Annotated in this window: 111 protein-coding genes and 1 tRNA gene (2 of these 112 running past the window's edge); 56 read left to right on the top strand and 56 right to left on the bottom strand. The window is 60.6% G+C overall.

What is annotated here, in order from left to right:
• Positions 1-279, top strand: partial view of an LLM class flavin-dependent oxidoreductase gene (locus tag AC1DXO_RS12690; protein WP_476978519.1) — the final stretch only. 723 nt of this gene lie to the left of the window's left edge; only the last 279 of its 1002 coding nucleotides appear in the window; its start codon lies beyond the left edge, outside the window; it ends in the stop codon at positions 277-279.
• On the opposite strand, the gene AC1DXO_RS12685 is transcribed toward AC1DXO_RS12690, so the two are convergent.
• The 4 genes from AC1DXO_RS12685 to AC1DXO_RS12670 form a co-directional block, all read right to left on the bottom strand.
• Entirely contained in the window at positions 276-1991 is a 1716-nt protein-coding gene (locus AC1DXO_RS12685) for a DUF4153 domain-containing protein (protein ID WP_476978518.1), read from the bottom strand. The genes AC1DXO_RS12690 and AC1DXO_RS12685 overlap by 4 nt on opposite strands.
• Before the next feature lie 61 nt (positions 1992-2052).
• A complete protein-coding gene (locus AC1DXO_RS12680; protein ID WP_476978517.1) occupies positions 2053-2415 on the bottom strand; it encodes an MmcQ/YjbR family DNA-binding protein in 363 nt (120 codons plus the stop codon).
• A gap of 2 nt (positions 2416-2417) precedes the next feature.
• Positions 2418-3047 carry a histidine phosphatase family protein gene (locus AC1DXO_RS12675; RefSeq protein WP_476978516.1) on the bottom strand — a complete coding sequence of 210 codons (630 nt, stop codon included), beginning with the start codon at positions 3045-3047 and terminating at the stop codon, positions 2418-2420.
• Positions 3047-3478: an HIT family protein gene (locus AC1DXO_RS12670; protein WP_476978515.1), complete on the bottom strand. Its 432-nt coding sequence runs from the start codon at positions 3476-3478 to the stop codon at positions 3047-3049. Before AC1DXO_RS12670 ends, AC1DXO_RS12675 begins: the two co-directional genes overlap by 1 nt.
• Positions 3479-3648: 170 nt before the next feature.
• Here AC1DXO_RS12670 and crcB point away from each other — a divergent pair, with 170 nt between their 5' ends.
• Genes crcB through AC1DXO_RS12650 form a run of 4 tightly spaced genes read left to right on the top strand, consistent with a single transcriptional unit; the run spans position 3649 to position 6521 of the window.
• The gene (gene crcB, locus AC1DXO_RS12665) at positions 3649-4041 is read left to right on the top strand and encodes a fluoride efflux transporter CrcB (RefSeq protein WP_476978514.1); all 393 of its coding nucleotides are present in this window, start codon (positions 3649-3651) and stop codon (positions 4039-4041) included.
• On the top strand, positions 4038-5042 hold the full coding sequence (locus AC1DXO_RS12660) for an RluA family pseudouridine synthase (RefSeq protein ID WP_476978513.1): 1005 nt from the start codon (positions 4038-4040) through the stop codon (positions 5040-5042). Before crcB ends, AC1DXO_RS12660 begins: the two co-directional genes overlap by 4 nt.
• Positions 5039-5728, top strand: a complete 690-nt coding sequence (locus AC1DXO_RS12655; RefSeq protein ID WP_476978512.1) for an HAD-IA family hydrolase — start codon at positions 5039-5041, stop codon at positions 5726-5728. The genes AC1DXO_RS12660 and AC1DXO_RS12655 overlap by 4 nt, the downstream gene beginning before the upstream one ends.
• 40 nt (positions 5729-5768) lie before the next feature.
• On the top strand, positions 5769-6521 hold the full coding sequence (locus AC1DXO_RS12650; RefSeq protein ID WP_476978511.1) for an ATP12 family chaperone protein: 753 nt from the start codon (positions 5769-5771) through the stop codon (positions 6519-6521).
• Here the strand turns inward: AC1DXO_RS12650 and AC1DXO_RS12645 are convergent.
• From AC1DXO_RS12645 to AC1DXO_RS12620, 6 genes are all read right to left on the bottom strand, one after another.
• On the bottom strand, positions 6512-6856 hold the full coding sequence (locus AC1DXO_RS12645; RefSeq protein ID WP_476978510.1) for an Mpo1-like protein: 345 nt from the start codon (positions 6854-6856) through the stop codon (positions 6512-6514). The two genes, AC1DXO_RS12650 and AC1DXO_RS12645, sit on opposite strands and share 10 nt — an antisense overlap.
• A 455-nt stretch (positions 6857-7311) precedes the next feature.
• Positions 7312-8448, bottom strand: a complete 1137-nt coding sequence (locus tag AC1DXO_RS12640) for a GNAT family N-acetyltransferase (RefSeq protein ID WP_476978509.1) — start codon at positions 8446-8448, stop codon at positions 7312-7314.
• A 20-nt stretch (positions 8449-8468) separates the two neighbouring features.
• Positions 8469-9896, bottom strand: a complete 1428-nt coding sequence (locus tag AC1DXO_RS12635) for a M20/M25/M40 family metallo-hydrolase (protein ID WP_476978508.1) — start codon at positions 9894-9896, stop codon at positions 8469-8471.
• Positions 9897-9905: 9 nt separating this feature from the next.
• Complete coding sequence (locus AC1DXO_RS12630; protein ID WP_476978507.1) at positions 9906-11330, bottom strand: M20/M25/M40 family metallo-hydrolase; 1425 nt, start codon at positions 11328-11330, stop codon at positions 9906-9908.
• A 64-nt stretch (positions 11331-11394) separates the two neighbouring features.
• Positions 11395-13161 (bottom strand): hypothetical protein, encoded by a 1767-nt coding sequence (locus AC1DXO_RS12625; protein WP_476978506.1) that lies wholly within the window; start codon positions 13159-13161, stop codon positions 11395-11397.
• Positions 13158-14861 carry an Hsp70 family protein gene (locus AC1DXO_RS12620; RefSeq protein ID WP_476978505.1) on the bottom strand — a complete coding sequence of 568 codons (1704 nt, stop codon included), beginning with the start codon at positions 14859-14861 and terminating at the stop codon, positions 13158-13160. Before AC1DXO_RS12620 ends, AC1DXO_RS12625 begins: the two co-directional genes overlap by 4 nt.
• A 117-nt stretch (positions 14862-14978) precedes the next feature.
• Between AC1DXO_RS12620 and AC1DXO_RS12615 the strand changes: the two genes are divergently transcribed.
• Positions 14979-16028 carry a hypothetical protein gene (locus AC1DXO_RS12615; RefSeq protein ID WP_476978504.1) on the top strand — a complete coding sequence of 350 codons (1050 nt, stop codon included), beginning with the start codon at positions 14979-14981 and terminating at the stop codon, positions 16026-16028.
• On the opposite strand, the gene AC1DXO_RS12610 is transcribed toward AC1DXO_RS12615, so the two are convergent.
• Positions 16025-16492: a RidA family protein gene (locus tag AC1DXO_RS12610; RefSeq protein WP_476978503.1), complete on the bottom strand. Its 468-nt coding sequence runs from the start codon at positions 16490-16492 to the stop codon at positions 16025-16027. The genes AC1DXO_RS12615 and AC1DXO_RS12610 overlap by 4 nt on opposite strands.
• A gap of 236 nt (positions 16493-16728) precedes the next feature.
• On the opposite strand from AC1DXO_RS12610, the gene AC1DXO_RS12605 reads away from it, so the two are divergent.
• Together AC1DXO_RS12605 and AC1DXO_RS12600 are read left to right on the top strand one after the other, a co-directional pair.
• The gene (locus AC1DXO_RS12605; RefSeq protein WP_476978502.1) at positions 16729-17097 is read left to right on the top strand and encodes a response regulator; all 369 of its coding nucleotides are present in this window, start codon (positions 16729-16731) and stop codon (positions 17095-17097) included.
• Between the two features lie 3 nt (positions 17098-17100).
• Complete coding sequence (locus AC1DXO_RS12600; RefSeq protein ID WP_476978501.1) at positions 17101-18483, top strand: PleD family two-component system response regulator; 1383 nt, start codon at positions 17101-17103, stop codon at positions 18481-18483.
• 13 nt (positions 18484-18496) lie between these two features.
• Here the strand turns inward: AC1DXO_RS12600 and AC1DXO_RS12595 are convergent, their stop codons facing one another.
• From AC1DXO_RS12595 to rpmG, 3 genes are all read right to left on the bottom strand, one after another.
• On the bottom strand, positions 18497-18943 hold the full coding sequence (locus AC1DXO_RS12595; protein ID WP_476978500.1) for a hypothetical protein: 447 nt from the start codon (positions 18941-18943) through the stop codon (positions 18497-18499).
• Positions 18944-19027: 84 nt separating this feature from the next.
• Entirely contained in the window at positions 19028-19468 is a 441-nt protein-coding gene (locus AC1DXO_RS12590; protein WP_476978499.1) for a hypothetical protein, read from the bottom strand.
• Between the two features lie 209 nt (positions 19469-19677).
• On the bottom strand, positions 19678-19845 hold the full coding sequence (gene rpmG, locus AC1DXO_RS12585) for a 50S ribosomal protein L33 (RefSeq protein ID WP_476978498.1): 168 nt from the start codon (positions 19843-19845) through the stop codon (positions 19678-19680).
• 156 nt (positions 19846-20001) lie between these two features.
• Between rpmG and AC1DXO_RS12580 the strand changes: the two genes are divergently transcribed.
• On the top strand, positions 20002-20814 hold the full coding sequence (locus AC1DXO_RS12580) for a helix-turn-helix domain-containing protein (RefSeq protein WP_476978497.1): 813 nt from the start codon (positions 20002-20004) through the stop codon (positions 20812-20814).
• A gap of 45 nt (positions 20815-20859) precedes the next feature.
• Positions 20860-21423 carry a DUF1579 domain-containing protein gene (locus AC1DXO_RS12575; RefSeq protein ID WP_476978496.1) on the top strand — a complete coding sequence of 188 codons (564 nt, stop codon included), beginning with the start codon at positions 20860-20862 and terminating at the stop codon, positions 21421-21423.
• Positions 21424-21501: 78 nt separating this feature from the next.
• On the opposite strand, the gene AC1DXO_RS12570 is transcribed toward AC1DXO_RS12575, so the two are convergent.
• Positions 21502-23739 (bottom strand): alpha-L-fucosidase, encoded by a 2238-nt coding sequence (locus tag AC1DXO_RS12570; RefSeq protein ID WP_476978495.1) that lies wholly within the window; start codon positions 23737-23739, stop codon positions 21502-21504.
• Between the two features lie 256 nt (positions 23740-23995).
• Between AC1DXO_RS12570 and AC1DXO_RS12565 the strand changes: the two genes are divergently transcribed.
• Positions 23996-26383 carry a PDZ domain-containing protein gene (locus AC1DXO_RS12565; protein WP_476978494.1) on the top strand — a complete coding sequence of 796 codons (2388 nt, stop codon included), beginning with the start codon at positions 23996-23998 and terminating at the stop codon, positions 26381-26383.
• A gap of 60 nt (positions 26384-26443) precedes the next feature.
• Complete coding sequence (locus tag AC1DXO_RS12560) at positions 26444-27211, top strand: 3-keto-disaccharide hydrolase (RefSeq protein ID WP_476978493.1); 768 nt, start codon at positions 26444-26446, stop codon at positions 27209-27211.
• 113 nt (positions 27212-27324) lie between these two features.
• Here the strand turns inward: AC1DXO_RS12560 and rnr are convergent, their stop codons facing one another.
• From rnr to dprA, 3 genes are all read right to left on the bottom strand, one after another.
• Positions 27325-29694, bottom strand: coding sequence for a ribonuclease R (gene rnr / locus AC1DXO_RS12555; RefSeq protein ID WP_476978492.1), 2370 nt, complete (start codon positions 29692-29694; stop codon positions 27325-27327).
• A 250-nt stretch (positions 29695-29944) separates the two neighbouring features.
• Positions 29945-32581, bottom strand: coding sequence for a type I DNA topoisomerase (gene topA / locus AC1DXO_RS12550; RefSeq protein WP_476978491.1), 2637 nt, complete (start codon positions 32579-32581; stop codon positions 29945-29947).
• 189 nt (positions 32582-32770) lie between these two features.
• The gene (gene dprA / locus AC1DXO_RS12545; protein ID WP_476978490.1) at positions 32771-33889 is read right to left on the bottom strand and encodes a DNA-processing protein DprA; all 1119 of its coding nucleotides are present in this window, start codon (positions 33887-33889) and stop codon (positions 32771-32773) included.
• 112 nt (positions 33890-34001) lie between these two features.
• On the opposite strand from dprA, the gene AC1DXO_RS12540 reads away from it, so the two are divergent.
• On the top strand, positions 34002-34340 hold the full coding sequence (locus AC1DXO_RS12540; RefSeq protein ID WP_476978489.1) for a hypothetical protein: 339 nt from the start codon (positions 34002-34004) through the stop codon (positions 34338-34340).
• Here AC1DXO_RS12540 and plsY read toward each other — a convergent pair.
• The 5 genes from plsY to ruvX form a co-directional block, all read right to left on the bottom strand.
• Entirely contained in the window at positions 34337-35008 is a 672-nt protein-coding gene (gene plsY, locus AC1DXO_RS12535) for a glycerol-3-phosphate 1-O-acyltransferase PlsY (protein ID WP_476978488.1), read from the bottom strand. The two genes, AC1DXO_RS12540 and plsY, sit on opposite strands and share 4 nt — an antisense overlap.
• A gap of 13 nt (positions 35009-35021) precedes the next feature.
• Positions 35022-36326, bottom strand: coding sequence for a dihydroorotase (gene pyrC, locus AC1DXO_RS12530; RefSeq protein ID WP_476978487.1), 1305 nt, complete (start codon positions 36324-36326; stop codon positions 35022-35024).
• A complete protein-coding gene (locus tag AC1DXO_RS12525; RefSeq protein WP_476978486.1) occupies positions 36323-37309 on the bottom strand; it encodes an aspartate carbamoyltransferase catalytic subunit in 987 nt (328 codons plus the stop codon). Before AC1DXO_RS12525 ends, pyrC begins: the two co-directional genes overlap by 4 nt.
• A 5-nt stretch (positions 37310-37314) precedes the next feature.
• Positions 37315-38286 carry an AEC family transporter gene (locus AC1DXO_RS12520; RefSeq protein WP_476978485.1) on the bottom strand — a complete coding sequence of 324 codons (972 nt, stop codon included), beginning with the start codon at positions 38284-38286 and terminating at the stop codon, positions 37315-37317.
• 138 nt (positions 38287-38424) lie between these two features.
• On the bottom strand, positions 38425-38901 hold the full coding sequence (gene ruvX / locus AC1DXO_RS12515) for a Holliday junction resolvase RuvX (protein ID WP_476978484.1): 477 nt from the start codon (positions 38899-38901) through the stop codon (positions 38425-38427).
• A gap of 263 nt (positions 38902-39164) precedes the next feature.
• Here ruvX and AC1DXO_RS12510 point away from each other — a divergent pair, with 263 nt between their 5' ends.
• Positions 39165-39518 (top strand): UrcA family protein, encoded by a 354-nt coding sequence (locus AC1DXO_RS12510; protein ID WP_476978483.1) that lies wholly within the window; start codon positions 39165-39167, stop codon positions 39516-39518.
• Between the two features lie 164 nt (positions 39519-39682).
• Positions 39683-40066: a UrcA family protein gene (locus AC1DXO_RS12505; RefSeq protein ID WP_476978482.1), complete on the top strand. Its 384-nt coding sequence runs from the start codon at positions 39683-39685 to the stop codon at positions 40064-40066.
• 453 nt (positions 40067-40519) lie between these two features.
• Here AC1DXO_RS12505 and AC1DXO_RS12500 read toward each other — a convergent pair whose 3' ends face one another.
• A complete protein-coding gene (locus tag AC1DXO_RS12500) occupies positions 40520-40804 on the bottom strand; it encodes a hypothetical protein (RefSeq protein WP_476978481.1) in 285 nt (94 codons plus the stop codon).
• 107 nt (positions 40805-40911) lie between these two features.
• Between AC1DXO_RS12500 and gatC the strand changes: the two genes are divergently transcribed.
• The 10 genes from gatC (at position 40912) to gatB (ending at position 49113) form a co-directional block, all read left to right on the top strand.
• Positions 40912-41199 carry an Asp-tRNA(Asn)/Glu-tRNA(Gln) amidotransferase subunit GatC gene (gatC, locus tag AC1DXO_RS12495; protein ID WP_476978646.1) on the top strand — a complete coding sequence of 96 codons (288 nt, stop codon included), beginning with the start codon at positions 40912-40914 and terminating at the stop codon, positions 41197-41199.
• Positions 41200-42684 (top strand): Asp-tRNA(Asn)/Glu-tRNA(Gln) amidotransferase subunit GatA, encoded by a 1485-nt coding sequence (gene gatA / locus AC1DXO_RS12490; RefSeq protein WP_476978480.1) that lies wholly within the window; start codon positions 41200-41202, stop codon positions 42682-42684.
• Between the two features lie 201 nt (positions 42685-42885).
• Positions 42886-43296 carry a hypothetical protein gene (locus AC1DXO_RS12485; RefSeq protein ID WP_476978479.1) on the top strand — a complete coding sequence of 137 codons (411 nt, stop codon included), beginning with the start codon at positions 42886-42888 and terminating at the stop codon, positions 43294-43296.
• Positions 43297-43423: 127 nt separating this feature from the next.
• Positions 43424-43750, top strand: coding sequence for a hypothetical protein (locus AC1DXO_RS12480; RefSeq protein WP_476978478.1), 327 nt, complete (start codon positions 43424-43426; stop codon positions 43748-43750).
• An 85-nt stretch (positions 43751-43835) separates the two neighbouring features.
• Positions 43836-45842, top strand: coding sequence for an OPT family oligopeptide transporter (locus AC1DXO_RS12475; RefSeq protein WP_476978477.1), 2007 nt, complete (start codon positions 43836-43838; stop codon positions 45840-45842).
• A 235-nt stretch (positions 45843-46077) separates the two neighbouring features.
• Complete coding sequence (locus AC1DXO_RS12470) at positions 46078-46503, top strand: RidA family protein (RefSeq protein ID WP_476978476.1); 426 nt, start codon at positions 46078-46080, stop codon at positions 46501-46503.
• Positions 46504-46614: 111 nt separating this feature from the next.
• Positions 46615-46749 carry a hypothetical protein gene (locus AC1DXO_RS12465; RefSeq protein WP_476978475.1) on the top strand — a complete coding sequence of 45 codons (135 nt, stop codon included), beginning with the start codon at positions 46615-46617 and terminating at the stop codon, positions 46747-46749.
• 4 nt (positions 46750-46753) lie between these two features.
• The gene (locus AC1DXO_RS12460; protein WP_476978474.1) at positions 46754-46972 is read left to right on the top strand and encodes a hypothetical protein; all 219 of its coding nucleotides are present in this window, start codon (positions 46754-46756) and stop codon (positions 46970-46972) included.
• 77 nt (positions 46973-47049) lie between these two features.
• Positions 47050-47508 (top strand): YMGG-like glycine zipper-containing protein, encoded by a 459-nt coding sequence (locus AC1DXO_RS12455; RefSeq protein ID WP_476978473.1) that lies wholly within the window; start codon positions 47050-47052, stop codon positions 47506-47508.
• Positions 47509-47622: 114 nt separating this feature from the next.
• On the top strand, positions 47623-49113 hold the full coding sequence (gene gatB / locus AC1DXO_RS12450) for an Asp-tRNA(Asn)/Glu-tRNA(Gln) amidotransferase subunit GatB (protein ID WP_476978472.1): 1491 nt from the start codon (positions 47623-47625) through the stop codon (positions 49111-49113).
• Positions 49114-49373: 260 nt separating this feature from the next.
• Here gatB and AC1DXO_RS12445 read toward each other — a convergent pair whose 3' ends face one another.
• Both AC1DXO_RS12445 and AC1DXO_RS12440 read right to left on the bottom strand, forming a co-directional pair.
• Positions 49374-49727 (bottom strand): hypothetical protein, encoded by a 354-nt coding sequence (locus AC1DXO_RS12445; protein ID WP_476978471.1) that lies wholly within the window; start codon positions 49725-49727, stop codon positions 49374-49376.
• A 176-nt stretch (positions 49728-49903) separates the two neighbouring features.
• Positions 49904-50275: a hypothetical protein gene (locus AC1DXO_RS12440; protein ID WP_476978470.1), complete on the bottom strand. Its 372-nt coding sequence runs from the start codon at positions 50273-50275 to the stop codon at positions 49904-49906.
• 386 nt (positions 50276-50661) lie between these two features.
• Between AC1DXO_RS12440 and AC1DXO_RS12435 the strand changes: the two genes are divergently transcribed.
• Genes AC1DXO_RS12435 through AC1DXO_RS12425 form a run of 3 tightly spaced genes read left to right on the top strand, consistent with a single transcriptional unit; the run spans position 50662 to position 53682 of the window.
• Positions 50662-51603 carry an ABC transporter ATP-binding protein gene (locus tag AC1DXO_RS12435; protein ID WP_476978469.1) on the top strand — a complete coding sequence of 314 codons (942 nt, stop codon included), beginning with the start codon at positions 50662-50664 and terminating at the stop codon, positions 51601-51603.
• Entirely contained in the window at positions 51596-52990 is a 1395-nt protein-coding gene (locus AC1DXO_RS12430; protein ID WP_476978468.1) for an ABC transporter permease, read from the top strand. Before AC1DXO_RS12435 ends, AC1DXO_RS12430 begins: the two co-directional genes overlap by 8 nt.
• Positions 52991-52995: 5 nt before the next feature.
• Positions 52996-53682 (top strand): DUF6445 family protein, encoded by a 687-nt coding sequence (locus AC1DXO_RS12425; RefSeq protein WP_476978467.1) that lies wholly within the window; start codon positions 52996-52998, stop codon positions 53680-53682.
• A 7-nt stretch (positions 53683-53689) separates the two neighbouring features.
• Here AC1DXO_RS12425 and AC1DXO_RS12420 read toward each other — a convergent pair whose 3' ends face one another.
• From AC1DXO_RS12420 to AC1DXO_RS12405, 4 genes are all read right to left on the bottom strand, one after another.
• Entirely contained in the window at positions 53690-54103 is a 414-nt protein-coding gene (locus AC1DXO_RS12420; protein ID WP_476978466.1) for a hypothetical protein, read from the bottom strand.
• Positions 54104-54151: 48 nt separating this feature from the next.
• Positions 54152-54514, bottom strand: a complete 363-nt coding sequence (locus AC1DXO_RS12415; protein WP_476978465.1) for a hypothetical protein — start codon at positions 54512-54514, stop codon at positions 54152-54154.
• A gap of 153 nt (positions 54515-54667) precedes the next feature.
• The gene (locus AC1DXO_RS12410; RefSeq protein ID WP_476978464.1) at positions 54668-55225 is read right to left on the bottom strand and encodes a hypothetical protein; all 558 of its coding nucleotides are present in this window, start codon (positions 55223-55225) and stop codon (positions 54668-54670) included.
• A gap of 259 nt (positions 55226-55484) precedes the next feature.
• Positions 55485-56708 carry an RcnB family protein gene (locus AC1DXO_RS12405; protein WP_476978463.1) on the bottom strand — a complete coding sequence of 408 codons (1224 nt, stop codon included), beginning with the start codon at positions 56706-56708 and terminating at the stop codon, positions 55485-55487.
• A 492-nt stretch (positions 56709-57200) separates the two neighbouring features.
• On the opposite strand from AC1DXO_RS12405, the gene AC1DXO_RS12400 reads away from it, so the two are divergent.
• Positions 57201-57494 carry a sel1 repeat family protein gene (locus tag AC1DXO_RS12400; RefSeq protein WP_476978462.1) on the top strand — a complete coding sequence of 98 codons (294 nt, stop codon included), beginning with the start codon at positions 57201-57203 and terminating at the stop codon, positions 57492-57494.
• Between the two features lie 163 nt (positions 57495-57657).
• Here the strand turns inward: AC1DXO_RS12400 and AC1DXO_RS12395 are convergent, their stop codons facing one another.
• Complete coding sequence (locus AC1DXO_RS12395) at positions 57658-58416, bottom strand: polysaccharide biosynthesis/export family protein (protein WP_476978461.1); 759 nt, start codon at positions 58414-58416, stop codon at positions 57658-57660.
• 181 nt (positions 58417-58597) lie between these two features.
• Between AC1DXO_RS12395 and AC1DXO_RS12390 the strand changes: the two genes are divergently transcribed.
• The 3 genes from AC1DXO_RS12390 to AC1DXO_RS12380 all read left to right on the top strand — a co-directional run bounded on the left by AC1DXO_RS12390 (position 58598) and on the right by AC1DXO_RS12380 (position 62233).
• Positions 58598-60169 carry a GumC family protein gene (locus AC1DXO_RS12390; RefSeq protein WP_476978460.1) on the top strand — a complete coding sequence of 524 codons (1572 nt, stop codon included), beginning with the start codon at positions 58598-58600 and terminating at the stop codon, positions 60167-60169.
• A 98-nt stretch (positions 60170-60267) separates the two neighbouring features.
• A complete protein-coding gene (locus tag AC1DXO_RS12385) occupies positions 60268-60960 on the top strand; it encodes a P-loop NTPase family protein (protein WP_476978459.1) in 693 nt (230 codons plus the stop codon).
• Positions 60961-60976: 16 nt separating this feature from the next.
• Complete coding sequence (locus AC1DXO_RS12380; RefSeq protein ID WP_476978458.1) at positions 60977-62233, top strand: O-antigen ligase family protein; 1257 nt, start codon at positions 60977-60979, stop codon at positions 62231-62233.
• Positions 62234-62248: 15 nt separating this feature from the next.
• Here the strand turns inward: AC1DXO_RS12380 and AC1DXO_RS12375 are convergent, their stop codons facing one another.
• The 8 genes from AC1DXO_RS12375 to AC1DXO_RS12340 all read right to left on the bottom strand — a co-directional run bounded on the left by AC1DXO_RS12375 (position 62249) and on the right by AC1DXO_RS12340 (position 69243).
• A complete protein-coding gene (locus AC1DXO_RS12375; RefSeq protein WP_476978457.1) occupies positions 62249-63040 on the bottom strand; it encodes a polysaccharide deacetylase family protein in 792 nt (263 codons plus the stop codon).
• 1 nt (position 63041) lies between these two features.
• On the bottom strand, positions 63042-63965 hold the full coding sequence (locus tag AC1DXO_RS12370) for a glycosyltransferase family 2 protein (protein WP_476978456.1): 924 nt from the start codon (positions 63963-63965) through the stop codon (positions 63042-63044).
• Positions 63962-65515 (bottom strand): oligosaccharide flippase family protein, encoded by a 1554-nt coding sequence (locus AC1DXO_RS12365; RefSeq protein ID WP_476978455.1) that lies wholly within the window; start codon positions 65513-65515, stop codon positions 63962-63964. The genes AC1DXO_RS12370 and AC1DXO_RS12365 overlap by 4 nt, the downstream gene beginning before the upstream one ends.
• Positions 65516-65546: 31 nt before the next feature.
• Positions 65547-67061 carry an undecaprenyl-phosphate glucose phosphotransferase gene (locus AC1DXO_RS12360; RefSeq protein WP_476978454.1) on the bottom strand — a complete coding sequence of 505 codons (1515 nt, stop codon included), beginning with the start codon at positions 67059-67061 and terminating at the stop codon, positions 65547-65549.
• A 206-nt stretch (positions 67062-67267) separates the two neighbouring features.
• The gene (locus AC1DXO_RS12355) at positions 67268-68023 is read right to left on the bottom strand and encodes a hypothetical protein (protein ID WP_476978453.1); all 756 of its coding nucleotides are present in this window, start codon (positions 68021-68023) and stop codon (positions 67268-67270) included.
• Between the two features lie 292 nt (positions 68024-68315).
• Positions 68316-68407: transfer RNA gene (locus AC1DXO_RS12350), tRNA-Ser, on the bottom strand.
• Positions 68408-68488: 81 nt separating this feature from the next.
• On the bottom strand, positions 68489-68992 hold the full coding sequence (locus AC1DXO_RS12345) for a PIN domain-containing protein (protein ID WP_476978452.1): 504 nt from the start codon (positions 68990-68992) through the stop codon (positions 68489-68491).
• The gene (locus AC1DXO_RS12340; RefSeq protein ID WP_476978451.1) at positions 68992-69243 is read right to left on the bottom strand and encodes a type II toxin-antitoxin system Phd/YefM family antitoxin; all 252 of its coding nucleotides are present in this window, start codon (positions 69241-69243) and stop codon (positions 68992-68994) included. The genes AC1DXO_RS12345 and AC1DXO_RS12340 overlap by 1 nt, the downstream gene beginning before the upstream one ends.
• 592 nt (positions 69244-69835) lie before the next feature.
• Here AC1DXO_RS12340 and AC1DXO_RS12335 point away from each other — a divergent pair.
• Complete coding sequence (locus AC1DXO_RS12335) at positions 69836-71221, top strand: cation:proton antiporter (protein WP_476978450.1); 1386 nt, start codon at positions 69836-69838, stop codon at positions 71219-71221.
• 80 nt (positions 71222-71301) lie between these two features.
• Here AC1DXO_RS12335 and AC1DXO_RS12330 read toward each other — a convergent pair whose 3' ends face one another.
• Positions 71302-71730: an EamA family transporter gene (locus AC1DXO_RS12330; RefSeq protein ID WP_476978449.1), complete on the bottom strand. Its 429-nt coding sequence runs from the start codon at positions 71728-71730 to the stop codon at positions 71302-71304.
• Between the two features lie 115 nt (positions 71731-71845).
• Between AC1DXO_RS12330 and AC1DXO_RS12325 the strand changes: the two genes are divergently transcribed.
• The 6 genes from AC1DXO_RS12325 (at position 71846) to AC1DXO_RS12300 (ending at position 79182) form a co-directional block, all read left to right on the top strand.
• Positions 71846-72628: a hypothetical protein gene (locus AC1DXO_RS12325; RefSeq protein ID WP_476978448.1), complete on the top strand. Its 783-nt coding sequence runs from the start codon at positions 71846-71848 to the stop codon at positions 72626-72628.
• Between the two features lie 10 nt (positions 72629-72638).
• Positions 72639-73550 carry a pirin family protein gene (locus AC1DXO_RS12320; RefSeq protein WP_476978447.1) on the top strand — a complete coding sequence of 304 codons (912 nt, stop codon included), beginning with the start codon at positions 72639-72641 and terminating at the stop codon, positions 73548-73550.
• Between the two features lie 27 nt (positions 73551-73577).
• Positions 73578-74135 (top strand): PH domain-containing protein, encoded by a 558-nt coding sequence (locus AC1DXO_RS12315; protein ID WP_476978446.1) that lies wholly within the window; start codon positions 73578-73580, stop codon positions 74133-74135.
• Positions 74136-74295: 160 nt separating this feature from the next.
• Entirely contained in the window at positions 74296-74703 is a 408-nt protein-coding gene (locus AC1DXO_RS12310) for a hypothetical protein (RefSeq protein ID WP_476978445.1), read from the top strand.
• Between the two features lie 112 nt (positions 74704-74815).
• The gene (locus AC1DXO_RS12305) at positions 74816-76753 is read left to right on the top strand and encodes a M61 family metallopeptidase (protein WP_476978444.1); all 1938 of its coding nucleotides are present in this window, start codon (positions 74816-74818) and stop codon (positions 76751-76753) included.
• Between the two features lie 479 nt (positions 76754-77232).
• On the top strand, positions 77233-79182 hold the full coding sequence (locus AC1DXO_RS12300; protein ID WP_476978443.1) for a M61 family metallopeptidase: 1950 nt from the start codon (positions 77233-77235) through the stop codon (positions 79180-79182).
• A 38-nt stretch (positions 79183-79220) separates the two neighbouring features.
• Here AC1DXO_RS12300 and AC1DXO_RS12295 read toward each other — a convergent pair whose 3' ends face one another.
• Positions 79221-79859 (bottom strand): TMEM175 family protein, encoded by a 639-nt coding sequence (locus AC1DXO_RS12295; RefSeq protein WP_476978442.1) that lies wholly within the window; start codon positions 79857-79859, stop codon positions 79221-79223.
• A 79-nt stretch (positions 79860-79938) separates the two neighbouring features.
• Here AC1DXO_RS12295 and AC1DXO_RS12290 point away from each other — a divergent pair, with 79 nt between their 5' ends.
• The 3 genes from AC1DXO_RS12290 (at position 79939) to AC1DXO_RS12280 (ending at position 84170) form a co-directional block, all read left to right on the top strand.
• Positions 79939-80688, top strand: coding sequence for a 16S rRNA (uracil(1498)-N(3))-methyltransferase (locus tag AC1DXO_RS12290; RefSeq protein ID WP_476978441.1), 750 nt, complete (start codon positions 79939-79941; stop codon positions 80686-80688).
• Between the two features lie 95 nt (positions 80689-80783).
• The gene (locus AC1DXO_RS12285) at positions 80784-82139 is read left to right on the top strand and encodes a glutamate--cysteine ligase (protein WP_476978440.1); all 1356 of its coding nucleotides are present in this window, start codon (positions 80784-80786) and stop codon (positions 82137-82139) included.
• A 144-nt stretch (positions 82140-82283) separates the two neighbouring features.
• Complete coding sequence (locus AC1DXO_RS12280; RefSeq protein ID WP_476978439.1) at positions 82284-84170, top strand: peptide MFS transporter; 1887 nt, start codon at positions 82284-82286, stop codon at positions 84168-84170.
• Positions 84171-84301: 131 nt separating this feature from the next.
• Here AC1DXO_RS12280 and AC1DXO_RS12275 read toward each other — a convergent pair whose 3' ends face one another.
• The 3 genes from AC1DXO_RS12275 to tldD form a co-directional block, all read right to left on the bottom strand.
• On the bottom strand, positions 84302-86359 hold the full coding sequence (locus AC1DXO_RS12275) for a TonB-dependent receptor plug domain-containing protein (protein WP_476978438.1): 2058 nt from the start codon (positions 86357-86359) through the stop codon (positions 84302-84304).
• 251 nt (positions 86360-86610) lie between these two features.
• Entirely contained in the window at positions 86611-87204 is a 594-nt protein-coding gene (locus AC1DXO_RS12270) for a DUF805 domain-containing protein (RefSeq protein WP_476978437.1), read from the bottom strand.
• A 78-nt stretch (positions 87205-87282) separates the two neighbouring features.
• Positions 87283-88707 carry a metalloprotease TldD gene (gene tldD / locus AC1DXO_RS12265; RefSeq protein ID WP_476978645.1) on the bottom strand — a complete coding sequence of 475 codons (1425 nt, stop codon included), beginning with the start codon at positions 88705-88707 and terminating at the stop codon, positions 87283-87285.
• A 437-nt stretch (positions 88708-89144) separates the two neighbouring features.
• Here tldD and coxB point away from each other — a divergent pair, with 437 nt between their 5' ends.
• The 10 genes from coxB to AC1DXO_RS12215 all read left to right on the top strand — a co-directional run bounded on the left by coxB (position 89145) and on the right by AC1DXO_RS12215 (position 99058).
• Positions 89145-90185 carry a cytochrome c oxidase subunit II gene (coxB, locus tag AC1DXO_RS12260; RefSeq protein ID WP_476978436.1) on the top strand — a complete coding sequence of 347 codons (1041 nt, stop codon included), beginning with the start codon at positions 89145-89147 and terminating at the stop codon, positions 90183-90185.
• A 24-nt stretch (positions 90186-90209) separates the two neighbouring features.
• Positions 90210-91916 (top strand): cytochrome c oxidase subunit I, encoded by a 1707-nt coding sequence (gene ctaD / locus AC1DXO_RS12255; protein ID WP_476978435.1) that lies wholly within the window; start codon positions 90210-90212, stop codon positions 91914-91916.
• A 69-nt stretch (positions 91917-91985) separates the two neighbouring features.
• The gene (locus AC1DXO_RS12250; protein ID WP_476978434.1) at positions 91986-93014 is read left to right on the top strand and encodes a heme o synthase; all 1029 of its coding nucleotides are present in this window, start codon (positions 91986-91988) and stop codon (positions 93012-93014) included.
• Positions 93011-93205: a hypothetical protein gene (locus tag AC1DXO_RS12245; protein ID WP_476978433.1), complete on the top strand. Its 195-nt coding sequence runs from the start codon at positions 93011-93013 to the stop codon at positions 93203-93205. The genes AC1DXO_RS12250 and AC1DXO_RS12245 overlap by 4 nt, the downstream gene beginning before the upstream one ends.
• Before the next feature lie 2 nt (positions 93206-93207).
• Complete coding sequence (locus AC1DXO_RS12240) at positions 93208-93741, top strand: cytochrome c oxidase assembly protein (RefSeq protein WP_476978432.1); 534 nt, start codon at positions 93208-93210, stop codon at positions 93739-93741.
• A 125-nt stretch (positions 93742-93866) separates the two neighbouring features.
• On the top strand, positions 93867-94763 hold the full coding sequence (locus tag AC1DXO_RS12235; protein ID WP_476978431.1) for a cytochrome c oxidase subunit 3: 897 nt from the start codon (positions 93867-93869) through the stop codon (positions 94761-94763).
• On the top strand, positions 94760-95110 hold the full coding sequence (locus AC1DXO_RS12230; protein WP_476978430.1) for a DUF983 domain-containing protein: 351 nt from the start codon (positions 94760-94762) through the stop codon (positions 95108-95110). Before AC1DXO_RS12235 ends, AC1DXO_RS12230 begins: the two co-directional genes overlap by 4 nt.
• 1 nt (position 95111) lies before the next feature.
• A complete protein-coding gene (locus tag AC1DXO_RS12225; RefSeq protein ID WP_476978429.1) occupies positions 95112-95822 on the top strand; it encodes an SURF1 family protein in 711 nt (236 codons plus the stop codon).
• Positions 95819-97090, top strand: coding sequence for a M16 family metallopeptidase (locus AC1DXO_RS12220; RefSeq protein WP_476978428.1), 1272 nt, complete (start codon positions 95819-95821; stop codon positions 97088-97090). Before AC1DXO_RS12225 ends, AC1DXO_RS12220 begins: the two co-directional genes overlap by 4 nt.
• Positions 97091-97243: 153 nt before the next feature.
• On the top strand, positions 97244-99058 hold the full coding sequence (locus tag AC1DXO_RS12215; protein ID WP_476978427.1) for a putative bifunctional diguanylate cyclase/phosphodiesterase: 1815 nt from the start codon (positions 97244-97246) through the stop codon (positions 99056-99058).
• Between the two features lie 805 nt (positions 99059-99863).
• Here AC1DXO_RS12215 and AC1DXO_RS12210 read toward each other — a convergent pair.
• Entirely contained in the window at positions 99864-100493 is a 630-nt protein-coding gene (locus AC1DXO_RS12210) for a YqgE/AlgH family protein (RefSeq protein WP_476978426.1), read from the bottom strand.
• 112 nt (positions 100494-100605) lie between these two features.
• Here AC1DXO_RS12210 and AC1DXO_RS12205 point away from each other — a divergent pair, with 112 nt between their 5' ends.
• Positions 100606-101088, top strand: coding sequence for a redoxin family protein (locus AC1DXO_RS12205; RefSeq protein WP_476978425.1), 483 nt, complete (start codon positions 100606-100608; stop codon positions 101086-101088).
• A 115-nt stretch (positions 101089-101203) separates the two neighbouring features.
• On the opposite strand, the gene AC1DXO_RS12200 is transcribed toward AC1DXO_RS12205, so the two are convergent.
• From AC1DXO_RS12200 to AC1DXO_RS12180, 5 genes are all read right to left on the bottom strand, one after another.
• Positions 101204-101542 carry a hypothetical protein gene (locus AC1DXO_RS12200; protein WP_476978424.1) on the bottom strand — a complete coding sequence of 113 codons (339 nt, stop codon included), beginning with the start codon at positions 101540-101542 and terminating at the stop codon, positions 101204-101206.
• Positions 101539-102474, bottom strand: a complete 936-nt coding sequence (locus AC1DXO_RS12195; protein ID WP_476978423.1) for a DUF5700 domain-containing putative Zn-dependent protease — start codon at positions 102472-102474, stop codon at positions 101539-101541. The genes AC1DXO_RS12200 and AC1DXO_RS12195 overlap by 4 nt, the downstream gene beginning before the upstream one ends.
• Positions 102475-102513: 39 nt before the next feature.
• Positions 102514-103842, bottom strand: a complete 1329-nt coding sequence (locus tag AC1DXO_RS12190) for a serine hydrolase domain-containing protein (protein WP_476978422.1) — start codon at positions 103840-103842, stop codon at positions 102514-102516.
• 175 nt (positions 103843-104017) lie between these two features.
• On the bottom strand, positions 104018-105808 hold the full coding sequence (locus AC1DXO_RS12185; RefSeq protein WP_476978421.1) for an acyl-CoA dehydrogenase C-terminal domain-containing protein: 1791 nt from the start codon (positions 105806-105808) through the stop codon (positions 104018-104020).
• A 33-nt stretch (positions 105809-105841) separates the two neighbouring features.
• Positions 105842-106267 (bottom strand): MerR family transcriptional regulator, encoded by a 426-nt coding sequence (locus AC1DXO_RS12180; RefSeq protein WP_476978420.1) that lies wholly within the window; start codon positions 106265-106267, stop codon positions 105842-105844.
• A 364-nt stretch (positions 106268-106631) separates the two neighbouring features.
• Between AC1DXO_RS12180 and AC1DXO_RS12175 the strand changes: the two genes are divergently transcribed.
• From AC1DXO_RS12175 to AC1DXO_RS12165, 3 genes are all read left to right on the top strand, one after another.
• Positions 106632-108299: a lysine--tRNA ligase gene (locus tag AC1DXO_RS12175; protein WP_476978419.1), complete on the top strand. Its 1668-nt coding sequence runs from the start codon at positions 106632-106634 to the stop codon at positions 108297-108299.
• A 108-nt stretch (positions 108300-108407) separates the two neighbouring features.
• Positions 108408-109577 carry a serine hydrolase domain-containing protein gene (locus tag AC1DXO_RS12170; RefSeq protein WP_476978418.1) on the top strand — a complete coding sequence of 390 codons (1170 nt, stop codon included), beginning with the start codon at positions 108408-108410 and terminating at the stop codon, positions 109575-109577.
• A gap of 19 nt (positions 109578-109596) precedes the next feature.
• Complete coding sequence (locus tag AC1DXO_RS12165; RefSeq protein WP_476978417.1) at positions 109597-110172, top strand: hypothetical protein; 576 nt, start codon at positions 109597-109599, stop codon at positions 110170-110172.
• A 31-nt stretch (positions 110173-110203) separates the two neighbouring features.
• Here the strand turns inward: AC1DXO_RS12165 and AC1DXO_RS12160 are convergent, their stop codons facing one another.
• The 6 genes from AC1DXO_RS12160 to AC1DXO_RS12135 form a co-directional block, all read right to left on the bottom strand.
• Entirely contained in the window at positions 110204-110512 is a 309-nt protein-coding gene (locus AC1DXO_RS12160; RefSeq protein WP_476978416.1) for a hypothetical protein, read from the bottom strand.
• A gap of 187 nt (positions 110513-110699) precedes the next feature.
• The gene (locus tag AC1DXO_RS12155; protein ID WP_476978415.1) at positions 110700-111071 is read right to left on the bottom strand and encodes a hypothetical protein; all 372 of its coding nucleotides are present in this window, start codon (positions 111069-111071) and stop codon (positions 110700-110702) included.
• A gap of 31 nt (positions 111072-111102) precedes the next feature.
• Entirely contained in the window at positions 111103-111606 is a 504-nt protein-coding gene (locus AC1DXO_RS12150) for a hypothetical protein (protein ID WP_476978414.1), read from the bottom strand.
• Positions 111607-111745: 139 nt separating this feature from the next.
• A complete protein-coding gene (locus AC1DXO_RS12145) occupies positions 111746-112072 on the bottom strand; it encodes an antibiotic biosynthesis monooxygenase family protein (RefSeq protein WP_476978413.1) in 327 nt (108 codons plus the stop codon).
• The gene (locus AC1DXO_RS12140; RefSeq protein WP_476978412.1) at positions 112069-112398 is read right to left on the bottom strand and encodes an NIPSNAP family protein; all 330 of its coding nucleotides are present in this window, start codon (positions 112396-112398) and stop codon (positions 112069-112071) included. The genes AC1DXO_RS12145 and AC1DXO_RS12140 overlap by 4 nt, the downstream gene beginning before the upstream one ends.
• Positions 112395-112440 carry the final stretch of an alpha/beta hydrolase gene (locus AC1DXO_RS12135; RefSeq protein WP_476978411.1) on the bottom strand. Its footprint extends 848 nt past the window's final position, so only the last 46 of its 894 coding nucleotides appear in the window; the start codon falls outside the window, past its right edge — the gene reads right to left on this strand; it ends in the stop codon at positions 112395-112397. Before AC1DXO_RS12135 ends, AC1DXO_RS12140 begins: the two co-directional genes overlap by 4 nt.

Genomic DNA, 112440 nt, shown 5'->3' with positions numbered 1-112440 from the left:
TTCGCCAATCTGCGCCGCAACGTCCGTATGCCTTTCCCCAAGCCGAGCTACGATGCCGTGGCCGACCTGCGTCCGGAAGAGACGGCGATGATCGATCATATGCTGCGCTACGCGATGGTGGGATCGCCGGCCACGATTGAAAAGCGACTAGGGGCATTCTTGACCCAAACAGAGGCTGACGAACTGATCGTCTCCATGCCGATCCATGATATCGAGGCTCGGATCAAATCGCTGGATCTGTTTGCAAAACTGCGCACGCGGAGTTTGACGGCGGCCTAATTAAAACTTAGCGAGCTGTCGGGAAGTCTGAGGTCCTGCCACGCCGGATTTTGGGTTGTCAATTTACCGGCTTTAAACGCCGCCGTCTGGTCCTCGCTCAGCCATACGGACTTGGCGGTGGGTATCCAATGGCCGTTGGTCTGCCAGAACAGGTAGAGCCGGTTGCCGTTCAGAATCAGCAGTTCCGGTGTTCCGTCTGCACTCATGTCGATGACGGCTACGTAACAAGGGGTCTCCGTGCCGAACAGGCAGTCCGGTGTTTGATTAGCGTCGCGGGGATAGGCCTGAGCCAGGAAGTCGGCCGGCAGAGTCATGCCTGGCTGGACCATGATTATGCGGGTTGCATCAGGTTTGGCTGGGGCGGGCAGGGAGGCTTCGTCCGATATCCAACGCTCGTCGTCCTTGAGCGCCATGGCGGCAGCGGCGGCCTTGCGGATCGCCTCGCTCTTGCCGGATTTGGTCAGCCGGGCGAGGGCGTCCTTGCCATAGGTGCCTGTCTGGAAACGAAGGACCTTCCAGTCGAACCTGTCCGGAGCAACAGCGCCATCCTGGACGCGCGCTGCCTGCGACTCGGCGCTGAGACGCAATGGATCGGCCAGGGGCGTCAGTACAGCCAGGAAGATCGCGACCATGACAAAGGCGAGGGTGATATTGACGGTCTCTATCAGCTTTAGCCAGCGGCCCTTCGGCATGGCCGCAGCGATCGGATAGCCGACGGCATAGAGCAGGGCGATGGTGCAGCCGACGCCCGCCAGGACGCGCTCAGGCGTCAGGCCGTACTGATTAACGCGCAGATACAAACTGTAGGCAGCCAGGGCAGCGAAGACCGGTAGCAGGAAACAGGCGATACGGGCAGCCCATTTCAGGATGATGTGGACGTCGCGTTCCTCGTCGCCCTGTTGGTAGGTGGCGTTGATCAGCAGGACCAGGGCGACGCAACCGCCGAGCAGCGAGGCCGTAGCGGCCTTGGTTTTCCACAGGGGCTCAAGCCCGCTGAAGCACAAGGACACCGCAAAGATCAGGCCGATGACGGTGATGACCGGCAGCAGCCACGACAGCACACCCAATACCAGGGCACGGAAATTCTGCATCAACTTGGTCTGGACGTCGCCGAGATGGACGCTGGCCGCCAGCGCCAGTCCCGACGCGGGGAAGGCGAAATATTCGTTGGTGATCAGGTCCTTGAACCAGTGAAAGCCAATAAAACCAAGCAACAGGGCGCCCAGGCCCAATATGGCCCAGAACAGGCCCGTGAAGATGACGGCCAGGGCCAGTTGCACGCCGTGCTTCCACGCCTGATCGAAATAGAGCGTAAACGGGGCGACGGGCTTGCCGGCCTGGTCACCGGAACTGACCAGTTCGTGGGCGATGAATAGGAAGGGATAGATCAGGAAATACAGGTTGAAGAAGAACGGATTGTCGTCAAAGTCGAGCGCGTGGGCGATGCGGTTCCAGGCGATAAGCCCGATCAGGGTGAGGGCGACGATGCTCCATGCCGCCAGGCTGAAGCGACGCATGGCGCCGGCGCCGGCCCAGATAATGAAGGCGCCCAACAGCAATACCGAGGTGGCGATTTGAACCCATTGATCTGGGTGTTTCGGATAGTGCGGTGTCAGGGCCTTGACCAGCCAGCCGAGGGCCAGGCCGAAGGTGAGGCCGACCGCCAGTCGCACGATAAGGGCGTGTTTGGGTGGCAGTGTGGCATGGCTCATGGCGTAGTCCCCCGTTGTCGTTTTCACGAGGTTAGCACGGCAGCCAGGCGAAACCAAACTGTCAGCGCTTCCGGCGTTTCGGCTTGCTGACCTGGATGGCGTGACCTTTAGCCAGCAGGTGGGCCAATTCGGCGGCGTCGATCACCGGCAAACGGACTAGTACGGCGGGGTAGCCGTGATAGTGGGGATCGTCAAAAAAGGTGTCAGGCGCCGCTTCGAGCAGCAATTCCTTATGCTCCAGCGTACAGCTTATGGCCAGGACCTCGATATTGGGCCAGCGCGGCTTTTTGGGTGCGTCACGCTGCATGAAGGTCCAGGCAAAACCACGTCCGTCAAAGGAAAAAACCAGACGAGCGTCTGACGATTCGTCGGTGGCGCCGGGAAGGGCCATGGCGATGCGCGTCACCTCCGCCCTGTCGACCATGGCTATATCCTTCCCATTGTAGACTGGGCGTTAAACACCTGTTCTATCGGAGCGTTTTCAGGGTCGAGCGCCACCATGCGCCAGCCATTCTCAACAGGTTCGAAGCGTACCGGCGCAGCGTTGGGGCTGGAGTACATTTCGTTGACAAACTTGCGCGTGACGGCGCGGAATGGGATGCCGTGAAAGACATACAGGCAAATATCTCCCGGCGCGCGGTGGTCGTTGACGGAGGCAAACACACGTTCGATCACATCGCCCAAGGGCTCGGCATTGTGCGGATAGTGTTTGCCGTCGAGATCCGCCCTGGGGTTCATATGTTCGCGCATCTCTTCGCGGTGGCGATGAACCTCGTCGATCGTCATGCCCTCGAACAGGCCGAAATTGCGCTCGATCAGGCGGCCGTCGAGTACCGGCTCAAGCGCCAGGCGGTTGCCGACCAGGCGAGCGGTTTCCAGGGCACGCGACAGGGGACTGGAGATGATCTTGGTGATACCGTGACCGTTCAGGACTTCAGCGGCGTGCCGCGCCTGTTCGCGGCCCATGTCGTTCAGGGGGATATCGGTCGAGCCCTGAAGGCGGGCCTGCAGGTTCCAGTCGGTCTGGCCGTGGCGAAGGACGTAGAAAGGTAACACTACAGTTTGGCTTTGATGCGGGCCGCCGTGTCGTTCAGGTCGGCGAGATTGGCCATCTGGCCGGAATTGTGGTTACGGAAATCGCCTCCGACCCAGATCGGCACGATATGGAAATGCAGGTGAAATACAGTTTGGCCGGCGGCTTCGCCATTGTACTGCACGATGCGAATGCCGTCGGGATTCAGCGAATCGCGCACGGCACGCGCCACACGCTGAGTATGATGGATCAGGTTCTGCAGATTTTCCGACGTGATGTCGAACAGGTTGCACGCCTTGACCTTTGGGACGACCAGGGTATGGCCCTTCGATTGCGGAAAGGCATCCATGAAGGCGAGCACGCGCGCGTCTTCGAACACCTTGGCGGAGGGAATGTCGCCGCTGAGGATCTTGGCGAAGATATTGTTCGTGGCGTATTCGGCTTGCAGGCTCATGAGAGGAATCCGTTATTTTGTGCGGAATCTTTGTAGAGGACTATGAAGGACAGGCCAAGAGGGGTATGAGCGCTCCGAAACGTTTTGCGTTTCGGCAAGGGCGACTGCCCGTCCGAGCCGATGCGAGGAGAGCCCCAAATGGAGCGCCACTGGGCGATTGAACGCAAAAGATGATCAATATGTTACTTGTTATGCTTGGGGGAGCCTTGGGCTCGCTCGCGCGGTATGGGTTGAGTGTTGGCACGCGCCAGTTATGGCCGGTCAGTGAATGGCCCGCCGGCACCTTCATCGCCAATATTGCCGGTGGCGTGCTGATGGGCCTACTGATGGGCATGCTGCTGGGGCCCTGGAAGGGCCTGGTTGACGGCGAGCGCCTGCGCTTGCTGCTGGGTGTCGGCGTACTGGGTGGTTTCACGACCTTTTCGTCGTTCTCGCTGGAAACGGTGTTTATGCTTGAACGTCGTCACTACGCCATGGCTTTGGGCTATGCCGTCTTGTCGGTGGCGCTGGCGGTCGGTGGCGTGGCTGCCGGATTGATGATTGTGCGGAAGGTCGCGGTATGAGTAAAGACGTTAAAACCCTGTATGTCGCCGAGGGCGAGGACGGGGTGCGGCTCGACCGCTTTTTCAAGCGCCGCTGGCCACATATCAACCACGTGCAACTGAACAAGCTGCTGCGCTCCGGCCAGGTTCGGATCGATGGCGCGCGGGCCAAGGCCGATACGCGGTTGGCGACCGGCCAGACTGTGCGTGTGCCGCCCTTGCCGGAGGCGCCGAGCGTAGACCAGCAAAAGCGCGAACGCGCCGAACTGTCGCCGCAGGAAATCCGCTATGCGCGTTCGCTCGTCCTTTACGAAGACGAGGACGTCATCGCCATCAACAAGCCCTCGGGCCTGGCCGTGCAGGGCGGTACCAAGACCAAGAACCACGTCGACCGCCTGTTGTCGGCCTGGGGCGAGGGCATGGAGCGACCGAAGCTGGTGCACCGACTGGATCGCGATACCTCCGGTGTGTTGCTGCTGGGCAAGAGTCCGTCGGCTGCCGCGCGCCTGGCAGGATCGTTCGCCAAGCGACGGGCCAACAAGACCTATTGGGCGCTTGTCGCTGGTAACCCCAAGCCGGAAGAAGGCTATATCGACACGCCCTTGGTCAAGAAGGGCTTTCATGATCGCGAGATCGTCCAACCGGCCGATCCCAAGGAGCCCGGTGCCGAGGCGGCCGAGACTGAATATGTCACCATCGGCCGGGCCGGGCCGCGCGTCAGCTGGATGGCGCTACGCCCGCATACCGGCCGGACGCACCAGCTTCGGGCCCATATGCAGTGCATAGGCCACAGCATCCTGGGCGATCCGAAATATGGCGATGACGAAAGCCGCAGCTTGTCGGAAGGCCTGGGGCTGCAACTGCACCATCGCCGTATTGAACTGCCGCATCCGACACAAGGGACTCTGATCGTCGAGGCGCCATTGGATCCGGTGATCAAGGCCGGCTTCGACCGTTTCGGCTTTGAGGCCCATGACGCCGAGCCCGATCCGTTTGTCACGATGAAGAAGAGGAAACGATGAGTGGTGACACTGCGCTAAGATTGGCCGTGTTCGATGTCGACGGAACCCTGGTCGACAGCCGGTCGAGTATCCTGCAGGCGGCATCTGAAGCGGCAACCGCAGTCGGTATCACGGCGCCGGACTACAATCAGGTGCGTGCGATTGTCGGCCTGTCGCTTTTCGAAGCGATTGTCGCCATGCTGCCGGAGCAAGATACTGCGACCCATACCGCCTTTATGCATGAATTCCAGTCCGTGTTTAAGCGCCGTGCCGATGCCACCGACGCCCATGAAACCCTCTATGCAGGCGCCGATTCGTGTTTGCGTGCCCTGAAGGCCGACGGCTGGCTGATCGGTATGGCGACGGGGCAGTCGCGACGCGGTGTTGATCGCTGTCTGGACGGCAATGACTGGCATGAGGTGTTCGATGTCACCTTTTGCGCTGACGACGGACCGTCAAAGCCGCATCCCCATATGCTGGAGGCCAATCTGAATGCCCTGGGCGTTGGGGCGCACCAGACTGTAATGATCGGCGACACGGGCCATGACATGCGCATGGCGCGTCAGGCCGGTGTCCGGGCTTTGGGCGTGTCGTGGGGCTTTCACACGATCGAGGAACTGGAGGCCGGTGGCAGTCACGAGATCGTTCATGACTTCGCGGAACTGCAACGGGCGCTGGCAGCTTTTGTACCGTTGGAACTGGCGTAAATATACATGTGTTATAACGTAATTTCCATAGATATTTCAAATGGCTAATACAGTTCAGCCGCCGAGCAAGCGCGTCGATCAACTGGGCTTTCGACCGAAAAGGTTCTGGAAAGCCGTTGCCGTGGATGAGAATAATGAGGGCGCGCGGGTAACCTTGGACGGCCGCCCGGTGAAAACTCCACACGGCGCGATCTTAACACTTCCGTCACGTGCACTGGCTGCAGCTGTCGCCGGCGAATGGCAGTCTGTGGGGACGCATGTCGACTATGAAACCATGCCTCTGACGCGGCTGGGGTTTGCTGCTATCGATCGCATGGCGGACCGGTTGGACGAAACCATCGTCGAGGCCTTGCGTTATGCCGGCACGGACACGGTCTGTTTCCCGTCGGAATATCCGCAAGCCTTGATCGAACGCGAACAAGCAGCCTGGTTGCCGGTCCTGGCGTGGATCGAGGTCGATCTGGGGCTGGTTTTTCAGCAGAACCTGACCCTGGTCCACCAACCGCAGCCTCAGGCAACTCTGGAACGACTCGAAGCGACTATTCGCGCCATGTCGCCCCATGATCGCGCAGGGTTGATGGCGGCCGTGCCACTGTTCGGGTCCGTTGTCCTGGCCCTGGCGCTGTGGCGCGGACAGTTGACGGGCGGGGCGGCCTTTGCGGCCTCACGGGTGGGTGAGATTTTTCAAGCCGAAACCTGGGGCGACGACGCCGAGGCTGCGCAGCGGACCGAGGCCATGAAGGTTCTGGCGGTTAGTCTTCAGGTCTGGTTCGAAGGCCTGCGTCAGGGCTGAGGAAGACTGGACTGGGGAAGACGGGCGCGGCGCTTGGCCAGTTGACCCGTGAGCCACAGAAAATACATGTGGTAGTCGGCCATGAACGACCAAAGAGGATATTTGAACGTTGCCGGTTTGTTGTGTTCGACGAAGAAATGACCGATCCACGCCAGGCCATAGGCCGCAATCAGACCGGCGGGTATGAACAGCAGATTGCCGGTCAGGACCGTGGCGACCAGAGCCGCTATGCCGCAGGTCGAGGCCGCGTAGTGCAGGGCGCGCGTCAGCGGCCGACTGTGTTCGCTCAGGTAGAAGTCGAAAAATGCGGAATAAGTTGTGTAGCGGCCGGTCATAGGCCTTCTCCATATTTACCAAATGCCGTTGGTCTTGACGCCTCAGATGTCAAACTATCAGATATTGTTTTGCCAGGGAGCGCATAAATCCGCCGCTCCCCGTCACTTTACGGGGAGAGGGTGGCGCGGAGCGCCGGGTGAGGGGCAATTCCAAATGTCAAAATGGTCGTTGCGATCGTGGAAAGTTTGCTGTCGCCTTTCGTAAACGAAAAAACTCAGCGAAGCTTTCAGCCGTGCGAGATATCAACGGCCCCTGACCGAACGGTTGCATCTGTTGTGGAATTTGCCCCTCACCCGGTCCTTCGGACCACCCTCTCCCCGTAAAGCGACGGGAAGAGGCGGATAAAAACCACGCCTAACTCATATACGACAGTCTTACCCAGGTCAGAAGAGGGAGACCAACGGTAAAAATTAATCCTAAGCCGTCGTGCATAAGATGCGCGATATATCCAATGTTAGGACTTCTTAAACGGCGACACTTCCTCTTCCAGCATATGCATATGGCCCAGGACGGTTTCGCGTTCCTGCTGTAGGAAAGCGGCGACAGGGGCGCGCAGCCGCGGATCACGGATATAGTGGGCGCTGTAGACGGCATGGGGCAGGTAGCCGCGCATCAGCTTGTGCTCCCCTTGCGTGCCAGCCTCGACACGGGCCAGATGACGCGCGATGGCAAACTCTATGGCCTGGTAATAGCAGACCTCGAAATGCAGAAACGGAATGTCGGCCAGGCAACCCCATTGCCGGCCATAGAGGGTATCGTCGCCGATGAAGTTGACCGCGCCGGCCACGGCGCGCGGGCCATCATAGGCAAAAACCAGAAGTATTCGGTCACGCATGGACTCAAGGATATGCGAGAAAAAGGCGCGCGTCAGATAGGGCGTCCCGGTGCCCCATTTACGGTCATAGGTGCTGGCGATAAAGGCATAGAGTTCATCGAGATGGGTTTCGGTGATGTCGTCACCGGTGATCCGGCGCAGCTGTACGGCGGCCTGGACATCGCGGCGTTCGCGGCGGATGACCTTGCGGCGGTTGGAGGACAGGGCGGCCAGAAAATCGTCAAAGGTCCCATAGCCTGGGTTGTCGAACCAGAACTGCTGGTCCTGGCGCAGCAGGAAGCCAGCGCCCCCCAGCATGTGCCATTCTTCCTCCGGCGGGAAGGTGATGTGCAGTGACGACAGTTTGTTGCTGTCGCAGACCGATCTGGCAGCCTCTGCTAGGGCCAGCCGTACGGCCGGATCACGCGACAGCAGGCGCGGGCCGGTTACCGGCGTAAACGGTACGGACACCTGCAGTTTGGGATAGTAATCACCGCCGGCGCGTTCGTAGGCTTGGGCCCACGACTGGTCGAAGACATATTCACCCATCGAATTGGATTTGACATACAGCGGCACAACACCGCGGATTCCCGCGTCGTCCGCTAGCGACAGATGTGTCGGCTGCCAGCCCGTGCCCGGGCCGACGCAACGGGTCGCTTCCAGCGCTTCGAGATAGGCGTAGGACGTGAACGGATTGGCGTCGGGACGCAGGCCATCCCAGACGGATAGGCCGATGTCGCTGATGTTATTGTGCAGGCGTACGGTAAGAGCGGTCATGATCCGTGAAATATGGCGCTCTATTTCCGATCCGCCAGACGCTTGATGAACAGGTACTGGAAGCGGCGGCCGTCCATCAGCGCCTTGACACGGACGCGCTCGTTGCGACCGTGAATATTGCTGAAGTCCGGGTCGACGAAGATGCCCGAGACGCCGTAGGTCGGAATGCCGGCCGCCGTCGTGTAGATGCCGTCGGTGGCGCCGGTCGACATGGCCGGGATCACCGGTACGCCGGGGTAAAGTTTCGCCGAGACATCGCTGACGGCCGCCATGACGGCAGGATTGAGCGACGGTGACGGCGTGGCCAGGCTGAGAGGCGGCTTGACGGTGACGGCGACATTCGGGTCGCCGATAGCGTCGGCCAGAGCCTGACGCACGGTTTCGACCGAAACGCCGGGCAGGATGCGGCAGTTGACATTGGTATCGACACGCTGGGGAAGGGCGTTGGTAGCGTGGCCACCGTCGATCATGGTCGCCACACAGGTCGTACGCAGCATGGAGTGCCATTTCTTGTCTTGTGAGACGATGGCGTTGGCGGCTGCGTCCTGCGGATTGGCGACGAGGGCGCGCATGGCAGCCCCGGTTTCGCCGCCCTTGATGTCGGCCATACGCGTGAAATAGGCCCGCGTCGTGTCGTTGAACTGGACCGGAAACTCAAGAGCGCTCAGCTTGTTGAGGGCGATCGCCATGTCGTAGATGGCGTTCTTCGGTACCGGTTGCGACGAATGACCGCCCGGATTGGTGGTTTCGACCTGGAAGTTCTGAAAGACCTTCTCCGCCGCCTGGACGCCGAAAGTGACCGGCTTGCCGTCGGCATCGAGTTCGCCCGACCCACCTTCATTGATGGCGAATTCGGCGTCGATCCAATCCTTGTGCTGAGTCGACAGGTAGCTGGCGCCATTAAAAGCGCCGCTGGTTTCTTCACCGCAGGTCAGGGCCAGTTTTAGCGTATGGCGCGGTTTGTAGCCTTCCTGTTTGAAGCGGACCAGCAGGTCGGTGAAGATGGCCGCCATCGCCTTGTCGTCCAGGGTGCCGCGGCCGTAGAAATAGCCATTCTCCTCGATCAGGGTAAAGGGATCGCGGTCCCAGTCGGCGCGGTTGGCTTCGACGACGTCGATGTGGGCCAGCAGCAGTATGGGTTTGGCGTTGGGATCGGAACCGGGCAGCATCGCTACCAGGCCACCTTCCTTCGGCTTTTCAGGGGTAGAGAAAAGGTGGATATCGCTGTCCGGATAACCGGCCGCGGTCAGGCGTGCCGCCATGCGTTCGGCCGCCTGGGTGCAACTGCCGACCGACAGGGTGGTGTTGGTTTCGATCAGTTCCTTGTAGAGCGCGCGAAACTGCGGTTCGCCTTCACCCGACCGGTCAGACATAGCGGCCAGGGCAGGCGTGGCTAAAGGCGTCGTGAGGGCCGCTGTAAGGGCCAGGAGCGAGATGAGGTTGCGCATGAAGGGACCTTACTTTTTCTGATCGGCGAAGAGCTTGACGAGCTTGTAGAGATAGCGGCGGCCGTCCATCAGAGACTGCACGCCGACATGTTCGTTGAGGCCGTGGATATTGCCTTCGTCGTCGCCTTCGAAGAAACCATAGAGACCATAGGTCGGGATGCCGACGGCATTGGTGTAGATGGCGTCCGATGCGCCGGTTTCCATGGTCGGCAGCACAGGCACGCCGGGATAGACCTCGGCGGCGACCTTTTCGATCGGACCCAGTATCTCAGGCCCCAATGCGGCGGCCGGCGTGGCAGGGCTGGGGGCGCCGTTCAGACTGATCTTGATCGTTGGGTCGGCAATGGCATCGCTCAGCGCCTGCTGAACGGTGGGCACCGGCGTGCCCGGGAAGATACGGCAGTTGATATTGGCGCGTACGCTTTGTGGCAGGGCGTTGGTGGCATGACCGCCCTCGATCAAGGTGGCGATGCAGGTCGTGCGCAGCATGGCATTGTACATGGCGTCGCGTGACAGGACGGCGGCGGCCGCGCTGTCATCGGGATGGGCCAGGATGGTGGTCATGGCGGTTCCCATCTCACCGCCCTGAATAGTGGCCATGCGGCGGAAATAGCCGCGCGTGGCGTCGTTGAACATGACCGGAAAGCTGTAGGCTTCAACCTTTTTCAGCGCGCCGGCCATGGCATAGATGGCGTTGTCGGGCCGTGGACGCGACGAATGGCCGCCGGGATTGACGGCTTCGAGAGTAAAGTCCTGATAGACCTTTTCGGCGGCTTCGATATCGAGCGAGACCTTGCGGCCTTCCGCGTCGAACTTGCCGTAGGCGCCTTCATTGAGCGCGAAATCGGCGTCGATCCAGTCCTTGCGCGATTCGGAAAGCCACTTGGCGCCGTTGAACATGCCTTCGGTTTCCTCGCCGCAGGTCAGGGCCAGTTTCAGAGTCTTGCGTGGTTTGTAACCCTCCTGCTTGAAGCGGATCATCAGGTCGGTGAAGATGGCGGCCTGGCCCTTGTCGTCGGCGACGCCACGGCCATAAAACTCGCCGTTTTCCTCGAACAGGGTGAAGGGATCGCGGGTCCAGTCGGAGCGTTTGGCGGCGACCACGTCTATATGGGCCAGCAGCAAAATGCCTTTCGACGTCTTGTCCGTACCGGGCAGGGTTGCGACGATCAAACCATCAGTGGGGGCTTCGGGCGGGGCGTAGCGGTGGATATCGGCGTCGCCATATCCGGCGGTGCGCAACCGCGCCTCCATGCGGTCGGCGGCCAGGGTGCAACTGCCTTCGCCGGGCGCCGTATTGGTCTCGATCAGTTCCTTGAACAGGGCGCGGAACTGTGGTTCGCCATCACCGGAATGATCGGTGGCGCCGGCCGTGGCGGAGCCGGTCCAGGCAAGGGCGGCGCATACGGCGAACAGGCTGGCGGAAAGACGCATTGACGGCTCCTGAAGCAGGGCGGATCAGGCACGCTAGCACCGACTTTGGCGGTGCACAATCCGCTTAGGCGCGTCTTTGCAGGGCTTGAAATTCGGTGGCGGCGCCGACCAGGCTCCATAGCGTCCATGCAACGCCTCCAAATAAGACGAGTGGATAGGCCGCCTCACTTGAGGTCCAAGCAAGCATTGCGATAAAGATGGCCACACGCAGGATCAGCCACAAGGGCTGGACCTGGGTGACAATCGGCCGGTAGAGGACGATGGTAGCCAGTACGGCCGATACGCCAGTGAGACGCCAGGCGGGATCCGATTCCGCTTGGAGCAAGATGGCGATCGCGCCCAGAGATACGAGAAAGACGGTGGAGATGACAGCGAAACGCCTTAGGGGCGACAAGCTCGCGTACAGGCGATGAAGCGCTTGGCCACCGTAGGTGCGGACGAGCACGGCTGCGGTCGCGGCTGCGAGAAATTGCATCCACTGTCCAAGGGCCAGAGTCGTGGCGATGCCGGGCGCCCAGAAGATCAGGAGCAGATTGTTGCCGAATCCTTCTTTCATGACACGGTCGGCGCGTCCGGCGGGATCGCTGGTGGTGCGCGCCCAGATGACGGCCAGCCCTCCCAGTACAATGACCGGCCACGGCGCCAGGGGTAGCTTCGGAATGGCCGCCAGACCGATGGAAAGCAAGAGGAGCGGCGCCCAACCGAACCTTAGCCAGCTGGGCGCCCTATGCCGCCGCTCCGTCCATAGGACGCGCGAGGTGTCCATGACAAACGTGTTAAAGACCGCCACTGTTGCGAAAGCGGGCGGAATAATCAGCAATATGCTGAGGCCGCGCACCCCCAGCGGCAGAAACAGTTGCCCAAGTACAAGCAGCAGCAGGCAAACCGGCGAAACGGCCACCGTCCTTAGGCCCCAGCTGGCCAACCGTGGCCGCTCGGTCAACCAGTGCTCCCAGCGCTGGACGGTGTCCCGGTCGAGGTCGTTGAGCAGGCTTGGATGGCGAGTACGCAGGGCTTCGATCAAATTGCGGATAGCCGACGGCGTGGTCCCCGACAGCATCCGCCAGCGCAGGGTGATCGGCTGGAAGGGCCGGGACAGAACCTGCCATGCACCACGGAACGACGGGTTGCTGTCGAGCAGTTCGCGCTTGAAAACCAGATCCTTCTCGCGGCCGAGGACGCGCTGGACGGCCGGCGGATGACGTCGGCGCAGGCTGTTGTCGCGCCATTTAAAGCGGCTGATCGCCAGGGGAATCAAGGAATCGGACTGCGGCGCGCGGCTGGCGATCAAGCCGGCCAACCATTCTTCGGTGGTCGATTCGACGTCGATCGCGCCCATGGCCTCGGAGTTCAGAATAGCCTTGTAGGCGGCGAAAATGGCGTCGGGCTGGGTATCGCGCTTGCGTAGCAGGCGGTCCAAGGTCGACTGCAGGCGGCCATGTTCTTTGCGCGGATTCGGTGGCGGCGGTGGCGCTTTCGGTGGCTCCGGCGCGCGTAGTGGGACGTCTTCGGTGGTCTGTGGCGGTTTATCAACAACCGGCTCTGGCAGGCTTGCCTCAGACGAGGCCGGCCCCTGCGAGGCGGGCTTTGGCGCGTCTGAATTGGGAGCGAGCGTTTTGGACTTGGGCGGCCTGGGGGCCGGTGCGGGCGCGCTCCAGATGAAGGTGTGACCGCTAAGTGCCGCCTCATAGGCGGCGCGCAGGGCTTGAAACCCCTCGGGATCGTCCTCGGGGTTGGTCACCTTTAATTGGCGCGCATAGGCGCGGCGGATTTCGGCGCGGTCGCTGGTGCGGGCTATGCCGAGACGATCCCAGATCGTGCCCGACGTCACAACCAGGACTCGCCTTCGAGAGCATCGAGCTGCGTGACAAGCTCTTCGCGGGCGCGCTCGGCGATACGCGGGTCCTGGGTTTCGAGCGCAGTTTCGAACGTCTGCATCAGACGCGCGACGTGATCGCGGGCGTGGCCCAGGTGGTTTTCGAAGGCGCGGTTGGCGCGGGCCAGGGCGGCGCGGTTGGCGTCGGAATCGCGCGGATGGACCTTGAGCGCTTCAAGGGCCTTGCGCTGCTTTTCGAGGTCGCCGCCGGACGGGCCGTCATCGTCTACAATAACAATTTGCTGGCGTTCGCCGGTCATCGGCACATGGACATCGACCTCGAGAAGCCCGTTGATGTCGTAGGTGAAGCGGACTTCGACGGCCACTTCGCCGGCAGGGCGACGTGGCACCGAGACCTTGAGCTTGCCCAGCGCGATATTGTCGCGGACATAGCGCGACTCGCCCTGATAGATTTCCAGTTCGATAAAGTTTTGATTGTCCTGGAGCGTCGACAGGACCTTTACGCGGCTGACCGGAACGGTAATATTGCGTTCGATGATCGGCGAAAAAAGCCCGGTGTGGATCGTGCCGGATGCATCACGCTCTCCCGTGCTGACGCCCAGGCTGAACGGACAGACATCGGTGACGGCGACTTCCTTAAGGGCTGCATCTCGCGCCTTGAGGCCCGCCTGGACAGCGGCGCCCAACGCAACGGCTTCGTCGGGGTGGACGGTTTGCGATGGGAAGCGGCTGAACATCCGCGTCACTGCCTTACGCACCACAGGCATCCGGGTGGCGCCGCCGACCAGGACGATTTCGTTCAGGGTGGAGGCATTGATCTGGCTGTCGCGCAGGGAACGAAGGACCGGCTCACGCAGGCGTTCGATCAGCGCTGCCGCCGACGCTTCGAAGCTTTCGGTGGTGACTTCGTGCGTGTAGGGCTTGTCACGCCAGACAATGTCCATGGTTGCCGAGGCGGCGTTGGTCAGGGTGCGGCGGGCTTTTTCGGCGGCGGCGCGCAGGCGCTCACGCAGCGCGTCTTCTTCGCCCGACTTCAGCTTCCAGGCGTCCTTGAAGCGCAGGCGCATCTCATTGACCAGCAGGTCGTTGAAATCCTCGCCGCCCAGGCGTGCGTCGCCGGTCGAGGCGCGAACCTCGATGACGCCTTCGAAGATTTCGAGGATTGAGACGTCGAAGGTTCCGCCACCGAGGTCGAAGACCAGGAATTGTGATTCGTCAGCCAGCAGGTGTATGCCGTAGGCTAGGGCGGCAGCGGTCGGCTCATTGAGCAGGCGCTCGACCTTCAGGCCCGCTAGTTCGCCGGCGCGGCGCGTGGCTTTACGCTGCTTGTCGTTGAAATAGGCGGGCACGGTGATGACGGCTTCGGTGACGGTTTCGCCGAGAAAAGCCTCGGCATCGCGCTTGATGCTGGCCAGGACCAAGGCCGACAGTTCTTCGGGCGTGAAGTCTCGCTTGCCGAGACGGGTGGTCCGGGCCGAGCCCATATAGCGCTTGAAGGCCGTGGCGGTCAGGTGCGGATGGGTCGATTGCCGTTCGCGAGCCGCAAGACCGACCAGAAGATCGCCATTGTCATCCAGCCCGACGGCTGATGGCGTCAGGTTGTGGCCATGACTGTTGGGAATGAGCTCAGGCTGACCGTCGCGAAACACCGCGGCGGCAGAGTTGGTTGTGCCAAGATCGATACCGATAATCACGTGATGAAATCCCCTTTCTCAGGTCATTAACCGACCAGGCGAGGCGGAGCAAGCGGTTGTCACGGACCGTATCTCGGCGTAGCCTTTCCGTTTAGCGATGCAAATAGGGGGACTGGCATGCGCACATGGGTTCGATATCTGCTGGCGATAGGCCTTATGCTGGCGCCGCTACCTGCTATGGCGCTTGAACCGGAGCCTGGCGACGAAAATTTCATTTCACGCGCCGTCTATACCGAGGGACAGCTATGGCTTCTATCGGATTCGGGCCAGCTGTTTAGCGTCACGGAAAAGGACCGCAAGAGCCGGCAGGAGGACGCAGGCGCGCCCATTATCGATATGTGCCGGCTGGACGGCCATCTCGTCGCCTTGACCGGAGCGGCGGACAAGGCCGAAACCTGGACCGTGCGGCGGCGGGACAACGGCAAGTGGATAGATCAGGCCCATATTTCGGGCGCGGACTCAGGGTTTGCCGCCTTGGTATGCGCCGACCACAGCGTGATTCTTATGACGGGCCGTAGCCTCATAACGATCCGGGACGGTGCCGTAACTCAGATCACGATCCAGGGGCGTCTGCAAGCCGGCATCCTAACCGTATTGGGCACTTCGGACAGCCTCTATGTCGGCGCCAATCTGGGCGAATGGGGCGGCGGCCTGGAGGTTATAGATCGCGCGACCGGGCAAGTGCACGAGATCAACAAGAATGATACAGGGGGGCTGTGCGGCGGTCCACTTAACGGCGGTTGCGATCCGGTGAACGGTCTTGCCATTGTCCCATGGAAGCCGGACTGCCTGGCGCTGGCCATCGGACTGGTCCATATGGCCGCCCACGGCCGCATAACCGAGGCCTGTCCCGACGACATCAGGACGCTGTATTCCAAACAGTTCGGTGAACGATATCCGAACAAGAACATGCCGGAGAGCGAAGCCTATCAGACCATGGCCTTTTTCGGCCTGACCGCCGCTGGCGACCATCTGGTGGCGCTGGGTTTGGACGGCATCTATACATTGAGTGCGGACGGCAAGGTGAAGTTTGAGACCATGCCGCATTTCAGCAAGGTCGGGCCGTTTCGCATCAGTTTCGCACGACACGACATGATTCTCGTCAAGACCGTCGTCAATGGCCGCTGGTCGATGAGCGGGCCGACCCCGCTTATGGTCCAGCGTTAGCGTCGGTCGGCAACCTCAACCAAAGCGTCGATCTCGACGGCGAAGCCCAGCGGGATCTTGTACATGCCGACCGCCGAGCGGGCATGGCGACCGGCGTCGCCCAGCACCGCCACCATCAGGTCGGAGCAGCCGTTGATCACCTTGGGGATATCGTAGAAATCCGGTCCCGCCTGGACGAAGCCGTTCAGCTTGATCACACGCACAATAGAGTCGAGATCGCCGGTGGCAGCCTTCATCTGGGCCAGCAGGTTGAGACCGCAGAAGCGCGCCGCCTCGATACCATCATCCACGGTCAGATCGGCGCCGACTGTGCCCTTGATGCCGCCCTTGCCGTCGTTCGATACCTGGCCCGAAATATGAATCAGATTGCCCGTGCGAACGAACGGCACATAATTGGCGACAGGCGCCGACGCGACCGGTAGGGCGAATCCCAGGGCGGCAAGGTTGAGTTCGGCGGTGGGCATTCCCATTTCCCCTATCAGGCGTACGGAGGGTTCCAGCGACTCCATACAGGTTGCAACGGGCGGGTCTATAGCTTGTTTCTTAAGGGTTTTGAAAGGGTATTTTTACCTTCTGTTACCTTTCCCTTCATCTCGGCTTAAGAGAGTCCGTGTACAAACATGGGCAAGTAAAAGCTGGGCGGCGTGATCCGCCGATTCGGCAAGCGTGATGGTTTTTTGGGCAAGCAAGGTTACCACGGATGACGCACAAAAAGGTTCTCATCGTCGAGGACAACGAGCTGAACATGAAACTGTTTCATGACCTGCTGGATGCGCAGGGCTACGAGACGTTTCAGACTGGCGAAGGTCTGTCGGCCCTGACCCTGGCGCGCCAGCATCGCCCGGATCTCATTCTCATGGATATCCAGTTGCCGGAAATCTCCGGGCTCGAAGTCACCAAGTGGCTGAAGGAAGACGACGAATTGTCGCATATTCCGGTGGTTGCGGTGACGGCTTTCGCCATGAAAGGCGATGAGGAGCGAATCCGTGACGGCGGGTGCGAAGCCTATATCTCCAAGCCGATCTCGGTGACCCATTTCCTCAACACGGTCCGCAAGTACCTGGGCTAGGCAATGACCGCGCGCGTCCTCATTGTCGACGACATCCCGGCCAATGTCCGGTTGCTGCAGGCCAAGCTCGAAGCCGAGTATTACGAGGTCCTGCCTGTGCACGAGGGCCACGCCGCCATCGAACTGGCGATCGAGTGCCAGCCGGACATCATCCTGCTCGATGTCATGATGCCGGGGATCGACGGCTACGAGGTTTGCCGTCGTCTGAAGGAAGCGCCCGAGACGCGCCATGTGCCGATTATCCTGATCACCGCGCTGGACGGCCGCGAAGACCGCCTGTCGGGCCTTGAAGCCGGCGCTGACGATTTCCTGACCAAGCCGGTCGACGACGTTATCCTGATGGCACGCCTGCAGGCCCTGGTCCGGCTGAAACAGATGGCCGACGATCTGCGCACGCGTGAAGCGTCGAGTCGCCGGGTGGGGCTGATCGATAACGACGTCTATCAACGCCAGATATCCGCCACCGGCAATGTGCTGATTCTCGACGACAATGTTCGCCAGGCCGAACGGCTGATGGTGCAGCTTGGTGAAGACCATCGCTGCGCCTATGAGACCGATCCGGCCAAGGCCTTGCGCATTGCGGCCGGCCGCGTCGACCTGGTGGTGCTGAACCTGCTGTCCAAATCCTTCGATGCGCTGCGTTGGGTCGCGCAACTTCGGTCCCAGGAAGCCACCCGGCAACGTCCGATCCTGGCCATCGTCAATGCCGAGGAACGCAAGCAGATGCTGAAGGCGTTGGAATTGGGCGTCAATGACGTTGTGCCGCGTCCAGTCGACATGCAGGAATTGCGCGCCCGCGCCAAGACGCAGATCAAGCGCAAACGCTACGGCGACTTCCTGCGCAATATTCTCGACCGTTCGCTGGAACTGGCGGTCACCGATCCCCTGACCGGCCTGAACAACCGCCGCTTCCTCGACCATCAACTCAACGTACTGATGGCTCGCCACATCAAGGCGGGGCAGGCGGGTGACGCCGCTGGCCTGTCCCTGTTGATGCTCGACATAGATTTCTTCAAAAAGATCAACGACACCTACGGTCATGACGCTGGCGATGACGTGCTGAAGGAATTTGCCCGCCGGGTTGCCCAATCGGTACGTGCCATCGATATGGCCTGCCGGTTCGGCGGCGAGGAATTTATCGTCCTGATGCCCGAAACCGATGGCCACGATGCGCTCAATATCGCCGAACGCGTGCGTAGCTTTGTCGCCGACACGCCGTTCGTGCTGGCGGACGGCCGCTCGACAAACGTAACCGTGTCGGTCGGGGTTTCGACCGCGATGGGGCTGGGTGATTCGCCGGAAGCCCTGGTCAAACGCGCCGACGAAGCGGTTTATGAAGCCAAGCAGGCCGGCCGTAACCGGGTTGTGGTGCGGGCGGCCGCATAGACGCGGAAGCTTTTCAGCACCTATGCACTTGGTGGGCCGACTCGATGAAGCGGTCAGACAGGATGACGAGATAGCTAGCGGCGCGCACGACCTCGGCCGGATCTTTGGCGGCGTCAGCCTTGGCAAACATCTTTGCGGCGTGACGGAATTCCTTGCACGGCTTGCCCCAGCTCATGACATTCACGCCGCTGCAAAACGACGCGAGTCCTTCGGTCGCCCATTGCGGCCGGTGATTGCCGTATCTGGCAGCCTCGCCCGTAATGCCCTTGCAGGCCGAGCTGAAATACCGTGGGGCATTTTCAGGGTTAAGATCGGGTTGCTGGGCTGCGTCAATGATCAGGTTGGCGCGCGCCACCCAGTTGGCCGCGGCCTCGTCGTTGAAATCAGCGGCCGAGACAGGGCTAGCGGCCACTGCCAGGCACAGGGCCGGTATTAACAAACGGACGATTTTGAGAAACATGACGCAATCCTGAAAGAGGTTTGATCTTACCTAACTGTGTCCAGCCAAACTGTCCTGTTACAAATCCTGACAGGTGGTGGCGGATCAGCACCTTCGCGCTTCGTGCGCCTGCTCGACCAGCGCTTCGGAAATATCTTTGAGATAGGCCGCCGCAGCCACCACTTCAGCAGGATCTCGCGCGGAGTTCGCCAAGCCAAAATTCTTCGCGGCTTCGCGGAACGCGCTGCATGGATTGCCATGCGCCATGAGATTGACGCCGCTGCAAAAGGACGAAAGACTGCGCGTGGCCCAGGCCGGCCAGCGACCACCATAGCGAATCTGGTCCGCCGTCAGGCCGTCGCAGGCGGAACCAAAATAGGCCGGTGCCGTTTCAGGCCCCAGATCGTCCGCCTGGGATGCGACAATGAGCTGGTCAGCCCGGCCCAACCAAATGGCGCTTGCCTCATCGTTAAACGTACCGGCCTGGGCCGATGCCGCGGCCAGTGCCGAGGTCAGGAAAATAATGACTGTCGTGCGAAAGGACATGACCTGCGACCCCTATCCCGATCGCTGAAGCATAGGCCCAGTTGCGTTCGACGTCGTGTTACAAACCCTGACAGACAGCCTGCAGCCAGGCACGAAAAAGCCGCGCCGAGTTGCAGGGAACTCAAGGCGCGGCTCCGTTCAGCCGGCAATTGCGAGGGGGGATGCTTTTGCCGGCGATCCCAGATCGGCTAGCCTTTTGGCAAGCAAATCTACTTGATCTTGCCTTCTTTGAATTCGACGTGCTTGCGCACGACCGGGTCGTACTTGCGCACGACCATCTTTTCGGTCTTGGTGCGGGCGTTCTTCTTGGTGACGTAGAAGAAGCCGGTATCCGCCGTCGAGTTCAGGCGGATCTTGATGGAGGCTGGCTTAGCCATGGCTAAAGTCCTTAACTGTCGGGCGCGCGAACGGCCGCCGCGCGGAAATGCGAAAGAGCGCGGAAAATACTCATGGGGCGCGCGAAGTCAAGCACGGATTCCGGTTTTTTCACCTGAGGTGCTTTACAGACGTGCTTTTGCCGTCAGTATCACGTCATGATCTACGAAGAAAGCGCGCCGTCGCCTGCCTTTGCCCCCTTTGTTGAGCGCTACTGGGCGTTCAGCCTGGAAGGTGCCGACCCGGATCGGATAGACCACATCATCGTGCCGGATGGAACGACAACGCTCTCGCTGACCCAACAGTCGAATGGTGGCTGGGCGATGAATCTTGCCGGTCCGTCGGTCGTGGCTCGCCGCATTGTGGTCGAACGTGGCGCCCGGTATTGCGGCGTAAGGTTTCGCGCCGGAGCAGTTCCGGCTTTCCTGGGCATCAAGATGGCGCCCATGGTCGAGCAGCGGTTCCCCGTGAATATGGTTGTGCCGGACCTGATGGCGGAATTGCACGCTTGTCCGCAGGTACACGGTATGTCTGAATTTATCGAGGCGTTCGAAACCGGTGCACGAGCACGGGCGGCCCGCTCTGTGCAACTAGATACAGCTGTGTGCGCTCTGGTACAGATCCTGGCTGACAACGACGGCAGCGTGCCCTTGGGAACGGTCATGGCGGACTTCGAGGTCGGGGCGCGGCAACTGCGTCGACGCTTTGTCACCCAGACTGGCCTGACGCCCAAAACCTATTCCCGCCTGCGCCGCGTCCGGAGAGCCTGCGTCGATTTGGTCGAACTGGCGCGCGGCCAAGTGGCGGCCGTATCTTTCGACCATGGTTTTGCCGACCAGCCGCACTTTTCGCGCGAGATCAGGGCTGTGTTCGACATGTCGCCACAATTGATCCAGGCCTATCTGCAGCAGATTCGCCATCACAATGTCGAAGCACGCGCCGATGATGTCCGTTTCGTTCAAGCGTCGTGACGTGGTTCGGGTTACACTGACTGACGATTATATATGGAGACTGTCATGCTGAAGAAACTGATTTGTGCCGTGGCTGTTGCCGCCGTTCTTGGAGCCGGTGCCGTCCAGGCTCAGGAAGCCATGAAGCCGGCGACTAATTCCGCCGCGATCGCCAAGCTGGACGCGATGAAGGGCGTGTGGAAAGGGCAGGCCAAGGGCATGACCCAGAACGGGCCGTTCGAGGTGACACAGACCGAGCGGATCGGGCCCATGCTGGGGGGCGACGTCCTGGTGATCGAGGGGCGGGGCTATGCGGCGGACGGGACCCTGGCGTTCAACGCTTTTGGCGTTGTCTCGTGGAGCAACGAGACAAGCAGCTATGAGTTTCGCGCCTATAATGGCGGCCACGTCGGGACGTTTCCGTGGAAGCTGACAGCGACCGGCGCGGAATGGGAAATCCCCATGGGGCCGGGCACCAAGATCGTCAGCACTATCACCCTGACGGACGATACCTGGCACGAGGTTCAGGCCTTCGTCGCCGACGGCCAGCCACCGCGGCAATTCATGGAAATGACGCTGAAACGGGTTGCGGATACCGATTGGCCAGCGGCCGGGGCGGTTCAGCCCTAACCGGTTACACATCCGCAATGGTCCCTCAGGAATCAAGTCTCCTGAGGGACTATGCTGTTCGAGCGAGGCTCAAGGTATTTACGGCACAGCGGCCTCGACGGGTAATGCGCCGAGCTCTGCGATGCTGACCTTCCCCTGGTCATTTATCTCCTTCACGGCGGTGAACCGGAAATAGCGAGCCTTTACGGTTGCGAAACGGGCTTCCTGAAGGATGGGATTGTTGCGGATATTGTCGAAACGACCCTGGTCGATAGCGGTTGTCCATGTCTTGCCGTCGATGCTGGTCTCGAAGCGATAGCTCTCCACGACACCGTCCGATATCTTGTCCTGACGCGGAAGATAGGAAAAGCCGCCAAGTTCATGGATTTGCTTCATGTCCACAGTGATGGAAAACGGCATGGCCGCCTTAGCGACGTCCAATAGGGTAGCGGGATTGCCGTCGACGGCTGAAGCATAGGCTACGTTCGCATCAGGTGTGGGGGGCGCTATCACCTGCCATCCGATCGGCGCGAAGCCCGAAATTCTCTTTGACGCGATCATCCCGATGCGTCCGTCCGCACCGAGGCAAGCTGCGTTCACATCGCCGCCTTCGAGCATTGGGATCGGCTTCACGTAAGCGGTGGACTTCGCCGAGGGAGAAGAGCCGTCGGTGGTATAGACCCCGCGCATAGTCCCGGAACAGCCTAGCGATACAGCGCCGTCATCGCTGCGTTCGGAAATAACCGGTGGGCTGACGATCGGCGCCTGTTTGAACAATCCCACTTCAGCCAGCGTCGGCTCCAGCCGTGAACCGGTGATACGGATTCGCACCTGATCGGATGTGGCAGGCGCCCCTAAACGTAGCAGGCGTTTGTGGCCTATGGTGGTTTGTGACTCGACCTTTTTCCAGCTTGAGCCGTCCCAGACGTCGATCTCGAAGGATTCTATGCGCTGTCCGCGCTTGTCTACCGCTTCCTGAAGCGAAACAACGTCGAAAGTGACCGCAGACGGCAGCTTTAAAGTGACTGTGGCCTGTCTGGCACCCGGTGCGGCTTCCCACCATGTGTCCAGGTCGCCATCAAGCAGCGTCCCAGGTGTGTTGGTTGGCACGGATGTGTCGGCCGTCATCGCGGCCCCGGCGGCAAGATTGCGCGCAAAGGTTTCGCCAATCACCTGAGCCATCAGATTGAGGTTGGCGACCTGATCGTCAGGGATCAAGCCACGCGTGTCCGGTGGCAGGTTCAGCAGCATGTTTCCGTTGCGGCCAACCGACTGGTAATAGACATCAATCAGTTCGCCGGCCGTTTTCACGGGCTTTTTGTGTGCCCAGAACCAGCCATGGAGGATGGATGTATTGACTTCCGCCGGATACCACCAAAGATGTGAGCCGGGCACCAGTCGGCTGCGGCTGCCCAGGTCCTGGTCCGTCATATCGGGCCAGGTGTACTGATCCGGGGCCTTTGGTAACGGGACGACGCTCCATTCCGTGGTCCGCCCGACGCCGCTTTCGTTGCCGACCCAGCGCGCATCCGGCCCCTTGCCGAAAATAACCGCCTGGGGCTGAAGTTGCCGTATCAGATCGTACCAGGCTTCATAGTCGTAGGTTTCCGCAACGCTCGGGTCCGGATTTGCGCCGTCGAACCAGACTTCATCGACCGGACCGTATTGCGTCAAAAGCTCATAGAGTTGATTCAGGAAGTAACGATTATAATCGTTCACATCGTAGGTGTAGCTGCGATAACCCGGCGTGACGGCGCGCCCTTTTGAGGGATCGGATTTGAAGCTTTCCGGGTCGGTCGGGATCAGCGACGGTAATTTGGCGCTTCCATCGCCATACAGGCCGTCGGGATTGGTCTCATTGGTCTTGAGTTGCCAAAGATCGGCCGGTGAAAGATAGATGCCCAACTTGACGCCATGTTTGCGGGCTGCGTCCGCCACCTCCTGAACCAGGTCGCCCTTGCCTCCGCGCCACGGGCTTGCGGCAACGGAATGGTCCGAATACCGCGTCGGCCACAGGCTCAGTCCGTCATGGTGTTTGGCGACAAGGATGATCATGGTGCCGCCGGCTTGTTTTACCGTCCGGACCCACTGATCAGCATCGAGCGCCGTAGGGTTGAAGATTGCCGGATCCTCATGGCCGTTCCCCCATTCCACGCCGCGGAATGTGTTTGGACCAAAATGGATGAAATAGGTCTGCTCCAGGCGCATCCAGGCCGACTGATTGGGCCTTGGCAAAACCTTGGCGGCTTTCTCGGCAATTGCGGAATCGCTGTCACCGTCGGAGATCACCTGTGTCGTGGCGTATTCGACAGGCGAGGGGGCGGAGACACGACTCATTGCCGGGGTCCCCGGGCAGGTGAGCGCGATACAGGCAAGCCCCAGGCTCGTACCCAGGGCCAGACGGTGTCTTGTGGAATATGACAATGATCGCTCCCTTCACTTCGAATTCGGCAGGCCATCGCAGGGCCGCGCTGAATCTGTAAACAATATCGGGACTTTACGAACGGCAACGCCTCGTAATCGCCGTACCTGCCCTCTGGAATATCAAATTATCATACTTTTTTGTTTCCATGTGTAAAATTTACTTTTATCAATGAGCGATAATTATTCGAAACGTCGGGCGATGGAAACCATTATGCGGCCTTTTAAGTTCAGAATTCCATGTTGGACGGTCTGTTTGGTCGCGGCCCTGATGTCGACGGGCTGCGCTGGCATGACCACGCAGGTGCATGACGCTGCGGAACTTCGGGCCGCTGTGCGTCAGCCGGGCCAGGACATTTCGGTAATTCAACTGGCGCCAGGCACCTATTTCCTTGATCAGCCCCTGGTTCTCGATGAAACTTTTTCAGGTACCCGCTCCCGACCCAGGATCATTCGCGGCCCTGAAGGCGGCACCGCCATCCTGAGTGGTGGACGGCCTCTGGTCGGGTTGAAATGGCAAAAGGTGGATCAGCAGGTTTGGCGCGCGCAGGTCGATGGGCCGGCCTTCAGCCTGCTATGGCTGGACGGTGCACGCCTGGTCAGGGCGCGCTATCCCAATTATGACGCCAGGGTCCTACCCATGGGCGGTGTATCCGCCGACGCAACATCGGCAGCCAGAATCGCCCGATGGACCGACCCTGCCGGCGGCATAATTCACGCTATTCATTCCAGCCGCTGGGGAGATATGCACATAGAAATTCTCGGCAAGCGGCCGGATGGCACGCTGGAACTGGCGGCACCCGTCGGAAACAACCGGGAGATGGGACCGAGCTTAAACGAGCGCTATGTTGAAAACATAAGAGAAGAACTGGACGCGCCCGGCGAGTGGTACCTCGATACAAAGGAACACTGGCTATACTTCATGCCGTCTGGTGACGCGCCGCACCCCGCCGACGGCTTCATCGCCAGTCGACTGGAAACCATCGTTAAAATTGCCGGCGTGAGCCAACCCGTTCACGACGTCGTTCTGCAAAATCTATCCTATCGCTATGCCGAACAGACCTTTCTGAAAACAGAGGAGCCCTTGTTGCGCTCCGATTGGAAATTTTCGCGGATAGGCGCGATTGTCATCGAAAACGCCGAGCATATCGACGTCACCGATGGCGAGGTCACCGAAGTCGGGGGCAATGGCGTGGTCGTCAACGGCAGGGCCCGACACGTGGGGATCCGCCGCAACGAAATTTATCAGATCGGGGCCAGCGCTATCTCGTTTGTCGGCCGCCCCGATGCCGTCCGCTCAGCCTTGTTCGAGTATTACCAATCGCAGCCGCTGGCGGCCATTGACCGGCAGGCGGGCCCCAGAAGCGAAAACTATCCCGCCGACAGCACAGCCGAAGACAATCTGATCCATGACAACGGCTTCTTCGAAAAACAGTCGGCGGGTGTTGAAATTTCGATGGCGGCGCGCATAACCGTCAGTCACAACAGCATTTATCGTCTGCCACGCGCCGGTATCAATATCGGTGACGGCACCTGGGGCGGTCACCTCCTTGCGGACAATGACGTGTTCGACACCGTGCGGGAGACCGGCGATCACGGCGCCTTCAATAGCTGGGGGCGCGATCGTTACTGGCATCCCGATCGCGAAGAAATGGATAGGCGCACCCAGGCGGATCGCAGCCTGACCTCACTTGACGCCGTGGAACCGGTCATCTTGCGCCACAATCGTTGGCGCAGCGACCATGGCTGGGACATTGATCTCGATGACGGAGCCAGCAACTACATTATAGAGGATAATCTCATGCTGTCGGGCGGTCTGAAGCTGCGGGAAGGATTCGATCGCACAGTCCGCAACAATATTATGCTCAACAACACGCTGCATCCGCATGTCTGGTTCGTGAACAGCGACGACGTATTCGAGCACAATATCGTCATGACGGCATACCAGCCCATCCGCATTCCGCAATGGGGCAAACGCGTGGACAGCAATCTGCTGCCAAGTCAGGCAGCACTTGATCAGGCTCGCCATAATGGAACGGACATCCATTCGACGTTCGGCACGCCAGACTTTGTCGACCCCCAAAATGGCGACTATTCTGTTCGCCCCGGCAGTCCTGCCATCCGCATCGGTTTCAAAAACTTCTCCATGGATGACTTTGGTGTTCGCCCCAAGCGTCTGCGCCACCGCGCCGAGAAACCGGGTTTCCCCTCGCCATTGGGTGATACGGCCCAGGGGGCCGGGGCTGAAGAAATATCCTATGCGGGCATGACATTGAAATCCGTGACAACCGCCGGTGAACAATCCGCCGCGGGTTTGCCCGAGATCGCCGGCGTAATGGTCTTGTCCGTCGACAAGGACGGTCCGGCAGCCGCGGCCGGCTTTAAAGCCGGGGATGTCATCATCGCCTTGCCAGGTGACGCAGGCGATACGATACAGGCGATAAATACCTCGGGAGAACTGCTCGCTGAGTTCAAGAGCCGCCGTTGGCGTTATGAGATTGCCGTGCGTGTGATACGCAATCAGTCTGCGACCGACCTGCGCCTCGCCCTGCCGCAATAGTTGCGCTACTATGAAACCTGAGCCTCACTCCAAGAACAGAGGCCAAACCGGGAGATACCTATGAAGACCCTGATCCTCCTTAGCCTTGCGCTGATCAGTTCCACCCCTGCGCCCGAAGCCAAGTGGGAGTCTATCTTCGATGGAAAGACTCTGACGGGATGGACGCCGAAGATGGCGGGCCGCGCGGTCGGCGAGGACCCGTTGCACACCTTCGTTGCGGAGGATGGTGTCATCCGCGTCTCCTACGCCAACTACAAGCAGAAGTTTGGCGGGGAGTATGGCCATCTGTTCTGGAAGGAGCCATTGAGTGCCTATCGCATTCGTTTCGAATACCGTTTGTTCGGCGACCCGTTGCCGGATATCAAGGAATGGGAAATCGGCAATTCAGGTCTGATGATCCATGCGCAGGCGCCCGAAACCATGCGTAAGGAACAGGCATTTCCCGTAAGCCTGGAGTTTCAACTGCTGGGCGTGCCCCGCCCAGCCAAAGAGCCGACAGGCAATCTTTGCACCCCTGGCACTACGGTGGTTATCGACGGGAAGCGCGATCTGCGTCACTGCATTCTGTCTACGTCGCCGGTGCTGCCGATCGGTCGATGGACCCAGGCTGAAATAGAAGTCCTGCCCAATGGTGAGATCACACATTTCGTCGACGGCGTTCCGGTTCTGCATTATTCCGCGCCCGAGCTTGACCCGGCGGACAAGGATGCGGAGCGATTGATCACGGCAGCAGGTGGCGCGGTTCGTCTGGGGCGAGGCTATATCGCGCTGCAGGCAGAAGGCCAGCAAATCGAGTTCCGGAACATAGAAATTCAGCGGCTCGACTGAGCCGTTTTCGCATTTTTTCAGCTCAGACGCCGCATGGCTCGCGCAAACATGCGCGGCGGGCGGTCGCCCTTGCCAAGTTGCAATGAGTCAGCGTCATTGCAACTTGGAATTACCTATCTTTTCTTTTTCTTTTTGGCATTCTTGACGCCGTCGCGGGCGCCGGAGGGGTCGCGGAAGCCCGGCTTCTTCGGGCCCTTGCCGCGCGGTTGAAATCCCACCTTGTCGGTTCGCTTGCGCACGCCTAGGCGCGGACGCGGCGCGCTGGGGTCAAAGGCCGCCGGTTCCGACAACATCTTGAAGACCAGCCCGCCGGTGACCGGCATGGCTTCCGCCAATTCGACCTCGACGGTGGCGCCGAGGCGCCAGCGCCCGCCGTGGCGTTCGCCGATCAGGGCGTGCTGGACGTCGTCATGGACATAGTAGTCGTCGCGCAGGGACGACACCGGGACGATGCCATCGGCGCCGGTATCGGTCAGTTTGACAAACAGCCCAAACCGCGTCACCCCGACGATCCGGCCAGTGAAGGTGGCGCCGACCTTGTCGTGCAGATAGGCCGCGATATAGCGCTCGATGGCCTCGCGTTCGGCCTGCATCGATCGACGTTCGGTCGCGGTGATATGCTCAGCCGTGTCGGCCAGGGTCTTGATCTCATAGTCCGTCAGGCCATCGTCGCCCAGCTTCAGGGCACGGATCAGGCCGCGATGGACGATCAGGTCGGCATAGCGGCGAATCGGCGAGGTGAAGTGGGCGTAGTGGTCCAGGTTCAGGCCGAAGTGACCGAAGTTTTCCGGGCTATAGTGCGCCTGCATCTGGGTGCGGAGGACGACTTCGTTGATGATCTCGGCATTGGGGCCGTCTTTCGCTTCTTCCAGCAACTGGTTGAAGCGCGGCGTGCGCGGCGGCTCACCCTTGTTCCAGGCAATGCCGAGCGTGCCCAGGAAGTCGGCCAGGTTGGTGACCTTTTCCAGGGAAGGGCTCTCATGAACGCGATAGATCAGCGGCGTCTTGTGCTTTTCCAGCGTTTCGGCCGCCGAAACATTGGCCTGGATCATCATCTCTTCGATCAACTGCATGGCGTCGAGTGAGACGCGCGGCTCGATCTTGATGACATTGCCCTCGGCGTCGAGGTGGACGCGGCGTTCGGGCGAATTGATCTGCAGCGGCTGGCGAACCTTGCGGCCGCGCGTCAGGCAGGCGTGGGCGGCCCACAGCGGTTTGAGCAGGGTATCGAGGATTGGCCCGGTCTTGTCGTCGGGCGTGCCGTCTATGGCGGCCTGGGCCTGCTCATAGGACAGCTTGGCGGCCGAGCGCATCAAACCGCGGACGAACTTGTGATTCAGCTTACGGCCCTCGGCGCTGAACACCATGCGGACCGCCAGGGTGGCCCGGTTCTCGCCCTCCTGCAGGCTGCAGAGGCCCGATGACAGGACGTGAGGCAACATGGGCTCGACCCGATCGGGAAAGTAGGTCGAGTTGCCCTTGTCGCGGGCGTCGCGGTCGAGGCTTGAATTGGGCGTGACATAGTAGGCGACATCGGCAATGGCGACCCACACGACCCAGCCGTCGGGATTGGCGGGATCGTCGTCGGCGTGGGCATAGACAGCGTCGTCATGGTCCTTGGCGTCGACCGGGTCGATGGTGACGAAGGGCAGGTCGCGCAGGTCGGTGCGTTTGCCAAGGCCCGGCGCGGTGGCGTTCTTGGCCTCGGTCTCGGTTGCTGTGTCAAATCCCAGGCGCAGGCCGTGGCTGTGGATCGCCATGATGGAGGCTATCTTAGGCGAATCCTCCTTGCCGATGACTTCCAGCACGCGGGCGGGCTTGGGGCCGTATTTGTGTATGCCGCCGACCGGGGCTGCCACCACGACATCACCGTCTTCCAGCGTCTCGAGATTGGCGCCGGTCAGGGTAAAGCTGTCTTTTTCCTTGCGGTTGACCGATTCGAGGCGGATTTCGCGCTTGCCCTTGCGGACCACGCCCACCAGCTTCGCCGCGCCCTGGTCGAGGATCTTGACCAGATGGGCGACCCAGCCGTCGGAAACCTTCTCGAAACGGACATAGAGGCGATCGCCGAGCGCCGGCGGCGTCTGGGCGACGGATTTCTTGAGCGGAGCCAGACGGGCGAGGGGGGACTCAGCTTGCGGCTTGCCCTTGTCGCGGCGGTCAGCCGTGGGGCGGCCCCACTTGACCCACAGTTCGCCGTCGATATCGCGTTCCACGACTTCAACGACGCCGGTTTCGGGCAGGGCGCCTATAGCGCCGAAGGTCTTGCGGCCGCGTTTGTCGAGCTGGCCGGCTTCGGAAAGTTGCTTGAGGCGCTGGCGCAGGGCGCGGCGGTCTTCGCCTTTCAAGCCGAACTGGCGAGCCAGATCGGAGACATCGAGTTGACGGTTTGTGGCAAGCGCTTCGAGGAGGGTCTTGTCATCGGGCAGGCCCGCGGTCGGGCGTGCAGGGGCCTGGCTTCCAGGCTTCTTCGGTAGTTTCATCCGCATAGTGTACGCGGAGTCTTACGCATAAACCACCCCAATTGCGGGATTAAGTGTTCCAGTCAGGCTATAAACCAGAGCCCGCGCGAAGCGCACTACGTGTGGCCTGCACCTGCGCGCCCAAGATAAGGCACTGAAAAATCTGTGCTAATCTGTGAAATCTGTGTAAAAACAACCTTCGTCAAAGTCGTGGCCCACAGATTTTCACAGATTAGCACAGATTATTTCAGTGCGCATTTTGAACCATGGGTCAGGCGGTCTTGGCCTTTTTGGCGGGAGCCGCCTTTTTTGCCGTGGTGGCTTTCTTGGCCGCCGGCTTCTTTGCAGCAGGCTTAGCTGCCGCCTTTTTAGCAGGCGCCGCTTTCTTGGCCTTGGTCGGGGCGCCGCCCTTGGCCTTGACCAGTTCGATGGCCTGTTCCAGCGTGACGGTTTCCGGGCTCATATCCTTGGGCAAGGTCGCGTTGATCTTGCCGCATTTGATATAGGGGCCGTACTTGCCCGGCATAACCGAGACCTTGTCGCCGCCTTCGCCGAAGGTGCCGAGTTCTTTCAAGGCTGTCGCCGCACCACGGCCGGGCTTGCCGCCGCCGGCGCGCTTGTCAGCCAGCAGGGTGACGGCACGATTAAGCCCGACTTCGAATATTTCTTCAAAGCCGGAAAGATTAGCATAGGTGCCGTCATGGGCGACGAACGGTCCGAACCGGCCGAGCGCCGCAGTGATCGGCTTGCCGTCTTCCGGATGCAGGCCGACTTCGCGTGGCATGCTGAGCAGCTTCAGGGCGCGTTCCAGGTCGATCGACGCCGGCGGCCAGATCTTGGGCAGGCTGGAGCGTTTGGGCTTGTCCTCTTTCGACTCGGCTTCGCCCAGCTGGACGTAGGGACCGAAGCGGCCGATCTTCAGCGACACAACCTTGCCGGATTCAGGATCAGTACCGAGATCACGGTCGCCGGATGCGGAGGCGTCGCCGCCCTCGGCATCAGGCGAGCCAACGGGACGCGTGAATTTGCAGTCCGGGTAGTTGGAGCAGCCGATAAAGGCGCCGAAGCGCGACGTCTTCAGGCTGAGCAGACCATCGGCGCACGACGGGCAGGCGCGCGGATTGCTGCCGTCGCCCTTGTCCGGAAAGATGTGCGGTCCCAGGGCTTCGTTGAGGGTATCCAGAACCTGCGACACACGCAGCTCCGACATGCCGTCGGCAGCGGCGTGGAAATCCTTCCAGAAATCACGAAGTAATTGTTTCCAGTTCAGTTCACCGGCCGACACCAGGTCGAGCTTCTCTTCCAGGGCGGCGGTGAAGTCGTACTGAACGTAGCGATGGAAGAACTGGTCGAGGAAGGCGGTGACCAGGCGACCCTTGTCTTCCGGGATAAAGCGGTTCTTGTCCATGCGGACATAGTCGCGGTCGCGCAGCACGCCCAGGATCGAGGCGTAGGTCGACGGCCGGCCAATGCCCAGTTCTTCCAGCTTCTTGACCAGGGTGGCTTCGGAATAGCGCGGGGGCGGTTCGGTGAAGTGCTGGACCGGCTTGACCTCGTGGGTCTGGGTGACGGTACCGGCCTGGACGGCGGGCAGGCGGCCGCCATCCTCGTCGGTGTCGTCGTCCTTGCCTTCTTCGTAGACGGCCAGATAGCCGTCGAAGGTGATGACCTGGCCGGTGGCGCGCAGACCGGTCTGCTTGTCCGTACTGAGAATATTGATGACGGTGTTTTCGACGCGGGCCGATTCCATCTGCGAAGCGACGGTGCGCTTCCAGATAAGTTCGTACAGCCGGGCCTGGTCACTGTCGCCCAGGCGCAGGGTTTCCGGACGGCGGTACATAGACGTCGGGCGGATGGCTTCGTGGGCTTCCTGGGCGTTCTTGGCCTTGACCTTGTAGTGGCGCGGTTCGGCCGGCACATAGGCGGCGCCGAAGCGCTCACCGATCAGCTTGCGGTTCTCGGCGATGGCATTGGGTTCGACATAGACGCCGTCGGTCCGCATATAGGTGATCAGGCCGGTCGTCTCGCCGCCGATATCGACGCCTTCATAGAGCCGTTGCGCGGTCTGCATGGTGCGCGTGGCGGAGAAGCCCAACTTGCGCGCCGCCTCCTGCTGCAGGGTCGAGGTGGTGAAGGGCGGTTGCGGCGAACGCTTGCCGGGCTTTTGCTCGACGTCGGCAATGACGAAGTTGGATTTTTTGATCGTGTCCCGCGCGGCAAAGGCAGCGGCTTCGTTCGGCATGTCGAACTTGCCCAGGCGCTTGCCGTTCAGCGTGAACAGCTTGGCGTTGAACGGCGGCGAATTGGCTGAGACCTCGGCGTCGACGGTCCAGTATTCCTCGGTGCGGAACTTCTCGATCTCGATTTCGCGGTCGACGACGATCTTCAGCGCCACCGATTGGACGCGGCCGGCCGATCGGGCGCCCGGCAGCTTGCGCCACAAGACGGGCGAGAGGGTAAAGCCGACCAGATAGTCGAGGGCGCGGCGCGCCAGATAGGCTTCGACCAGTTCCATGTCGAGTTCGCGCGGCGCGGCCATGGCGGCCTGGACGGCGGACTGGGTGATGGCGTTGAATGTGACGCGCTGGACCTGCTTGTCCTTCAGCACGCGCTTCTTGTTGAGCACTTCCAGGACGTGCCACGAAATAGCCTCACCTTCGCGATCCGGGTCGGTCGCCAGGATGACACGGTCGGCGCCCTTGATGGCTTCGGCGATGTCGCTCATCCGTTTCGCCGACTTGGGATCGATGTCCCAGACCATGGCGAAATCTTCGTCCGGTTTCACCGACCCGTCCTTCGACGGCAGGTCGCGGATATGGCCGAAGCTGGCCAGCACCGTAAAACCCTTGCCCAGATACTTGTTGATGGTCTTGGCCTTGGCCGGGCTTTCAACGATAACGACGGTCATTAGAGCTCATTTCAGGCGAATCGCGCCCGGCAGCGCAAAGGGAAGGGGGAGGAACAGGCCGCAAAGCCGAAGCGGTAAAGCGGCTCAGTCCATGGCATACATGCTAATCGATTCCCGGTCTGTCAACCGGCAAGCGATTCCCAAGGTCGGCGATTTGGCCCGTATCGCTGCGAATAGCCAGCAATTTATTCAAGATGCGCGCACATAGCCGCCTTCGATCTCTTCGATTCGGCCGGATATTTCGAGTTCGCTCAGCGCGCTGAGCGCCAGACGCGGGGGCGCACCGGTAAGGCGCAGCAGATCGTCGCGCGACACCGGTGTGGCGCTTGCCAGGCCAAGGAGTTTCTGGGCCAGGCGGCCGATATCGTCCTCGTTCTGGCGTTCGAGAACCGGCGGGGGCAGGGGCGCGCCTGATGGCTCAGGGGCGGAAAAGCCCAACTGGTGTTCCAGGATGCGGATCACATCGTCGGCATTTTCGCACAGATTGGCGCCCTGGCGCAGAAGATCGTTGCTGCCGCGGGTGCGCGGATCGAGCGGCGAGCCCGGTACGGCGAAGACCTCGCGATTCTGTTCGGCCGCCAGGCGGGCCGTGATCAGCGAACCGGAGCGCAGTTCGGCCTCGACAACGATGGTGCCGAGCGAAAGGCCGGAAATGATGCGATTACGGCGCGGGAAATCGCGCGCCTGGGCCTTATAGCCAACCGGGCTTTCGGAAATGAGCAGGCCCTGGGCCGTGATTCGTTCGTAAAGGGCCGCATTGTCGGGCGGATAGACGTCATCGACTCCGCCGCCCAGAACCGCCACGGTCCCGGTATTGAGGCTGGCCTCATGGGCGCGGGCGTCGATGCCGCGGGCCAGACCCGAGACGATGTGAAAGCCGGCCTTGGCCAGTTCCCCGGCGAGGTTGGCGGCCATGGTCTGGCCGGCGGCGGAGGCATTGCGCGCGCCGACCACGGCAACGGCGCGGGGATGTGTTTTCAATGGCCCCAGGGTCCACAGGACGGGCGGCGCGGCATCGACCTGGGCCAGCAGAGTCGGGTAGTCGGCATCGCCCAACAACAGCAGCCGAGCGCCGATACGGTCGGCGCGGGCCAGTTCTTCATCGACCTTGGCCAGAGGGGCAGCGACAAAGTTGCCGCCGCTGCGCCGAACCATGTTGGGCAGTTCGTCCAGCGCCTGCAGAGCGCTGCCGTAACGGGTCAGCAGGCTAGCGAAATTGACTGGCCCTATGCGCGCCGATCGTGCCAGGCGTAACCGGGCGTGGCGCTCAGCGTCGCTGTCGGCGGGGGCGATACGGTCGAAGGGCAAGGGGGAAACTCCTGTTTGTCCCGACGCTATCAGGGAAAGTTTCCAGCCTCAAGTTCACCGGCCTTGAGAAAGCCGGAAAACGCTGGCATGAGCACGGTGCAGGAGACGGATCATGCGCGACAATAACGAACCTGCCAGGTTGGCCGACGATATCAGCATCCATATCTTCACCGTGTCCTCGGCCATGGTCGGGGTCTGCCTGACGGCGGTGGGGCTGCTGCACGTCATCACCTCGATCCGCAAGGTCGCGACCTTCGCCGACGACATCGTCACCGGCGACGCGATCCTCTTTTTGATCGCCAGCCTGTGCTCCTATTGGGCCCTGCGGACGCGCAGCCAGCGCCGGCACTACACCCTGGAAAAGATCGCCGACGCCGTGTTCGTGGTCGCCATGTGCGTGACGGTGGGAGCGTGCGTCTTCATGACCTTTACGCTGAGCGCGCAGCATTAGGCATCTGGCGCGTCGGAAGGTGCCGGTGCGTCTTTCTTCTGGCCGATCTTCGGTTCCTCGCCCTTGAGCAGGCGGCGGATATTATCGCGATGGCGGATATAGATCAGCACCGCCATAAATAGCGCCATCAGTTCAAAGGCGAAGGGTGGGTCGACAAAGGCCAGCACAAATTGCGCGACCGGCACGACCAGCGCCGCGGCGACCAGGGCCGACAGTGAACTGATACGGAAGATCAGTGCCGTCAGCAACCACAGGCCGGCGGCGATCAAACCCATGGGCCAGCAGGCGGCCAACAAGGTGCCCATGAAGGTTGCGACGCCCTTGCCGCCCTTGAACTTCAGCCAGACCGGATAGAGATGGCCCAGAAACGCCGCCGCGCCGGCAATGGCCATAGCGGTCTGACGCGTCGCGACGTCGTGCCCTGTCAGCAGGGCAAAGGCCAGGCCGACCGCCGCGGCGCCCTTGCCGGTATCGCCGACAAAGGTGATGAGGGCCAGGTCCTTGCGCCCGGTGCGCAGGACATTGGTGGCGCCGATATTGCCCGAACCGACGGCGCGAATATCGATGCCCGCCAGCTTCGTGGTCAGGACGCCGAAAGGAATCGCGCCCAGCAGATAGCCGCCGACCAGGGCCAGAGCATAGACTATCAAGTCGGGAAGGCTTGGCATATGTGCGTTATTCTCATTGCTCGTAGACGAGACGCCCGTCGACGAAGGTTTTCAGCACCTTGCCCTGAAGGGTGCGATTCTCAAAGGGCGAGTTCTTCGATTTTGACAAGATGTCTTTTTCGCGCAACGCAAAGGGGGCATCGATATCGACCAGAATGACGTCGGCGGGAGCGCCGCGCGACAGGGTTCCGGCGTCCAGGCCCAGCAATTGTGCCGGATTGATCGTCACGGTACGCAAGATGTCGAGCAATGGCACATCGGCGTCGAGATGCAGGCCGATCAGGGCCGGCAGCAGGGTTTGCAGGCCGATGGCGCCGGGAACGGCTTCGGAAAACGGCAGGCGCTTGTCTTCGGCCGGGGCGGGGCAGTGGTTCGACACCACGATGTCGATCAGGCCGTCCTCCAGCGCCGCCACCAGGGCCAGCCGGTCGCGTTCGGCGCGCAATGGCGGATCGAGGCGGTAGAAGGTGCGGTAGTCGCCGATGTCAATTTCGTTGAACACCAGGTGGTTGATACTGACCGAGGCATAGACCTCCAGGCCGCGCGCCTTGGCGCGTTCCAGCGCCGACAGGCCTTCACGTGTCGAGACCTGGTCGACCAGGAAGCGCGCACCGGTCAATTCGACCAGGGCGAGGTCGCGTTCCATCATGATCCGTTCGCCCAGCGCCGGCTCGGTCGCCAGGCCCATGCGCATGGCCATCTCGCCCGAGGTGGCGACGGCCCCCTCCGACAGATAGGGCTCCTTGGGCCGGTGGGCGATCAGGGCGTTGAAACCGTTGGCATAGGCCAGGATGCGGCTGAGAATCTTGGTGTTGACGATGGGGTGGTCGACATCGGTAAAATAAAGCGCTCCGGCCTGGCTCATCAGGCCGATTTCGGCCATGCGCTCGCCCCGGGTGCCCTTGGTCGCTGCGCCGGCCGGATAGACGTGGACCAGTTCGATGTCACGGGCGCGGCGCAGGATGAAATCGACCATGGCCGGTTCATCGATTGCCGGATCTGTGTCGGGTTGGACGACGAAGGAGGTGACGCCACCGGCGGCAGCGGCCAGGCTGGCCGATTTCAGGGTCTCGGCCGGCTCATGGCCGGGCTCTCCCGTCTTGACGCGCATATCGATCAGACCCGGCATGACCGCCTTTTCGTCGCAGTCGATGACCTTCATGCCGGCGTGACCGGCGGGCGGCTGGTCGCCATGTATGACATCGGCAATGACGCCATCGGCGATGACGATCGAGCCCGGACCGTCATAGCCGGACGCCGGATCGATCAGGCGGGCATTGACCAGGGCAATCGGCTGCGCTTCCTTATGCGGACTCATTGATCATTCTCCAGTCGTGCGGCCAGCGAAGCCAGGACGGCCATGCGTGCCGCCACGCCCATCTCGACCTGGTCCTGGATCAGGCTGATGCTCAGGTCGTCGGCGACTTCGGAATCGATCTCGACGCCGCGGTTCATCGGGCCCGGGTGCATGACACGGACATTTTTCGCCGCCACGGCCAGTTTTTCCCGGTCAAGGCCGAAGAAGCGGTAATATTCGCGCGTCGACGGGATAAAGGCGCCATCCATGCGCTCCAGCTGCAAGCGCAGCATCATGACCACATTGGCGCCGGCAATGCCTTCGCGCATGTCGTGATAGACCTCGACGCCCCACTGGTCGGCGTCGCCGGGGATCAGGGTCGGTGGGCCGACCAGGCGGACATTGGCGCCCATATTGCTGAGCAGGATGACGTTGGAGCGGGCGACGCGCGAATGGGCGACATCGCCGCAAATGGCGATGGTCAGGCCGTCGACATGGCCGAAGGCGCGGCGGATCGACAACATGTCGAGCAGGGCCTGGGTCGGATGCTGGTGGCGGCCGTCGCCGGCATTGATCACCGAACAACCGACCTTTTGCGACAGCAGGGCGGCGGCGCCCGAGGCGGAATGGCGCACAACCAGCAGGTCGGGCCGCATGGCGTTGAGGGTCACGGCCGTATCGATCAGGGTCTCACCCTTGGCGACCGACGACGTCTTCATGCTCATATTGACCGTATCGGCACCCAACCGTTTGCCGGCCAGTTCGAAGCTCGACTGGGTCCGGGTCGAGTTCTCGAAGAACATATTGACCATGGTCCGGCCTTTCAGCAGGTCCATCTTCTTGGTCGTCTGGCGGTTCAGATCGACAAAGACGTCGGCCAGATCAAGCAGGGCCATGATGTCGGGCGGATCGAGATCCTGGGCGGCCAGAAAGTGGCGCTTGGGGAAGGGAACCAGGCGGGCGCGGATTAACTCGTTGACGTCGGGAAGTGTCAGGTTCGGCATGATCGTCAGCCCAAATGAAAGATGAACAGTAGCAGCGGCATGGTGACCGCGCTTAGGGAAGTCGTCATGGCCACGATCCCGGCCATCAGCGGCGCGTCGCCACCCATGTGCCGGGCCTGGACATAGGCTGCAGCGGCGCACGGCGCGGCGCCACAGGCCAGGGCCACGCCCTGGGCCAGGGTATCGCCACCGAAGACGCGGCATATCTGCCAGGCGAGGATCGGCATGACCAGAATTTTGAACAACGACACGGCGCTTACCAGAATCGGCCGGCGATAGATATAGCTGAACGACAGGCCGGCGCCGGCGAGGATCAGGCCTGTGGGGATGGCGGCCTGGCCCAGCATGGCCAGGGATTTTTCAGCAAACGGGATTGACGGAATACGTGTGAAATTGAGGAAAAGCCCGATCAGGCACGACGCGAAGATGGGATTGGTCAGCAGGGTCTTGGCCATCCACACTGGTGTACGTTCCGGAACCTCGCCCTCTGGCTCGCCCCAGCGCGCTAGGACCAGGATACAGATCATGTTGCTGGCCGGAATCAATGCGCTGATGGCGACCGCGGCTATGGCATTGGCACGGTCACCGAAGATGCCGGCGGCGACCGGAATGAAGACGAAGGAGTTGAAGCGCATCAGGCCCTGGAAAACGCTGGTAAAGGTCGGGCCGGAGAGTTTCAGGAACGGCTTCAACGCAAACCCTACGGCGGACGCGAAAATGACCGAACCCAGCACACCCAGGCTGACGGGACCGGCGGCGAAACCGCTGAGATCGGCGTGCCAGATGGCCGGGATCAGAAAGCCCGGATAGAGGACATAGACCGCGAACTTCTCGATCGGCCCCCACACATTCAGCGGCAGGAAGCCGGATTTCTTCAGGCCGTAGCCCAGCGTGATCAGCAGGAAGACCGGGACGATACCGTTGAGAATGGCGGCAAAGGTCATGGACAGACCTTCTTCCGTGGTGAAGGGATCCACAGATTACACCGATTACACAGATTTCTTAGCGCGCTTCGCGCCTTCACAAATTTGGCCGGCAACTCTGACCGGTGAGGACCACAGCAAACCTTAATCTGTGTAATCGGTGTAATCTGTGGATTCCCCTTCTTGCGAACTTCAGCCATAGGACGCGTCTCGCATCCGGTCCAAAGCGCCCTGGAGGATATAGGCTGCGGCGTTGCGGTCGATGACTTCGGCGCGCTTGGCGCGTGACAGGTCGGCCTCCTCGATCAGGAAGCGGTTCATCGCCGTCGACGACCAGCGTTCGTCCCAGAAGGCAATCGGAAGATCGCGTAGGCGCAGCAGGTTGCGGGCGAAGGCGCGGCACGACTGGGCGCGCGGGCCTTCGGTGCCGTCCATATTGAACGGCAGGCCGATGACCAGACCATCGGCTTCGCGCACCTTCATCAGATGGAACAGCCGCTCGGCCTCGAGCGTGAACTTCGATTTGCGGATCAGTTCAAGCGGGGAGGCCAGGGTCAGCGATATGTCGGAAACGGCTACGCCAATGGTCTTTTCACCCAGGTCGAGCCCCAGCAGGGCGCGGCGTGGCGTAAGCGCCCCCGCCAGTTCCGTAATGTCTATGACGGCCATGGGCGCGGTTTGCCGCCTGACGCCGCAAGAGTCAACCAGATGTGCGCAAAAAGGCAGTGGCGGATAAGGTTGCAAGTGTAATCAAGCGCGAATTGGTGTGTTTGAATTAATTACGAGATGTTAATTCATTGCCTAAAGTTAATGTCTAAAATGATGGTAATATATGGATCCGATTTAATAATAATCATCGTGCATTTGAATAATGATTATTGTATTCGGATTTCAGCGCCTAAGCAGCCAAAACCCATTTGAGGAGACACCCCATGATCCGCACCTTTACCGCCATCGCCCTGGTCACTGTTGCCAGCCTGTCCGCCGCCGGCGCCTGGGCCGGCGAAAGCCACGAGATTGCCCTTGGCGATAACCAGGCGCCGCAGGAAATCGTCGATACCAGCCGCGTCAACTTCAACGATCGCCAGCAGGTGGAAGCCTTGTACAGCAAGCTTCGCGCCGCTTCGGCCCGGGTCTGCGCCTTCGACAGCCTGTCGTGCAAGAGCCACGCTCTGACCGATGCCGTCCGTCAGATCAACCGTCCGGAATTGACGGCCTTTGCGCGCGGCGAGAGCGATGCTCCGCAGATGGCCGACGCCGGCCGCACCACTGCCGTCCGTCGCTGAGCCACCGGGCGCGCTTACCCAGAGTGGTCGTGCGCGTTGCTTTGTCGCCGGCAAGTATAGGCGATAGTGGCTGCTGTAATATTCCAGAGTATGTTCGCGTTATTTGCAAATCACAAGGCGGGCTCAACCTCCCCTGAGCCCAAAGTCCTCACTCGGAGTCTGAAATGAAAACCTTCCTCCCCTTGGCCGCCGTGCTGGCCGCCGTCTCTGTCCTGGCCTGCGGCACGACCCAGGCAGCCCCCGCGCCGGGCCGTCTTGTTCGTGTCGGCGCCGGTGAAGCGATCAAAACCATCGCCATTCGCAATACAGATCTGCAAAGCGAAGCCGGTGCGCGCTCTGTCTATAGCCAACTGCGCAATGCGGCGGTTGAAGTTTGTGACGTCGACGGCGAAGCGCCGGACTGGGTGCTGGTCCAGGACGAGGAATGCATCGACAACGCGGTCAGCGGTGCGGTCGATGACCTGCACAGCGAGCCCCTGCGTCACGTCCATCTGGCCGCGATCTCCCGCGACGCAACCGCGCCCGCCTATGCGCGTGACGATCGATAGGGCCATCCCATAGGGAATAGCGGCGGTTCCGCATCCTCCAAGCCGCTCAGCCATTCCTGAAACAGGCCGCGTCTCCCCGGACGCGGCCTGCCGTCATTTTCAATTGCCTGCCAGAGCCAGCACGGTATTGAGGAGGGTGGGAAGCGCCCGGTCAATTTCGGCGCGGCGCAGGTTGTTGGGCCTGTAGCGACGAGAAGTTTTGAAACACGAATGAACACGAATAGGCACGAATAAGACGCTTGCTAACGCGGCGCGGGCGGACCTGAGCGGTCGGAGCCTAATATTACTCCGTCTGCGGTTGCCGTATGTCATGAAATGCGCTGCGCGCGGCAGCGCCTTCATGCGCCTGTGCTTGAGCAAGACCTAATGCTGACGGTCAGGAACTGTCGCATTTGCCAGCCCGCGCAGCGTTAGCAAGCGTCTTATTCGTGTTCATTCGTGTTCATTCGTGTTTCAAGTCTTCTTGGGGGGAGCCATATCGTCTTCCATTAAATAATCGAGTGATTTGCTTTCCTCGGAAGCTTCGCTCGCCGTGAGGAGGGCAATAAACTCGTCATTCAAATCCTTTGTGAGTATCACCTGGCGGTCGTGACCTTTGAGGTGCTGGTATTCGGTGAAAGACAGCATCACGAGGCCGTCGCCATTGGGCCGCTGGAAAAATACCGGCTTCGACATCGCCACGTCGGTATATTCGTCGAAATTTGACTTGATCTCCGTGGCCGATATATCCGGATTCATGCGTGCCTCCTGCTGCGGCTGATGTTCATGATCTGCCGCAACTTATATCTTGCCAAGCCGCGCCTCAATCGCTAACCGAACTCCACGTGAATCTAAGGAGTCCGATGATGGCCATTGATGTGGCGACCGTCAAAAAAGTGGCAAGCCTGTCGCGCCTGCGCGAACCGGAAGAGCGCCTCGAAGCGCTGGCCGGGGAACTGAACGGCATACTGGGCTGGATCGAGCAGTTGAATGAAGTCGACGTCGCCGGCGTCGAACCGATGACGACCGCCGTCGAGCAGCCGACACCGATGCGCGATGACGTGATCAGCGACGGCGACAAGGTCGCTCAGGTCGTGGCCAATGCGCCGAAATCGGTCGACGGCTTCTTCATCGTGCCGAAGGTGGTGGAATAAATGACCAGCCTGACGCAACTGAGCCTGACTGAGGCTGTCGACGGTCTGAAGTCGAAGCAATATTCCTCGGCCGAACTGACCGAAGCCTTTATCGGCGCCATCGAGGCTGCCAATCCGGCGCTGAACGCCTATGTCGCAACCACCTTCGACAAGGCGCGCGGGCAGGCCGCGTCCTCCGACGCCAGGCTGGCAAAAGGTGAGGGCGGACGTCTCGAAGGCGCGCCGCTCGGCATCAAGGACCTGTACTGCACGGCCGGAGTCCGCACGACGGCCTGTTCGGGCATTCTCGACAATTTCGTCCCGACCTATGAATCGACCGTCACCCAGAATCTGTGGGACGACGGCGCAGTCATGCTGGGTAAGCTCAACATGGACGAATTCGCCATGGGCTCGTCCAACGAGACGTCGCGCTGGGGACCTGTAACCAATCCGTGGAAGTCGCGTGGCTCCAATGCCGCCCTGACGCCTGGCGGTTCGTCGGGTGGTTCGGCTTCGGCGGTCGCTGCCGATCTGTGCCTGGCCGCAACCGCGTCCGATACCGGCGGTTCGATCCGTCAGCCGGCCGCCTTCACCGGTACGGTCGGCATCAAGCCGACCTATGGCCGCTGCTCGCGTTATGGCATGGTGGCGTTCGCGTCCTCGCTCGACCAGGCGGGTCCCATCACCAAGACCGTGGCGGACTCCGCCCTGATGCTGCAGTCCATGTGTTCGCATGACACAAAGGACTCGACCTCACTCAGCGTGCCTGTGCCCGATTTTTCGTCCTTCCTGGAAAAGTCGGTGAAGGGCCTGCGCATCGGCATACCCGAAGAATACCGCCTGGACGGTATTCCGGCCGAGATCGATGCCTTGTGGGAGCAGGGGATTGCCTGGCTGAAGGACGCCGGCGCCGAGATCGTCCGTATATCCCTGCCGCACACCAAATATGCCCTGCCGTGCTACTATATTATTGCCCCGGCCGAAGCGTCGTCCAACCTGGCGCGTTATGACGGCATGCGTTACGGCCACCGCACCGACAAGGCGCTGGGCCTGACCGATGTTTACGAACTGTCGCGTTCGGAAGGCTTCGGCAAGGAGGTCAAGCGCCGCATCATGATCGGCACCTACGTGCTGTCGGCCGGCTTCTACGACGCCTACTATGTCAAGGCGCTGAAGGTTCGCCGTCGTATCGCCGAGGACTTTACCAATGCCTGGAACAGCTGCGACGTCATACTGACACCCGCAACTCCGTCGGCCGCGTTCGAACTGGGTGACCAGGCCAAGGCCGCCGATCCGGTCGCCATGTATCTGAACGACGTCTTTACCGTCACCACCAACCTGGCGGGCCTGCCGGGCATGAGCGTACCGGCAGGCCTCGACAGCCAGGGCCTGCCGCTGGGCCTGCAGGTCATAGGCCGGGCGCTGGACGAGGGTACGGTATTCAGTATCGGTGCGGCCCTCGAAAAGGCGGCGGGCTTCACCAGCCGGCCGTCGAAGTGGTGGTAGGGTCCACGTTCTGACAGGCCGCCAATGGCGATGGCCTGTCAGGCGGGGCCGCGATTGGAGCCAGTCGGCGAAAATGTCGCAGTATCTGTGACAAAATGGTTAATCCCGGCGCCGGGGTCAGATTCGTATTGCGCTTGCCGTTGGACCTAATAGTTTGTCGATAACCGACACTCCAAAGGCAGGCGCAGGGCCTGAGAACATATGAAAACCTATATCAAGGCTGCCGCCTCTCTTCTAGCCGCTGCTGCCCTTTTCGGTAGTGGTGCCCTGCACGCGCAGGACTCGTCCTCGTCTTCCTCCAGTGACGAACCCTCCACCGAAGACGTCCTGGCAGCTTCAATCGGCTGTATCGCGACCTACGATATGGTTCTGGCCAAGGCTCCGGCGGGTTCCGACACGAGCAAGATCCAGAATTCGCGCGACTTCGCGATCCAGGTCTACAAGGAATTCAGCCAGGAGAGCGACGAGGAGGTCGCCAATGACATCCAGCAGGCCGACGCCCTGTTCCCGGATATGGTCGCCAAGGGCACAACCAGCCTCGAAGAATTTCAGGCGACTTGCGACGGCGTGTTCCAGGACGATGGTACGAGCTCGGCGGCGCCGGCGGCCTGAATTATTTCTAAGGACGCGTGAGATCGCGCAAAATTTACACCCCAGACGCACGAAAGCCTTGGTCCGCCAAGGCTTTCTTGTTTAGGCTGGCGCGAAATAGCAAATACGGAAAGCAGATGGTGGCGAGATGTTGCAAACCACTCAGGACATGATGGCGTGGGGGTTGTTGGTACTGCCGCTAATCGTGATTGCGTGGTCGGCCCTGTGGTTTGCTTCCGTCCAGGCCGAGCGCAACCGGTATGAGCGCTATAAGCGTTTCCACGCGATCATGGAGCAGTTGGCCCGCTCAGATGGCGCCACGGCCGACAAGATGGCGGCCGCCTATGAGCTGCGTAACTATCGGGAATACAAGGATATTATATCCAAGATATTTGTCGACGGCCGTGTCCGTCCCGATAGCGGCGAAGCGTTGCAAAAGCAGTTGAAGGACACGCTGGACCACATCCGGCATTAATTCGTTGCGTTAAACAGAGTCGATATTATAGTCGGCCGTTACGCACGAAACATTCGTCAAAAAATTGCCTACACCGGAGCAACCGATGAGCCTGATCCCGCACCCCAAGGAAATTACCGCACGCGGCATAATACTGGGGGTCCTGATCACCCTGCTCTTTACGGCCTCTCAGGTCTATATGGGCCTCAAGGTCGGCCTGACCTTCGCCACGTCCATCCCGGCGGCGGTCATCTCCATGGCCTTGTTGCGGGCCTTCCGATCGGCAACCATCCAGGAAAACAACATCGTCCAGACCATCGCCTCGTCGGCGGGCACCCTGTCGTCTGTGGTTTTCACCCTGCCGGGCCTGTTGATCCTCGGCTGGTGGGCCAAGCTGCCCTTCTTCACCACCTTCCTGGCCTGCGCCATCGGTGGCGTGCTGGGCGTCATGTACACCATGCCGCTGCGCCGTGCCCTGGTCACCAATTCGGACCTGCCGTACCCGGAAGGCACCGCCGCCGCCGAGGTGCTCAAGGTCGGTACCTCGTCGCGCGAAGGTGCTGCCGAAGGATCGGCCGGCTTGATGGCTGTGATCCTGGGCAGCATCAGCTCGGCCATCTATGCCGGCGCCGCCGTCTCGACCTGGATGGCCGGCGAAATCGCCACCTATTTCAAATTCGGCAAGGGGACGGGTGCCACCGGCATGGCGGGTTCAAGCTCGCTGGCCCTGGTTGGGGCCGGTCATCTGATGGGCATTACGGTCGGCATCGCCATGTTCGCCGGCCTGTTCATTGCCTGGGGCATATTGATGCCCATCCTGACCACCATCCATCCCCATCCTGAACAGGTTTTTGCAAGCGCGGCGGCGCGTGCCGGCTTTATCCGTGGGACCGAGGTGCGCTTTGTCGGCGCCGGTGTCATCGGCATCGCGGCCCTGTGGGCGATCGGCAAGCTGGTCATCCCCGTGTGGCAGGGCCTGATGTCGGCCCTGGAAGCGCAGCGCGCCCGCAAGGGTGGCCTGATCGACCTGCCGCGTTCGGAACACGACCTGCCGGTGTGGATCGTCGGCCTGGTCATCCTGATCAGCATGGTGCCGGCCGGCTGGCTGCTCTCCGACTTCCTGGGTTCGGACAGCGTCCTGTCCTCGATCGGTACGCCGCTGGTTATAGCGGGCGTCGCCTATATCATCATCGCCGGCCTGCTGGCTGCCGCCGTCTGCGGTTACATGGCCGGCCTGATCGGTGCGTCGAATTCGCCTGTATCCGGCGTTGCCATCCTGACCGTATTGGGTATCGCCGTCATCGCCGGACTGATCGGCCGCAACCTGACCGGCGAAAACGTCCAACAGGCCCTGGTCGCCTTCTGTATGATGGTCACGACCGTGGTCCTGGCCGTCGCCGTTATCGGTAATGACAATCTGCAAGACCTGAAGACCGGCCAGCTGGTCGACGCCACGCCGTGGAAACAGCAGGTCGCCCTGATCATCGGCGTCATCGCCGGCGCGGCGGTCATTCCGTGGACCCTGAACATGCTGCACGATGTCTACGGCTTTGCCGGGGAGGTAGGCCACGTCGCGTTGAAACCGGGCGCCGAACTCGAAGCCCCCCAGGCCGGCCTGATCTCCACCCTGGCCAAGGGCGCCATCGGCGGCCATCTGCCGGCACCCTTCCTGATTACGGGCGCCCTGATCGGCTGTCTGCTTGTCGCCATCGATGAAGCCCTGCGCGGATCGTCGAAGGGCCGGCTGGCCCTGCCGCCTCTGGGTGTCGGCCTGGCGATCTATCTGCCGCCGTCGGTGACCGCGCCGGTCGTGGTCGGCGCTGTCCTGGGCTGGTTGTTCGAACGCGCCATCCGCAAGATGAAGGGAGCGGAGATTGCTTCGCGTCTTAGCGTCCTGGTCGCCTCGGGTTTTATCGTCGGCGAAAGCCTGCTCAATGTCGTCTTCGCCACGGTCGTATCGGTAACCCAGGATCCCGACATTATATCGCGTCATATCGCCAAGATGCCGGAACCGTTCAGCACCTTCTTTGCCCTGGGCGCCGGCCTGGCTATCGTCATCGGCCTCTATATCTGGTCGACCGGGCAGGCAAAAAAGATCGAACGCGAAGCGTAATTCCAAGTGCGATGACGTGACTCATCGCACTTGGCAAGGGCGACCGCCCGCCCGAGCTTATGCGAGGAGCCATCGGGGCCGCCCGTGCGGCGGCGTTTGAGCTGAAAAAATGCGAATACCAACCTGCACCTAATGTAACAGTATCTGTGCAGGTTGGTATTCGCATAGGGTCACGACGCGTTGACCGGGTCTTTTTGGCCTTTTCGATTCATCCGAAACTGGTTAGAAGAGCCGTATGAGCAACGTAGACAACCGCCCCAAGATCAACCCGATTCCTGCAGACGGCATCACCTATTACCTGCATCCCCATCCGCGCTCGCCGTTCTCGGAAGCCGTGCAGGTTGGCAATGTGCTGTACCTGTCGGCCATGATCGGACTCGATGAAAAGGGTAAGCTGGCCGAAGGCTTCGAGTCCGAGGTTCGCTTCATCATGAGCAACACGGCTGACATCCTGAAAAAATACGGCCTGGGCCTGGAGCACATTTTCAAGACGACGGTGATGCTGACCGATATCGACAAGTGGGGCGAATTCAATCGCCTCTACAAGACCTATTTCCACCCGGCGCAACTGCCGGTCCGGACGGCTTTTGGTGTCTCCAGCCTCGCCTATGGCGCAACCGTCGAGGTCGAATTCTGGGCCCACGTGCCGGAAACGAAATAGGTCCGACCCCTGGGCGGGGCTCCAGAAATGTCGCGCGCCGGGTGAAAAAACCTGCCATAAGGTCTTTCCGCCGCGGCTGACGCGCCGGTTTACCTGAACAAGGATACGGTCATGGCCAAGGGTCAAAAGAAGAGCAATAAGGAAGTCCGCAAGCCCAAGAAGGCCCCGGTCAAGATCGAAACCGTATCGGTGGCCGGCTTCACCAAGGGCCAGCAGGCGACACTTAACAACATCAAGAAGGCCTGAGGCCATGCGTCAGGCCTTCAACCTGATCATGCGCATTATCAGCACCCTGCTGGGTCTATTGCTGATGGCGGCCGGCGGAATATGGGTGTTGCAGGGCACGGGCCTGGCCTTCCAGGTCGGTTTTATGGCGGGCGACTGGCATTGGACGCTGTATGGCGCGCTGATGGTTCTGGTCGGCGTCGCCCAGGCGGTGTGGAGCAATACCCGTCAGGGCCGCCACTGAGCGCCGCTGTCATCATCTTGCCGCAATGGTATCCGAAATCGCTACAGTTTTCGCATTCCGGCTAGGGATACATCTCCATGATTCGCTTCACGCATCTCAAACTCACAGCACTGGCTTTGGGCGCAGCAGCCCTGACCGCGTCAGGCACTCTGCTCATGGCCGCACCGGCTTCGGCCGACACGGCGGACTATGACGGCTATTGCTACGTCAAAAAGACCAAGGACGACCAGAAGGACGCGCTGATCGGCGCGGCTGTTGGTGGCGCCGCCGGCGCCATTTTCGGCAAGAAGGGCAAGAAGGCCAAGAGCGCGGCTATCGGCGCGGCTGTTGGTGGCGTTGCCGGCTATGTCATCGGCAAGAATTCCAAGGAAAAGGTCGTCTGTGACGGCGACCGCTACTACGTCTACAGCAAGGCCTATTACGATCCGAACCCCGCCGAACGCGGCTATCGTCTGGTCTTCTTCGAAGATCGCCCGGAAGGCGTCGACCTGTATGTCCGTTACAAGGGCAAGGACGTCCCCTACAGCCCGCACTAAGGTCAGGCATTCGCGGCAGGCGCGGGGGACAAAGGTTGTCCGCGCCTGATTTCTATGGCCGCAATTGACGAAATCTCATTTGCCTGCCGCCGCTTTCCGGCTATATCCAGGCTCATGACATCTGATCTCGATATTCGCCCCGCAGAACCCGCCAAATTCATCCAGGGCCGGACTGGCCTCTGGGAGCTCGTCATCGGCCTGGAAGTCCATGCCCAGGTGGCGTCGAACACCAAGCTGTTTTCCGGCGCCCGCGTCGGCTTTGGCGCCGGACCCAATGAGCAGGTCTCTTTGGTCGACGCCGCCATGCCCGGCATGTTGCCCGTACTCAACCGTTTCTGTGTCGAGCAGGCGGTCAGAACAGGCCTGGGTCTGAAGGCGCAGATCAACCGTTTCTCACGCTTCGATCGCAAGAACTACTTCTATCCGGACCTGCCGCAGGGCTATCAGATCAGCCAGCTTTTCCATCCCATCGTTGGGGAGGGCGAGGTCCTGGTCGAGCGTGACGACGGCACCTCAATCACCGTGCGCATCGAACGCCTGCACTTGGAACAGGACGCAGGCAAGTCGATTCACGACCTCGACACCACCGCCACCTATATCGACCTGAACCGTGCCGGTACGGCCTTGATGGAGATCGTCTCCAAGCCGGACATCCGGTCGTCCGACGAAGCTGTTGCATATTTCAAAAAATTGAGAACTATCCTGATCTATCTCGGCACCTGCGACGGCGACATGGAAAAGGGCAATATGCGCGCCGACTGCAACGTTTCGGTCCGCCGTCCCGGTGAACCGCTGGGCACGCGTTGCGAGATCAAGAATGTCAACTCGTTCCGCTTCATGCAACAAGCTATAGAATATGAGGCACGCGAGCAAATCAGAATTCTTGAGGAAGGCGGCACTATCAAGCAGGAGACACGCCTGTTCGACTCCGTCAAGGTCGAGACTCGCTCGATGCGTTCAAAGGAAGAAGCGCACGACTACCGCTATTTCCCCGACCCCGATCTGTTGCCGGTCGAGTTGGAAGAGGCGTGGATCGAGGAGATCCGCCAGCATCTGGTCGAACTGCCCGACGACAAGAAGTCGCGCTTCGTCAGTCAGTACGGCCTTTCGTCCTATGACGCCGGCGTGCTGATTTCCGATCAGGCGCGCGCCGACTATTACGAGCAGGCGGCGAAAGGCCGCGATGCCAAGCTGGTCGCCAACTGGACCACCAACGAATTGCTGGCGCGCCTGACCAAGGACGGACTCGACATTGCCGAAAGCCCTTTGCCACCCGAGCACATTTCCGGTTTGGTGGAATTGATTGAGAACGGCACCATATCGTCAAAGATCGCCAAGACAGTCTTCGAGCACATGTGGGACGAAAAGGGAATTATGACCCCGGCCGAGATCGTCGAGAAGCATGGCTTGAAACAGGTGACAGACACCGGCGCTATCGAGAAGGCCGTTGACGACATCATCGCTGCCAATCCCGACAAGGCGGCCGAGGTCGCGACCAAGCCGCAGGCTTTAGGCTGGTTCGTCGGCCAGGTGATGAAGGCGACTCAAGGCAAGGCCAACCCCGCGACCGTCAACGAGCTGTTGAAGGCGAAGCTGGGAGTTTGATGCAACCCAGCCTGTCGTGTGTTTGAACGGAGTTTTGGTTTTACACAGATGTCGCAGATGAAGATAAATGGCCTGGCTCATATTGACGCCGACGCGTGAGAACTGAGGCGTTGATCGACGCGCGAAGCGCTTCCCAATTTCATGCTCCACGACGGTCGCGGCTACCCTGAAATCATCTGTGAAATCTGCGACATCTGTGTGAAAAAAACGTCAGCTATGGCAAAACGGAACTGTCCGAACTTGACATCAGCGGTAACGGCCTATTGGGCGCGTACGATCGCGATGTAGGGCGTCTCGATCGAAGGCTGACCCGCGGATTGCGGGCTTCTGTCCGGCTGCGGACTGCTTTCCCGCACGGTATGGGCTGGGCCGACAACCAGGACCTGGATTGGCTCATCCGACGTCTGGGCGTCGCTTTCAGCATAGACAACGGTCGGCTGGGCGGTCGCGACCGGACCTGACTGACGGTTAGCCATGTCCTGCTCATATTGTGCCAGCTGCTGGCGGTTCAGGTCGTCCGAAGGGCGGGCCTTGGTGGTGGCGGCGCTGGCTGGCTGCATGGCCAGTGAAAGGGCGGCGACCGCGGCTACGGTGGCAAATGTCATGGCTTTCATGTCGAAATCCTTGTTGCAGTCCACCCCAGCAGACCGCAGCAGGCTATCGCGGAGCATCGTAAACAGTACAGATGAACCTGCCGCGACCGCCATGTGAATCCGGCAAAGAAAAGGCCCCGGCCAGAGGCGACCGGGGCAAGTCTTGATGGTTTACGCGAGTAATTAAGGTCTGTGACTTACATGGCCGGCGCCGACGAGGTCGATTCGCTGGACGACGTGCTTTCACTGGTCGAGGTGCTGTCGGACCAGGACGATTCGGCTGAACACGAGACGCTCGATGAGGCCGAGGCGCTGTCACTGGTGCTGCTGCTGGCGCTGTCCGTCACACAAGATTCAGACGACGAACTGGCCTGGCCGGCGGCAGGGTCGGCCACCGCGGTGGCGGCCGTGGGATCGGTCACGGCGGTCGCGATCGCGGGTGCAGGATCGGTCACGGGGGCCGGATCAGTCACGGCGGGCGCGGCATCCTGGGCCTGGGTCAGAACCGGCACGATTGCGACGGCGGAAACGAAGGCGACAGCGGCGGCGATGCGGATAAAGGAGGTCATGTGGGCAGTGTCCTTGTCATGAAAGGATAGTATGGGGAGGATGAGATAGACCTCTGCGTTCCCGTAGCCTTTACCTGCGCAGGGGCGACGCAGGGGCAGGGGGATATGTCCGCCGCGTCACAGGGCGGATTTAGACCGGCGTTTGTGGCCAAAAACCGGCACAAATATGACGCACTGCAAAACCACATCGGTTTTTTATTTCACGAATATTACTTATATTTCAATGTTAGTATAGGTGTTTTAACGCAAAATGGGTGCCCGACCAGCCTTGGTGATTGCTGCGTTGCGGTGAAAAAACACCGCGTGCGTTTGTTAATTCCTAAAGCTTTACTGACAGGTTATAAGGTCAAGCGACAAGACTGGAATTCTACAGGGGCATCTGAACGATGGCGGGCGAACTGGCTCTCAGTCTTGAGGGCGTATCCAAGACCTATGGCGACTTCCGAGCTGTGCACGACCTCAGTTTCGAGGTCGGCAAGGGCACGATCTGTGGCTTCCTGGGCCCCAATGGCGCCGGAAAGACCTCGACCGTCCGGATGATTCTGGGCCTTTCGGCGCCATCGGCCGGGCGTATCACAGTCCTCGGCGGGACCGGCGAACAGGCCTTGGACCGAATCGGCTTCCTGCCCGAAGAGCGCGGCCTGTACCGCAAGATGCGGGCAATCGACGTTATCGTCTTTCTCGCCGGCCTGAAGGGCGTAAAAGCGCAGGTGGCACGAAAGCGGGCCCAGGAGATGATGGAGGCGCAAGGGCTGGGTGGGTTTGTCACCGCGCCTATCCGTTCGCTCAGCAAGGGTATGTCGCAAAAGGTGCAACTGATCGCCTGCCTGGTCCACGAACCGGAACTGGTCATTCTCGACGAGCCCTTTTCCGGCCTCGACCCAGTCAATCAGCAGGGTCTGGAAACCATCATCCGCGACATCGCGAAACGCGGCGCTACCGTCCTGTTCTCGACTCACGTCATGCAGCACGCCGAACGTTTGTGCCAGAACGTCGTCATGCTGACAAAGGGCCGCAAGGTCTTTGAAGGTACCCTGAAGGCCGCTCGTGCCGCGGCACCGCGATTCCTCGAACTGGAAGGCGTGCTGACCCTGGCAGATATCATGGCCCTGCCGGGGATCAAGTCGGCCCACGACCTGGGTGTCTCGGACGATAACGTGCCCCTGTGGCACTGCGAACTGGAGGCCGGACGGTCGGCGCATGAGGCGCTGAAAGCCGCCTTTCTCAAGGGCCTGGACGTGCGCCGCTTCGAAGCCCGCGAACCCAGCCTGCACGACGCCTTTATCGTCCTGACGGGCGGCGAGCCGGAGACCCATCACCATGCGTAAGACCCTGCTGATCGCCCGCCGCGAGTATCTCGCCTTTATCCGCACAGTTGGTTTCTGGTTGTCCCTGGTCACGGCGCCGCTGATCTTCGGCTGCATCATCGCCGTACCGATACTGATCCGTCAGACCGCGCCCGTCGATCGCATGTCCGTGGCGATACTGGACCTGACCGGGGTACAGGAGGCGCCGGTGCGCGCCCTGATCCAGCAAAGGATCACGCCGCCGCCGACTGGCAGCCGCAATACCGACTTCATGCATAATGTCGGCCAGGCCATGTTCAAGCCGGACGACACGCAACTGGTGCCCTTGCCGGCCGCTCTTAATCCGGGGATGAGTCTGAAGGACGCCGAGGACCGGATTCCCGCGCTTATGGAATCGCCTGCGCCGGGTCAGCCCACCACCATCCTTGTCATCTACGACGACGGCGACATCCTGCATTTTCATATCTGGTCGACCCAGAAACAGCGTAATCGCCTGCAGGACATGGTGTATTGGGACCTGGACGGCCGGCAGTATTACAAGATGGCCGGCATGCACGGCATTGACCCGGCCCTGGCTCACGACATGCGCGAAACCCGCGCCCAGATCATGAGCCTGACGCCGCGCGACGCCGTGCCCGGCCCACACAACGATGCAGACGGTTTCGGCGAAGCGATCCGGGACAATGCACCGCGCATGATCGGCGCGATCATGGGTTATATCTCGTGGATGACGATCTTTTCCTCATCCATGATCCTGCTGGGCGGGGTGATCGAAGAAAAGGCCAGCAAGGTGCTGGAAGTGCTCCTTGCCTCGGTCTCGACCGAAAGCCTGCTGATCGGCAAGGTTCTGGGCGTGGCCGCCGTCCTGGCAACCGTCGGCGCCATCTGGGGCGGGGCGGCCTTTGCCGCCTTCAGCATGGGCGCGCAATATATGCCGTCCGATATGGTGCACAATCTGTCGCTGGCCATGTCGGGCCTGTTCACGCCGCAGCGCGTTGCCCTGCTGGCCGCCTACTTCATTGGCGGCTACCTGATGTTCGGCGTCACCTTCGCCGCCATCGGCGCCTTCTGCGAGACACAAAAGGACGCCCAGGCCATTATGGGGCCGATCATGATCGTCCTGATGGTGCCGATGATGACCATGCAGGCCGCGCTCCTGCCGTCCGGCGCGGGGTCGCCTCTGATCCAGTGGTTGTCCTATGTCCCGATCTTCGCGCCGTTCCTGATGCCGTTGCGCCTGGCCGAACCGCTGCCGATGTGGGAAATCGTCGTCACGCTGGGCGGCATGGCGCTGGCGGCGACCGGTATGATTATGGTTGGTCGCCGCGCGTTCAAGCAGGGGGCGCTTACCGGTGGGAAGCTGAGCTGGGGCCTGCTGGCCAAGATCGCCGTCCGGAAATCGGTTTAAGCGGCGTGGCGGTCGCCGTACACGAGGTCGGCCGCGAAGGCGCCAAGGTCATTTCGATCGACGGTTTTATTACGCAGCCCGATCGGCTGGTCGACGCGGCGTCAGAGCTCGCCCCATTTCCGCCGGCCACCACCTGGTATCCGGGTGCACGCTGCCTGATTACGCCCGAGAACCGTAATGTCTGGCGCTATGTCGAAACGATTCTGCAAAATCTCGGGCCCTTGATGGCCCGGATCCATGGCGCAAAGGGTCTGGAGTTGACCGAAGCCAGCTTTTCGATGGTGACGCGGAGGCCTGAGGATCTGCACCTGCTGCAGCGTATTCCCCATTACGACCGCGACGACCCGGACCTCTTTGCCGTCCTGCACTTTCTGAGTCGCCGGCCGGCCGGCGGCACGGCCTTTTATCGCCACCGCGCCACCGGCTTCGAGTGTATTTCGCCGGACCGCAACGACGCCTATCTCGCCACGCTCAATACGGAATATGTCCGGTCAGGAGAACCGCTGGCCAGCTATCCCGACCAGTCCAGCGAAGCCTTTGAACGCACGGCCCTGTTTGATGGCCTCTACAACAGAGCCTTGATCTACCAGGGATGTCTATTGCATTCCGCCCACATCCCGGATGATTTTGCCTTCAGCAACGATCCGCGTGAGGGGCGTTTGACCGCCAACCTGTTTGTGCGTCGATTATAGGCGTCGACTATAGGACCGGATCGTGTTTCGTTGCGTCTTCGGCGGGCACGGCTTCTCGGCCGTTGCTCACAGCGGAACTATCCGTATAGACCGGCCCGTTGCCAAGGGCTTCCGCCTTGGCCAGTTCCCGGCGGTTCAAGGCGTCGCTGCTGGACGAATCGTGAGGGTCGTTAGCCTGGTCGCCGGCGGCCACGGCGCGAAGGTGCTCGCGCTGCAACTGGGCGGCTTCTGCCGCGCTCCCTTCGGGTGGAGGGACTTCCACCGGCGTGACGGTTTCCGGCGCCGACTGGGGCGTAGCCTGAGTTTGGGTAGGGGCCGGAGTTTGAACCTGGGTTTCAGCCTGAGCAAAAGTCTCACCCTGAGCGAATTGGGCGCTCATAAGACCGAAGGCCAGTGTGGTGCACAAGACTGTATATTTCACGGCTTGTCCTTTCGGATTTGAAGGCGGCAAGACTCTGCCCCGCCGTCCTTACTCGCCTCTCGCGTCGATTGCCGAACGTACCCCAGCCTGAAGATCAGCCTGGGTGGGCGGTCTCGAGGTGCTACGATTGTCTGTTTTTCTGCGGGCATCATCTTGGCTTTGCGCCTCGATCAACGCACGATTTGAGCGCGTGCGTCCCGGGTCGGCATACAGTGTTGCCTCGCCATCGATTTGGGCCAGCGCGTGGTCGTCATAACGCTCAGCGCCGCGGTCACGCTGGCGCAGGTCCAGCTGGTCGGGAAGACGGGCATCCAGGTGAACACCCGTCGCCAGTTGTTCGCCCGCCAGGACCGGGCTCGCGGAAAGTGCGGCAGAGAAGGCCAGAGCGGTCAATAAAATGGTGTTTGTCATAACGTCCTCCGACTGAACCAAGCAAAGTTTCTGCCCTTTTACGGGCCGAATTGGGGTGAAAATATCAGGATGGCATTGGGATCGCGCTTCAGGACATAAAGAACCCCCGGCAGATGGGCTGCCGGGGGTACAAAGCCTTGTCATACCTGACGGCTACTGATGTCTGACCGAGCCGTTGCCGCTTGCGGCGGCATTGGCTGAAGCCGTGGCGCTGACATCGGGAACGGCGCCGGCCGCGCCGCGCGCAGCATCCGCAACCTGACCTGTCGCCATGCGGGCGTCACTGCGAGCGTCATTATAGGCGTCGTCGGCGACATCGCCGTTAACCGTGGCCGAAGCGCCGGCACTGCTGTTCGAACGGGCCCGCGTGTTGCGGCCGTCTGAGCTGACGGAGCCATTTGTGCTGACATTGGCGTCCGCGTCGGCGGCGCTGCGTGCGTCATCGGCCAGGTCGCGACCCTGGCGGCGGGCCCTGGCGGCATCGCGCTTAACGTCGTCGCGCGTGTCACGATAGAAATCGCCCGCGCCGCTGGCGTCGACATTGCCGGTTACATTGCCCGAGCCGTTGAAGGCGCCGCCGACCTGGCCTGTTGTATTGCCGATCGCGCCGCCGAAGCCGCCACCGGCGCTGCCGCCACCGCCGACCGAGCCACCCAGAAGCTGGGCATGGGAGAGGGCCGGTGTCAGGGCCACGCCCAAGACAAGAGCCACGCAGGAAGCTTGATAAAAATTACGCATGGTTTCCTCACATCTTTGCCACCGGCGGAGTTGCCGGCCTTCAGACTGGAAGGGCGTACGTTGCCGCCGTTGGTTTCCATAAGGTTAAGTTTTGGGACTGACAGCGGCGGAAGTGTGTCACAAAAATCAAGACGGAATAAGGAAGACGATCCATATTATCAGGGGCACAAAAAACCCCTGAAGCCCGGGGGATGGAGCTTCAGGGGCGTGCCGGTGCTTGAAGGCGCCGGATTTAGTACAGGTTATAGACCGCGTCGATGATCTCACCTGAGTAGGTGTCAACCAGGAGAGCGTCCTGACCGACCCAGTACCAGGCGCAGCCGTCGGGCGGATAGGGCAGGCCGTAATAGTCCCAGTCGCTGATACGATAGCGCATCAAGGCGTCCGGCAGATACTCGCCCACCGACCAGCGATGATTGTAATATTGCGACGGGACGGAATAGTAGCCGTAGCTGGGGGCAAAATAGAAACCCCAGCGTATGCCGTTATAGCCGTTCCAGCGGTGATCGCGGTGCCAGTCGAACCGGTGGTTCCAGTCACCGCCCTGGCGATGCCAGTCGTGGCGATTGCCGCCACCGCCGCCGTGATGGCCACCACGGTCGCCGCGCCAGCGATTGTTGCCGCGATCATTGTCGTTGTCCCGGTCGTGGTCGCGGCCGCGATTCCAGTCGTTATTGCCGCGATGGTCGTCACGGTCGCGATGGCCTTGCCAGCCACCGTTACCATGGTTGCTCTGGCCGCCGTTGTGATTACCCTGCCAGCCACCGCCGCCCTGGCCACCACCACCGTGGTTGCCCGATTGACCGCCACCTTGACCGCCACCTTGGCCGCCACCGCCGTGGTTACCCTGCCAACCGCCGCCGCCTTGGCCGCCACCGCCATTGCCGCCATGATTGCCGCCGTGGTTGCCCTGGCCGCCATTATGGTTGCCTTGCCATCCGCCGCCACCGCCGTGATTGCCATTGGGCGTGTCGGGCCGGTTGATCGGTGGGGACGATGGCGTATTCGGACGATTTACCGAGCCGCCGCCACCGCCGCGATTACCCTGCCATCCGCCGCCGCCGCCGCCATTGCCACCACCACCGCGGTTACCTTGCCAGCCGCCGCCGCCACCGGAGTTACCACCGCCGCCGCCGCGATTTCCACCATTGTGGTCTCCACCGCCGCCACCGCCGCCGCCGCCGCGATTTCCACCATTATGGTCTCCACCGCCGCCGCCGCCGCGATTTCCACCATTATGGTCTCCACCGCCACCACCGCCGCCGCGATTTCCGCCACGATCGCCCCCGCCACCGCGGGCAACGCCAAGCGTGCCGCCATGGGGTTGGGCGACGGGCGAGTCGGAGTCACCGTCTGTCGGGGGCTTGGCCAGGCTATAGCCCGGCGCGGCCCCAAGTGCCAGGATCAGCCCCAGCGCAAGGACAGGGCTCGCCTTCTTTGCAAATTTGTCGATCATCTTTTTCCTCACAGTCATCCCAGATCACCCCGCTGCCGGAGTTTTTTGCGCGGATCTGGCACGCATGCCGATAAAATTATCGTCTTGTCACCCTTATGACAGGCCCTAGGTGAACTGAAGCTGAATGATGCAGTCAGCTATTTTTCTGCGGCCGGCAGCGAAATCGCCGGTTAAGGTCCGGTTGATTTTGCCGTGCCTGCTGACCGCAGTGCCGATTCAACTGTGATATTAACCTTCGCATTAATCAGAACGAGTGCAGTATCTATCTATGCCGTCGATAATGTATGCGCCATTTGGAATATTTATACTTATAAATTAGCCAATAATTTACGATGATTGTGCAAATTGTGAACAATAATATTAACATTAAATCGTTGTTTACATAAAATATTTAGCTTGATTGCCGCTATTAACTTTAATTTCATGGCGCGGTGTTGAACTGATCACGTCAACCGATTTCAGGAGACGCGCAAAACGCGCGGTAAGATCACAATGACCACCTCGATTATCGAAAACGAAGCCATGTCCCTGCCGCTGCCGACCCCCGAAATGGGCGGCGAAGAGCTGTTCCGCCTGGGCATGATGTATTCAACCGGCCAGGGCGGTGCACCGCTGGATCTGGTTTCGGCCCACATGATGTTCAACCTGGCCTCCATGCGTGGTTCGCTGGAAGCAAGCGTCTATCGTCGCGAGCTGTCGCGCGAAATGGACCGCGACGCGATCGCCGAAGCCCAGCGCGCCGCTCGCCAATGGATCGACCAGGGCCGTATCGGCTACGCGGCCTAAAACTTTTTTAGTGTGCGCTCAGGCGCCGCGCGGGCTTACCTCGCAACGGCTCGGGCGCGCGGTCGCGCTTGCCGGACCTTGCAGGTCCGGAGGCAATAATCCGCACCGTAGGTAGAAAGAGCTTTTTAACGTGTGCTTAAGTACCACGCGTAGCTTCTGGCGATCAGCCGCCGAAGGTTTTGTAGGTAAAGTAGTTGAGTATGCCGCCGGGGATCAGGTTGTTGACCCACTGTTCCATAATGACTCCGGCTTCTGCGATATTGGTGCGCGGAACATAGACGATGTCGAAGCGGCGTAGCGCCGTCATGCGGCTGGCGCGCCCCGACAGGGGATCCTGCAGATCGACCGTGCGCAACATGGCCTCGCCATTGCGCCCCCGCCGGATGATCATGACCTGATGGCCCTTGGCCGAATGCGTGAAGCCGCCGGCCGCCATGGTCGCCTGCAGCGCATCCATATCCGCCAACATGTCGATCCAGCCGGGGTTGCGCACCTCGCCGCCGACCAGCACACGCATCGGCGCCACATCACCCGGATAGACGAAAACCAGTGGTTCGCGCAGGATAGTGGCGTAGGCGGTCTGGACAATAGCCTGAAGCTCTGGCGCGCTCTTGTAGGCCGCCATGACCTGGCCGATCAGGCCCAATGTAATGCGGCCGTCCGGCCCGACCTGGGTCTGGCGGCTCAGTTCCGGCGCCGACGGAATGACGATTTCCAGCTTGTCGCCGGGATAAAAAAGATATTGCGGCTCGGCGTCCGACCAGGTCGCAAAAGCGATATCGCCGGCCGGCGGCATCCGGTCCTGCCGCGATCCCAGATTAGACCAGGGCATATCGGCCATGGCGCCACCCGCCGCGCCTGTGCCAATAAGACCCATGCCGGCCAAACCCAGTCCACTGAAAAGCTGTCTGCGCGTTATCATGACGCCGATCTTATCTTGAGTCGCTGCCGAGTTGGCGCTTCCGCGAGAATTTTGAAGCCTCATTAACTAGCATCGCAAATCGTAAACCTTCGTTAACGCAATCTTCCCTAAACTTATGATCTTACGCTTTTATTAAGAGTCGGCGGGCAGCGAAAGCAACTAGCCAACGGGATAAGAATCCATGCACCCTGATGATACGTGGGACGACGAGGACGGGACGGTTGTGTCCCTGAAACGCCGCGCGCAAGGGAAAAGCATGACGGCGGAAGCCGCAAAACCGAGAACCGGCGGTGGACGGCTGCAATTCGGGATGGAAGACATCCTGGGTTTGCTGCTGCGTGAAATCTGGCTGATGCTCCTTGTTTTCGGCGTCATATTCGGCATCGGTATTGCGGCGGCCATGTCCATGGCGTCGACCTATACGGCCAGCGCCAGTCTGCTGATGCAACTGGGCAAGGACTATGTCTATGATCCCCTGGCCGGCGACGCCGCCCGCGGCGCCACGGCGACGATCGACCAGGTCGTCCAGTCGGAAGGCGAAATCCTCAACTCGACTGAGCTGAAAAAGCGCGTCATCGCCAAGGTCGGCTACAAGGTCGTGCTGAGCGATACGCCCGCCCTGTGGAACCCGAAGACCGACGCCCAGCGCGCCATGGCCGACGCTGCCGCCCTGAAGGTCCTGCAAACCGGGTTTGCCATATCGACCGCGCCGCAGAATAACGTCGTGCGCCTGACCTTCAAACATGTCGACGCCATGTCGGCCTCATTGATCCTCAACACGCTGATCGACGAGTACCAGAGCTATCGCCAGCAGGTGTTCACCGATTCGGTCGGGCCCGCCCTGCGCAAGACCAAGGCCAGCTACGAGGAACAACTGAGCGGTGCCGACGCGGCGTTGCAGGCCTTTCTGACGCAGCACGGGGTCGGTGACTTTGTTACGGCCAAGGCGACCTATTCCAGCGTTTTCGACAAGGTGACCGGTGACCTGTATACGGTCCAGTCGCAACTGGCCGAGGATCGGGCGAAGCTCGGCGAAATCAAGGCCAATCTCGCCGGCCTGAGCCCGGAAATGAGCGTCGAACGCGACCTCGATCTCAGTGTGCCCAACAAGATATTTGCCCTCAAGCAACAGCGCCAGGAACTGCTGGCGCGCTATCTGCCGACCGCCCAGCCGGTCAAGGATATCGATGCCCAGATCGCGGCCTATGAGCAGTTGATGAACTCCGGCCAGGGTGTCGGCGAACAGGCGCACAAGCTGGGAACGAATCCGATCTTCCAGGACCTGACGACGCAAAAGCTGAACCTCGAAGCCGAACTGGCGTCGCTGGAAGGCCGCCGCAGCCAGCTTCAGGCCCAGGCTGATGACGTCACCCAAAAGCTGCAATTGATGCAGGGGCTGGAAGCGCAATATAACAGCCTGTCGTCCAACCGCGACGCCCTGCAAAAGAACATCGGCATCTTCACCGAACGGATTCAGGAAAACGACGCCCAGCACCAGATGGCCGACGGCACCGATGATGCGGTGCGTGTGGTCGAAAAGGCGTCCTTGCCCGACAAGCCGAAGAGCTTCAAGAAGATCGTCATGATCATGTCCTTCCTGTTCGCCGGCTTTACCGCGTTGTGCGCCGGGGGCTTGCGGATCGTGACCCGCAGGGGGTTTGCCAATGCGGGCATGGCGTCGAAGGCGCTGGACCTGCCGGTTCTGGCGACAGCGGGCGTCAAGCACGACGACAGGGGCGCGCGAGCGGCTTGATTGCGCCATCGGGCTTTGCGACAGTGACAATAATGATTCGAAGCGGTGCGTGGGCAGGTCAGTGAGTTTTCGGCCATATGGTTGATCTAACAAAAGAAATGGCTGATCTGATGTCGGCGCTCGGGCGTCCTCAGACGCGCAAGGGGCGCGTGCTGATGTTCGTCTCGGCTATTTCCGGCGAAGGCGTGTCGACGGTCGCCCGTGAATATGCACGCTGCGAAGCGGCCTTTGCCAAGCGTCCGGTCTGGCTGATCGATGCCGACCTGGGCCGGCAGACTCAAATGGCGGCCCTGACGAACGATCCCCACCGTTTCGGTCCGCCGGGCAATCTGAGTTCGGCCTCTCCCGACGGTTCGGTTTTTTTCCGCCTGGCGCCACCGGCGCTGGATCCGCGCGGCGAGGCGATTGCCGATGAAAAATACCTGGTCGCGCGTCCCTTCCTCGACAATCGACTGTGGGTGACCCGGTTCCGGTCGAAAAATATGGCGCCGGGCCAGCGACCCAAGCTGAACGATCAGTCGCCCTACTGGAATGCCCTGCGCAGGCACGCCCAGACCGTGGTCGTCGACGTCCCGGCCATGGACCGGTCGGCGGCCGTCCTGCAACTGGCGCCCCAGGTCGACGGCATCATTCTGGTGGTCAGCGAAGAAGAGGGCGACGTCCAGGCCCGCATCGACCTGAAGAACGACATCGAACAGATTGGCGGCAACATGGTCGGCATCGTCTATAACCGCGCCCGGTCGACCCGGGGAGCCGTGCGGCGGCCAATGGGCCGGCTCGCGGCGCTTTAGCCCGCCGCGCCCCGTCATGCAGGCGCTCGACGACTTCATCGACGACTGGCGCGGGGCATGGTTGTCGCTGGCCTGCGGCGTGGCGCTGCTGCTGGCGTTTTCCCAGGCCTGGCAGGCGCCGTTGTTCGGCTACACGACCGATCAACTCAGTTCGGGCGCGCTTATCCGTTATTTCTATTATCCCTTCTATCTGGCGGGCCTGGTTCTGGCGTGTCTCAGCTGGCGGCGGCTGATCAGCGCCACCTGGCGCACGCCGCTGCTGCTTCTGCTGCTATTTCTATGCGCAGCGTCGTATTTTTGGTCGAGCAATCCCGGCGACACGGCGCGGCGCTTCATCGCGCTCAGCATGACCATGCTCAGCGCCTACGCCATGGCGGCGCGCTTCAGCTGGCAAAGGCTGAGCGAGGTCATCGCTATCGCCTTTCTGATCATGATGGTCTTCTCGATCGTCTTCGCCGTGGCGTTTCCGCACCTCGGCCGGATGCAGGAGCTGTTTGTCGGCGCCTGGCGCGGCGTCTGGCTGGAAAAGAACAATCTCGGCGCCAATATGGCGATCGGTTTTGTCGCCGCGGCCGCGGCCGGGCTTCATAACCCGTCGCGGCGGATTTTCTGGGGTGTCGTTGCCGCCCTGATGGTCGTTGTCCTGGTGCTGTCGACCTCCAAGACGGCCCTGGTGTCGGTTGTCCTGGGGATCGGTGGCATAGGTTTCATCTACCTGGCGCGGCGCGGGCCGATCATCGGCATATTGCTGTCCTGGCTGGCGGTGACCGTGCTGCTGATGCTGGGTGCGTTCGTGCTGTTTTTCCCGGAGCACCTGTTCCTGCTGCTGGGCAAGGACGCGACCCTGACCGGGCGGACCTTCATCTGGGAAGGCATATCACGCGTCATGGAAAGCCGGCCCCTGCTGGGTTACGGTTATGGTTCGGTATGGAGCGACGAGAGCCAGTACGCGCCACTGGCCAAGATCGTTCAGGTGGCCGGTTTTCGCCCGTACCACGCCCATTCGTGCTGGTACGAGGTCTGGCTGGCGCTCGGGATCGTCGGACTGGTCGTGTGGGGGCTGGTCTTCTGCGAAGCCTGGCTCAAGGCTCTGTACCGGACCTATCGCGGGTCGGGCGGCTATTTTGCCCTGCCGATGCTGGGCATGTACAGCCTGTCGAGCCTGACCGAGAGCCAGGCTTTGAGCTGGAACGACCTGCGCTGGTGCCTGTTCGTCCTGGTCATGGTGAAGGTATCGCTGCGTGGCGATGAGGACAGCGACGCGGCTTTTTGAGCCTGGTCGTCCGTTTCAGGCGGCCCGCGAAGCAGCCGGAGCCGCCATCAACGCGCGCTGGGCGCCGTCCGCAAACGTGACGAAATCGAAGCCCAGTTCAACGCCACGTGCCACGATCCGGTTCAGGGTCTCCGGCGTGCAGCCCCAGTCCGACGGGCTTTTGCGGACATCGTGCGTATACAGGACCAACCAGCTCGACGGCGTGGCGTGTGCGCGTTGCAGCCACTCCATGGCCGTCTGTTCGCCGCATGTCCCTTCGATCCCGACGCCCGGCGCCTGGTTGAGGTCGGTGCCGGCAACGATCAGACCGTGATGCAGGGCGCGCGAGGCGAGGTAACGCTTGTCGACCACCGCCTTGGCCTGGGGCGAGACATCGCCATAGGGATAGGCAAAGGTGCGCGGGGAGGGCACGCCCAGATGTCTCAGCACGATCTGGTTTTCCTCGATATCCGCTTCGATCTCCGCGCCGGAAGCCCGGCCGCAATCGAGATGGCTGTAGGTATGGCAGGCGATCTCGAACCCGGCGGCATGCAGGGCGCGGATGTCGTCACCGTCGGCATAGCTGCCAAGGTGGCTGTCGCGGCCCATCAGGCCGGCAGAGATGTAATAGGTGCCTGCTACGCCGTGGCTGCGCAGGATGGCGGCGCCATTACGCGCCGCCGATACCGGGGCGTCGTCGAACGAGATGGTCAGCATAGGCCGCGCGACACTGGTCATCTGGGCCGGGCGCGTGTGGGTCAGGCGGGCGAAGCGGCGGCGCAGCTTGCCGTAGAGCGAGGTGTCGGCGCTGTAGGGGACTTCGGACATGTTACACGACCTGGGCGTAGAGAGCGGCACGATAGAGACGCAAAGACAATGCGCGCAGTTTGAGCGGCGCGAATTCGAGTTGCGCGAAGGATTTCAGGGCCGGGCGCAACAGGCCCAGGCCCGGTATCTTCTTCAGCAGGCGCGCCACCTTGTAGCTCGGATACTGGGCTACGACGTCGCGATGACGGGCGATGACGCGGGCGAAATTGGCCACCGACTGCTCGTACTTGCGCGCCAGCGTATCGGCGCGATCGAGCCCCATATGGGTCGCCGTATTGTCGATATGGTCGACGCCATAGCGGGCGGCGACGCGCATGGCCCATTCGACGTCTTCCCAGCCCCAGCCGGTAAAGCTGGCATCGAAGCCCTCGGCCTCGAAGACGTCGCGGCGGACCAGCAGGTTCGAGGTGAAAACGTATTTTTCCGGCTGCAGCGACCGCGTGTCGGCATCCAGGCAATCGCTCTTGGCCGCCATCATCCGGTGAACCGCAAAGCGCCGGTCTTCGGGCGCCTGGATCAGCGAGAAACCGCCGAACACCACAGCGACGTCGCAACGCGTCTCCGTCAACCAGGTGTCGAGAAAGCGGCTGTCGTCGGGCAGCATGTCGGCGTCGAGGAACAGGAAGTAGCGTCCACGCGCCGCCGAGGTCAGGCGGTTGCGCCCGCGCGCCCGGCCTTCGTTTTGCTCCAGGGTGATCAGTTCGCAGGCCAGAGGTGAAGAATCCAGAAATTCAGAAATTTCACGGGTGATCTCGGGCATCTGCGAACCGTCATCGATCAGGATGATTTCGATCTCGTGCGGATCGCGAGTGTGCAGGGCCTGCAGCAGGGCGAGGGGGGATTCCTTGTAGAAGGGAATCAGCACCGACAAACGCGGTTCGGCGGTCAGGTGGGCGGCGTTGCGCAGCGGCAATGTCTGGCTCATGCGATGGCCCTCGCGGTCAGTTTGTGAAATACCCGTGTGCACAGGTCGCGCACGTCGTTGAGATTGAGCAACCAGGCCAGGACGCCATAGATCGCGATGCCGGTAATGGCCTTGAGGATCATGTCGGCCGTGTCACTGCCCATATCGCTGGCAAGGTGAGGCTGAAGATCAGGCATGAAAGCCAGCAACTGGTTTAGGGCCAAAGGTGTGGACCAGAGATGAGGTTGAGAACCAGGCATGATTGCCAGTACGGCCATCATGACGGCGACCGCGCCAGCGCATTTTGCCATGTGACCAAACGGAACCGGGAGGGCGAGGGTGCGCAGGCCCAGTAGCCACGACGCCACGAGACCAAGAGCAAAACTCAGAGCACTCGCCAGAGCCGCACCGACCAGGCCCATGAGCGGAATCAGCAACAGGTTGAGCACGATATTGCTGACCGCAGGCACGGCCATGGCGACGACCAGCAGCCGTGTCTTCTTGGCCAGGGTAAAGGCCTGGAGGAAATAGTAGGTATTAAGCCCCGACAACAGGGCGCCGAACGCGATCAGCGGCGTGACGCGCAGGGCTTCGGCGCGCAGGTCTTCGCCGATCAGCAGGCCACCCAGGGCCGGCGCGACCATGATCAGCCCGCCGACGGCCGGGAACAGGATAAAGGTCATCAGGCGCAGTTGCTGGCGCGCCGCGTCCTTCAGTCCGGCTTCGCCGCCGGTTTCCAGCGCATGGACCATGGCGGGCCCGCCGGCGGCGCCGAACCAGATGAACAGGACGTCGAGGATGCGCGAGGCCAGCGAAAAACCGGCGTGATAGGCGCCCGCTTCGCCGGCATTGAGGAAGTGGGCGATCAGGAACCGGTCGACCGTATAGAGCGCCAGGGTCAGGATCAGGCTGGCCGAGACCGGAAAGCCATAGTGGAAATAGAGGCGCGCCCGGTCGCGGTCGAATGTGCCCCGGACGGCGCGGCCCCAGTCTTCGCGAACGATAAAGGGCAGGGTCATCAGGGCGATCAGGCCGGTGCCGAGGATCGGCGCGCCGCCGCCCAGGCCGGCCCAGGCACACAGGGCGCCCAGGCCGAAACCGCCGGCCGTCTGCACCATGTCGATGACGGAGGCCGGGCCGACGCGGCCTTCGGATTTGCGTTGTTCCTGGACCATCTTGACCAGGGAACGCGAGACGACTGCGCCCAGGCCGATGCCGATGGCCATTCTGAACGCCTGGCCACCGGGGCTGAACGTCTGCCATGCCCACAGGCCAAGCGCGCAGGCAATCGCAAAGACAACAAAGACGCCGATGAAGAGGCGATACAGCGTGCCGTAAAGTGCCGGGGCCTCGGCATTGTCGCGCCCTTCAGCCGGATAGAAGCGCGCCATGGCGGCTTCGATCCAGGTGAAGACGAGGGTCTGGGCCAGGGAACTGACGCCCATCGCCATGGCATAGTGGCCGTATTCCTCGGGCGACAGCAGGCGCGTAAACACCGTCAGGGTGGCGAAGCCGATCAGACCCTGAAGGATATTTGCCGGAAGGTAGCCCAACAGGCCCTTGAAATACATGCGCGTCGTCTGGTCCTGGTTAGTCGCTTGCTCAGCGCACGGTCTTGGCGTCGCCGAGCAGGCAGGGAATGGTCATGGCCATGATGTAGAGGTCGAACCACAGGGAGTGGCGTTCGATATATTCGACGTCGAGCGCGATACGGCGGCGGACGTCGTCGGGTGTATCCATGGCGCCGCGCGAACCCTTGATAGCGGCCCAGCCGGTCATGCCGGGCTTCATGCGGTGGCGCCAGGCATATTCGGCAACCAGGCGGGCGCTCTCGTCGGGACCGGTCTTCATGCCGATGGCGTGCGGGCGCGGTCCGACCAGCGACATCTCGCCCTTCAGGACGTTGAACAGTTGCGGCAGCTCATCGAGGCTGGTCTTGCGGATAAAGCGGCCGATGCGTGTAACCCGCGGGTCGGCCTTCATGATCTGCTGGGCGGACGTATGGTCGGTCATATGGGTGTACATGGAGCGGAATTTCCACACCATGATGGCTTCGTTGTTGAAGCCGTGACGACGTTGGCGGAAGAAAACCGGACCCGGGCTGTCGAGCTTGATCGCCACGGCCACCGCCGCCATGATGGGCGCGAACAGGATCAGGGCGATTGTGCCGATGATCAGGTCCTCGACCCGCTTCAACAGTTCCTTGCGGTCGTCTTCCGAGATACCGGAGACGCGCGTCAGCGGCATGTCGGCCATGCGCGACAGGGCGGCTTCACGGTCGGTTTCGGTTTCGACATCGACCAACAGCGAGACTTCGTTGGGCAGGCTGCGCAGCTTTTCGATGATGTCCTTGACGCGCGCCTTGGCCGAGGTGTCGATGGCCACGACGATCTGGTCGACATAGGGCGTGATCTTGTGGGCCAGCAGGCTCTGGACGTCGCCCAGCACGGGCACGCCGACAATGGCGAAGGGGTTGCGCGCCAGGCGATCGTCAAAAACACCCAGCACATTGACGTCGCGGCGCTCGATGGCGGTTTCGATCAGCTTCTGGGCATGGCGGGTCGCGCCGACGATGATGATATTGGGCGTCAGCTTGCCCTGGCGGCGCCAGCGGTCGACCAGGCTCCACCACAACATGTGCAAGGTGACGAAGAAGCTGAGCACGGCGATGAACCAGAAACGCAGGGCGCCGGTGACATTGTCCTGATTTGGGGCAAACTGTGCCAGCCAGAAACCACCCGCGAGCGCCCCCGCCAGAACACAGAACAGCTTGGCCATGTGTTTCAGCAGATGTTCGTTGCGCCCGAAGCGATAAAGGCTGCAGGCGCTGAGCGCCCAGAAGGTCACGCCGGTGACAGCCAGAAAGGGCAGGCTGTCACCCAGGGGGGCTGCCAGAAGGCCCTGCGGCGTGGCCGGTAGGGCTGACAAAAGTCCAAAGAATACAAGGGCCAGCATGTCGACGGTGCGGAACAGCCGGACGAACATGTCGCCGCTGCGGCGTTCGCGACGCGACACCAGTTTTTCGGGCCTGAAGGGGCCCCGGCGCTCACGCGGATCATAAATATCCGGATCAGCGACGGTCGCCTTGGCGAGCATTCGGGGCGATAGGGCGTTCATGACCTTAGGCTGGGCTTTCTGTCCTGTAGAACGACATTAGGCGATCGGGCTTAGGCTTCGGTTAATTTGGCACAGGTTTTCCTGTTTGTTGGTTGCGCGTGCAAAAACGAGGCCCGGCCTGTGCGGTATAGACGTAAAAAAACCGGCAGGTGCGAAACTTGCCGGGATTGTTTGAGCGCGTAAAACAGGAAGACGGATCTGACCGATCAGGCCGCCTCGGGTGCTTTCGGTTTTTTCGGCGCCTTTGTCGGATCGCTGGGCTGGAAAATCCGGGTCACGACCGCGGCGTCCTGCGCGTTGCGGTCCTTTTTGAGCTGGTCCATACAGGCGGACAGATCGCTCGCCCGGGCGTCGGTGTCGCGAACACCGGACTTGCTGACGCCGCGCGCCATAAGGACCTTGTCGGCCAGGGCGACGGCGTTCAGCCACATATCCTTGTCGCGACCATCATTGCGGCCTTTTGCCAGGTCGAACATCTCGTCCTTGGGAAACAGCAACTGATAGGTCAGTTCGCTGTAGTCCAGGCCGCGTGAGTCGCCGATGCGACAGTCGTATTTCACCGCGGTTACGTCGCTGTAAGGATAGACCGTCGTTTCAAAGCCATGGGCCGTCAGGACGTGGCTTTCCAGCCGGTCAGGGAAAACCGTGACGCGGCATAGGCTGACCACCCACAATGCGACCACGATCGACGCGACGGCCACCACGCTGATCCAGAGCGGGAAGTGCGGAATCTTGACGTTCAGAACCTGGCTGCGCCCTACCAGAAGCAGGACCATCAGCCAAAGACAGAAGCCGAGCCATACAAAGGTATAGCTGGTCGGCCACCAGAACAGGGCGGGGCCCTCGGACGCCGGCGGGTGGAGATGCCCGACCACCGCGCTGGCCAGGCCGAAGATCAGGGCTGACCCGATCATGACAAAGTGGATACCGTCGCGATCGATACGTTTCAGTTGCTCAAGCATGGTCGGGTTCCGGGTGAGGCAACGCTCTTACTGCGATGACGACGCGCGGGCAAGGGGTGGAGAGAGGAGTTGAGAGCAGGACGCAAGGGATTGGCTCCGCTTCGCTCCGCCGAACTCGCGATGTGCTACGGCACATCACTCGTTTGATGCGTCGCGCTTTACGCGACTTACCCCTGCGGGGCGCCTTCGGCGTCGCTCGCCCTTTCGGGTCTCGCCGAACCCGGGTTCGTAATCCCGTCCGCGATATCAACAAAAAAGCCCGCCCCGAAGTGGGGGCGAGCTTTTTAGTTGATGGCGGAGACGCAGGGATTCGAACCCTGGGTACCCTTTTAGGGGTACGCTCATTTAGCAAACGAGTGCCTTCAGCCTCTCGGCCACGTCTCCGTTATGGCTCACTTATCAAGTTCGATTTTAAAAGGCAACCAGCGTTGCGCAAAACTTGTGAGTGGTCTGTGAATTCCTGGCCTAGAAACGCATAAACAGGTTCTTCAGCCACAACGGACCGGCCTTGGCGACCTGCTGCCAGTCGGCATCCTCCTCGACATCGGGCGTATAGCCCCACGGGCTGAAGACCTTTACCCGGCCGACGCGGAAATTGCTGACGTGACGCGTCACCACCGTCAGGCCGTGAACAAGGGCCGTCGCCGCCAGAAGTGCGTCGCGGTCGGCCTTGGGATCGGAGAAGGGCAGGGCGGCGCGCTTTTTCACTACAGCCGCGTCGACCGCCAGGACCCGGCCGTCGAAAGCATGCATCACCTGGTCGTCCAGCCAAGTACGCAAGGCATCGCCCAGCGGCCGGTCGCGGCGCTCGGCGCTGGCCACGCCGCTCTCCAGCTCCAGCAGGCTGAGCGCCGATATATACATATTCTGTCGCGCCACGCTGGAGGCCCAGTTGACGACGCCGGGATCGGCCTTGCCCGACTTGGCCTTGCGCAGCTCCGCAACCACAGGTGTGTCCAGCAGGTACATCAGAAGCCCTCCTCGCGCATTTCCCAGCCGCTGCGCGCCGATTCGAGCTCGACCTCGGCAGCGGGCGCATCCGCCATGGCCAGCAGGTCGACCAGGCTTTCGGTCTGGCCCGTGATCTGGCGGAAGGCCTCGAAGCTCATCAGCACGTGCGACGGCCGGCCGCGGTCGGTAATAAACACCGGCTCCGTCCGCGCGGCGCGTTTGGCGCGGCCGACGTCCTGATTGAAATCGCGGCTGCTGATAGTGGTCATGGTGTTGCCTGGGCTACAAAGGGAAGCAAATCAATGTAGGTACATTACTACATCGTGACGCTTTCGCAACACAAAATTATCCAATGAATTAAACGGGTTAGAAAACGATCGCGATGAAATATTTTGTTTGACGGCAACGCAAAACCTGTCATTCATAGTGCTACGATTTACAGACGCTCCGCAGATGCAGGGGGCCTTTTCTTTCCCGGCAGGTGTGCGCTTGATGGCGAGGCGGGCAAAGACAGCGCAGTCCTGAGTTTCAGGGCCAGCATGTCCTAATTGTCCTGGGGCGCGGTCAAACGTCTGACAGGTTGTTGTTTGTTTTATTGCGTACGTCTTCTTCTCTAAGTCCCCCTTGAGCCCTGGTGTCCCGAGCGCCAGGGCTTTTCTTTGCCCATTTTTCGAGATGGCTGAATGTAGTAACGTACCTACATTGTGTCGGTTGGGCCACAGTAAAAATATCTAATAAAATAAGTGGGTTAATGGTGGTGGCGAAACGATATTTGCCATTGACCTGTGTAAAAATTCTGTAAGTTTAAGACGGAAGCCACGCTGGCTCGACATAACATTACGTACTTCAGGGAATACAACCATGATCTTAGAGTTCGCCCCCGCGGAGCTGCTGCAAAGCGCGCTCCACGAGATAACCAACGTCCTGTCGCCGCACGGCCCGCTGGGACCCGACAAGTTGACCAAGACCTACGCCCCCGGCGATTTCAGCGTCCACTTCTTCCTGCAACTGGCGGTTATTATCGTGACCTGCCGTGTCGTCGGCTGGCTGGGTCAGAAGCTGCTGGGCCAGCCCCAGGTGGTCGGTGAAATGATTGCCGGCGTTATCCTCGGGCCATCGCTGTTCGGCCTGTTCTTCCCGGACATCCAGGGCGCCATCTTCCCCAAGGAAATGAAGAGCGTCCTCTATTCGGGCGCCCAGTTCGGCGTCGGCCTCTATATGTTCATGGTCGGCACCTCCTTCCGTGGTGACCATTTCAAGGCCAAGGGCAAGAGCGCCATGTTCGTGTCGCTGGCCGGCATTACCGCGCCCTTCCTGCTCGCCATTATCCTGGCGCCGTGGCTGGTCAAGATCCCGGGCCTGTTCGCCGACGGCATTTCGACCGGCAATGCGACCCTGTTCCTGGGCGCCTGTATCGCCCTGACCGCCTTCCCGATGCTGGCGCGCATCATCAATGAACGCGGCCTGGCCAATTCGTCGCTGGGTACCCTGTCCCTGACCGCCGGCGCCTTTGATGACGCCGTGTCGTGGTGCGTCCTGGCCATCGTGCTGGCGACCTTCGGCGCCGGCCCCGGCGTTGCCGTTCTGGCCATTGCCGGCGGTGTCGGCTTTGCCCTGTTCGTCGTCTTCGTCGGCCGCAAGCTGCTGGCGCCACTGGGCCGCATGGTCGAAGAACGTGGCGAGATGAGCCACACGGTCCTGGCCATCACCATGATCTGCTTCTTCCTGGCTGCCTTCGTCATGGACGCCGTCGGCATCCATGCCATCTTCGGCGGCTTTATCCTGGGCACGGCCATGCCGCGCGGCAAGTTCGTTGAAGAACTGAAGAAGAAGGTCGAGCCCTTCGCGGTTATCGTCCTGCTGCCGATGTTCTTCACCTATTCGGGCCTCAATACCCGCATGGACATGGTCAACACCCCCTATATGCTGATGATCGCCGGCGTTATCCTGGCGGCCTCGGTCGCCGCCAAGTTCCTCGCCTGCTGGGCTGCCGCCCGGATCAGCGGTGAAGACAACCGCACGGCGCTGGGCATCGGCGCCCTGATGAACTCGCGCGGCCTGATGGAACTGATCATCATCAATATCGGCCTGCAAAAGGGCATTATCGGTCTGCCCCTGTTCGCCATGTTGGTCATGATGGCCATCATCACCACGGTCATGGCGTCGCCGGTCTTCGAACTGGTCTACGGCAAGAAGGCCCGTGAAAGCGGTGAACTGGACGCCGTTCCGGACAATTCCGCCGCCTAGGCCAAACGCTTCTTCGTCCCACTACAGCCCCGCTTCGGTTCACCGGAGCGGGGTTTTTTCTTGCCAAGTCTCGGGCCGGGCTACAGGGCCAGAAGAACCGCGCCGGCCGCGATCAGCCCGCCGCCTACAACCACCTTCCAGGTCAGGGCTTCCTTGAGAAACAGCACCGAGGCGATAATGACCAGGACAACGCTCAGCTTGTCGATGGGGGCGACGCGTGACGCCGGACCCCATTTCAGCGCCTGATAATAGCACAGCCATGACGCTCCGGTGGCCAGTCCCGACAGGACCAGCATCGCGACGGCATAGGGCGACAGGGACGAGACCGGTTGCCATTCCTGCCGCGCCGTCACCACGATGACGATCAGGCCCAATATTATGACCGTACGGATCAGCGTCGCCAGATTGGCATTGATTGCGCTGACCCCCAGCTTGCCGAAAATGGCCGTTGCGGCGGCAAAGGCGGCGGAGGCGAGGGCGAACAGCACCCAATGATGGTTTTGTGTCACAGCGTTTCCTCCGCACAATACGCAGCCTATAGCATGTTTGCCCGGCTTGTCTGGCCTCGGCCTGCATGCCATAGTCGCCGCACGCGATACGGCCAACAACAGACGGAATATGTGCATGGGCTACGGCCGCTTGGGTTTCAGTATAGCGTTGTGGCTGATGGCCGGGGCGGCGTCGGCCGCCAATATGCAGGCTACGCCCGATCCACAGGAGGCCGGCGCCACAACGCCGGCGGTTGACGACACGGCCAAGCCGCCTATCCTGGTCCCCAGCGGCGCCGAGACGAAGCAATATAATCCGGCCACCGGCTTCCCCGAACATAACGGCGCCCTGTCGGGCATGCTGATCGTCATTCCCCAAAGCGAAGTCGGTGAATTCAACAAACCGGCCGGCAGTGAACGCCATCTCGACCGTGTGGCGCGGGCCGAGGCGGGGGCTGTCCTGGCCATCAAGCTGGTCTTTGTCGGTATCCAGCCCGACTGGGAAGGCCATGTCGACATCAATTACGACCTGAGCATAACGGCGCCCGACGGCAAAACCTATGGCGAGGAATACCGCAGCCTGAGCGGCGTCAAGGGCAAGGTGGTCTCGGCGGAAGGCGTGTTCGACAATCGCAACAAGATCGTTTTGATGCAGTTCGAGGGGCAGGACACGCCGGGCGTCTATACGATCAAAGCTGTGGTGCACGACCGCGTGGCAGGCCTGGACCTGCCGCTGCAGACCCAGGTCGAACTGATCGAAAAGGCGCCGGCCATCCCGGGTATCAATGTGCCGGATACGACACCGCCGGTCACAGCTGCGCCCGCCACGGACGGCAATATGGCGCCGATCCCCGATCCGGAAGTCAAGGCCAAGCCCGTCCGCAAGGGCAAGAAGAAATACCGCCGCCGCAGACATTAAGAGCAGATTTATGAGTGAAGACACCGATACCATTCTACCCGCCCAAAGCGACCTGCCGGCCTGCGTTAGCCTGGTCATTCCGGCGCGCGAAAAGGATCTCGGCGGCTTCACGGTGCGCCGTGTCCTGCCGTTCGCCAAACACCGCATGGTCGGGCCGTGGATATTCTTCGATCATATGGGGCCGGCCGAATTCGCGCCGGGCCTGGGGGTAAATGTCCGCCCGCATCCGCATATCAATCTGGCGACTGTCACCTATCTGTTCGACGGCCATATCCTGCATCGCGACTCGCTGGGCACGCGTTCGGTCATCGCGCCGGGCGACATAAACCTGATGGTGGCGGGCAAGGGCATTGTCCATTCCGAACGCGAGGAAGATTCGGCGCTGGACGTGACCCGCAGGCTGGACGGCCTGCAGCTTTGGCTGGCCCTGCCCGAGGCCGACGAAGAGATCGATCCGGCGTTTTTCCATTACGACGCGGCCGATATTCCGTCTTTCGACAGCGATGGCGTGTCTGTGCGCGTCATGATGGGCGCGGCGTTTGGGCTAAGATCGCCCGTCAAGACCTATGCCGAGACCCTGTATGTCGAGGCGAAGCTGTTGATCGGCCGCACGCTTCAGGTGCCGATGGGCGTGGCCGAGCGCGCCATCTATGTCTGTTCGGGCGAAGTCGGCATCGAAGGTCTGCGCCTGCGCCAGTATGAGATGGCGGTGCTGACTCCGGGCAAGCCGGTGTGGGTCGATGCGATTGCCGGCGCGCATCTCGTCATTGTCGGCGGCGAGACCCTAAGCGATCGCCATATCTACTGGAACTTCGTCTCATCGCGCCCGGAGCGGATCGAGCAGGCGAAGGCGGACTGGAAAGCGGGCCGGTTTCCGACGGTGCCGGGCGACGAGCTTGAATTTATACCGCTGCCGGAATAGTCTCGGCAGGCATCAAGGGGGATGGGCGTGAAATCTGCTATTTTTACCGTGGCCGCTCTTATAGCGGTTGGCTTGGGCGCTGGGCCGGCCAATGCCGAACTCGCCAAGACCGCAACCATGGACTGCGGCGCTATTTGCCTGCATGTCTGGCCGAAAATCCTTATTCCTGACGGCTGGGCGTTCGACGCGCAGTTCAGCAACGCCAACAATGTCAATTTTATCTATCCGCTCAGCGGTCCGGCCAATACGGCCATCTATGCCGGCGCTCTGCCGGCGGACCAGCAGGCCGACACGATAGAAGGACTGATTGCCGATGACCGCGCCTATATCCTGCGAACGGCACCTCCGGGTATGACCGCACAGGCTGGTCCGGATTTTACGACCCAGGACGGCCAGGTTCTGCACAGCATTGCCTACGTTCCCGGCAAACGCGGGAACTGGGATATCACGGCCTATGGCGAAGAAGTCGATCCCGATGGCGGCGCCCGCTACTATCTCACCTTTACGCTCAGCGCACCCACCCTGGAACTGCGCGAGCAATACCTGCCGGTGCTGAAGACCATTATCGCCGCCTATCACAAGTGAACTGTGCGTTGCAGCCGGCTTTGCAATTGACACGAGCGCAATCCGATAAACGGGGCCGCCCGTGCGGTGGACACCACTTTTCGGATAAATTGCGCGACCAAGCAAAGAATTAGAGCAAAATGACGTTTCTATCTAAAGTCATTTTGCTCTAAATGACGCTATGCGCGCGCGTATCAAACGATTCACCCATGCCCTGACCCTGCCGTCGGCCCATGATTGCATTGGCTGGTGGGAGGTGCGACGTCTGCTCTATAACCTGATCGTCATGCCGGTCTTTGCCCTGTCGGTCGGACTGAGCCTGTTATGGCTCGGAAAAACAACGTTAGAACAGATGTTAACGCGCCCGGCCCTGGCGGTTGTGACCATGGCGGTCGTGTTTTTTGTCATGGCCAATCTGGGTTACACGATCGGCTGGGCCAGCGAAATTCTGTGGACGGGCGGTGAGACCAGCATCACGCGGCCCTATCGCAAGCTGATGTTCTGGGTCGGAACCACAGCGTCAGTTTTGCTATGCCTTGTGCCCCTGTTGGGCGTCGTATTTCTGTTCCTTATCGGCGCGGTGTCTTAGACTCTGGTCCCGCCCCACATGCTTTCATTACGGAATCGTAATGCGCCACATCTTTACAAACGCAACCATCTGCGCTTGGTTCAGATCTTGGCATTGTAAAAGGGTATTGGGCATGAAGATGCGAATGATCGCGTGGGCCAGCGTTGCGGCGCTGATGACAGCATTGGGCGCCACGACGGCCGTGCTGGCCGAACCTGTCGCGGCCGCGCCGACCCCGCCGATCGCCGAACCGCAGAATATCGCCTATCCCGGAACCCTGACCGTGGCTGTTGACGCCACCGATCTCGACCGCCGCATCATCAATATCAAGGAAACTGTACCGGTGGCGAAGGCCGGTGACCTGGTCCTGATGCTGCCCAAGTGGCTGCCCGGCAAACACCACGCCCAGAACGGAAATATCCAGCGCATCGCCGACCTGCATGTCACCGCCGGCGGCAAGCCCCTGACCTGGATGCGCGATCCGGTCGATCTCAACGCCTTCCATATCGACGTCCCCGCAGGCGTGCAGGCGCTGGATGTCCAGTTCCAGTACCTGGCGCCGATGGCCGCGACCACGGCCGCCCGTGTCGTCGTCACTCACGACATGATCGACATGCAGTGGGAATTCGCTTCGCTGTATCCCGCCGGTTATTACGCCTCGCGCATTCCGGTCCAGGCGCAGATTACCTTGCCGTCGGGTTGGGGTTACGCCACGGCGCTGGATACCGACAGCAAGAATGGCGACACGGTGGTGTTCAAGGCGACGGACTACGAAACCTTCATCGATTCGCCGCTCAATGCCGGGCGCTATTTCAAGACCTATGACATCACGCCGGACGGCGGCGCGCCCGTGCGGCTCAACGTCATGGCCGACAAGCCTGATCAGATCGTGGCCAGCGACGAGATCATCGCTATCCACAAGAAGATGGTCGCCCAGGCCTACAAGCTGTACGGTGCGCACCACTACGACCATTACGACTTTCTGGTCTCGGCCAGCGACTGGCTGAGCGATATCGGTCTCGAGCACCAGCGCTCGACCGAAATCGGCATGGAGCCCAAGTGGCTGACCGACTGGAAGGGCCAGTATGTCGGGCGCGACGTGCTGAGCCACGAATTTACCCACTCGTGGAACGGCAAGTTCCGCCGCCCCAACGACCTGTGGACGCCCAACTATCAGGTGCCGATGCGCGGCAGCCTGCTTTGGGTCTATGAAGGTCAGACGCAATACTGGGGCCATGTCCTGGCGGCGCGATCGGGTCTCTACACGCGCGACCAGGAACTGCAGTACCTGGCCATGATGGCCGCCGGCATCGACGAACTGCCGGGGCGTGAATGGCGCGATCTCGAAGACACGACCAACGATCCCGCCATGACAGCGCGCACACCGCAAACCTGGCGCTCCTGGCAGCGCAGCGAGGAATACTATACCGAAGGCTATCTGATCTGGCTCGATGCTGACACGCTGATCCGTGAGAAGACCAAGGGCAAGAAGTCGCTCGATGATTTCGCCCGCGCCTTTTTCGGCATCGACAACGGCCAGTGGTCGACGGTCACCTACAGCTTTGACGATGTCGTCAAGACGCTGAATGGCGTCTATCCCTACGATTGGGCGACCTTCCTCAATGACCGCCTGCATGGCCACGCCGGCGCACCGCTGGATGGCCTGACCCGCGGCGGCTACAAGCTGGTCTATGGAGATACGCCGACCGACTATGCCAAAAATCTTGAAGGCCTGCGCAAGACCACGGGCTTCACCTATTCGATCGGAATTACGATCAACAATAAGGACAACACGCTGGCCGCCGTGCAATGGGACAGCCCGGCCTTCAAGGCAGGGCTGGCACCGGGGGCAACTCTGGTCGCGGTCAATGGCAAGGCTTTCGATCTCGATATCCTGAAGTCGGCCATTACGGCGGCCAAGACCAGCCCGGACCCGATTCAGTTGCTGGTCAAGATCGACGATAATTACCGCACGGTGGCGATCGACTATCACGACGGTTTGCGCTTCCCGAAGCTCGAAAAGATCGACGGCAAGCCGGCCCTGCTGGATGACATCCTGGCGGAGAAATAGTTTGAGACGGGAGGCCTTGCCTTGTCCTGCTCACCCGCTTGCTGTGCAATGGACGCACGCATCCTATTGAGTATTTAGTCCAAATAGAGCCAGTCCTCCACCGCTTGCGGGGGAGGTGCCGCCGTAGGCGGCGGAGGGGGCTGCTTTTAAAACCAAACCCAGTAAGCGGTTGCTCTAATCTTGGATCACGCAGCGTCGGCACTGGTTGGGACGAGACCAACGGCTTAACGTCCCCCCTCCGACGCTTCGCGTCACCTCCCCCGCAAGCGGTGGAGGACTGCCTTTTGTGGGCTGGCAAAGAGCGTTGATAGAGAAACAAGGGCTCCTTCGGCGCTGCAAAACCAATCCCTGTGGACGTGAGACAAAGATTACGAATCCTTAATCCAACCGGTCGCGTTTGTAACCGTTTTGAGATTTACAGCGCGGCCGTTCTGGTCTTGGGTGCGTACTGTTATTCAGTATCACCCGGAGACCCGGTCATGTTCAAACGCACCCTGACGCTTTCTACCAGTGTCTTGACCCTGGCCTTAATGGCGGCGCCTGTCCTGGCCCAGACCGTGCCGCCGCCTGCCGCAGCGCTAGCCACGCCGGCGCTGCCGGTGGCGCAGGACATCGACTATCCGGGCACCCTGCAGGTCCATGTCGATGTCACCGACCTCGAGCATCGCCTGGTTCGCGTCCACGAAGTCATTCCCGTTTCAAGCGTAGGCCCGTTGACGCTTCTGGTGCCGAAATGGCTGCCCGGCGACCATGAGCCGGACGGCGAAATGGCCAAGATGGCGGGCTTTGTCTTCACCGCCGATGGCCAACCGCTGAACTGGCTGCGCGATCCCGTCGAGATGAGCGCCTTTCATCTCAATGTTCCCGAAGGCAGCAAGACCGTTACCGTTGATTTCCAGTATCTGGCGCCGGTCAGCGAAGATATCGGCCGCATCGTCATGACGCCCGACATCGTCAATGTGCAATGGGACTTCGCCTCGCTGTATCCGGCGGGCTATTATGTCAGCCGTATTCCGGTGGTGGCGACGCTGAAACTGCCGACAGGCTGGCAGCAGGGCAGCGGTCTCGACGCGGATATGACCTCGGCGGATAACAGCATCACCTTCAAACCGGTCAGCTATGAAACCCTGATCGATTCGCCGGTCTTTGCCGGCCGTTATTTCAAGCGCGTCGATCTCGACCCGGGCGCCAAGGCGCCGGTGTTTATGGACGTCGTTGCCGACGAGGAATCGTCCCTGGCCATTCCGGACGATGTCGTGGCCATCCATCGTCAATTGGTCCAACAGGCGTACAAACTGTTCGGCAGTCATCATTACGACCACTATGACTTTCTGATCGCCGCCTCGGAGAAGCTCGGTGATATCGGGCTGGAGCACCATCGCAGTTCGGAAAACAGCGTCGAGACGGAATATTTCACCAACTGGAAGGAAAAGTTCGTCGGTCGTGACCTGCTGGCCCATGAATTCACCCATTCATGGAACGGCAAGTTCCGTCGCCCCAACGACCTGTGGACGCCCGACTACCAGCAGCCGATGCGCGACAGCTTGCTTTGGGTCTATGAAGGCCAGACGGAATACTGGGGCAATGTCCTGGCCGCGCGGTCAGGCCTGTTCAGCAAGGACCAGTATCTCGGCCATCTCGCGCAATTGGCCGGCTATTACGACACGCTGAAGGCTCGGCAGTGGCGCGACCTGCAGGACACGACCAATGACCCGATCCTGGCGGCGCGTCAGGCGCAGTCCTGGCCCAATTGGCAGGCCAGCGAGGAATATTATGACCAGGGTATGTTCATCTGGCTCGACGCCGACACCCTGATCCGCGAGAAGACCAAGGGCAGGAAGTCGCTCGACGACTTCGCCCGTGCCTTCTTCGGCGTCCATGACGGTGCCTGGGGGACCGTGACCTACAGCTTTGAAGACGTGGTCAAGGCGCTGAACGACGTCTATTCTTATGACTGGGCGGCCTTCCTGACCGCACGTCTCAACGATCATGGCAAGCAGGCGCCGTTCGACGGCATTACCCGCGCCGGCTATAAGCTGGTCTATGGCGACACGCCGACCGACTATTTCAAGGCGCGCGAAGCCTACCGCAAATATACCGATTTCACCTACAGCCTGGGCTTCCGCGTCGGCAAGGACGGCAATCTGGTCAGCGTCGAATGGGAAGGGCGGGCCTACAATGCCGGCCTGACCTCAGGCATGAAAATCGTCGCCGTGAACGGCGTTGAATTCGATGCCGACAAGCTGAAAGAGGTCCTGAAGGCAGCGGCAAAACCCGGCAATACGGCGCCGGTCGAGCTGTGGATAAAAGCCGACGATCGCTACAAGATCGTCAAGATTGATTACCATGGCGGACTGCGCTATCCGAAGCTGGAACGTATTGAAAATACACCGGATATGTGGGGCGATATTCTCGCCGCGCGCAAATGAAGCTGAGTGTGGATTAACCACGATTCAAGTATTGAGGGTTACTCGGCGTCACCGGCTTTTTCAGAGAAAGGCTTGAGGCGGATGCGGCTGGATAACAGGCCGCCCAAAACCACAAAAGCGATGGACGGCAGTATCCCCCATTGCAGCCCGACCCACATGCTGCCGCCGCCGATAATCAGCGGCGTAAAGCACATGCGCAGCAGCGATATCCACTTGAACGCCGCGGTCATGCGTGGATCGGTCAGATTTCCGACCAGGGATATATAGCCCCACATCAGACCCAGCATGACCGACAGGCCGGCCATGAGGCCGAAATAGAGGGTGAAGACAGGCATGGTCAGTCCACGCTCGCCGGTCAGGCCGTTGACGAATGGCGTCAGGCAGATCAGGCAGAGGAAGATTATGTTCAGGAAGGCGGCGAATTCGTTGAAGCGCTGGACGTAACGGAACACGAAGCGATGCGCCATCCAGTACAGGCCGATGGCTACAAAGCTGATGAAATAGAAGATCAGCTTGGCGGCCAAGGCGCCGATGAGGGTATCGAAGTGACCGTTCCAATCCTCCGGCGCATGCAGTTCAATCGCCAGCAAGGTGATGGCGATGGCGAAAACGCCGTCCGAAAAAAAGATCAGGCGTTCCAGATCGTAGTTTTTTTCCGGCGTGTCGTGCTGTTTCATCGAAATCCTCTTGGGTTGCACCTGCGAGACAGCCCGAACTGCGTTTGACTGTCAAGGCATCGAGAGGTAAATGCGGCCCATGATCCGACTGTTTATCGCTGAAACAACGCCACCTTTCTGTGAAGGGTTGGGCGTCATGCTGAACCCCGACCAGGGACGTTATCTGACCCAGGTCATGCGCCTGCGTGTCGGCGACGAGGTCGCGCTGTTCAACGGCCGTGACGGTGAATGGTTGGCGCGCCTGGCCGACATCGGCAAGAAGACCGTGCGCCTGGAATTGATCGTCCAGACTCGCCCCCAAGGCGAAGGTCAGGGGCCAATACTGGCCGTCGCCCTGGTCAAGCGTACCGCGCTCGAATATATCGTCGAAAAAGCCACGGAGCTCGGCGTAAAACATATTCAACTGCTCACAACGCGGCGCACAAATGCCGGTCATACAAATGTTGAACGTCTTGTTTCCATTGCGAAAGAGGCCGCCGAGCAGACCGAGCGCCTCGATGTGCCCACCATAGGCACGCCTGTTAAACTTGACGCCTTCCTGGCGGCCGGCGGCTTCGACACCTTGTTCTTTGGTGACGAGGACTCGACCCATGAAACTGGCGCGCGCGCAACGCTATCCATGCTCTCCGTCTTGCTCGATCTGTCCGACTATGGCGACACGGTGATCCTGATCGGACCCGAAGGCGGTTTCGACGACGGTGAACGCGCGGCGCTGCGTGGCCTGCCGAGGTGCATTCCGGTCAATCTCGGTCCGCGTATCCTGCGCGCCGACACGGCGGCGATCAGCGCGCTCACCCTTTATCAGGCGGCGCGCGGCGACTGGCGCTAACGCATTAGAAAAACTGTTTCAACAGAACTCACTTGTCAGTCCTGAGGCGGCAGCCCATATAGGCCGCGATTCAACGGATTAAGAGGGCTGGCGGCATGGCGTATAATGGTGAAGTCGAGCCTGTACGTACCTTCGATGAATTGGTCAGCTATTTTGTCGCCGGTGAAAAACCGAAGGAACGCTGGCGCATAGGCGCTGAACACGAGAAATTCGCCTTTCATATCGGCACCTTGCGCCGGCCGGCCTATGACGGCCCTGACGGTATCGAAGCCATGCTGAAAGGCTTGATGCGCTTTGGCTGGGAAGGGTCCTACGAAGGCGACAAGTTGATCGCCCTCTTGCGCAATGGGGCATCGGTCTCGCTGGAGCCGGGTGGCCAGTTCGAATTGTCGGGTGCACCGCTGGAGACCATCCACGACATCTGCGACGAGACCGGCCAGCACCTGGAAGAGGTTCGCACCGTGGCGTCCGAGCTGGGACTTGGCTTTATGGGGCTCGGTTTCGACCCACAGTGGGCGCGCGAAGAGGTCCCGGTCATGCCCAAGGGCCGCTATAAGATCATGCGATCCTACATGCCGAAAAAGGGCAATCTCGGTCTCGACATGATGCTGCGCACCTGCACGGTGCAGGCCAATCTCGACTACAGTTCCGAAGCCGATATGGTGGAAAAGTTTCGTGTCTCGCTGGCGCTGCAGCCCCTGGCAACGGCGCTGTTCGCCAATTCGCCGTTCACCGAAGGCAAGCCCAACGGTTTCCTGTCGGCGCGCGCCAATGTATGGACCGACACCGATCCAGACCGTACCGGCATGCTCGATTTCGTCTTCGAAGACGGTTTCGGCTATGAACGCTATGCCCGTTACGCCCTGGATGTGCCGATGTATTTTGTCCACCGAGACAGTTATATCGACGCGTCGGGTCAGGACTTCAAAGCCTATATGAAGGGCGAACTGGCAGCCTTCCCCGGGCATCGCCCGACCATGGACGACTGGGCGGATCACCTGACGACGCTGTTCCCCGAAGTCCGCCTGAAGAAATATCTCGAAATGCGCGGCGCCGACGCCGGCCCGTGGAGCCGCCTGTGCGCCTTGCCGGCGCTGTGGGCCGGTCTGCTGTACGATCAGACGTCGCTGGATGCCGCCTGGGACCTGGTCAAGGGCTGGAGTAACGACGATCGCCGCGCTTTCCGCTCCAAGGCCGCTATATCGGGCCTGAAGGGTGAGATCGCCGGCCGTCCGGTCAAGGATTTGGCCATGGACGTGCTGGACATCGCCAGGGATGGCCTGCGCCGCCGTGAGCGGTTGTCGGGCGGTCTGGTCGACGAAACCGGCTATTTGGGTGAACTGTTCGAGATCGCGGATAGCGGATTGACGCCGGCCGATCGTCTGCTCGAAAAATATCATGGCCCGTGGCAGGGCGATATCCGCAAGCTGTACGGCGAAGAGGCCTATTGAACCAACATCCTGCATTCCGGAATAATGGAAGTATGGGCTGTGCGCGATAACGCGGTTCAGTTTCGCGAGCTTGCCAAACTTGTAAATACCTGATCAAGTCGGCCGCAAAGGGCATCAGACCCAATCCTCTTTGCGAGATAATCTATGCTGAACCTCGTCATCGGCGCCGGAATCCTGGTCACCATTCTTACCGGAATCCCGGTCGCCCTGCAGATGCGCAACCACCCCAAGGGGCTGGTCGTCTGCTTCTTCACCGAGATGTGGGAACGCTTTTCCTATTACGGCATGCGCGGCCTGCTGCTCTATTACCTGACCAAGCAGTTCCTGTTCACCGACACGCACGCCAGTCAGCAATACGCCTCCTATGCGACTCTGATCTATCTGGTGCCGATGATCGGTGGTCTGATCGCCGACCGGTTCCTAGGGACGCGTCGCGCCGTCATCTTCGGCGGCCTGCTGCTGGTCTTCGGCCATCTTGGCATGGCGTTCGAAGGTCAACCCAACCACCAGACGCTGATCTATCAGGGCCAGACCTACGAATACGCTCTGTCGAGTGGCAAGGCCGCCACCCTGCCAAAGCTCAAGGTGGGTGACGCCTTTTATGAGGTTACACGCACGCCGGACGGTGGCCGCGCCATAGCCGGTCTGCCGCAGGGGGCGCCGCTGCCGGCCGTCCTGGCGCCGTCCAGCTTCACCGAAGGCGTCAAGAAGGTGACACCGTGGGCGGAAAAGGCTTTTTACCTGTCGATTTCGCTGATCATCATGGGCGTAGGCTTCCTGAAGCCGAACATCTCGACGATCGTTGGCCAATTGTACAAGGACCGCGATCCGCGGCGTGATTCGGGTTTCCAGCTCTACTATTTCGGCATCAATCTCGGTTCGTTCTGGGCGGCGGTCATCTGCGGTTATCTCGGTGAAACCGTCGGTTGGTGGGCTGGCTTCGGCGCCGCCGGCATAGGCATGGCGGCCGGCCTGATCGGCTTCCTCATCGGCAAGCCATGGCTGATGGGGAAGGGCGAGGCCCCCGACGCGGCAGGCCTGAAGACGAAGATCGCGTCCTTTATCACCAAAGAACACCTGATCTATCTCGGCGGTCTGCTGGGTATTCCGGTCGTCTACTTCCTGGTCCAGCGCAACGATATCGTCTTCCTGGTTTTGGCCGCGGCGACGGTGTCCATGCTCGGCTACATCGTCTACAACATGGTCAAGCGCTTTACCCGGGTCGAGAATTTCCGCATTGCCCTGGCCCTGATCCTCAGTGTGTCGTCGATCGTCTTCTTCGCGCTGGAAGAACTGGCGGGTTCGGCGCTCAGCCTGTTTGCCGACCGCAATGTCAATCTCAACCTGTCCGAGGCCGCGTCAACCTTCACTCTGTTCGGCCAGACCTTCCTGGTGGCGTCACGTGAACAACTGGCAGCCATGACGATGTTGCCGGCGAACTACGTCTGGATCGATATAGGCCTGACCGCGGCCCAGACCCAGACGATCAATACGGGCTTTATCCTCATCCTGGCGCCGATTTTCGCGGCCCTGTTCACCTTTCTGGGTCGGCGCAATGCCGATCCGGATCCGGTGAAGAAGTTCTCGGTCGCTATTGCCGCCACGGGTATCGGTTTTCTGATCCTGGTCTGGGCGTCGCCGTTCCACAATGCGCTGTTCCAGTTGCCGCTGATCTTCCTGGTGCTGAACTACCTGTTCACGACGGTGGGGGAGATGGCCTTGTCGCCGGTCGGCCTGTCGCAGCAGACCAAGCTGTCGCCGCCCTTGATTGCGTCGACCATGATGGCGCTGTGGTTTACCGGTCTGTCATGGGCGCAGTTTGTCGGGGGTATCATCACGGCCAGGGCGGCGGTTCTGACGGTGGGCGGCGAGGTGGTCGACCCGGCCGAGGCACTCCATAAGTCGCTGACCGTGTTCGGGATTATCGGCTGGACCGCGGTGGCGGTGGGTATCGGGATGTTCCTGCTGTCGTTCGCGATCAAGGGCTGGGCCGGCGGAGCGAATGACACGGGGCTTGAGGAAAGCCACTGATACTTATGGGGTTTGGGGCCTGAGGCCCCAAGTCTTTCCTTTTTCTTTCCTTTGCTCCGCCCCAAGGGGCGGGAGGCAAAGGAAAGAGGAAGTAAGGTTTGTGGGGTCGCAGACCCCACGCCCCGTACGTCTCAGAGCTCTTTCTTCACCCGCAGTATCACGAACGGCAACCCATACGACACATTGTGCTGGATCTCCTGCACCGGGCTATCCCCGCGCTGACCGCTCCACACCGTACGGTTATACTGATCCCGACGGCGGAAGGCATTTTGCACCACCACCCCGAAGGTGACGTTGCTCTTCGTCTTGTACTCGGCCCAAAAGGCAATCCAGTCCGCCGACTTGTAGCGATAATAGTCGGTGGCGTTAAACTGCTCCATATTGTTCAGGCTGTCGATTTCGATACCCCAACTCGTCCGGATCTTCGGGAAGTTCTGGCTGAAATTGATGACATAGACGTCCGGATTGACGTTCGAAATAGCTCGTTTCGCCCCGGTCACCGGGTCGGTGACGCTGGTCTTGAAACGGGTATAGTCGATCTTCAACTCCCCGCCCTTGATCTTCAGCTTGTCGAGCGGCAGCGTGAAATTGACCGTATATTCGTCGCGTGTGCCTTCACCGATATTGCCGCGGGCATTGAACACGCCATCATCGGTCACGATCGGCTTGAAATCGAGCGTATCCTCCAGTGTGGCATGCTTGTAGCCGAGGGTCACCGAACCCTTTTCCCAGAAGCTGTAATCCAGCGTAATTCCGTTCTGCCATTCCTTTTGCGGCACAACTTCGGGATTGCCGGCCTTGACCACCGACGTATCCAAAGACACCGACGACGCGAAATCATCGAAGTTCAACTGGCCGACCACACGCTCCGTCCGCCAACTAACCTTCAGCTTGTCGCGCGGCGACCACACCACCTGCAGGGTCGGCTTGGGATAGACAAACGACTTGGACCGGTTTTCCTGGATGACCGAAATGGTCGAGGTCTCGACCTTCAGGCCCGCCTCGACATTCAGCTTTTTCGTCGGCTGCCAGTTGCGGATAACGTAATACTCGTTGCGCTCTTCCTCGACCCGCACAATATCCGAAGGCACAGTCTGCGACGTGTCGTTCTGCGTATAGCTGGTCGCATTGTCACGGCTGTTGAAAGCACTTTCGGCGCCGATCTTGTAAGTCAGCTTGTCGTTTGGCTGCCAGGTCAGCTTGCTGCTGAAGATATGCTCGCTCGACAGCGACAGCGACTTGTAGACAGACGTGACAGCCTCGTCCGTAAAGACATCATTGATGCTCAATCGGTCGTGACGGCGCAGCAGATTGAGGTCCAGGGTCAGTTTGCTGGTCAGCTTGCGTTCGTACTGCAGGCCCAGTTCACTGGCGATTTCCTTCAGGTCCATATGCTCGGGCGCGGTCTTTCCGTCCTGGATATAGGCCGCGTCCATATCGTAGTCGATCGGGTTGTAATTGCCGTTGAACGACAGTTTTCCGCCCAGGAACGGGCGCGAATGGGTCAGCTTTTCCTGGTGGCCCGTTCCCCCGGCGATCTGCGGAATATAGATATAATCCGGTGTCGGATCGCTGAAATCGGGTCTGTAGATCCAGCGCTTGGTGTCATTGACGCCATTGTCATGAAAACCGAAAGCCTCGATATGGAAGTCGGTCGAGACACCGTCCTTGTTGCGGGCGTAGCTGAAGAAGCCGGCCGGCTTGTTATCGTGGGCGAAGGTCTTGTAATTGCCGCCGAAATTGATGTTAGGCTTGCCGTTCTGCTTGCGCACGACATTGACGATCTGTCTGTGGCCCATCATATCGACGCCGGGCGCGCCACCGATGATCAACTCGACATGGTCGACCTGGGCCGACGAAATCGTGTTCAGCGTGTCGGCCAGGTTATCCTTGCTGACCGGCCGCTGGCCATCGATGATGACATTGCCGGCCGCGCCGGCAAAGCCGCGGACATTGTCGCCACCATTGAATGAAAAGCCCGGAACGTGGAACACCATGTCGAGCGCCGACGACACCTGGAATTCGGTAAAATATTCAGGCTTGTAGGTGACGACGCGATTGCTGCTTTCGCTCTCCGGCGCTGCTGCAACCACAGCATCCTCGCCCAAAGGCTGGGCGCCGGCCTGGCTGGAGAAGGCTGCCGTGGATAGCAAAACAAGGGCGAGCGCGGTTGTGGCGTAGAGACGCATGGTAATCAATTCCCCGGCGGAACAGACGCTGATTGCGGCCGTCCTTGGGCTCCACGAAATAACCGGGGCGCGACATCTGACAAGTTAAATGCCTGTAACAATTTCAACCAAAAACGGCCAAAATTCGCGGCAGGCGCAAAAAATATTCTTTTTAATATCAGCATGTTACCTAAATAACCTACGGCATTTTTCGTAGGTTAACGAGCGTCCTACATTACGACGATTTAATCTGTGATCTGCATTCAGGGCGATCAACGGCGCCCTCCGAAACCGGAGGGGCCGTCATCGGGCCCTTTGCGAGGCGGCCCGAAATCGAAGACGGGCGTATGGGGTGGCGCTTCCGGATCACTCAGTCGCATCCGCTGCCAGCCCTTGTGCACGGATTTGTCATCGAAGCGGTTGGGGCCATCGGTTCCGGGTAAAATCAGAAAAAGCAGCAGAACCGCCGCGCTTACCCCGCCGAACAGCAGGATATCGAACATGTGGGGATGCACAAAGTCGGGCAGCACGTCGCGCGTGCGCGGGTTGATGTCCAGATGGTTGAGCTGGCGGGCCAGCCACCCCGGCACGATCAGCAGCGCCCAGGCGCCGGTCCAGCCGATATCGTGCAGCCGGCGCACCGTCGCAGACAGCCAGGCCGCTGCCAGCCCCAGCATGACGATCCGGCGCACGCCTGAGAACAGCCATCTCGGGAAATCTTCATGCAGCGTCGCCCCGATCGTGCCGCTCATCAGCAGGATGCTCATGACGACGTAAACGACGAAGCCGAACATCAGGAAACGCGTATAGGCGCCGCGATTCAACCGGCCCCGATAGTCGACAATTTCGAAAAATACGCCCGACATGCCTTGCCCCCTGCGATACAGACCCAAAGAGCATACCAACTCTGGGTGTATATTCGGTTTAAGGGCGCAAAATAGCCGTTACGACGTCCCGCCGACCGTCAGGCCACGAATGCGCAAGGATGGCTGGCCGATCCCGACCGGTACGGATTGGCCGCCCTTGCCGCAGGTTCCCACGCCCGGATCGAACTTGAAATCGTCGCCGATCATGTCGACCTGGCTCATCGCCGCGGGCCCGTCGCCAATCAGGGTCGCGCCCTTGACCGGCGCGCCGACCTTGCCATCCTCGATCAGATAGGCCTCGGTGCACTGGAAGACGAACTTGCCATTGGTGATATCGACCTGTCCGCCACCGAAATTGACTGCGAACAGCCCCTTTTTCGTATTGGCGATCATGTCGGCCAACTTGTCCTTGCCGTTGCGCATGAAGGTATTGGTCATGCGGGGCAGGGGCTGGTGAGCATAGGATTGGCGACGGCCGTTACCCGTTGCCGTGGCGCCCATCTGCCGCGCCGACAGGCGATCGTGCATGTAGCCGACCAGGATACCGTCGTCGATCAGCGTCGTGCATGACGTCGCTGTCCCTTCATCGTCGATATTGAGCGAGCCGCGCGCATCAGGCACCGTGCCGTCATCGACAATGGTTACGCCCCTGGCCGCCACCTGCTTGCCCATCTTGCCGGAAAAGGCGGATGTGCCCTTGCGATTGAAATCGCCTTCCAGGCCGTGACCGACCGCTTCGTGCAGCAACACGCCGGGCCAGCCTGGCCCAAGGACGATATCCATCTCGCCGGCAGGTGCGGCGACGGCGTCCAGATTGACGAGGGCCATGCGGATGGCCTCGTCGACCTGGGCCTGCCATTTTTCGGGCTGGGTAATGTCGAACCACGAAATGCGTCCACCGCCGCCCGACGATGCCGTTTCGCGATGGCCGTCTTTCTCGACCGAAACGCTGACATTCAGCCGCACCAGTGGGCGATAGTCGTGATAGACCTGACCTTCGCCGCGCAGGATGGTGATGGCGCGCTTGTCGCAGGCCAGGGACGCGGAGACCTGGACGACGCCGGCATGGGCCTGGCGGGCATAGGCGTCCATGGCCTGCAGCAGGGCGATCTTGTCGCCGAAGGCCATCTCACTGATCGGATCGTGGGCCTGATAATAGGACCGGTTGGAGCGGACCGGATTGTCCCGGCTGAGGTCGACCGAAACCGCCTTGCCCTTCTTGGCCAGCACGGCGGCTTCGGATGCCCGCATGATGGCGTCCAATGATAGCTCGGCGCTGTTGGCAAAGCCGATGGTTTCCCCGGCGACGACGCGAAAGCCGAAACCCTGGTCGGCATTATAGGCGCTGGCCTTCAGACGACCGTCATCGAACATCAACGATTCGCTTTCGCGTTTCTCGATGAAGATTTCGCCGTCGTCGGCGCCCTTCAGCGCGTCTTCCAGCGCGCCTTGCGCCGCCTGGATGTCGAAATCACCCCAATCCTGTGGCATGGCGCGCGTCATGTCGGCGGAAGAAAGGGGAGCGGCGGAAGAGGAGGGGGGCATGATGTCTCGAAGCTCGTCAGATAACAGACTACCTATGTAGGCATCAGCGTGCGGCTTGGCCATGGCAAAACGTATTTCCCGCACGCAAAAGCCGCGCCGGATGTGACAAAAGACCGCATGGCCCATCAGCGTAATGTTTGCCTTTAGGCGGCTCCGGCCTTGCTTGGCCACGTTTCTACGCAAAGACCCTTATCAAAACCGGGGAATCCTTTTTTTGCCCTTTGCAATTGGCGGCGAACGCATTATGGGAACGTTCTGATCGGGCGGTTCAGATGAACGCCGGCCATGTTTGGCTGCGCGAATCATGGGTAAATGGTGCTCGATGTCGTCTATTGGGTAAGGGTTGCGGCGCGCCGCCTGTCGGATGCGCCAACCGGCAAGATGAGGGTTTGCGAATGGGCCGAAATGGGCTTTTCCTGCGAGGGCTGACCAAAGCCGCACTTGGGGCTGTGGCGACTTTTGCGTTGAGCAGTGCTCTGGCGGTGTCGGCCTTTGCCGAAGATCTTAAGATGGGCCAGCCGACCGACGGCGCCATGGGCTGGCAGCCCGCGGCCAGCGAGTTCAAGGTCAGGGTCGAATCCTTCTATGACGGGCTCCTGTTGCCCATTATTACGCTTATCTCCCTTCTGGTCCTGGGCTTGCTGCTCTGGATCATGGTCCGCTACAACAAAAAGTCCAATCCCGTCCCGGCCAAATTTTCGCACAATACGGCGATCGAAATCATCTGGACGCTCGGACCCGTCATCATCCTGGTCTGGATCGCCGTCGTTTCTGTATCGCTGCTGAAGTTTCAGAACGACATGCCGACGCCCGATGTCGTCGTAAAGGCCACTGGAAATCAGTGGTACTGGACCTACGACTATCCTGAACTGGGGGTGACGGATATTGAATCACGTCTCCTTCCGGCTGCCGGCAAGGATCCCGAGACGGCGAAAAAGGCCGGTGTCAACTATCTGCTGTCGACCGACAATGTCCTGGTCGTTCCGGTCAACAAGGTCGTGCACGTTCAGACCACCGCCACCGACGTCATCCACGCTTTCGCCTTGCCGGCCTTCGGTATCAAGATCGACGCCGTTCCCGGCCGCCTCAACAATACCTGGTTCAAAGCCACCAAGACTGGCATCTTTTATGGCCAGTGCTCGGAACTGTGCGGTCAGGATCACGCCTATATGCCGATCGAGATCAAGGTCGTTAGCGACGCAGAATTCGACGCCTATATCATTAAGGCTGGCGGCAAGACGCGCAGCATGATCGCCGCTGAGGAAAAGGCGGCGTCCCAGGCCTCCGCCGAAGCCACTGCTGCTGCGGCCGCTTCGCAGGCCGCCGCTGAGTCCGCCTCCGCCGAAGCCCCTCCCGCCGTCGCCGCTGCACCTGCCCCAAGCGCGCCTGCTGCGGCCAAGGCCGTTGCCGCTCCCGCAGCGCCTGTCGCGCAATAATTGAGTAGAAGAGAGATATTCGACATGGCCACCGCTGCCGCCTCTCACGATCATTCGGCCCACCACGGCGACGATCACGACCACAAGCCCGGTTTCTTCGACCGCTGGGTTTTCACGACGAACCACAAGGACATCGGCACGCTCTACCTGATGTTCGCCATCATGGCGGGCCTTGTCGGCGGTTCCTTGTCGGGCTTTATCCGCTGGGAACTGGCCGCGCCCGGCCTGCAGGTTTTTGCACCGGGCTCGTTGCTCGACCATTTGGGCCTGTTCGACGTCAGCAACACTGCCAACGCCAAGCACGCCTATAATTCGTTCGTCACCGCCCACGCCGTCATCATGATTTTCTTCATGGTCATGCCGGCCATGATCGGCGGCTTCGGCAACTGGTTTGTGCCGATCATGATCGGCTCGCCGGACATGGCCTTCCCGCGCCTCAACAACATCTCGTTCTGGCTGCTCATCGCGTCGTGGATACTGCTGTGCACCTCGGTTTTCACCCAGTCCGGACCCGGTGATGGGCAACACGGCTTTGCTGGCGGCTGGACCATGTATCCGCCCATGTCCAGCCACGCCGGTTCGCCCGGCCAGGCCATGGACCTGGTTATCCTCAGCCTGCACCTGGCGGGTGCCTCGTCGATCCTGGGCGCCATCAACTTCATCACGACCATCTTCAACATGCGCGCCCCGGGCATGACCCTGCACCGCATGCCGCTGTTTGCCTGGTCCGTTCTGGTCACCGCCTTCCTGCTGCTGCTGTCCCTGCCGGTACTGGCGGGCGCCATCACCATGCTGCTGACTGACCGCAACTTCGGCACCGCCTTCTTCGATCCGAACGGTGGCGGCGATCCGATCATGTTCCAGCACCTGTTCTGGTTCTTTGGTCACCCGGAAGTCTACATCCTGATCCTGCCGGGCTTTGGCATCATCTCCCACATCGTTTCGACCTTCTCGAAGAAGCCGATCTTCGGTTATCTGGCCATGGCCTACGCCATGGTGGCCATCGGCGTCGTCGGCTTCGTCGTGTGGGCGCACCACATGTACACGGTCGGCATGAACTTCGATCTGCGCCTCTACTTCCTGCTGGCGACGATGGTTATCGCCGTGCCGACAGGTATTAAGGTGTTCTCGTGGATCGCCACCATGTGGGGCGGCTCGATCAGCTTCAGCGTTCCGATGCAATGGGCGATCGGCTTCATCTTCCTGTTCACCGTCGGCGGTGTCACCGGCGTGGTCCTGGCCAATGCAACGATCGATTACAGCCTTCAAGACACCTATTACGTCGTGGCACACTTCCACTACGTGTTGTCTCTGGGCGCCGTGTTCTCGATCTTCGCCGGTTATTACTACTGGTTCGAGAAGATGTACGGCATCAAGTACAACAAGTGGTTGGGATCTGCGCATTTCTGGATCATGTTCGTCGGCGTCAACCTGATCTTCTTCCCGCAGCACTTTCTGGGCCAGCAGGGCATGCCGCGCCGCATAGTCGACTATCCTGTCGGTTTCGAATTCTGGAACAAGATCTCGTCGATCGGCTATGCCATTACCGCAATCGGTGTCCTGGTGTTCCTTGTCATGATTGTCGAAGCCTTCATCGTCCGCCGCAAGGGCGAGGCCAATCCGTGGGGCGAAGGTGCCACTACCCTGGAATGGACCCTGTCTTCGCCGCCGCCCTACCACCAGTTCTCGGAACTCCCCGAGATCCGCGACGAAGAAGAAGAGCACCACTAAGCTCTGACTCCAGTTTAAAATCCCGGGGGGTGAAGTTCGCTTCGCCCCCCGTTCGTTATGAAGGCGCCTATGCAGCCCAAAAAGTCCAAATTGACGCCAACGCCGCCGACACGCGAAGAAATCGACGCCAGCGTGAAGGCAGCCTACGCTTCGAAAGCGATGCGTGGTACGCCGGGCGACTATTTCCAGCTGCTCAAACCACGCGTTATGTCGCTGGTCGTTTTCACCGCTCTGACCGGACTTGTGATTTCGGATCCGTGGGGCGGCAAGCATCTGTCGCTGTTCCTTTCCGCCATTGCCATCCTGTGCATAGCGCTCGGCGCTGGTGCCGCCGGTGCGCTTAACATGGCGCTGGAAGGCGAAACCGATGCCTTGATGCGCCGTACGCGCCTTCGTCCGGTGGCGGCAGGCCGGATTACAAAAACCGACGCCCTGGCTTTCGGCGGCGTCCTGGCCTTCCTGTCGGTCTTCATGATGTGGCTGGCTTTCCCTGACGGGCTGGCGGCTGGGTTGTTGGCCCTGACCATCGCCTATTATGTCGTCTTCTATACCATGATCCTGAAGCGCCGGACGCCGCAGAACATCGTCATCGGCGGCGCGGCCGGCGCCTTTCCCCCGGTCATTGGCTGGGCGGCGGCAACCGGCCACGCGCCGCTCGAAGCCTGGATATTGTTCGCCATCATCTTCCTGTGGACGCCGCCGCATTCGTGGGCCCTGGCGCTATACACGACCGAAGACTATGCCAATGCCGGCATTCCGATGATGCCAGTGGTCAAGGGCGCCAAGTCGACCCGCCTGCAGATACTGATCTACAGCCTGGTCATGGCCCCGGTCGCCTGCCTGCCCATCGCCACCGGTACAGGCGGCCCTGTCTATGCCGCCGTGTCCGTTCTGGGAGGAGCGACCTTTATCTATTTCGCCGTGCGCGTCTTTCTGTCGCGGGCCGGCGACCATCCGGAAGGTGGCGAGCAAGGGCTTTACGATGTTAAGAAGGAAGCGCTTGCGGCGCGTAACCTGTTCGCTTTTTCGATTCTCTATCTGACGACGCTGTTCGCCACCCTTCTGGTCGAACACGCCCTTAAGGCTTGGCTGTCATGACCGAACTCCCCACCGCCGCCGACAAGGCTGCCTATCTGAAGGCGCAGAAGCAGCGCAACATGTATATCGGCCTGGGTCTGGCCGCTTTCGTAATCCTGGTCTTCTTCGTCTCGATGTCACGTATGGCGGAGAACACACGGCATGAAGCCCAAAAGGCTGCTGCGGCCGTGTCGGCGAGCGCCAGCCACTAGGCATGGCTCTGAACCGCAACACACGCACAGTTTTGTGGCTGGTTGCCACTGTGGCCGTCATGTGCGGCCTGGTCGCCGTCAGCGTACCCCTGTACCGCGCCTTTTGTTCGGCCACCGGCATCGGCGGCGCGACACGGCGTGCGGACAAGGCGCCGCTGCAAGCCAGCAGCCAGATCGTCCGCGTGCATTTCGACACCAACACCAATGGCGTCAACTGGTTGTTCAAGCCGGAAAAACCGCATCTCGATACGCGAGTCGGCAAGACGGCCATGATGTATTTCACGGTGACCAATCGTTCGAACCAGGCCGTGACCGGTCGGGCCGCATTCAACGTCCTGCCGGACACTATGGGGCCCTATTTCCGCAAGCTGCAATGCTTCTGCTTCACCGACCAGACCCTGGCCGCGGGAGAATCGAAGACCTTCCCCATGGTCTATTTTCTCGACCCGGAGATGCTGAAGAACGGTGATACGGAAAATATCCAGGATGTGACGCTTTCCTATACCTTTTTCGAGACAAAAAAGGTGCAGAACTAAGGCAAAACGGCTAAGGCCGTACATTGTGTTTAAAAAAGAATTGGCCTAAACGGAGACATCCGGCCCAGGCCAGAACGGTTTAAAACGTACCACTGCGTGGTACTTACAAGGTGAGTTGAACGAGAATGGCCCATCACGGCGTCAAACACGACTATCACATCATCAATCCCAGTCCCTGGCCGCTGCTCGGCTCGATCTCGGCGGTATGCTGGGGCTTGGGCCTTGTCATGGGGCTGCGCGGCCTGTTCGGCGTGCCCAAGGGCGAATGGTGGCTGTTTGCCGTCGGCATGACCGGTATCCTGTTGACCATGATTTTCTGGTGGCGTGATGTCATCAAGGAAAGCAAGGCAGGTGACCACACCCCGGTCGTCCAGATCGGCCTGCGCTATGGCATGATCATGTTCATCGCGTCCGAAGTCATGTTCTTCGTTGCCTGGTTCTGGATGTTCTTCGAAATGGCCCTGTTCCATGGCCACCGCTCCGGCGCCGCCTGCGGCATTCAGGAAGTCTGTTCGGCCTGGTCGACCTGGCCTCCCAAGGGCGTCGAAACCCTCGATCCGTGGCAGTTGCCACTGGTCAATACGCTGCTGCTGCTGACCTCCGGCACGACCGTGACCTGGGCGCACCATGCGCTGGCGCAAGGCGATCGCAACGGCACCAAGTGGGGCCTAGTCCTGACCATCATTCTGGGCGCGCTGTTTACCGCGGTCCAGGGGATCGAATACACCCACATCATCTCGCACCATGAATTCTTCGGCAATGCCGACGGTACCATCAATGGTGAAGCCGCCAATTCGGTGCTCTACGGCTCGACCTTCTTCATGGCAACGGGCTTCCACGGCGCCCACGTCCTGATCGGGACCCTGTTCCTGATTGTCTGCCTGATCCGCTTGCTGGGTGGCGATTTCACACCGCAAAAGCACTTCGGTTTCGAAGCCGCCGCCTGGTACTGGCATTTCGTTGACGTGGTCTGGCTTTTCCTGTTCGCCTTTGTTTACGTCATCTTCGGCGGCACACATTGACGACGCGTATCCCGGTCGACTTCACCGCGGCGGCGCTTGGGCGCTGTCCGGTATGCCGCAAGGGCGGACTATTCAAAAGCTATCTCAAGGTGGCGGACGCCTGTAAGGCGTGCGGCACGAATTTCAAGGCGGCGGATACCGGTGACGGTCCCGTCGTCTTTGTCATTCTGCTTGCCGGTTTCGTCGCCTGCGGCGGCGTAATGGTCAGCCTTCTGGCCTGGAACTGGCCGGTTCCGCTGATGCTTGCGGTTTGGCTGCCGGTGGCGGGTTTGGTCAGCCTGATACTGATGCCCGTGCTCAAGGGGCTGATGGTGGCTTCGCAACTGCGCCACAAGGTGCGCGACTGATATGTCGGTTATGGATTTCATCAAGGCGGCGCCGCGCGGCCTGTCGATCACGGTCCTGATTGCCTTTGCATTGCTCAACGGACTGGGTATCTGGCAAATTCAGCGCCTGCACTGGAAAGAAGACCTGATCGCCGAAATGGCGCGCACTCAGGCCTTGCCGCCAGTTCCGGTTACGGAACTGATCGGACATCCCAAACCCGATTGGCGCTCAGCCGTCCTGCCTTCGTGCCCGTTCGATAGCGGTCGTATCCTTTACATGCACAGTCAGGCTGACGGTCAGCTGGGATATCGCGCGCTGACGGCCTGTCCGGCGGGCAATGGCAAGCTGTTGATCGATCTCGGTTTTGTCGCCCAGGACGTCAAGCTCGACCTCGGCGACCGCCTGCCGCATGTCCTCAACCTGGTCGGCCGGCTGCGCCCGCTGGACAAGGCCGGTCTCGTGACACCGCCCAACAGCCCTTCCGCCAACGACTGGTATTGGCGCTCGCCGGCCGAAATGGGTGCCTGGCTGAAAACGCCGGTGCGCGGCGACTACTTTTTGGTCGCCGATCTCGCGGCCTCGCATATCGCCGTCGACGGCCTGCAGCAGGGACAATTGACCGCGCCCCTGGTCAATCGCCATTTCGAATATGCCCTGACCTGGTTTGGCTTGGCCTGGGCGCTTATTGGCGTCTTTATCGGCGTTGTGGTGCAGAGGATGCGCAAGGCGTGAAGCAGTCACCGATTCTGGCCGGTCAGACCCTCTACCGTTTCGACAATGGCCTGCGCCTGCTGGTCGATCCCATGCCCGGCCTGAAGACCTTTGCCTGCTCGGCCCTGATCTATGGCGGCGCGCGCTTCGAAACCGAGACTCAGTCAGGCTGGGCGCATCTGCTGGAACATATGGTGTTCAAGGGAGCTGGCGGTCGTGATGCCCGCGCCCTGGCCGAGGCGATCGAGCACAAGGGCGGCACCATCAACGCCTCGACCGGCTACGAACACACGCGTTTCGAAGTCCGCGGCCTGACCTCGCTGATGCCGCTGGCGCTCGAGATCGTCACCGACCTGATGTTTCGTTCGACCCTCGACGCGGCTGAACTGAAGCGCGAGAAAAAGGTTATCGAGCAGGAGATTCTCGAAGCCTACGACGCGCCCGATGACTATGTCTTCGACCTGCTGCAAGGTGCCATGTTTGAAGGCCAGGCCCTGGGGCGGCCCATTCTGGGCAGCAAGGCCAGCCTGAAACCGGTTGAGCCCAAGGCTTTACGCGCCTTTGCCGAGACCCTGTATGCCCCCCACCGTATCGTGATCTGCGTATCCGGCGGCGTAACCCCCGAAGAGGTCTATGCCGCTGCTCGGTCCTATATCGACTCGGTTGACGCCCATGCTGGTTTTGGCGCAACCGAACAGTTGCGCTTTACCGGCCGCCATGCCGCCCACAAACGCAAGATCGAACAGGGCAACCTGACCCTGGGGTTCAACGCCGTGGGCCGGCTCGATCCCGACATCATTCCGCTGCGCCTCTTCGGAGAAATCCTTGGCGGCGGCATGGCGTCACGTCTGTTCCAGGAAGCACGCGAGGCGAGGGGCCTGGCCTACGCCATCGACGCCTATACCACGCCATATCGCGATGGTGGGATATTCGGCATCTATGCCGGGTGTGCCCCCAAGGATGTCCTGCCGCTGATCGACCTGATCCGGACGGTTATGGCCGATTTGGCTACCGACCCCAAACCGCAGGAACTGGAGCGCGCCAAGGCCCAGTTCACCACCTCGCTATTCCTGAATTTCGAAGGGGCGGCTTCGCGCGCCGGCGCCTTTGCCAGCCAGTTGTCGACTTTCGACAAAGTTTTCACGCTGGACGAGGTGGCGGCGGACATCGACCAGGTCAGCCGTGACGATCTGGTACGTGTCGGCGGCGCGATCGCTACCCAAACAGAATTCGCCAGCGCCCTGCTGGGACCCAAGGCCGTAGCTCTCCCTTATTCCAAGCTACAATGATGCTTCGCCATTGCAGCTTGAGCTGCAATAAATGCAACCGTTTGCAGCAGCTTAAATAACAGGGTTCCCTTGTATTTCCTGCCTTTTCTTAGCCGAAAACTAACCTCTTATGGTTAAGATTGGCGTGGAATTGGGCTGTAAATGCGTGGGGCGATGTCGGACATCAATCTCTTCGGCTGGAAAATGGGCGGACCGTCGGGCCGATCGGGTCACGAACTCCTGAGCAATGCCGACTCAAGAGCTCAGCCACGCATGTCGCTTGACAGCCGCCACACCCAAATGGAGGCGTTGGACGGCGCCGATACCCTGCTGTGGTCCTATGACCTCAGTCAGCGCCTGTTCGAATTCAAGGGCGATCTCAAACATCTGGGCCTTCCGCCCTTGTGGGGCCGGGCGTTTCTCGACGACCTCGACCCAGCCTTCGAGGCTGGAGAAGTCGATCGCCTCGACACGGTTTTCAGAACGCTCGATGTCCGCAGTGCCGGCCCGGCCGATGGCCATATTCACTGCTTGTTGCGCCTGAAGGATCATCGCCTGGTCTATATGAAGGGGCGTCGCGTTTCAAAGACCCAGGTCCTGGGTATAGTCACCGACCTCAGCCGCGATATCGGCCTGCATGGCGGCACACGGCTGTCCGAGGTCCAGGTGGGCGACGGCCTGCCGCTGCAGGACATCCATACCGATCCACTGACCGGCCTGTTAAATCGCCAGGGCTTTATTCACGCGGCGCGTCAACTGTTGACCACGCCGGGCGACTACGATCTGGTCGTCGGTGACCTCAATCGTTTCCGGCGGTTGAACGAGGCCCTGGGCCACGAACGTGCCGACATCGTCCTCGAACTGCTGACCCTGCGCCTGCGCGATGCCTTCCCGGACAATGCCCTTCTGGCGCGTCTTGGCGAAGACGAATTCGCCGTCCTGACGCTTCGCGGATTTCCGCGCGTGTCCGAGCGCATGCGCAACGCTTTGGAACGTCCGATCAATGTTGCCGGATTCGATATTCAGCCAACATTTTCCATGGGCGCCGTGGCGGTCGAAGGTGGCGAGCACGCGCTTGAATCCGCCGAACTGCTGCGGCGCGCCGAAATGGCGGTCGAAGCGGCCCAATCCAAGGGCGCCGGTGGCGTCGCTTCCTACAAGCGCGACCTCGAAAGCGACGGCCTGACGCGCCTGGCTTTGGAAGGCGAACTGCGCAAGGCCTTTATCAGCGGTGAGATCCAGGCCTGGTACCAGCCGATCGTCAATCTTGATTCCGGCCGCATTACCGGCTTCGAAGCCCTGGCGCGCTGGGTGCATCCCAAGCGCGGCATCATCCCGCCCGATCATTTCCTGGGCGCCGCCCGCGATCTGGGTATGATGATCGACCTTGGCACCATCATCATGAACGCCACGGTCAAGGTGCTCAGTCGCTGGAAGCAGGCCTACGCCTTGCCGGAAGGTTTCTTCATCAGCGTCAACCTGTCGGCGCCGGAAATCGAACGGCTGCATCTCATCGAAGACGTTTCGCGCCTGATCCGCGACGCCGGCCTGCCGCCGAAATGCCTCAAGCTGGAAGTGACCGAGAGCGACGTCATGCGTGACCCGCAGGCGTCTGCCCGTGTTTTGGAGGCCTTGCGCGACGCCGGCGCTGGTATCGCGCTGGATGATTTCGGCACAGGCTTCTCGTCGCTCAGCTATCTCGCCAAGCTGCCGTTCGATACGCTCAAGATCGACCGGTCGTTCGTCGCCACCATGAAGACCGAGCCATCGTCCGAAAAGATCGTCCGCTCAATATTGACTCTCGGCCGCGACTTCGGCCTCGACGTGGTGGCGGAAGGCGTTGAGGACATGGATCTGGCCGATCGCCTGGCCAAACTGGGTTGCCAGATGGGGCAGGGCTGGGGCTTTGCCAAGGCCCTGAAAGCCACCGAGGCTGAAGCTTTTCTGGTTCAGTCCCTGGGCGTCAAGCCTGATGCCTTGAGCGCCTAAATCTTATCCGCAGATTACGCAGATTTCACCTTTCCCTTCCTTGCGAAGAGATTGCTAATTGGGGGAGGTGGCAGCGCAAGCCCCGCCGAAAAACGCAGCTTGAGGCAACTGGCGCGTCGCTGACAGAGGGGTTATTCTATCATAAGTTCAATATATTCAGTCGCTTACGACAAAGCTGGAAGTGTCTGGTAACAATTTTTGCGGTGCCGCCTTTTCTATGCTTAAGGCCTTGTCAGCGGCCCGAAAGGGTTCACGAAACGGACCACCTCCACGGCTCTCTCTTCGAACACACCTTCCCAATTCCAGGTGCTTTCACGTAACTCCCAACTGAGCTCCGTTCCTTGCAAGCCAGCAAGGATGGCGTCCTTTATTTCGATAAATTTCAGCGAGTACTCATATCTTCTAGTCCCGGCGAGGTTTGGCGCAACGCCGATCCTCTTGGCCTTGACTAGGCTCGTCGACACGTCCACCCATTCGACATCTCGGAGCGGCCACGGACCATCTGGCCCCTCTAGATAACCGTCTACCGGCATGAGCAGGAGTTGTCCCCATTCACCTGGCTCCGTCAAAGCGCCATCTCTCCAGGCAACACGGACCCAGAAGCGCAACGTGTTGTTCAGCTCAAATAGCGGAGACCAATAGGCCCGTGCGTCCATCATAACCAATTCTATCATCGCTCCCGAAGAAGGTCGTGTTCAAATGTCGGGGCCGGGTTAACGGGCAACGTACGTGCGATCAGCACCGCCGCAAGCCTAGGCACAGTACAGAAGATTTTAAGAATCTGCGTAATCTGCGGATCCAGCCCTTACGCCCGCCCGGCCGCACCTGAAAGATGGCCGGGCTCCACGCCCAGCGTCCCAAGAGCCGCGGCATAGAGCTGTTCCGGCGGGCTCATGAAGATCAGTTCCTGGGTGGCCGGCGCCACCAGCCAGGCATTCTGGCTCATCTCGCTTTCCAGTTGCCCGGGCCCCCAACCGGCATAGCCCAGCGCAATCAGGGTACGTGCCGGCCCCGTGCCGCTCGACAGATCGACCAGGATATCGCGTGACGCCGTCAGTCCGACGCCCTGTTCTTCACCATTGTCACGGACGATAAACGGCGGCCCCAGGTTCAGTGTGATATTATCCAACTGGTAGTCCAGGCTGTGCAAGACGAAGCCGCGATCATTCTGGACCGGCCCACCGCGGAAAATTCGCTGGAGTGAAGGCGCGCGATCGCCGCTGTCGATGCCCAGTTCGCGGACCATCTTGCCGAAGTTCAGGCCGTTGATGGGTTGGTTGAGGATCAGGCCCATGGCATGATCGGCGTCGTGTTGGCAAACATAGATGACGCTGTGGTCGAACGGCTGGTCCGACAGGCCGGGCATGGCGATCAGAAGATTGCCTTGATAGGAGTGGTGGTCGGCCGTGGGCTCGCTGGCGTCGTTCTGGTTCATCTGCACCCGATCCTTTGTCGATAGCCTAACATATATTACCGCACGCGTCTTGGTCTGGACGCGGTTTAGCCTATATAGGGCGCAGCTAAGGCGAATTTAAGGAGCCCCAGACATGACCATTCAATCCGGCGACGCCATCCCCGACATGAACCTGACCGTGGTCGACGAGGCGGGCCCGAAGGCCACGCCGTCGCGCGACTTTTTTACCGGCAAGACCGTGGTCCTGTTCGCCGTGCCTGGCGCCTTTACCCCGACCTGTTCGGCGCGCCATCTGCCGGGCTTCAAAGACCACGTGGCCGATTTCAAGGCCAAGGGCGTCGATGTCGTCGCCTGTACGTCCGTCAACGATTATTTCGTCATGAAGGCCTGGGCCAAGGACCAAGGCATTGCCGGCGAAGTCGTACTGCTGGCCGACGGCAGTGGTGATTTCGCCAGGGCGGTGGGCCTGGAACTGGACGGTTCGGGCTTCGGCATGGGCCTGCGCTCGCAACGCTACGCCATGATTGTCCGCGACGGCGTGGTCGACAAGCTGTTCGTCGAAGCCAAGGGCGAGTTCCGCGTGTCGGCGGCGGAGTATGTGCTGGAGAATTTGTAAGGCCAGGGGGCACGGCCCCCTGGACCCCATAATATGTTCATAGAAAAAGGGCCCAAAGATCGGGCCTTTTTCTATGAATATGTATCGAGGTGCAGGAGGCTGCGCCTCCTGCGTCTTATATTATTCTAGGAAACTGGTGCACGACCTCGATCACGCCGATGATGGATTCGTTGAAAGCCGGAAAATCCTCGGGCGGAATTAAATAGGATTTAAGTGGCTCAGCACCTGCCAGAGCATCATAACGCACCAAGTAGTCTGTGCGAATTTCGAACTTCGTTACTCTGCCCGGATGCATTGGCGCCCCATGCCAGTCTCGGGCGATCTTGATGGCAATTACTTCGCTACACAAGAATAGACTGCCTTCTGTCGGCGGGAAAGCGCGCATCCCGCAGGCTTCAATCTGCTCCAGTTCCTTCGCCCATACTGGCCGCCACAGCGTTCGGGTCGTCGTCATGACGTCCTCATTGCTTCCAGTTCAGCCCGAATCAACGGCAGCAAGGCATCATTCCGCACGCGCGCCATCTCCTGAAGCGTCATGCGTTTTCCGATGCGCTCGGCCAACAGAAATCCCACTAGATAGCCCGACCGAGACAGGCTGAGATTTTTGTTATTGGCGTAGAAGAACCGGCCATAGTCCTTCTCGTCGCGCGACTCCAGACAACCCAGCATATCAATGATCGTCGCCTGAACCGTCTCCGATGTGGCTTGACTGAGCGGCTTGTCATCCAGCAGGACATTCAGCCGTGACGCCTTGGGGTTCATCACCTGGCTGGCGTAGGTGGCGCAACCCTCCATCCACAAGGCGACATAGACCGCCGGCGTTTCGTCCAGGCTCTGTTCAGGATAGATCTGGGCCTGGTACAGGTGGAAGGATTCATGGTCCAGCAGCACCGACAAGTCCGCCCCGGCACCGTGGTATTTCACGATCCCATCCAGCCCGAGGAACAACGGCACCTTGCCTTGCCACGGTTGCAGGTGGCCGTCGAAGTTGAACAGTGACGGCATCAGATAAACCGGCGCCTTGTCTTCATCGAAATCCGGCAATGCCTTGCGGAAATGCTTTTGATGGGCGTGATAGTCCCTGGCGAAACCGTGCCACAGGTGGCGAACATCCGCAGCCATGGCGTCGAATAGCGGCAGCCACTTGGAGAGGCGCTCGTCGCTGACCTTGACTCCGGCGCCCTCATAGATGTCGGCATAGCGCTCGAAAAACGCCGATTGCAGCGCGCCCACGCGCGCTTCCATAGCGTCACCGGCCTTTAGCGGACCATAATAGATGGGCCAGAAATCGCGCATCAGGTCGATGGGTCTGGGTGATGCCGCAAAGGCGGGCCCCGCGGCGGTGACGGCTATACTGACGAGAAACAGGCGGCGATTCAGCTTCATGATCCATGATTGACGCGACTTCGACGTAAACGCAAGCCGTCAATGCGTAGCGATAACCACGGCCTTGACCAGGGCTTCCGGCCGATAGCCAAGGTCCCACGGTGTCAGGCCCATCCGCACGATGACCAGATGCTCGGACGGAATAATCGTCACCGTCTGGCCGTCATGACCGCGCAGCCAGAAGGCGTCCGCGGGCAGCCCGGCGCTTTTGCCGGTATCGCTTTCACCGGGCCCCTTCACCCAGGCCTGCATTTGGCCGTAGCCTTCCTTGTCGCCGTTCGGCGTGTGCATCAACGCGACAAAGCCCCTGGGTAACAGGCGCTTGCCTTCCCATACCCCATCCTGCATCAGGAACTGCCCGAACCGGCCCCAGTCACGCGCCGTCGCATACAGATAGGAGCCGCCGACATAGGTGCCGTGTTCGTCGGTCTCATAAACCGCGCTGGTCATGCCCAGCGGCGCGAACAGGGCCTGACGCGGGAAGGCCAGGGCGGCCTGGCGGTCGCCAATCCTGTCCATCCAAAGGCGCGCCAGGATCAGGCTGGTGCCGGTCGAATAGTGAAACTTTTCTCCGGGCGTGTCATGCAACCGTTGATGGGCGGCAAATCCGGCCATATCGGGCTGCAGATACAGCATGCGCGACACGTCCGACACATCGCCGTAGTCCTCGTCGAAAGTCAGCCCACTCTTCATCGCCGCCAGGTCGCGCACCGAAATCGCCTTGCGTCCGTCCTGCCACACGGGGAACAGCGCCGCATCGTCCAGCCCCAGCTTGCCATCCGCCACGACCCGGCCCAACAGCGCGGCATTGACCGTCTTGGTCATCGACCATCCCAGCAACCGCGTGTTGGGTGTGAAGGCCTTGCCATACGATTCACCGATCACCTGGCCGTCCTTCATAACGACCACGGCGCGCATACCCGGACCGGTCAGGGCGGCGTCGCCAAGAACAGCAGCCAGCTTGCCTTCGGGTGCGACAGGCGCCCCTTGCTCCGCCGGCGTTATGTCGGGCTGGCTGATCCCCAGCACTTTGGTGACATCGCCATCGGGTACGCTGACACAGCCCAGGCCGGGGCGATGCACGGCGACGCCCGGCGCAAACAAGCCGGCCATGCGAGCGGTTACAACGTCGCCTTCGACCTTGACGGTTACCAGCTTCAGCACCGGATTGCCGGGCGCCTGGACGTCGTCACCCAGCACGCTTTCGGCGTCTCGACCCGTCAGGAACAGGTTGGAGCAGACAATTTTAGCGGCATAACCGTCGCCGACGCGCAACAATTCCGGTGGCGCGGCTTCGAGCCAGGCTCCGGCGCCGATCACAACGACGGCCAGGATGGCAACAATACCGGTGAGAATCCGTTTGAGCATCTTTGAGGTCCGCTGCCTGCTGGGTTAACCATGACACTAACAGCAAGGCGCGACAGTTTAAAGAAAAAGGGCAGGGGTCTCGGACCCCTGCACCCCAAAACTTTTTCAGAATAACGATCTGGAAACGAACTGCCCCTTTTAGACTTCAAGTGGAAGTCAAAAAGGGGCAGTGGGCTCAGAACAGTTCGTCTTCGAGCGCCATAATCGCCTCGGCGCCACCTTTCATCTTCGCCAGATGCGCATCGGCGTCCGGCAAAATCCGCTCCAGGAAGACACGTCCGACCTTCAGCTTCGACGCATAGAACGGATCTGTCGAACCCTCGGCGATCTTCGTCTGGGCCTCCTTGGCCATCATCGCCCACATATAGGCGGTGCACGTCAATCCGAAGAGATGCAGGTAATCCAGCGATCCGGCCGCCGCATTGTCGGGATTGCCCATGCCGTTCTGCATCAGCCACATCGTCCCGTCCATCAGCTTGGCCTTGGTCTCCTTCAAGGCCTTCACATAGGCCGGCACCGCGGTCGAACCCTCTTCCGACGCCACATAGCCGTCGATTTCGCCCAGGAAGGTCTGCAATGCCCGGCCGCCCTTCGACGGCAATTTACGTCCGACCAGATCGAGGGCCTGGACACCATTGGTGCCTTCATAGATCAAGGTAATACGTACATCGCGCATATATTGCGACGCCGGGAAGTGCTCGGTAAAGCCCGAGCCACCGTGCACCTGCATCGCGTCCTGCGTAACCTTCAGGCCCTTTTCCGTCAGGTAAGCCTTAATTACGGGCGTCAGCAAACCCATATAGTCATTTGCTTTTTCACGCGTTTTTTCGTCTTCGCTGACGTGGGCGAAATCGGCCTGTAACGCCACCCACATCAGAAAGGCCCGCCCGCCTTCGATCAGGGCGCGCGATTCCAAAAGCATCCGCCGTACGTCCGGATGGACCAGGATGCTGTCGGCCGGCTTGTCCGGCGACTTAGGCCCCGTCAGGGCCCGGCCCTGCAAACGTTCCTTGGCGAACTGTGTCGCCGCCACATAGGCGGCATGGCCGATTGCCAGCCCCTGCAGGCCGACGCCGAAACGGGCATTGTTCATCATGTAGAACATGATCTTCAGCCCCTCGTTCGGCGCGCCCAACAGATAGCCCGTCGCCTCTTCATAGACCATCACGCAGGTCGAATTGCCGTGAATGCCCATCTTGTGTTCCAGCCCGGCGCATTGCAGGCTGTTGCGCGCACCCGGATTACCGTCCGCGTCGGGTATAAACTTGGGTACCAGGAACAGCGAAATCCCCTTCACGCCCTCTGGCGCGCCTTCGATCCGCGCCAGAACCAGATGGCAGATATTTCCAGTAAAGTCGTGCTCGCCAGCCGAGATCCAGATCTTCTGGCCGCTGACCTTGTAGGTTCCGTCCGCCGCCGGCACTGCCTTCGAGCGCAGCAAGCCCAGATCGGTGCCGCAGTGCGGTTCGGTCAGGTTCATCGTCCCCGACCACTCGCCGGAGATCAATTTGGGCAGGTACAGATCCTTCAATTCCTGCGTACCGCCGGCCGTCAGGGCCGATATGGCGCCTTCGGTCAGGCCGGGATACATGCCGAAAGCCGAACCGGCGCCCGACAGCATTTCAGAGAAGGCGGTGTTGACGAAGTGCGGCAGGCCCTGACCGCCATAGGCCGGGTCACCGGACAAGGCCGTCCAGCCGGCTTCCACCAGCGCCCTGTAGGCTTCCTTGTATCCCTTCGGCGCTGTCACCTCATGGGTAACCGGGTCAAGCGTGCAGCCTTCCTTGTCGCCGCTGATATTGATCGGATGAACCACCTCTTCGGTGAACTTGGCGGCCTCTTCCAGGATGGCGAACACAGTGGCGGAATCGGCGTCTTCGAAACCCTTCAGGTTATGATATTGGTCGGTCTTGAAGACGTCCGCGATGAGAAACTGATAGTCGCGGACCGGGGCTTGATAGGCCATCTGACATTCATCCTGTAGATCTATATAGTGTGCTTAAGCTTTGTGTTCACTCAAATTTTCAGCTTCCAGCTTATGTATCTCGCCTTCCAGCCAGACACAGCCGTCCTGCATGTCGTGGATCGCCGCATCGATATCTTCGCGCTGGCGCTTCAGGGTTTCGATCTGCCCGCGATACTTGACCAGGGTGGCGCGCATCTGCGATGCCCCGTGGTCTTTCGGTGAGTAGAGATCGAGGATTTCGTGGATCTCGACCAGGGAGAAACCCAGTCGTTTGCCGCGCAGGATCAGTTGCAAACGCGCCCGGTCGCGGGCGGAATAGATGCGCGTCTGGCCCTTGCGTTCGGGTGAGATCAGGCCCTTGTCTTCGTAAAAGCGCAACGCGCGGGCGGTGACGTCGAACTCCTTCGAGAGCTGACGAATCGAAAAGGTGCGGTGCAGATCCTTGTGTGGCGTTTCCATGGGCATTTTCTTGTGATGGGAGTTTATGGCAAAAGTTTACATTGACGTCAACGTAAAGATATTGGGATTTGACCGTTACGTCAACAATTTTGTTGCCCCTACGGAATAGTCTGCCCGGAAGGGCTGCGCGGTGCGGAGCCCGTTGCAGGATTCACCCCACAGATTTGCACAGATTTTCGCAGATTTTTCAGAGTCTTGTTTTGCTCGTGAAAGCTGAACCCTTTCTGCCGCGCGAAGCGCCTTTCTTAATCTGTGCTAATCTGTGCAAATCTGTGGGCAGACTCTTTGCCTCTCGCATTGACGGACTCCCGTGCCCGGCTTAAAGGCAGCGCAACATCAATGTTCCAAAGGTATTTTCCCGATTATGTCTTCTCTTGCTCCCCTTGCTTACGCTGGCCGTGCATGGCCGTTTGAACAGGCCCGCGCCCTGATTGCGCGCCTGATCAAATCGCGCATCCAGGGGCATGAGGAGCAAAAACGTGCGTTGAGCCTTATCGAGGCCGGCAAAACCGACGAAGCTCTGGGGCAGTACGAAGCGCTCGGTCGCCCGGTGATTTTCGAAACCGGCTACGGTCCATCGGGCCTACCGCATATCGGCACCTTCGGCGAAGTGGCGCGCACGACCATGGTCCGCCAGGCCTTCGAAGCCATGACGGGCAATGCTTGGCCGACCCGCCTGATCTGCTTCTCCGACGATATGGACGGCCTGCGCAAGGTGCCGGAAGGTATCCCCAATCCTGACGTTCTGCATGAAGATCTATACAAGCCTTTAACGGTCGTTCGTGACCCGTTCGGTGAATATCCGTCGTTTGGTGCGCACAATAACGCGCGTCTCAAGAAATTTCTTGATGGCTTTGGATTTACTTATGAATTCTTGTCGTCGACCGAGTGTTACAAGAGCGGTGTTTTCGACCAAACCCTGCTAACGGCGCTGGATCGTTTCGAGCAGATCCAGGGCGTCATGCTGCCAACCCTGGGTCCAGACCGGCGCTCGACCTATTCGCCCTTCCTGCCCATTTCGCCCGTGACCGGCCATGTGCTTCAGGTCCCGACCCTGGAACGTAATGTGGCCGCGGGCACGATCGTCTTTGAAGAAAACGGCGAGCGTTTCGAGGTGCCGGTGACCGGCGGTCACGTCAAGATGCAGTGGAAGCCCGACTGGGCCATGCGCTGGGCGGCCCTGGGCGTCGACTACGAAATGGCCGGCAAGGACCTGATCGACTCGGTCAAGGTGTCGTCGCAGGTGTGCAAGATTCTGGGTGGCGTGCCGCCTGAAGGCTTTAACTACGAACTGTTCCTCGACGAACAGGGCCAGAAGATTTCCAAGTCGAAGGGCAATGGCCTGACCATGGATGACTGGCTGCGTTACGGCGCGCCGGAAAGCCTGGCCTATTACATGTTCCAGTCGCCGAAATCGGCCAAGAAGCTCTATTTCGACGTCATTCCGCGCGCCACGGATGAGTTCCTGCAACAGCTCGAAGCCTTCCCGAAACAGGAACCGGCCAAGCAGATCGAAAACCCGGTTTGGTTTGTGTTGCGTGGCGCCGAGGTCGGCAAAGGCATGCCGGTCACCTTCGGCTTGATGCTGAATCTGGTGTCGGCGGCCAATGCCGCAGACAAGGAGACTCTGTGGGGGTTCCTGCGCGCCTATATTCCGGGCGCAACACCTGAATCGGAACCGCTGCTCGATCGCCTGGCCGGCTATGCGCTGAATTATTTCGAGGACTTCGTCAAACCGACCAAGGCCTTCCGTTTGCCGACCGATGTCGAAAAGGCGGCTATGCTTGATCTGGTTGCAGCCTTCAGGGCGTTGCCAGCTGGGACGAATGACGCTGAGACTCTGCAGAATCTGGTCTTCGAGGTCGGCAAAAACCACGGCTTCGAGCCGTTGCGAGCCTGGTTCCAGGCGCTGTACGAGGTCTTGTTGGGGCAGTCGCAAGGGCCGCGCTTTGGGTCGTTCGTGGCAATCTTCGGCCTCGATCGCACCATCGCCTTGCTGGAACAGGGCATAGCGGGCGAGCTGGTAGGGTAAGGGCAGCGCAAATCAGAGACAGCAGTTGGCTCGCCGAAGCGAGAGAAACATTCCGCATTGACCGCGTGCCGGTAGCATGATGACCTCCGTCCAAATCGGGAGTTCATCATGTTGCGCCACGTCCTTGCCGTAAGTCTTCTGCTGGCCTCCACCAGTGCGCATGCCTTGCCGACGGGCGCGCAAATCGACTCCGCCGTCCGTGTAGCCATGGCTAATACAGGCGCCAAGGGGTTGGCCATCGCCGTTATCGACGACGGCCAGGTGACCTATGTCAACGCCTACGGCCAGCGTAATGCCGCCGGCGATCCCCTGACCGCCGACACCGTCATGTATGGCGCGTCCGTTACCAAGACGGTTTTCGCCTATACGGTCCTGCAACTGGTTGATCAGCATAAAATCAATCTTGATACGCCACTGGCAGCGGACCTCGATAAGCCGCTGATCGACTATGACCCGAACGCCATCTATCCCGACAAGTATGGCCCTTACAAAGACCTGGCGACCGACCCGCGCTGGAAGCTGATCACGCCGCGCATGGTGCTGACCCATTCTACCGGCTTCTCAAACTTCTGGTGGATCGAGCCCGATCAGAAATTGCGCATCCATTTCGACCCCGGCACGCGCTACGCCTATTCCGGCGAAGGCATGATCCTGCTGCAATTCGTGATCGACAACGGCCGCAAATCCCAGGGGCTCGGTGTCGATGTCGGCGACCTGACCCAGGCCAACTTCACCCGCCTCGGCATGACACGCACCTCGTTGAAATGGCGCGACGACTTCCGGCCCAACCTGGCTGACGGCTGGAATGACAAGGGTGAGGTCGGCGAGCACGATGAACGCTCAAAAGTCCGCGCCGCCGGCTCCATGGATACCACTATCAACGACCTGTCAAAATTCGCGGCCGCCCTGGTCCGAGGCGATGGCCTGTCGCCGGCGTCACGCGCTGAGCTGGTCAAGCCGCAACTGCATATCACCACCCGCACACAATTCCCGCCGTTCCAGCCCGAACTGCCTGCTGCCGAACAGCGCAAGGACCTGTATGCCGGTCTCGGCGTGGTGGTTTTCGATGGACCGCAAGGCCACGGCTTCTTCAAAGGCGGTCACGATGGCCAGACCGCCAATACCCTGGTCTGCCTGGAAAGCCACAAGCGCTGCGTCTTGATTCTGTCCAACGACGTCCGCGCCGAGGCCAGCTTCGCCTCCCTTGTCCAGCAGATCCTCGGCGACACCGGCGTACCCTATGATTGGGAATATGGCGACCAACCCGGCAGGTCGTAGGCGTAGGACGGAGTCTCGTTTGACCCAAGGTGTAATCTGGAACTTCTACGCCACGGATGATGACTTGAGCAGCGTCATGGACTGGATGATGGCTCTGCCGGGCATGCAGTGTCTGGAAATCTATTCCCGACCCGACAAGCCAAACCGGTCCTTCGACAGCGTGCCAAAAAGCGATTGGCAAAATCTGTCCTTGGGATTTTGGCCGTCCAGGGTGGGAAGCGCGCCGCAACGGCGGCGCATCTGGTTCAGTCTCGACACCATGGCCCGCATGAGGGCCTTAGGTCGTACGCAGTTGGAAAGCCCTGCCATCATTACTATCGGTCAGGTCAAGGCGCTGGCCGAGCCGGATATAGCGCCGTGCGAACTCCGTTATTGGGGTGAAACCAGCGCCAGGCGTTACGGTAATTTCACTCAGGCTCAACTGGATGATGTCGACTGGGCGGAGCTGGAGAAGACGATGCTGACCGTTCGGAAGCACATAAAGGCCTCTGCCGTGGCGAACTGGCGGTCAAAGCCCGTGCTGCCGGGCGTCGCCGAGGTACTTAAATCGTCATCGGAGAAGTTGTGGTTTTGGGGCCATATCGGCACGATATGACAGGCGTGACGTCAGTCCGGACAACCGGGCGTCAATCTCCGGAATGGATAACATCCAAGGCACCGGGGCTGTTGGCCGTGGCGGCCATGACTAGCCGGTCGACCCCGGAATGTGCCGCGCGTTCGTCGATTTCGCCAGCATTCAGCCGGTGAATGACGCCGCTTAGATAGGCGCGCAAGGCCGCGCGGTCACGTGGATCGAATCTCAGGGAGCTAGCGGCTTCGATTTGCGCCTGAAGGCCGGTCAATACCTTGTGCGTCTCCTCGGTCGGCCCCTTCATGCGTTCGATCTGCTCGGAAATGAAGGTGTAGCGATCAGTCGCGTTCAACAGGTTGGTCATGGGAACTCTCCTTTGCCAGCCTGCCGATTTTCGCTCAAATGCGGCAGGATGACAAAGCACACTTGTTCACGTTTGCTGCATCGCACATGCGACGGCCGTGATCGTATGGGGCATAACTGGCCATGCCATGATGGTTGCCAGAAGGTGTCCCTTCCTCGAAAATGGCTTAACATATTCTCTCATAGCGTCATATCATTCGCTCGATGGCAGCCTGGGTGTCACTTGGCAGGCTGTTGAAACATATCCGCGCCTCCCGGGCATGGGTATGTAGCAGGTTGATCAGGCGCTCGAACAACAACAGGTGCTGCGGCGGTATCCTAACGCCGGCACCGATCAGCGCCACATCAAAGGTCCGGCTTTCCAGCAACGGTTTGACGATAGCTTCGGCGCCATGGGCATCCGGCGGGATGAAGCACTGCTCGACCTCATAGCCCAGAGCCTGGAGGCCGGCCTTTGACGCCGCCAGGTCGGCTTTCAGCTTTTCAACGGTCAGTCCTGGAAAATTGTCGAGATTGGCCAGTTCCGGCGCAATGCCGATGATCAGTACGGATGTGGTCATGGCTTTCCCCTTTTGCCGCGTGATAGCGCCTCTAAATGCCTTTCAGCCGTCCGACGGTATCAGGCTCGCCGGGAACTATATACACCCTATACCATTCCAGGTCCTTGCGAAGCGCCAGCGCTTCGGCACTCAACCGCCCGTCCTCGCCCAGGCTGAACTGATCGACACCCGGATTCCGACACGCTGCATAAAGACTGTAGACGCCGGGTGCCAGGCGCGCCGAACCGAAAGGCTTGTCGGCAACGACAGATGTGATGTGGACACAACCTGTGGCGCAGGTGAAAGGCACGCAGGTGACGCGGTCCCAGTGGTCGAAATCGGGAAGCTCGTCGGCCGTTACCACCTCAAGCCAATGTTCATTTCCGTCGGCTTCTGTACCTATCATGCGAAAGCGCGCCGCGCCGGCGAAGCCTTGCTGGAACTTGGCATCGTCCCAGTTTTCGTCGTCCGAAAACGTCCCGCCGGGATCGTCGCAAACGACAAATTGATAATGTGAGGCAAATATGCAGCACGTGATGATCGGTGTCTGGGCCATGTTTCCCCTACGATTCCGTATCGTGAATAGCCTTGTCAGGGTTTGAACGAGCGCGGAAAGTGGCGCTGACGAAAACGTCTGACGCTCAAAAGCGAGACATTATGCTATTTCGGACGTCCGACAACAAGAACCCAGAGGATTACCGAGCCGGCGCTTCCGCCCGCTCTGTCAGGCCATAGTCCCGCAGAACAGCCGCTACCCGCAACCGGTAATCGCTGAACACATGGTCACGGCCGGCGGCTTGCGCGCGGCGGTGCGGCTCAACCTCACGCCATGCCTTGACCGCGTCTTCGTCGCGCCAGAAGGACAGGGACAATAACCGTTTCGGATCGCTCAATGATTGAAAGCGCTCGATCGAGATAAACCCATCCATCTGATCCAGCCGCGGTCGCAACGCCGCGGCCAGGTCGAGATAGGTTTGCATCTGGCCCTCCGCCGGTTCGGCCTCAAAGATCACGGCAATCATGACGGCCTCCGATCGATGGACGACGGGATGTCTTCGACAAAGGTCCGTTCCTCGCGCAGGATAAACCGCTTGTCGCGCGCCAGGGAGAAATTGGCCGCACCTTCAGCATCGTCCTTCAAACGCGCCCGATAGGTTTCATACTCGGCCAGGCTGTCGAAGCGGATCAGGCCCCAGGCAATATCGTTGGTCCCTTCATGCGGCAGGAAATAACCCACCAGATGGCCGCCGCAGCGCGGAATGATGCGTCCCCAGTTATCGGCATAGACGGCAAAGGCTTCACGCTGGAAAGGGTCGATCCGGTAGCGGATAAAACAAGTCAGGCTCATGGCACGTCCTTCAACTGTTGACGAAAAAATGTTTCGCAAGCG

It is taken from the genome of Asticcacaulis sp. P2_C5 (assembly GCF_056404555.1).
Note: the sequence above shows the minus strand (reverse complement) of the source record. Positions and strands in the feature narration are given on the sequence as shown.

What these genes read in the sequence shown, in the direction of transcription:
- AC1DXO_RS12685 (WP_476978518.1), bottom strand. Translation starts at nt 1,991, where the DNA reads ATGAGCCATGCCACACTGCCACCCAAACACGCCCTTATCGTGCGACTG.
- AC1DXO_RS12680 (WP_476978517.1), bottom strand. Translation starts at nt 2,415, where the DNA reads ATGGTCGACAGGGCGGAGGTGACGCGCATCGCCATGGCCCTTCCCGGC.
- AC1DXO_RS12670 (WP_476978515.1), bottom strand. Translation starts at nt 3,478, where the DNA reads ATGAGCCTGCAAGCCGAATACGCCACGAACAATATCTTCGCCAAGATC.
- crcB (WP_476978514.1), top strand. Translation starts at nt 3,649, where the DNA reads ATGATCAATATGTTACTTGTTATGCTTGGGGGAGCCTTGGGCTCGCTC.
- AC1DXO_RS12660 (WP_476978513.1), top strand. Translation starts at nt 4,038, where the DNA reads ATGAGTAAAGACGTTAAAACCCTGTATGTCGCCGAGGGCGAGGACGGG.
- AC1DXO_RS12655 (WP_476978512.1), top strand. Translation starts at nt 5,039, where the DNA reads ATGAGTGGTGACACTGCGCTAAGATTGGCCGTGTTCGATGTCGACGGA.
- AC1DXO_RS12650 (WP_476978511.1), top strand. Translation starts at nt 5,769, where the DNA reads ATGGCTAATACAGTTCAGCCGCCGAGCAAGCGCGTCGATCAACTGGGC.
- AC1DXO_RS12645 (WP_476978510.1), bottom strand. Translation starts at nt 6,856, where the DNA reads ATGACCGGCCGCTACACAACTTATTCCGCATTTTTCGACTTCTACCTG.
- AC1DXO_RS12640 (WP_476978509.1), bottom strand. Translation starts at nt 8,448, where the DNA reads ATGACCGCTCTTACCGTACGCCTGCACAATAACATCAGCGACATCGGC.
- AC1DXO_RS12635 (WP_476978508.1), bottom strand. Translation starts at nt 9,896, where the DNA reads ATGCGCAACCTCATCTCGCTCCTGGCCCTTACAGCGGCCCTCACGACG.
- AC1DXO_RS12630 (WP_476978507.1), bottom strand. Translation starts at nt 11,330, where the DNA reads ATGCGTCTTTCCGCCAGCCTGTTCGCCGTATGCGCCGCCCTTGCCTGG.
- AC1DXO_RS12615 (WP_476978504.1), top strand. Translation starts at nt 14,979, where the DNA reads ATGCGCACATGGGTTCGATATCTGCTGGCGATAGGCCTTATGCTGGCG.
- AC1DXO_RS12610 (WP_476978503.1), bottom strand. Translation starts at nt 16,492, where the DNA reads ATGCCCACCGCCGAACTCAACCTTGCCGCCCTGGGATTCGCCCTACCG.
- AC1DXO_RS12605 (WP_476978502.1), top strand. Translation starts at nt 16,729, where the DNA reads ATGACGCACAAAAAGGTTCTCATCGTCGAGGACAACGAGCTGAACATG.
- AC1DXO_RS12600 (WP_476978501.1), top strand. Translation starts at nt 17,101, where the DNA reads ATGACCGCGCGCGTCCTCATTGTCGACGACATCCCGGCCAATGTCCGG.
- AC1DXO_RS12595 (WP_476978500.1), bottom strand. Translation starts at nt 18,943, where the DNA reads ATGTTTCTCAAAATCGTCCGTTTGTTAATACCGGCCCTGTGCCTGGCA.
- AC1DXO_RS12590 (WP_476978499.1), bottom strand. Translation starts at nt 19,468, where the DNA reads ATGTCCTTTCGCACGACAGTCATTATTTTCCTGACCTCGGCACTGGCC.
- rpmG (WP_476978498.1), bottom strand. Translation starts at nt 19,845, where the DNA reads ATGGCTAAGCCAGCCTCCATCAAGATCCGCCTGAACTCGACGGCGGAT.
- AC1DXO_RS12580 (WP_476978497.1), top strand. Translation starts at nt 20,002, where the DNA reads ATGATCTACGAAGAAAGCGCGCCGTCGCCTGCCTTTGCCCCCTTTGTT.
- AC1DXO_RS12575 (WP_476978496.1), top strand. Translation starts at nt 20,860, where the DNA reads ATGCTGAAGAAACTGATTTGTGCCGTGGCTGTTGCCGCCGTTCTTGGA.
- AC1DXO_RS12570 (WP_476978495.1), bottom strand. Translation starts at nt 23,739, where the DNA reads ATGAGTCGTGTCTCCGCCCCCTCGCCTGTCGAATACGCCACGACACAG.
- AC1DXO_RS12565 (WP_476978494.1), top strand. Translation starts at nt 23,996, where the DNA reads ATGAGCGATAATTATTCGAAACGTCGGGCGATGGAAACCATTATGCGG.
- AC1DXO_RS12560 (WP_476978493.1), top strand. Translation starts at nt 26,444, where the DNA reads ATGAAGACCCTGATCCTCCTTAGCCTTGCGCTGATCAGTTCCACCCCT.
- rnr (WP_476978492.1), bottom strand. Translation starts at nt 29,694, where the DNA reads ATGAAACTACCGAAGAAGCCTGGAAGCCAGGCCCCTGCACGCCCGACC.
- topA (WP_476978491.1), bottom strand. Translation starts at nt 32,581, where the DNA reads ATGACCGTCGTTATCGTTGAAAGCCCGGCCAAGGCCAAGACCATCAAC.
- AC1DXO_RS12540 (WP_476978489.1), top strand. Translation starts at nt 34,002, where the DNA reads ATGCGCGACAATAACGAACCTGCCAGGTTGGCCGACGATATCAGCATC.
- plsY (WP_476978488.1), bottom strand. Translation starts at nt 35,008, where the DNA reads ATGCCAAGCCTTCCCGACTTGATAGTCTATGCTCTGGCCCTGGTCGGC.
- pyrC (WP_476978487.1), bottom strand. Translation starts at nt 36,326, where the DNA reads ATGAGTCCGCATAAGGAAGCGCAGCCGATTGCCCTGGTCAATGCCCGC.
- AC1DXO_RS12525 (WP_476978486.1), bottom strand. Translation starts at nt 37,309, where the DNA reads ATGCCGAACCTGACACTTCCCGACGTCAACGAGTTAATCCGCGCCCGC.
- ruvX (WP_476978484.1), bottom strand. Translation starts at nt 38,901, where the DNA reads ATGGCCGTCATAGACATTACGGAACTGGCGGGGGCGCTTACGCCACGC.
- AC1DXO_RS12510 (WP_476978483.1), top strand. Translation starts at nt 39,165, where the DNA reads ATGATCCGCACCTTTACCGCCATCGCCCTGGTCACTGTTGCCAGCCTG.
- AC1DXO_RS12505 (WP_476978482.1), top strand. Translation starts at nt 39,683, where the DNA reads ATGAAAACCTTCCTCCCCTTGGCCGCCGTGCTGGCCGCCGTCTCTGTC.
- AC1DXO_RS12500 (WP_476978481.1), bottom strand. Translation starts at nt 40,804, where the DNA reads ATGAATCCGGATATATCGGCCACGGAGATCAAGTCAAATTTCGACGAA.
- gatC (WP_476978646.1), top strand. Translation starts at nt 40,912, where the DNA reads ATGGCCATTGATGTGGCGACCGTCAAAAAAGTGGCAAGCCTGTCGCGC.
- gatA (WP_476978480.1), top strand. Translation starts at nt 41,200, where the DNA reads ATGACCAGCCTGACGCAACTGAGCCTGACTGAGGCTGTCGACGGTCTG.
- AC1DXO_RS12485 (WP_476978479.1), top strand. Translation starts at nt 42,886, where the DNA reads ATGAAAACCTATATCAAGGCTGCCGCCTCTCTTCTAGCCGCTGCTGCC.
- AC1DXO_RS12480 (WP_476978478.1), top strand. Translation starts at nt 43,424, where the DNA reads ATGTTGCAAACCACTCAGGACATGATGGCGTGGGGGTTGTTGGTACTG.
- AC1DXO_RS12475 (WP_476978477.1), top strand. Translation starts at nt 43,836, where the DNA reads ATGAGCCTGATCCCGCACCCCAAGGAAATTACCGCACGCGGCATAATA.
- AC1DXO_RS12470 (WP_476978476.1), top strand. Translation starts at nt 46,078, where the DNA reads ATGAGCAACGTAGACAACCGCCCCAAGATCAACCCGATTCCTGCAGAC.
- AC1DXO_RS12465 (WP_476978475.1), top strand. Translation starts at nt 46,615, where the DNA reads ATGGCCAAGGGTCAAAAGAAGAGCAATAAGGAAGTCCGCAAGCCCAAG.
- AC1DXO_RS12460 (WP_476978474.1), top strand. Translation starts at nt 46,754, where the DNA reads ATGCGTCAGGCCTTCAACCTGATCATGCGCATTATCAGCACCCTGCTG.
- AC1DXO_RS12455 (WP_476978473.1), top strand. Translation starts at nt 47,050, where the DNA reads ATGATTCGCTTCACGCATCTCAAACTCACAGCACTGGCTTTGGGCGCA.
- gatB (WP_476978472.1), top strand. Translation starts at nt 47,623, where the DNA reads ATGACATCTGATCTCGATATTCGCCCCGCAGAACCCGCCAAATTCATC.
- AC1DXO_RS12445 (WP_476978471.1), bottom strand. Translation starts at nt 49,727, where the DNA reads ATGAAAGCCATGACATTTGCCACCGTAGCCGCGGTCGCCGCCCTTTCA.
- AC1DXO_RS12440 (WP_476978470.1), bottom strand. Translation starts at nt 50,275, where the DNA reads ATGACCTCCTTTATCCGCATCGCCGCCGCTGTCGCCTTCGTTTCCGCC.
- AC1DXO_RS12435 (WP_476978469.1), top strand. Translation starts at nt 50,662, where the DNA reads ATGGCGGGCGAACTGGCTCTCAGTCTTGAGGGCGTATCCAAGACCTAT.
- AC1DXO_RS12430 (WP_476978468.1), top strand. Translation starts at nt 51,596, where the DNA reads ATGCGTAAGACCCTGCTGATCGCCCGCCGCGAGTATCTCGCCTTTATC.
- AC1DXO_RS12415 (WP_476978465.1), bottom strand. Translation starts at nt 54,514, where the DNA reads ATGACAAACACCATTTTATTGACCGCTCTGGCCTTCTCTGCCGCACTT.
- AC1DXO_RS12405 (WP_476978463.1), bottom strand. Translation starts at nt 56,708, where the DNA reads ATGATCGACAAATTTGCAAAGAAGGCGAGCCCTGTCCTTGCGCTGGGG.
- AC1DXO_RS12400 (WP_476978462.1), top strand. Translation starts at nt 57,201, where the DNA reads ATGACCACCTCGATTATCGAAAACGAAGCCATGTCCCTGCCGCTGCCG.
- AC1DXO_RS12395 (WP_476978461.1), bottom strand. Translation starts at nt 58,416, where the DNA reads ATGATAACGCGCAGACAGCTTTTCAGTGGACTGGGTTTGGCCGGCATG.
- AC1DXO_RS12390 (WP_476978460.1), top strand. Translation starts at nt 58,598, where the DNA reads ATGCACCCTGATGATACGTGGGACGACGAGGACGGGACGGTTGTGTCC.
- AC1DXO_RS12385 (WP_476978459.1), top strand. Translation starts at nt 60,268, where the DNA reads ATGGCTGATCTGATGTCGGCGCTCGGGCGTCCTCAGACGCGCAAGGGG.
- AC1DXO_RS12380 (WP_476978458.1), top strand. Translation starts at nt 60,977, where the DNA reads ATGCAGGCGCTCGACGACTTCATCGACGACTGGCGCGGGGCATGGTTG.
- AC1DXO_RS12375 (WP_476978457.1), bottom strand. Translation starts at nt 63,040, where the DNA reads ATGTCCGAAGTCCCCTACAGCGCCGACACCTCGCTCTACGGCAAGCTG.
- AC1DXO_RS12370 (WP_476978456.1), bottom strand. Translation starts at nt 63,965, where the DNA reads ATGAGCCAGACATTGCCGCTGCGCAACGCCGCCCACCTGACCGCCGAA.
- AC1DXO_RS12365 (WP_476978455.1), bottom strand. Translation starts at nt 65,515, where the DNA reads ATGTATTTCAAGGGCCTGTTGGGCTACCTTCCGGCAAATATCCTTCAG.
- AC1DXO_RS12360 (WP_476978454.1), bottom strand. Translation starts at nt 67,061, where the DNA reads ATGAACGCCCTATCGCCCCGAATGCTCGCCAAGGCGACCGTCGCTGAT.
- AC1DXO_RS12355 (WP_476978453.1), bottom strand. Translation starts at nt 68,023, where the DNA reads ATGCTTGAGCAACTGAAACGTATCGATCGCGACGGTATCCACTTTGTC.
- AC1DXO_RS12345 (WP_476978452.1), bottom strand. Translation starts at nt 68,992, where the DNA reads ATGTACCTGCTGGACACACCTGTGGTTGCGGAGCTGCGCAAGGCCAAG.
- AC1DXO_RS12340 (WP_476978451.1), bottom strand. Translation starts at nt 69,243, where the DNA reads ATGACCACTATCAGCAGCCGCGATTTCAATCAGGACGTCGGCCGCGCC.
- AC1DXO_RS12335 (WP_476978450.1), top strand. Translation starts at nt 69,836, where the DNA reads ATGATCTTAGAGTTCGCCCCCGCGGAGCTGCTGCAAAGCGCGCTCCAC.
- AC1DXO_RS12325 (WP_476978448.1), top strand. Translation starts at nt 71,846, where the DNA reads ATGGGCTACGGCCGCTTGGGTTTCAGTATAGCGTTGTGGCTGATGGCC.
- AC1DXO_RS12320 (WP_476978447.1), top strand. Translation starts at nt 72,639, where the DNA reads ATGAGTGAAGACACCGATACCATTCTACCCGCCCAAAGCGACCTGCCG.
- AC1DXO_RS12310 (WP_476978445.1), top strand. Translation starts at nt 74,296, where the DNA reads ATGCGCGCGCGTATCAAACGATTCACCCATGCCCTGACCCTGCCGTCG.
- AC1DXO_RS12305 (WP_476978444.1), top strand. Translation starts at nt 74,816, where the DNA reads ATGAAGATGCGAATGATCGCGTGGGCCAGCGTTGCGGCGCTGATGACA.
- AC1DXO_RS12300 (WP_476978443.1), top strand. Translation starts at nt 77,233, where the DNA reads ATGTTCAAACGCACCCTGACGCTTTCTACCAGTGTCTTGACCCTGGCC.
- AC1DXO_RS12295 (WP_476978442.1), bottom strand. Translation starts at nt 79,859, where the DNA reads ATGAAACAGCACGACACGCCGGAAAAAAACTACGATCTGGAACGCCTG.
- AC1DXO_RS12290 (WP_476978441.1), top strand. Translation starts at nt 79,939, where the DNA reads ATGATCCGACTGTTTATCGCTGAAACAACGCCACCTTTCTGTGAAGGG.
- AC1DXO_RS12285 (WP_476978440.1), top strand. Translation starts at nt 80,784, where the DNA reads ATGGCGTATAATGGTGAAGTCGAGCCTGTACGTACCTTCGATGAATTG.
- AC1DXO_RS12280 (WP_476978439.1), top strand. Translation starts at nt 82,284, where the DNA reads ATGCTGAACCTCGTCATCGGCGCCGGAATCCTGGTCACCATTCTTACC.
- AC1DXO_RS12275 (WP_476978438.1), bottom strand. Translation starts at nt 86,359, where the DNA reads ATGCGTCTCTACGCCACAACCGCGCTCGCCCTTGTTTTGCTATCCACG.
- AC1DXO_RS12270 (WP_476978437.1), bottom strand. Translation starts at nt 87,204, where the DNA reads ATGTCGGGCGTATTTTTCGAAATTGTCGACTATCGGGGCCGGTTGAAT.
- tldD (WP_476978645.1), bottom strand. Translation starts at nt 88,707, where the DNA reads ATGACGCGCGCCATGCCACAGGATTGGGGTGATTTCGACATCCAGGCG.
- coxB (WP_476978436.1), top strand. Translation starts at nt 89,145, where the DNA reads ATGGGCCGAAATGGGCTTTTCCTGCGAGGGCTGACCAAAGCCGCACTT.
- ctaD (WP_476978435.1), top strand. Translation starts at nt 90,210, where the DNA reads ATGGCCACCGCTGCCGCCTCTCACGATCATTCGGCCCACCACGGCGAC.
- AC1DXO_RS12250 (WP_476978434.1), top strand. Translation starts at nt 91,986, where the DNA reads ATGCAGCCCAAAAAGTCCAAATTGACGCCAACGCCGCCGACACGCGAA.
- AC1DXO_RS12245 (WP_476978433.1), top strand. Translation starts at nt 93,011, where the DNA reads ATGACCGAACTCCCCACCGCCGCCGACAAGGCTGCCTATCTGAAGGCG.
- AC1DXO_RS12240 (WP_476978432.1), top strand. Translation starts at nt 93,208, where the DNA reads ATGGCTCTGAACCGCAACACACGCACAGTTTTGTGGCTGGTTGCCACT.
- AC1DXO_RS12235 (WP_476978431.1), top strand. Translation starts at nt 93,867, where the DNA reads ATGGCCCATCACGGCGTCAAACACGACTATCACATCATCAATCCCAGT.
- AC1DXO_RS12225 (WP_476978429.1), top strand. Translation starts at nt 95,112, where the DNA reads ATGTCGGTTATGGATTTCATCAAGGCGGCGCCGCGCGGCCTGTCGATC.
- AC1DXO_RS12215 (WP_476978427.1), top strand. Translation starts at nt 97,244, where the DNA reads ATGTCGGACATCAATCTCTTCGGCTGGAAAATGGGCGGACCGTCGGGC.
- AC1DXO_RS12210 (WP_476978426.1), bottom strand. Translation starts at nt 100,493, where the DNA reads ATGAACCAGAACGACGCCAGCGAGCCCACGGCCGACCACCACTCCTAT.
- AC1DXO_RS12205 (WP_476978425.1), top strand. Translation starts at nt 100,606, where the DNA reads ATGACCATTCAATCCGGCGACGCCATCCCCGACATGAACCTGACCGTG.
- AC1DXO_RS12200 (WP_476978424.1), bottom strand. Translation starts at nt 101,542, where the DNA reads ATGACGACGACCCGAACGCTGTGGCGGCCAGTATGGGCGAAGGAACTG.
- AC1DXO_RS12195 (WP_476978423.1), bottom strand. Translation starts at nt 102,474, where the DNA reads ATGAAGCTGAATCGCCGCCTGTTTCTCGTCAGTATAGCCGTCACCGCC.
- AC1DXO_RS12190 (WP_476978422.1), bottom strand. Translation starts at nt 103,842, where the DNA reads ATGCTCAAACGGATTCTCACCGGTATTGTTGCCATCCTGGCCGTCGTT.
- AC1DXO_RS12185 (WP_476978421.1), bottom strand. Translation starts at nt 105,808, where the DNA reads ATGGCCTATCAAGCCCCGGTCCGCGACTATCAGTTTCTCATCGCGGAC.
- AC1DXO_RS12180 (WP_476978420.1), bottom strand. Translation starts at nt 106,267, where the DNA reads ATGGAAACGCCACACAAGGATCTGCACCGCACCTTTTCGATTCGTCAG.
- AC1DXO_RS12175 (WP_476978419.1), top strand. Translation starts at nt 106,632, where the DNA reads ATGTCTTCTCTTGCTCCCCTTGCTTACGCTGGCCGTGCATGGCCGTTT.
- AC1DXO_RS12170 (WP_476978418.1), top strand. Translation starts at nt 108,408, where the DNA reads ATGTTGCGCCACGTCCTTGCCGTAAGTCTTCTGCTGGCCTCCACCAGT.
- AC1DXO_RS12160 (WP_476978416.1), bottom strand. Translation starts at nt 110,512, where the DNA reads ATGACCAACCTGTTGAACGCGACTGATCGCTACACCTTCATTTCCGAG.
- AC1DXO_RS12155 (WP_476978415.1), bottom strand. Translation starts at nt 111,071, where the DNA reads ATGACCACATCCGTACTGATCATCGGCATTGCGCCGGAACTGGCCAAT.
- AC1DXO_RS12150 (WP_476978414.1), bottom strand. Translation starts at nt 111,606, where the DNA reads ATGGCCCAGACACCGATCATCACGTGCTGCATATTTGCCTCACATTAT.
- AC1DXO_RS12145 (WP_476978413.1), bottom strand. Translation starts at nt 112,072, where the DNA reads ATGATTGCCGTGATCTTTGAGGCCGAACCGGCGGAGGGCCAGATGCAA.
- AC1DXO_RS12140 (WP_476978412.1), bottom strand. Translation starts at nt 112,398, where the DNA reads ATGAGCCTGACTTGTTTTATCCGCTACCGGATCGACCCTTTCCAGCGT.